This window comes from Metabacillus mangrovi, assembly GCF_009711125.1.
Lineage (GTDB): Bacteria > Bacillota > Bacilli > Bacillales > Bacillaceae > Metabacillus_B > Metabacillus_B mangrovi.
Genome location: NZ_WMIB01000007.1, coordinates 55209 through 142944, shown reverse-complemented (window position 1 = coordinate 142944; position 87736 = coordinate 55209). Strand labels below are relative to the sequence as shown.

The window sequence follows — 87736 nt, the reverse complement described above, 5'->3', positions numbered from 1 at the left end:
GAAAGATCGCTCTTTGAAAAACGGAGAAAACATTAGAATTCGGAAGAGAGTGTCCAAAGTTAGGGGGCTCAACCGATATCGACTAAAATATTAATATATCGACTATTATTTAGAAATATCGACTATTTTTATGATATATCGATCAAAAAATCGATATATCGACTTTTCGAGGGGATTCGACATAATGATGAATAAGCCGGGAGCAGGAAAAAAGCTTCCGGCTTTATTTTATTATAATCGACAAATATTTCCTTAAATGAGATATGATGAAAGTACTGATTATATCTTACTAATAGTGGAGTGAAAAAAGTTGGCCTATACCATTCCGGAGACAATCCGTTCCTCTGCCACTGCTGGCGAAAGACTGCTTTTTGCTGTGTTGAAAAACTCTCTGCCTGATGATTATATTGTTTACTATGAACCGGAAATTCTCGGCCGTCACCCGGATTTCGTTATTATCGGACCTGATCTTGGTCTTGTTGTCCTGGAAGTGAAGGATTATACACAAAATACGATATTGCAGGTGAATCCTGATACATGGATGATCGTGAATACGAAAGGGCACCAGACAACGGTGAAAAGTCCGCTAAAACAGGCAAGAGACTATATGTTTCATATCTCAAACGTCCTTCAAAAGGATAAAAACCTGATTCAAACGGAAGGACCCTACAAATTTAAACTTAAATTTCCCACAGGCTACGGGGCGGTTTTCACACGCCTGAAGCAGGATTTTTTTGTGAAAGAAGGTTTATATTCTGTCTGTGAGCCGCATCTTGTATTAACCCGTGATGAGATTGACCCGGATAAAGAGGGGTTTTCAGAAGAGCATCTTATTGAAAAAATAATGGACATGTTTGTCATCCCATTCCGACTGAAGGAGCCGCTTACAAAAGGAGAAATCGACTCCATCCGCTATCATTTGTTTCCGGAAGTACGAATCAGTGCAGAATTCAAAGCTCCTGTCCCCTATCAGGATCAGCTGCTGCTCTCCCTTCATGATATCAAAACGATGGATCTGCATCAGGAGAATCTGGCAAGACAGATTGGAGACAAGAACCGGCTGATTCGCGGCGTAGCGGGAAGCGGGAAAACGCTAATTCTATCCGCTAGAGCAAAATATCTTTCCAAACAGCATCCCGATTGGAAAATACTTGTCCTCTGTTATAACATTTCATTGGCCCAGGAAATTAAGTACATGATCCAGATGAAAATGAATGAACCGGAGGATCTATTTGATTTTGATCCTAAATCTCAAGCCAATGACATGAAAAATATCCAAGTATTCAACTTTCATGCATGGCTTAAGCAGGAGCTCAAAATGAAAGAACAGCAAATTCCTCTCATGCTGAAGAAACTGGCGGCAAAGGAAACCATTCTTCCCTCTTATGATGCCATTCTGATTGATGAAGGGCAGGATTTTGAACCAGAGTGGCTGTCACTTGCCAGTTCTCTTCTGAATCCTGACACACAGATGCTGCTGCTAGTTGAAGACAGGGCACAAAATATTTACTCCAGAAAGCGTTCTTATGTCCAGGATACAGGCTTAAGCTTTCAGGGACGTTCTAAAATCCTGTCCATTAATTACCGGAACACCGCTCAGATCGTCAATTTCGCCTGGGATTTTTACCGAAATCATTCCACGCTGAAAAATCGGGTTGTAAAAGGGTCTTTAGAAGGAGAAGAGATTATTTCTCCGCAAAGTACCCGCCGCAAGGGACCGGAGCCGGCTATCGTAAAATGCAAAAATCTAAAAGAAGAAATGGGTTTTGTGACCAAACTGATGAAACGGCTGCATGCTGAAAAAGGTGTACCCTATTCAGAGATGCTCGTTCTCTACCGAGTTAAACGAACATTTAATCAAAACATAATCGAAACGATTCAAAATGAATTAAAAGAATCAGCAATCCCCAGCTTCTGGCTTACTGAAAGTGCCGACAGTAAAAGAGACTACGAGAAAGAGCGCGGCAATGTCATCATCAGCACGATTGACAGCAGCAAAGGACTGGATTTTCAAGCCGTATTCATCGTGAACGCGGAAAATATGCCATTTGCCCTCGAAGAAAACAAAGAGAGGGAAGTATCCCTGTTATACATTGGAATGACACGCTCGAAGGATTACCTTTCAATTACCTATTCGGGAGAATCCGAGTTCACAAAGTACTTTGATAGAGTGAAAGCTGATCGACTGAAGCTCCGAAAGGAGAAAAGCATAATAGGAGGCTCTCAATGAATCAGGCACTATTAATTATCGACGCTCAATGCGAGCTTATTGAAGGAAATCATACCGAAAAAGAAGTGGTGAACAAAGCCGTTCTGTTAAGCACTATTCAAAAAACAATAAAGAAGGCAAACGAAGCAGGAGCTGAGGTCATATATATCCGGGATCTCGACGTAGCGGATGGAAAGGGTCAGGGATTTGATATTCATCCGGAAATCCCGGTTCACGAGGGGGCGGCTGTGTTTAATAAACAAGCGACCAATGCATTTTATGGCACTCCTCTTTTGGAACACCTGAAGGAAAAACAGATCTATCATCTTGTTATCATGGGCTGCAAAACGGAGCATTGCATCGATACGGCTGTCCGTACTGCCACTGTCAGCGGAATGGATGTCACTCTTGTAAAAGACGGCCATTCGACAACAGACTCAGCTGTATTAACCGGGGAGCAAATTGTTGCCCATCATAATGAAATTTTGCATGGGCATTACAATGTGGATCACTTCTCCATTGTCCGTGAAGCGGAAGAGGACTTGTTCCGTCCGATGCATGATCAGTATCGGGCGGATGAAGCAGAATAGGAGTTTGTCAGTCTCATGAAATTTGTTTATAAAATAAAACCAGAAACAAAACGGCACAAGATTCCTTCTCATGTTAAAGAGCATTTATCGCTGCCGGCCGTAACCCCTGGAATCAAGGTCGGATTAGCGGTTTTAACGGTAATTGGGCTAGACTTCAGCGGGCTAATCCTGCTCCCCGTTTTTAATGAGTATACAGTTCCGGACCTTGCAGGAAGTTGGCTTTATCCGATATACGGCTTGCTTGTCCTTCTTAATCTGTGGATGCTGACACTGATTTTTCGCAAATCAGAAAAAATTGTACTTGAAATCATTTTATTTCTGGGATGCCTCGGGGGAATAGCGGCTCTGTCTTATTTTGTTTGCGGATTGTTTTACACGTTCCTCATGATCAGGCAGCCGCTCCTTCTCATGGTCTTAACCTGCTTGTTTGCCGCTTCTTTGTACATGATTTTCAGGCATTACGAAAGAAAGTATACTTCCCTGAAAAAATACGAAACTAACATAACCGCGAAAATCCAAATGAGTATTTTTACGGTGCTGATCATCCTTTGGGGATGTACTGCTTATTACTTTGGGGCGTACACCAAGTATGGAGCGGCCGGGCTTGTTTTATTCTGCTTTGGAATATCTGCTTCCTTTCAGTTTCTTTTCGTTCACATGATTCATAAGTATTTTTTTATAAAGGCAAACCGGTTACTGATGGACTAAACGGTACCCAGTCTCCACCTCCTAACCAAAAAAAACTCAATAATCAATAAAGCTGCCCCCGCCGAGTAAATCATTCCGAACCAGAGCGGCAGCCAGAGGATGACGGGGAATGCCATGATGGATAGATAAAAGGATCCGGATTCCAGAAATTGAAGAATAAATTGAATTTCTTCTTTTTGTAGTTCCAGCCAGACGCCTGTAATCGAGGGGGCCAGCGGGAGAAGGACAATCGCAGGGATGAGTACGATCTTTTTGTTCGTTTTCACTATGAGAAAATAGTTGAGCAGGATGATAAAGAGAGTGATAGCCAGTATAATCATGAAAAGACCCCCATTTTTAGAGGATGTGCTCTCTGACAGCACAGCCTTTTTACTTCCAGATTACTGCAAACACACTTCCGCTCGGGCCGCTTTCCTTCAGGACCAGATCGGCGCCCAATGCCTTGGCGAGCATTTTGCTGAAGGGCAGGCCGAGACCGAGTCCGCGGACTTTTAACTTTTTCTTTTCCCCGCGGAAAAAGCGCTCGAAAATATAGGGCTGTTCCTGTTCCAGAATTCCGGGTCCGCTGTCAGCGACTTCAATCCGGTCTTCAAAAAGAGATACGGTCAGTTTCCCCATACCATCCATTGCCTGGCTGGAGTTGTTCAGCAGGTTGATGAGAATCTGCTGCAGCCGGAGCGGATCGGTTTCGCGGGTGATAAGTGTGTCCGGTGTTTGTACTTCGCATTGCACCGCATTTTGCTGGGTGACGCTCCACTGCCTTACGATATCGTGAACGAGTTCGTTCATATTGCATGTTTCCATATGGAGCGTAAAAGCACCTGCAGAAAGGGAATTAAAGTCGAGCAGGTCGGCAATCATTTTTTGAAGACGGTGGATTTCTTTCAGCGTAATGTCTAGAAATTCCTCCCGCTCTTCTCCGGTCACAATCCCGTCGCGGACGGCCTGGACAAGCCCGCTTATGGAGGTGACCGGTGTTTTTAAATCGTGGGTCACTCCAGCAAGGAGCTCGGCTCTCAGTTTTTCAAGCTGTGTGAGTCGCCGGGTCATGTCTTCAAACGATGTGACGAGGTCATAGATTTCCTGCTCCCGGACATCGGTGTTCAACTGTACATCGTATTGGCCATCCTTAATGACAGCAGCAGCACCTGCAACCTCTTGAATAGGCTTCAGTATCCGCTTGGAAAGCACATAGATCACGCCCCAGCCAAGCAATCCGAGACCGAATAGGAGGATGGCGATGAGGCGGTATTCCTGGTTGACGTCCGCCAGCTCATCCTCGGTTTGCAGGACCACCACCCAGCCTCTTTGCTCAGAATCCAGAACGATAGGCTCTTTAATGCTGTATAAAGAAAGGCCGTTTATTTTCAGTTTCTGTACCGGTTCGCTGCTGGCAAAAATCTTAGCGGGAAGCTTTCGTTTTTCGGGTCTCAGCCGGTTTTCAGGACCCGGGCCTCTGGGGCCTCCCATCATCACTCCTTTATTGTTCGTGATGAATAGCTGCGGGGGGCTGCCCATATCCAGTACTCTCGCCCTCTCATCGATGCGCCGGTCAAATTCCGCAAAATTGCTCTGTCCGGCTGCCCGTTCAGCGGTCTCCGCCGCGAGGTATTCCAGCAGGTTCAGCCGGTTCTCGATCGTTGTCTGCCGGATCCACCAGAAGGAGGCAAATCCGAGCAGGAGCAGCCCGATGCAAAGGGAGAACAGGTACCGGGTCGTCCAATATTTTAATAAAGTGGTTCGTTTTTTATTTTTCATAAACACTGAACTGATACCCCAATCCCCGCAGAGTCCTGATTTCGCCTTGCGAAGAAGGCCAGCGGGAAAGTGCCTGCCGGATCCGCTTGACCGCCAGATCGACTGCACGGTCGCTTCCTTCATAATCCATGCCCCATACCTGTTCAATCAGATCTTCCCGTGTAAAGGTCCGGTTTGGCCGTTCTGCAAGAAAAATCAGCAGAGAGAGGTCCTTCGGCGTAAGGATGACCGCTTCTCCGCTGATGGAAACATTACGCGAGTCCAAATGGATGGTTAAGGAACCAAACTGCATCCGGGTGCCGGAATCCAGTATTTTTGATGAGCGGCGCAGGACAGCGTTCACTCTGGCGATCACCTCTTCACCGATGAACGGCTTTGAAATGTAATCATCCGCTCCCTGATTGAGGCCTTTTAATTTATAGTCTAAATCCCCGAGGGCAGTCAGCATGATCACCGGGACCGCACTGCTTTTCCGGATTTCCTGCAGCACCTCCCAGCCTTCCATGCCCGGAAGCATCACATCGAGCAATACAAGGTCTGGTGCTTTTTCCTGAAAAACAGCAACCGCCTCATGCCCGTCAAAAACATGGAGCACCTCATACCCTGCATGCTTCAAATAGGCGCTGAGCACTCTTGCGATTGTCACTTCATCCTCTGCTACTAAAATGGTTTTGTTCACGGCCGCGCCTCCTGTCCTTTTCACTATACAAGAAAACTCCCTGGCGATAAATACCAGGGAGTTCTTCTTTTATTAGATTCCCATTCCTTCCGGAGCTGCTTCTGGTCCCGCTTGTTCCGGATTCCCTGCACGTCCGTCTTTTCCTGGTCCGCCGTGGCCTTTGCCGCCGCCGTGTGGACCGCCAAATCCTTTACCAAACCCTTTGCCTAAACCTCCAAGTCCAAGGCCGTCCTTATCAAGAAGTTCCTCAAGCTTATCCGGGTTTTTATCCCTGATCTCTTCCAGCAAATCGCGGGTCGTTTTGCCGGAGGTTGAGATGTTCAGTTCTTTTGCCAGAGCTGCCACTTTTTTGTCCATGACCTCTGTATCGATTTGCTGAAGTGTTTTCCCGTCTACCGTGATGCTGTATTTCTTCGCATCGGCCTTTACTTTAGCGATACGGACTTCCTTAGCGAGCTCCCGGATGTCTTTGCCGCTCGTTGTGATGCCAAGCTCTTTTGCTTCTTTATTGATGGCTGCAGTGAACACTTCCTGCTTGATTGTCTGCTGATCCTTACCGCTTGTGGAAACGCCTAGTTCTTTTGCTTTTTTATTCAATACCGCTGTCATAACGTCCTGTCTCAGCGTTTGTTCATCTTTGTTGTCTGTTGCTACGCCGAGTTTCTCCGCTTTTTTCTTCAGCTGGGCAAGTTCGATTTCATTGCGAAGCGTTTGTTCGTCTTTATCAGCAGCAGAGATCCCCAGTTTTTCTGCTCTTTCTTTAAGCTTTGCCAGGCGGACTTCCTGGCCCAGCGTTTCTGTGTCTTTGCCGGATGTTTTGATGCCAAGCTCTTTCGCTTCTTTCTGCAGAACCGCAGTCCGCATTTCTTCCATAATTTCAGGAGCTGTTTTCCCGGATGTTTTGATGCCGAGTTCTTTTGCCTTTGCCAGCAGCTCTGCAGAATTGATTTCAAAGAATTCGCCCTTGCCATGTCCTTTATTCCCAAAGCCCTTGCCGCCAAAATTCGGAGCCTTCACATCGGCTGATGTACTTGTTTCTGCATCGCCTGCCGCAAACGCCGAAGATGCTGCATAGCCTCCGAGTAAAACGGTTCCTGCTACTGCAAAGCTAATCACTGATTTTTTCATTGGATTTCCTCCTGAGTATGTGGTTAAGGCTGTCTTGCTGAACCTTATACTTGTACTTTACGGGGGGAATGTGTCAGGAGAATGTCAGGGGAGGGTTTTTGTTCAGGGTAGGCAAATGCGGGAAAACGCCGGGATGATGCTGTTATTTTCTAAAGGAGGGTTGCAATGAAAAGGTGGTCAGCATAAATGAAAGTCCGATAGCAGCTGGTGTCGCTGTATTTTTTATACAATAAAAGACCATTCCTTATGGATCCAGTGTGTTAAACTATGTATACGCTTACATAAACATAGTCTTATAGGAGGTGGGACATTACCTGACAAGTATGAGGAGAAGGACTTTGGAATGCGTTTAAATGGAAACAGACAAGAGATAAAGGGGGAAATCAGCATGATGAAATACATGCAGAGAATTGGCCGGTCACTGATGCTTCCGGTTGCCGTGCTTCCGGCAGCAGCGATTCTGCTCGGAATCGGCTATGGAATTGATCACGAAGGATGGGGTTCAGGTAACCAGCTCGCTGCATTTTTGATTAAAGCAGGAGGATCGATTCTTGACCATCTTGGTGTTTTATTTGCGGTCGGGATTGCACTTGGGATGTCAAAAGACCGTGACGGTTCAGCCGCACTGAGCGGGCTCGTCGCTTTCCTTGTAGTTACCACACTGCTGTCGGCAGATTCTGTAGCTGTCATCCAGGGCATACCGCCTGAAAATGTGAACGCTGCTTTTACAAAAATTGATAACCCGTTCATCGGGATCTTATCCGGACTTATTGCTTCTATTATGTATAACCGTTTCAGCCAGGTAAAACTCATTGATGCCCTTGCCTTCTTCAGCGGAAGACGTCTCGTGCCGATCATGTCCGCGCTGGCCATGATCGTGGCCTCACTGATCCTGCTTTTCGTTTGGCCGGTTGTCTATACAGCTCTTGTATCCTTTGGAGAGGCGATTGCAAGCCTTGGCTTTGTGGGAGCGGGGCTCTACGGATTCTTTAACCGCCTCCTCATTCCGCTCGGGCTTCACCATGCGTTGAACTCCGTGTTCTGGTTTGATGTCGCGGGGATTAACGATATCGGGAAATTCTGGTCCGGTGAAGGAACAAAAGGCGTCACCGGCATGTACCAGGCAGGATTTTTCCCTGTGATGATGTTCGGTCTTCCGGCAGCGGCGCTCGCCATGTACCACACAGCAAAATCCAAGCAGAAAAAGCAGGTTGCCTCTCTTATGCTGGCCGCCGGTTTTGCCGCCTTTTTGACAGGGGTAACAGAACCGATCGAGTTTGCCTTCATGTTTGCAGCGCCTGCACTGTATGTCGTTCACGCTGTGTTCACCGGATTATCGCTTGCGATTGCCGCGTTCTTTGGCTGGACGGCCGGCTTCGGCTTCAGCGCCGGTCTCATTGACTTTGTGCTCAGCTCCGGGCTTCCGCTCGCCAATTATCCGTTCATGCTGATTTTGCAGGGATTGGTGTTTGCGGTGATCTACTACTTTGTGTTCCGCTTCCTGATCGTCCGCTTTAACTTCAAAACTCCGGGCCGCGAAGATGTGGAGTTGCAGGAAGCAGCGGCACCGGCTGCGGCGGGAGATAAGTATGCCGTCATGGCTGCTGAGATATATGAAGGTCTCGGCGGAGACAGCAACGTCACGTCCATCGATAACTGTGTGACCCGCCTCCGCGTGGAAGTAAAGGATATGGAGGCCGTCAACCAGCAGAAAATCAAATCCACCGGCATCCCGGGAATCAACATCGTCGGCTCCAACAGCATCCAGGTCATCGTCGGTACGTCCGTTCAATTCGTAGCGGACGAAATGCACAAACTAAGAAAATAAGATGATAGAATAGAGGAAGAGCATGGAAAAAAAGGAGAGTGTAAGCCGATGCCGGGTTTATTGCTTGAGTTTGTTCCCCTCTTCCTCTTTTGCTGTCTGGGGTTTTATCTGATTAAGGTAGTTTACTCGTTTTTGGGTAAGATGGTACAAGCAAAAACGGATCCCAGGTCCAGGCTGCATCGCACGTCCGGTATTTTTGCCCGGATTGGGCCTAAAATGAAGGCAGAGGACTGCATTTTGATGGGTTTGTTTACGATATTGTGGATGAATATGGTGGGATAGTGGATGAATGGGGATTTAAAAGCGGTCTCCTGGTGCTCCACCTGAACCCCGCTGCACGATATCGGCGAAATTTTCAATATATCGACGAAAATCGTAATATATCGTCGATAATCACTATATATCGGCGAAAATAAAAATATATTAGCGAAAATCGTGATATATCGATTTTTCGGGGGGATTCGACACAATCTCGAACTATAGATATCTTTTATAGATAAAAAACCACAACGATTGGTTGTGGTTTTCTAATTATTGATCACAAGCTATTCCATCCCGATCCCTATCCAGCTTTGTAGAATATCCTGGGTCACCTTCTCTAATAGGCGCAGCACCGGCTGCACGAACCGCCGAACAATTTTTATAGAATACATTTTGAACCACGGCTTCTTCTTCTGCTTTTCGCTCTTCCTCAGCTAACCGTGCGGCTTCCTCTTCTTTTCTTTGCTCTTCAGCAATGCGAGCTTCTTCTGCTGTTTTTTTCTGCTCTTCAGCAATGCGAGCTTCTTCTGCTATCTTTTTTTGCTCTTCGGCAAGACGTGCAGTAGCTTCTTTCTTTTTTTGCTCTTCAGCAAGACGTATAGCTTCTTCTTGTTGATTTTCTTCTGTTTTTGCGGAGGCAGCTGTAGTTTCCATTTTGCTTTCTTGTGCAGTGCTGTTCTCAGAGCTGTTTATTTGACTGGAGCTATTAGCCGCTTTTTCTTCAGTTGGCGATTCACCAAAAATAGTAGAAATCCCTATAAAAAAAATTAAAAAATAAACTAGCGAGGCAATAGAAGATTTCCACCACTTACCGGAACGAAAACCCAGGATTTTTTTATACCATTTTCTTTTCAATATTGATACTTGTATGCCACGTTCTATAAGAATAGCAGCGAACTCTTTTCCAGAATTGTTTAATACTAACTTCCCCTCGTTAGTGTGAAGTTCTGTTTTTAAAGCAAAATAATCAATGTTTACATGATTAAAGAAAATGATTGGCCATACTTTTATAGGGGTGGCTTTCCGTTTTTCCTGATTGTATTCATACAGGTAAACCTTCTCATCTACTACAATAAAGTTACCCTTCTTCTTTTCCTGAACAAAAAATCCTTCGGTTACAATCTGTGATTGAGTATGTTTTTCTTTTAAAAGCCTTGCTCCGTTTGAAGAAACTCCTTTATCATCCCGTTTCATAAGGAAAGGTGTTATTTTTATTCCATTTAACTTTAAATGATCCAATTTCTGAGCATGAAGGAAATAATCAAAATTGTGGGTTACAGTCGTAAGGATTTCTTGGGAGGGATTATGAATTTTTTCTTTCAAAGTGAAAAAGAACTCGTCTGTATCATCATTTTTTTTAATATCATCAAACTTATAAAAATATCCGTTTGAATAAAATCTGATTACCCATTCGTTTTTATCTTTTCCGTCTGCTACTAAGCCTAAATCTCTCATGCAATTAAAGTGAAAAATTTGTTTGTCCCTGCTCGAAGCGAAAATAAGTTTATGATTAGTTATAATAAGTACACCGTTTGAATCGTTATTGTACTTTTTATCAAGCTCTGCTTCTATTATCTTTAGTACGAATTCCCCGTCAACCAAAACGGTATGCTCGATATGATTGAGAGTTTTTTTAAACTTTGTTGTAACATACTTTTGAGAATGGGTAGGATTATTCCCTATCCAAAGATTCATTGTTATTCCTCCGCTTGTAAGTTTATTCTTATTGGTAGTATAAAAGCTTTAATATATTACCATCTAATTAGGGGGGAGGGTAGTCTTTAGTGCTTAATAATTCAACTTGAGATAATAGTAATACGTATTTATGGGTTATTAGTCCTGTAATAAAATTGTGATTTATCTCTATTGAAAATGAAAGCAGAAAAAAGGAGAGAATCCAAAATGAGCGAAACCCAAATCCCCAAAATCGGCAAACCCGCCGAGCGCGCCCTGCAAAATGCCGGAATCACAGAGCTGCATCAGCTCAGCAGCCTCAAAGAGTCCGAGCTTGAAGGGCTTCATGGAGTTGGTCCGAAAGCGATTGGCATCCTGAAGACCGCGATGGCGGAGCACGGAATTTCATTTAAGCAGGGATAATAGATCTGCGTAAAGAATACATACCTATATAAATTAAATCGGGGCAGCGCGACACTGCCCCATTTCGGAGTGTGGAAAATGAGTGATTCAATTATCACCGCAGATGGCTTAGTAAAAACATACGGCGATTTTACCGCTGTAAACGGGATCAGCTTTAAGGTGAAAAAGGGAGAAGTGTTCGGCGTTCTTGGTCCAAATGGTGCTGGGAAGACGACGACGCTTGAAATGCTGGTCGGTTTGAGGAAGCCGGACGGAGGTTCCGCTGACATCGGCGGATTCGATGTTGTGAAGGACTTAAATAATGTGAAAGAAGTGATTGGTGTACAGCTGCAGTCGACGACCCTGTTTGAGCTGCTGACGGTGGAGGAGATCCTCCATCTGTACGCAAGTTTTTATAAAAAGCAGATTCCAATTCAGCCGCTGATTGCCGATATGCTGCTGACAGATAAGACGAAGAGCCGGGTGAAAAGCCTGTCAGGCGGCCAGAAGCAGCGTCTTGCAATCGCGCTTGCTCTCGTGCATGATCCGCTGATTATCTTCCTCGATGAACCGACGACAGGTCTCGATCCGCAGGCAAGGAGAACACTCTGGGATATTATTTTCAGCCTGAAGGAAAAAGGAAAAACGGTCGTTCTGACGACACATTATATGGATGAGGCCCATGTTCTCTGCGACCGTATCGCGATTATGGATCAGGGGAGCTTAATTGCGCTTGATACGCCGTCCGAGCTCGTGCGCAGCCTGCAATCGGAGAACGCGGTCGAATTCCGCTTTGAAGAAGACAGTGCCGCACTTGATTTGAACACGATCGAGGGTGTCAAGCAGGTAGGGTCACAGCAGGATGCGATGATTTTATATACGGATCAGCTCCAGACCACGCTGACGAGCTTGATTCAGACTGCAGACAGCCACGGATTAAAGCTTGCCGATCTGCAAATCCGGACAGCGACACTTGAGGATGTCTTTATTCATATGACCGGAAGGAGTTTGAGGGAAGCATGAAGGCTTATTGGCAGTTAACATTAACCCAGCTGCGGATTTTTCTAAGAAACCGTCAGGTGCTGTTTTGGACACTCGCTTTCCCGATTTTTCTGATGGTGATGCTTGGCTCTTTCCTTGGCAGCGGCAACAACATGTCGGTGACGGTAGGAGTCGTTGACCAGGATCAATCGGCTGAATCAAAATCGTTCATTTCTTCCTTGGAAAAAAACAAGGCAATGAAACTGGAAAAAGCAGCGGACGAAAATCAGGCGTTCAGTGAAGTGAAAAAGGGTAACCTGCAGATAGCGGTTGTTATTCCGAAAGGATACGGAGAAAAATTTGCACAGAATACGCCTGTTTCACTGCCGTTATACTACGATGAAACGAATGCCACTGTCTCGCAAATCGGCATCCAGCTCGTAAACGGTGCGGTCGATCAGATCAGCAAAGAGAAAGCTGGCTACGAGCCTGCAATTGTTACGGCTCCAGAGGGAATCGAAACCCTGAATCTGCAATACATCGACTTTCTTGTGCCCGGGATTGTGGCGATGATGATCCTGAGCAACAATATGAACGGAGTCGCCGGACAGATCGCGGCCTGGAGAGAGCGGGGCATCCTGCGGCGGATGCAGGGCACGACTCTTAAAGCTTCGACCTTTATCGCTGCCCAGATAACGGCACGCCTTATGCTGAACGGGCTGCAGGCGCTCCTTGTGCTCATTATCGCCCAGCTCGTCTTTGGTGTGGAGGTCCGCGGGTCCTGGCTAACACTTATCGCTTTTGTCATTATCGGCACCCTCGCGTTCATGGCGATTGGCTTCATCATCGCGGGCATTGCCAAAACCCCGGAGAGTGCAGCCCCGATTGCCGGGTTCCTGTCGTTTCCGATGCTGTTTCTCGGCGGCGTTTTCTTTCCGATTCAAAACATGCCGGAGTTTTTGCAGCCGATCGTGTATGTCCTCCCGATTTCGCATCTCAGCCATGCGTTAAGGGAAGTCATGAATGTCGGTGCTTCCTTTATGAGCCTCGGAACAGAAGCGCTTATCCTTGGCGGCTGGGTGATTGGCGCTTTTATCGCGGCAAGCTATACGTTTAAATGGGAATAGGAGGTGAAGCAGAAGAGCTGCAGTATAGACCACAGTCTGGAGGACGTCCTGCAGAAGCTGAATGACCAGCAGGAGCACCTCCCGCAAAAAACGTCTATGGATGTGGAAAGCTTTTTGAACCGGAGCCCCTCTCAGGAGTCCCTGAATGAAGTGTTCCATCTTTTGAAAAAATATGACCTGGCATCCGCTGAAGAACAGCAGGAACGGAATCATCAGCTGACCGCCATCGTGAAAGCAGAATCCTGAAACAAGGGTTCTGTTTTTTTGTTTGGCTATGTTGATTGGGGCTGTCTGCCGGCTATTAATCAGCACTCAAGTTTACTAGAATTTTCCGTTTAAAACCGTCTTTGAAGGGTAGAGTACAAGATACATATCCAAAAGGGGTGTCATTGGTGAAGAATCGCAAAGATGAGCAGCTTGAGCAGTACCGTGTGAAGGATGAGGGCGAAAAACTGACGACGAATCAAGGCCTGAAGGTAGCGGAGGATGAGTTTTCGCTGAAAGCAGGAGAGCGCGGGCCCACATTGCTTGAGGATTTCCATTTCCGCGAAAAAATGACCCATTTTGACCACGAACGGATTCCGGAGCGGATTGTGCATGCCCGTGGTTTTGCAGCCCATGGGGAATTTGAAGTGTACGAGTCTATGAAAGAGTATACGAGGGCCGGATTTTTACAGGATCCGGGAGTAAAAACACCGGTATTTGTCCGGTTTTCAACGGTAGCGGGATCCCGTGGATCGGCAGAAACAGTAAGAGATGCGCGCGGATTTGCGACGAAGTTTTACACGGAAGAGGGGAACTACGATCTGGTTGGGAACAACATCCCTGTGTTTTTCATACAGGATGCGATCAAATTTCCGGATCTGATCCATGCGGTAAAGCCTGAACCTCACAATGAAATTCCGCAGGCGGCTTCTGCTCATGATACGTTCTGGGATTTCGTGGCCAACAATCAGGAGTCAGCCCATATGGTGATGTGGACGATGTCCGACCGGGCGATTCCGAGAAGCTTCAGGATGATGGAAGGCTTCGGGGTCCATACATTCCGCTTCGTAAACGAAGAAGGGAAAGCCCGGTTTGTAAAGTTTCACTGGAAGCCGGTGCTCGGAACGCATTCCCTCGTATGGGATGAAGCACAGAAGATTTCAGGAAAGGATCCTGATTTCCACCGCCGTGATTTATTTGATTCGATCGAGAACGGGGATTATCCCGAGTACGAGCTCGGCGTTCAAATGATCGATGAAGAGGACGAATTTACGTTTGACTTTGACCTTCTAGACCCTACAAAACTGTGGCCGGAGGAGGACATCCCGGTAAAAATCGTCGGCAAAATGACACTGAACCGCAACGTGGATAACGTGTTCGCAGAAACGGAGCAGGTTGCTTTCCATCCGGGACATGTTGTACCCGGCATTGATTTTACCAATGACCCTCTGCTTCAGGGACGGCTGTTTTCTTACACAGACACCCAATTGATCCGTCTTGGCGGCCCGAATTTCCATGAGCTGCCGATCAACCGTCCGGTCTGTCCGTTTTTCAACAACCAGCGTGACGGATACGGCCGCCACACGATCAACAAAGGCCAGGTCGCTTATCATAAAAATTCACTGGCAGCGAACACACCGGCTCCGGCCCGCCCGGAAGAAGGCGGCTATACCCACTACCAGGAAAGAGTGGAGGGCTATAAGGTCCGGGCCCGCAGCGACAGCTTCCGGGATCATTTTTCCCAGGCTGCTCTCTTCTGGAACAGCATGAGCGAAGCGGAAAAGCAGCATCTGATCGATGCCTTCAGCTTTGAGCTCGGGAAGGTCGAAAGCGAATCTGTGCAGAAGCAGGTCGTGGACATGTTTTCAAATGTCAGCCTGGAGCTCGCACAGGGCTTTGCAGAAGCGATCGGTGTGGAGCCTCCTCAAGCGGGGGGAGCAAGCTTGGAAAAATCATCTCCGGCACTGAGCCAGGAGAACACGAAGAAAAGCCCGGCGACAAGAAAAGTCGGCGTGATTGCGGATGATGGTTTCAACAGTGAGGAAGTGGGAGAAATCCTGACCGCGCTTCAGAAAGAAGGCATCCAGCCGGAGATCATCAGCAGCAAGCTCGGCAAGCTGAAGGGTACGGACGGAAGCGAACTGAAGGTGAAGCACACCTTCCTGACATGTGACTCCGTATTATTTGACGCTGTCTACGCGGTTGGAGGAAAAGGAGCAGGCAAGCGGTTTTATAAAGATGCATCCGCATTCCTGCAGGAAGCCTTCACTCACTTCAAGCCGATTGGTGCAACCCATGAAGGAGAAAGATGGCTCGAGGCACAGGAAATGACAGGCGAGCCGGGAGTCATCACCGGCCACGCACCGGATGAATTTGCTGCGGCATTTACCGAGGCGATTGCTGCCCACCGTCACTGGAACCGGGCGGTGTAATAGAAAGAGCGGCTTCCGATAGGGGAGCCGCTTTTTTAGTGGAGTCTGGAAGAAGCTCTTTTTGACAGCGCTCTCACCGCTAAAATATACTTCTTGTAGACTGCAATTCTTGAAAGGGCTGATAAAATGACGGAGAAATTCACATTGGAATATGCGAAAACCTTGGATCAGGCTGACCCTCTGGCGCATTACAGAGACGAATTTTGTCTCATAAAGGATACGATTTACCTGGACGGCAACTCACTTGGTCTTCTTTCCAAGCGATCAGAGCAGGCGGTGGAGGACGTCATGCAAGCGTGGAAAACCCGCGGTATTGACGGCTGGACAGAGGGGGAACAGCCCTGGTTTTACCTGCCGGAAAAGCTGGGTGAGCTGATGGCGCCGCTAGTTGGGGCAGAACCGGATGAAGTGATTGTGACCGGCTCCACAACGGCGAACCTGCATCAGCTCCTGGCCACTTTTTATGAGCCGGAAAACGGGAAGACCAAAATCGTAACGGACGAACTTAGTTTTCCGACGGATATTTACGCTTTACAAAGTCAGATTGCGCTGAAGGGACTGGATCCGGAAGAGCATCTTATCAAAGTGAAGAGCCGTGACGGTCACACCCTTGACGAAGAGGACATCATCCAGGCGATGACGGAGCAAGTCGCAGTGGTCGTCCTGTCTGGTGTTCAGTACCGCAGTGGCCAGGTTCTTGACATGGAAAAACTGACAAAGGCTGCGCACGGGCGGAACATTCTGATCGGATTTGATCTCTGCCACTCGATTGGTTCGGTTCCTCATGACCTTTCAGGCTGGGGCACAGACTTCGCTTTCTGGTGCACGTATAAGCATTTGAACGGAGGACCGGGAGCTGCCGGCGCATTGTATGTGAACAAACGCCATTTTGGTGTGCAGCCGGGGCTTTCCGGCTGGTTCGGTTCAGACAAAACGAGACAGTTTGATATGGAGCATGAATTTGTGTCCGCCGGCCACGCCGGGGCTTTTCAGATGGGAACGCCGAACTTGCTGAGCATGGCTCCACTGAGCGGATCGCTTGAAATTTTTAACGAAGCTGGATTACCAGCAGTCCGAAAAAAGTCCCTGGAGCTGACCGGGTATATGATGGATCTGATCGGCCATGAGCTTGCCGGATACGGCTTCCAAGTCAGAAATCCGGCTGATGAAAGCAGGGGAGGCCATCTGTTTATCGAGCATCCGGAAGCGGCGAGGATCTGCCGGGCACTGAAGGAAGAACGGATCATCCCTGACTTCAGGGCGCCGAATGGAATCCGTCTCGCCCCCGTTGCTTTATACAATACGTTCGAAGAAGTCTGGCAGACGGTCCAGAAGCTGAAAAAGATTATGGACGGAGAGACGTACAAAAAATTCGAGAACAAACGGGGAGTGGTGGCGTAAATGAAATGGATCGACATCACCCAGCCGCTGAACAGCCGGATCGGCCACTGGCCCGGCGATGTGCCGTTTTCAAGCGGGCTCAAGCTTACGAAGGAGCAAACCGGTTCGGTGAACATCGGGAACATGTCGATGAGTCTTCATACCGGGACCCATGCAGATGCGCCGTTTCATTTCAGTGACACCGGGTCCACCATTGATGAACTTGATATCCACATTTTTATCGGCCCGGCAAGAGTCATCGATTTATCAGGTGAAACGGAAATCAGCAGGGCAGCACTTGAGAAGCATAGCCTTGAAGGCACGGAAAGGCTTTTGATCAAAACAGCCGTTCCGAACCGTCCCGAAAACTTTCCAGAAACGATCGTTCCCGTTCTTCCGGATGCCGGACCACTTTTAAAGGAAAAAGGCATCTTCCTGATCGGGGTGGACGTTCCATCCGTTGACCCGCTTGACAGCAAAGAAATGGAGTCACACCATGCACTGTATGAAAACGGCATCCACATTCTCGAGAACCTGATGCTCGACACTGTGGAAATCGGGGACTACGAACTGATCGCACTCCCCCTTCCTATTACAGGAGGCGACGGCAGTCCGGTCAGGGCGGTCATCCGTAAATTGGGAGGCGGGAAAGGTGAACAATAAAGAAGAAAAGTCCATCCACACAGATTTCAAAAACAGCATGACCTACGGGGAATACCTGCAGCTCGACCAAATCCTGTCCGCTCAGGTGAGACTGTCGGACCATCATGATGAAATGCTGTTTATCATTATTCATCAGGTGAGCGAGCTTTGGATGAAGCTGATTTTGCATGAGCTCCATTCTGCCAGTGCAGCAATAGAAAAAGAAGACCTGCCGACAGCCTTCAAGCAGCTCGCACGCGTCTCCAAAATCCAGTCCCAGATTATTCAGGCGTGGGATGTGCTGTCAACACTCACTCCTTCTGAATACATGGAGTTCCGGGATAAGCTCGGCCAGGCTTCCGGCTTTCAGTCTTATCAATACCGGCTGATCGAGTTTGCGCTGGGCTATAAAACTCCCCATGTTCTGAAAATCTATGAAAAGGATGAAGAACTTCATGCAAGACTTGCGAAAGCCTACCGGGAGCCGGGTCTGTACGACATCTCCATCCGTGCCCTTGCAAAGGCAGGCCTTGCGATTCATCCCGGAGTTTTGAACAGAGATTACACAAAACCATATCAGCAGGACGGTTCGGTTCAGGCTGCGTGGCTTGAGGTATACCGGAATACCGGCCAATACTGGAACCTGTATCAGCTTGGAGAAAAGCTGGTCGATATTGAAGACTGGCTGCAGCAGTGGAGATTCCGGCACATGAAAACCGTCGAGCGGATCATCGGTTTTAAACAGGGAACCGGTGGCTCTTCCGGAGTGAATTACTTGAAAAAAGTACTGGATCAGCGCTTTTTCCCGGAGCTTTGGGACTTGAGAACGGAAATATAGAAGGCGAGCGGATATTTCCATGCAAAAGACCTATATTAAAAGCCGGAACGGTGATAAAATAATTCTCTGATGAGTAAAAAAATAGAAAAAAAGAGGAGAATTTCCTGAACGATGAACACCGTCCAAAAGCCGCTTGTCCACAAGTATGAAGAAATCCTGTTTGTATTCTGCCTCCTATTCAGTATCTCGATTTTCCTGTCTTTATTTATTTCTATCATTGGTATTCTGATCGTGGCGGTCCTCGGCCTTTTCACCTGGTTCAGCCATGCGATGTTCATGGCGCATATCCAAGTGAACGGGGTTCGGTTAAGAGAAACGCAGTTTCCCCTTTTATATGAAAAGACCGTCCTTTTAAGCAAGAAAATGGAATTGAAAAAAATGCCTGAGGTTTACATCATTGAATCCGGCGGAATCCTGAATGCTTTTGCCACAAGAATGTTCAGCCTGTTCGGGAAGGATTTCGTCGTGCTGTACTCCGACTTTGTGGAGCTTGCAGAGGAAGCACACGAAGATGAAGTAGAATATGTAATCGCCCATGAGCTTGCCCATATTAAACGCAATCATATCGGAAAGAACTTCTTCATTTTCCCGGCGATGTGGGTTCCGTTTTTAGGAGAAGCCTATTCAAGAGCGTGTGAATACACGTGTGACCGGATGGCTGTTCATTATACGGGGAAGCCGGACAGTGCCATTCGTGCACTGTTGGTTTTCGCAGCCGGAAAAAGGCTGTTTAAACAGGTGCAGCTCCCTGAATTTCTCGAGCAGTACAACGAGAAAAAAGGGTTTATCATCACATTGATGGAACTCTTCTCCACCCACCCGCCGCTTCCGAAGCGGATCAGTGCGATTGAGTGGTATGCAGAAATGCCTGCTTCCGCCACAATCGGAAAAACCACCAAGTACACCGTTACCGTAATCGTTGCTGTGTTCTTTGTCTTCCCTGCTGTTTTTGCAGGAATTGGATTGCTTGGGGTAAAAGCAGCCGAAACGTTCGAAGGCGTATTTCCTGAGTCAGAAGAAGAGTATTATGAAGAAACCCCTCTCACAGAAGCGGCTTTTAATGAAGACACTGAAGAAGTGGAAAGACTGCTGCTGGAAGGGGCCAATCCTGACGAAGGGAATAGTTCCGGCGAGACGGCCCTTGTACAAACAGCCTACACCAATGACGTAGAAATGGCGGAGCTGCTTCTCGAATACGGTGCGAACCCCAATACGCTGGATGAATACGGCTGGACGCCGCTCATGACTGCTGCCGAAAACGGGTCCTCTGAAGTAGCCCGTCTTCTGATCGAAGCCGGTGCCGATCCGGATATCCTTAACAGCGACGGAGAAACCGCCCGAAGTCTTGCTGAAGCAAACGATTATGAAGAAATTGTTTTTTTGCTGAGCCAATAAAACCTTAAGAGAAAATGAATCTTCCTGTTAAGCAGACCAAATCATAAGATTTGGTCTGTTTAATTTCCCGCGGCTGCTGGATATTACCTGCCGTAAATACAATAATAAAAACCAAACAGTGATCTGTAATTTTATGTTAAACTAAATACAGAATATGGATTTAATTTTGCGGAGGTGGTGTGTGCCGATGAAAATGACAGACCTTTTAAAAATAACGATTTGTATGGCTTTAGTTTTACTTGCCGGCTGCTCAAAACCAGAAGAAACCAACAAGGAAACAATTAAAAAGGTTCTTGAACAAGAGTTAACAGCTCCGGATAAGGAGCTAACGGAAATAACACAGGATCCTGAAAAAAATGAAAAACTTGATCAATACCTGGAAAAGAATTACGGTCCATACTTTACGGAGGCTGGTTTACAGAATTTCATAGCTGCGTACGGAGGCACTCAATACCATTCTTATGCTGACCATTCAGGTTATAAGCTAAGCTTTAAGGATGTCACATTTGAGCAAGATGAGAGCGACTCCAATCTTTATACCTTTGCAGCGCGCGTCGGTTATATGAAAAGTGGCGAGGAAGAAAAAACGGCAAATGTAGAAGGAAAAGTGATCTTTTCTGCAGAAGAAAAAGGGCAAATAGAGGCGTTCCAATACGGAAACGACGATGGCTTGTCGGATATCTTGAGAAAACAATAAATCTCAATGGAAAACGTCTGGATCGTACAATCCAGACGTTTTTTTATTCGGCAGTTGGTATGCGGAAAGGGTATTTAAGCACCGTTCGGAGTGCTTTTGGTGTTAGTAAGCAGACCTGCGGGCAAGCTGGAATTTTTATCTTCGAAACTGGGATTTTATCTTCGAAATTGGGATTTTATCTCCGAAATGGTGACTTTATCTTCGAAAATAAAAATATATCTCCGATAATCAGACTATATCTATTTTTCGGGCGGTTTCGACACGGCAGCCGGAGCAAAAAGAGAGCCAATCGCCCTCCTGAATCAGGATATCGGCGCTATTTTAAATATATCGGTAAAATTAAAAATATAGCGGCAAAAATCCTATGATATCGGTCAAATCAGCTATGAATCGGTTTCCAACCAACCCCAAGCCCGTCGACCAAACCCCAAGCCCGTCGACCAAACCCCAGCCTGCCAATCAAATCTACCCCGGAACATCAGCCTGTCAGCCCTGCTCCAAATACCGCTCCCTCAAAACCCCGACATGATGCAGCTCATGTCCGGCTATAATGGCAGCGAGGGCAAGTACGGTTACTTCAGAGCCATTGGCTTTGCCTCTCCTGTTCAAGGCGTCCGGCTGCAGGGATTTCAGCAGGGTAATGGTGGCGCGCCGGACTGCTGTCATGTTTTCCAGCAGCAGGGAGAGGGGGATCCGGTTGAATTCGGCCTCGCGAACGTAGCTATCATCCGGATAACCGGGGAATTCGCGCTGTTCGCCTCTTGATAGGCAGAGCAGGCGATAGGCCATGATGCGCTCTGTGTCTGCGATGTGGCCGATCACTTCTTTAATGGTCCATTTTCCTGGTGCATATGAAAATAGCGATTGTTTTTCAGAAAGGTCCTTTGTCAGTGCCGTCCATTCCGAGAGCTGGTTTTCAAGAATTTCGATCAGATCTCCTTCCGGCAATTCGCGTATGTATGCTTCATAGTAATCATGGTAATCCTGTTTTGCAGGCCGCTGGATCATTTTCAACACTCCTTTTTCTATAGTATAGCTGAAAAAGAAGCTACGCCTCCGGACTTATGTGCGGGTACTTATGCAGGTCTATGGAAGAAGACGGTAAAATCGTGTACGATAGCAATAAGAAAGTGTGAAACCGGATACGGGTGTGAAACGTATGATTTAGCAAGAAATTCAAGTCAGGAGTCGATAGTGATGAATCGGTTCATTACACATACAACGGGTGTTTTTGTTTCGCTGCCGGTGATGTCGGCCGTTTGGCTGACGGCTTTTTTTCCAATGTCTATGCCTTATCTTTCCTCATCAGGGATTGCTCTAGCAGGGGGGGCGGCAGCATACGGCACAGCGGCTGCGGTTGTTCATGCGCGCTTCTTGAAAAAAAGCGGTCTGACACGAAGTGAGTACCGTTATATACAGAAAAATGTAAAAGAAGCGAAGCAGAAAATGAACCGGCTGAGCCGGGCGTTATTTTCAATCCGCAGTGTCTCCCTTTTGAAGCAGACAGTGGATCTCCTTCGAGTCGTGCGGAGGATCTGCAAGCTTGCTGAAAAAGAACCGCAGCGCTTTTATAAAGCCGAATCCTTTTTTTATAATCATTTGGACTCGGCGGTGGAAATTACGGAACGGTATGCTTTCCTGTCCCTTCAGCCGAAAAAGAACAGCGAGATTCAGTCCTCTTTGAAGGAAGCGAACCGGACTTTGAAGGAGCTGACCTTTACGATGGAGGAGGATCTTTTCCAGATGCTGTCGGATGACATCAGCAGCCTCAAATTTGAGAACACTGCCGCAAAGCATGCCATTGATCAAAAGAAGGATTTGAAATGAACGAGAACGAAGAACGGAAAGTAGAAAAGATGGCGGACAGCATTTTCAGAAAGGATCTTTCAGAATTTGGGGTTCCGGCTCAGTCCGGTCTGCTGAAAATTTCCGCTCAAATGATGGAGTATGTAAAAGAGAAGGACCGGGGACAGACGGGATTGGTTCTGAAGGAAATTATGGATAAGCTTGATGAAGCGGACCCGCTGAAGCGAAGCGGCTTTTTCTCAAGATTTTTGCCTGGGAAAACTCCGCAGGAGCTTCTTTCAAGGTACCGGAAAATGAGTGTGCAGCTGGATCGGGCAGCCCTCAGACTTGCCGGAAGCAAGGACCTCCTTCTTGCCGATATTGAGATGCTGGATGATCTGTACGAGCAGAATGAGGCTTTTCACAGGGAACTGAACATCTGTATTGAAGCAGGCGAGCGCAAGCTTCGGGAACTTCACCCGGAGGAGGAGGCCGCTGAGTCACTTGACCGCAGGCTCTATGATTTAAAAATAAGCCGGGAGATCGCGAGGCAGACTGCTCCGCAGATCAAACTGATCCAGCATACGAACCGGCTTTTGATCGGCAAGATCCAATCTTCTGTGCTCACTGCGATTCCTTTATGGAGAAACAGGATAAGCATGGCATCTGATGTGCTCAGGCAGCAGAATGCAGAGGATGCCCCGAAGGCGCTGTCTGACGAAAAGGAGGCACTTCAGCGGAATTTGGAGGAGTCACTGCTGATTCAAAAAGAAGGCTTTATGCAGAGGGAGGATGCTGAGCGAAAGCTTGCTTCCCTCCAAATTAAAAAAGGAGTGTAAGCCCTTCGCGGTTTACACTCTTTTTTACAGGGCAGGTAAAGTGATGGTGAATACTGTCATTTCTTCATTGGAGGAACAGGTGATAGAGCCTCCGTGTTTTTCAACAATCTTTTTGCACACGTAGAGACCGATGCCGGTGCCGAGTTCTTTTGTCGTAAAAAAAGGTTCGAAGATGGTGCTGATGTTTTCAGGAGGAATGGCAGGGCCGTTATTGGAAATCGAAATAAATGCCTCTCCGTTTTCCTGAAAGCCTTTCACGAGCAGGTTTCTCGGTTTATCTTTCTGCTTGAGTGCATCAATTGAATTGATAAATAAATTCAGCAGCACCTGCTTCAATTCATCCCGGTAGGTGGAGATGACCAAACCATCTTCAAAAGAGCTGCCGACATGAACGTCTGATTCTGCGATGCTCGGGTAGGTCAGTTCGCGGATGTCATCGAACAGCTTTGCGATTTCGGTATCTTCTTTTTCCGTTCCGTTAAAATCCGCTTTGGATGTATGAAGGAACTGGGTGATCCGGAAATTGAGCTGGTTCAGCTCATGATTGATGATGTCGAGATACTGCAGCTCAGGATGATCATTTTTCAGAAGTTTCACAAAGCCCATTACCGAGGTTAAAGGATTCCGGAACTCGTGAACGAAGCTTGATGACATCTGGCCGAGCAGGGCAAGCTTATCTTTATGATTTTCATGAATGTATGTATTTTTCTCGCTGATGACCTTGTTCTTCAGGTTTGTATATTGAGTCACGGCGTAATAAATGAAAACATCAAACTGCTGATTCATATGGCTGATGAAAAACCCCAGGTCTTTGACTGGAATATCCGTATGGAAAATATTTCGGACGAGAAGGCTTCTTCCGGCATTCACATTATAAACAAAATCACCTATATTGGAATTCGCTTCAAGCCGCTCGTGTGCCACTTTATGCGCAAGAGCTTTCATGCTTTCATCCGAAAGCTTACCCCCGACTGCTTCTTTAATCAAAGAATACATCTGCGTGCCGTTTTCTTTGATTTTCTCCTTATGGGGATCTACCTTGCGGATGAAAATCGTCCTATGCCATTCGGATAAAAAGTGGGACTGTTGTTCTTCAAGGAAGCGAACCAGGATTTTTTTATGTGATTCAAGCAATGAACGATCCATGTTTCCCCTCATTTCCTGCTTTTGCAATCTATCAGACTCCTAGGTTATTCGACAAATCCAGCGAAGTTCCTTCTTCCCGGTAAGAGCTCTGGACTGAAAAATGCAGAATATTTGCAGAAAACAAAGAATTACAGATGAGAAAGAATCCTCAAACTGCCGACACTGCACAAGTCCCTTATTCATCAGACTCGTAAAACCTTATTCTCTGTTTTTGCAAGAAGACAGGAATGCCTCTATAATTAACATTCAGTGAGAACAATTTGATTCGTGAACATGCGATGTGATAGAGAGGATGACCTCAATGCTCGAACAAGCCCGGCAGCTGCTGGAAAAACACTATGGGTTTTCTTCCTTCCGTCCTGGGCAGGAGCGGGCTATTCAGTCTGTGCTTGAAGGAAACGACACATTATGTGTAATGCCTACGGGAGGCGGAAAATCGATATGCTATCAGATTCCCGCTCTTGTAATGGAAGGAACCGCCATTGTCATTTCCCCGCTGATTTCCCTGATGAAGGACCAGGTGGATGCTTTGCTGCAGGCCGGTATTCCGGCTGCATACATCAACAGCTCCCTTTCGGCGGCGGAAGCGGCAGAACGGATGTCCTCCGCAAAAGAGGGAAAATACCAGCTTCTGTATATTGCTCCCGAACGTCTGGAATCCCCGGAATTTATGAGCCGCCTGATGGAGCTTCCCATTCCGCTTATAGCGGTAGATGAGGCTCACTGTATTTCGCAGTGGGGCCATGACTTCCGGCCGAGTTACCAGCGGATCAGCCGCATGATAGACCGGCTGCCCCAAAAACCGGCAGTAATGGCATTGACCGCGACAGCCACAGAAAAGGTGCGCGAGGATATTTGCCTTTCTTTGAATATTGATGAATCCAATACAGTCATAACAGGTTTTGCCAGAGAAAACTTGTCTTTTTCCGTTATTAAGGGGCAGGACCGCCAGCGATTTCTGAAAGAATTTCTAAAAAAGAACGCGTCAGAATCGGGCATCATTTATGCGGCAACGAGAAAAAATGTCGACCAGCTGCATGAGGGGCTGATGAAAAACGGGATTTCCGTTTCTAAATATCATGCAGGGATGAGCGATAACGAGCGGATCAGCGGCCAGGAGGACTTCCTGCTCGACCGCACCACTGTGATGGTAGCCACGAATGCCTTTGGGATGGGGATCGATAAAAGCAACATAAGGTACGTCATTCATTACCAGCTCCCCAAAAACATGGAGAGCTATTATCAGGAAGCCGGCAGAGCAGGGCGGGATGGTCTGGACAGTGAATGCATTCTGCTTTATTCCCCGCAGGATGTTCAGGTTCAGCGCTTTCTGATTGACCAGTCCGGCGACCGGTTCCGGATGCCGCAGGAGCTCGAGAAGCTGCAGCTCATGACGGATTACTGCCATACAGAAGGGTGCCTGCAGCAGAAGATCGTCCGTTATTTCAGCGGAAACGACATACCGCCGTGCGGCCGGTGCGGTAATTGCACGGATAACAGGGAGAGCAGGGATGTTACAAAAGATGCCCAGATGGTTCTTTCATGCCTCGTCCGGATGGGGCAGAAACGGTATGGTAAAGCTCTGCTCGCCCAAGTGCTGACCGGTTCACAAAATAAAAAAGTGCTCGATTTCGGCTTCAGCAGCCTTCCTACTTATGGAATCATGAAAAACAGAAGCGCAAAGGACGTTACGTCCTTTATTGAATTTTTGATATCACAGGAGCTTATTGCAGTGGAGCACGGAACGTATCCGGTCATCTATGTCCACCCGAACGGGAAGGATGTTTTGACTGGAAACCGGACCTTATTTCGGAAAGAAGCCGTTCAAACGAGGGAAATCGCGTCCGGTGATGAATTGTTTGAAGCTCTCCGCGCCGTCCGAAAATCGCTGGCTGAAAAGGAAAGTGTACCGCCATTTGTCATTTTTTCCGATACTGCACTAAAGGACATGTGCATCAGGCAGCCGGCGGACGAAGCAGATTTCCTGAATGTATCAGGAGTCGGACAGCATAAGGCAGATAAATACGGAAAAGCCTTTATTGAAGCCATCCATTCATTCAAAGTGCAGCATCCGGACTATGAACAGGCCACGGACGCTGCAGCGCCTGCTGAAAAACCGTCACGCAGCAAAGCTTCAGCCAATTCCCATCTTGATACACTCAAAATGTACAAGGAAGGAATACCGGTTCAGGACATTGCAGCGGAACGGGACCTCTCTGTCATGACTGTCGAAAATCATCTGATTAAATGCCTGGAGTCGGGTGAGGAAATGAATAGGGAAAAGCTTGTTCCTACTGAGTACAGGAGTCAAATTGAAGAAGCGGTCAAAATGGCTGGCTCTGACCGGCTGAAGCCAATAAAAGAGCTGCTTCCTGAAGGCATTTCCTATTTTATGATAAAAGCGTATCTCGTAATGGCCGGCCAGAATGAGAATAAAATAGAAGGGGATGCTTAAAAGGCATTCCCTGCTCTTTTTTATTAGATGTAATAGTTCTAAAGTATTGTTTATAAAATGGGTAATACTACCTTAATTCGCCAAAAGTAGACAAATCCTCCTCGAAAGGGTAGGATATTGAATGAACATTCAACTGAGAGTGAGGCGGTTCATGCTTGGAGGCGTCACATGGCAAAGAGGCATTAATCCTCAAAGCAACGCTGCAGCTGATATCCGAGTACGGATTCCACGGAACATCAATGGCCAAGGTAGCGGGAAGAGCAGGTGTAAGTGCTGGAATCATTTATCATTATTTCAGCAATAAAGAGAGTTTAATTGAAAAATTATATATCCGGGAGAAACACCATTTCATTAATCTGGTTACAGCTGGACTGGATCAATCCCTGACTGTGAGAAACCAGGTGCGCTTTCTCGTGAGAAAGACCATTGAAGTATCTGTGCTGATGAAGGAGGAAATGATGTTTATGGAGCAGTTCCTGCAGTCTCCATACAACCGGCCTGAGATTCAGAGTACTGTAAACGCCATGCAAAAGCCTCTTACTGATGTATTCCTCAGAGCAAAAAAGGAGCAGATCGTGAAGCCTCTTCCAGACGCTGTTATCTATATGCTGACACTGGGCACGGCCACTAAACTGGCACAGCAGCATGCGGAAGGTGCGGTTCACGCGGATGATGAACTAATTGAACAAGTCACAGATGCTTGCTGGGAAGCAATTCGACTATAGACTGAACAAACGTTCAACATATACATGAAACGAGGAAGAAATGATGAATAAAAAGATTGTACTAGTCACGGGAGGAACCGGATATGTGGCTTCCTGGCTCGTGAAAGAGCTTCTGGAAGACGGGCATGAGGTAAGGATAACCGTGCGTGATAAAGGCAGAACGGCCGGTTATGAGCATTTACTGGATGCTGAGAGAAACGCTGAAGGCACCCTTCACGTTTTTGAAGCCAATCTCTTAAGAGAAGGAAGCTTCGATCAGGCTGCAGACGGAAGTGAATACGTATTCCATACGGCTTCTCCCTTTTTCATCAGCGGTTTCCGCGATGCAAAAAAGGATTTAATCAAGCCTGCCCTCGAGGGGACACGGAACGTTCTCTCTTCTGTTAATAAGTCCGAATCGGTAAGAAGAGTGGTGCTGACGAGCAGTGCGGTTGCCATTTTCGGAGACAATGCGGACATGGAAGGAAAGCCGGCTTTTACGGAAAGAGACTGGAACACGACCAGTTCACCGGATCATCAGCCTTACAGCTATTCCAAGACGGCAGCTGAAAAGGAAGCATGGAGAATTGCCGGAGAGCAGGACAGATGGGATCTTGTGACGATTAACCCCACCTTTATCCTCGGGCCCTCGCTTGCAAAAAGAACAGATTCAACAAGTATTTCCACTATATTAGATCTTGTTAAAGGCAAATACAAAACCGGCGTTCCGAAGCTGATAAATGGGATTGTCGATGTCCGTGATGCGGCAAAAGCACATAAGCGCGCGGCTTTTCTGAACACTGCTTCAGGCCGCTATCTCATCAGCAATGAGGAAGCTTCCCTTCTTCAAATGGCCAAGGTAATCGGTGAAGCTGCCCCCGGCCGCTTCCGGCTTCCGAAAATAGAAATTCCGAAGCTCATCATGTGGCTGCTTGCACCCAAGATCGGTTTTACCCGCCGTTATGTATCAAGAAATATAGGGATCACCGCCCATTTTGACAACAGCAAAAGCATCAGGGAGCTGGATATGGACTACCGGAGCCTGCGTACTACACTGAACGATCAGGTTGCACAGATGGAAAAGGATGGACTGATACGGTAAAAAAACCGGAGCTGAATTTTCAGCTCCGGTTTTTTATTCAAAGAGAAGTCTGGCCTGCAGCAGGCTGTGCATACTCCTGTGTGCGGCTTTTGACTACATAGGTTTTGGCGATCATGTCATGCAGGCCGCGCTTTCTGTCTGTAAAGGCAGCCATAATAAATCCGACGGTAAAAATGGCATTGCTGATGACATACCCGATGTATCTGAGGATTGCCTGGCCTGGTGAAACTCGTCCGCCGTTCTCATTGATGATTTTCAGCCCAAGCAGCTTTTTCCCGATGGTGCCCTGCCATTTCGTCATGGGAAGGATCGTGAAGTAGAGAATGACGGCAGGTACAAGGGCAAAAGTGAAAATACTAAACCTCATCGTTGTATTCTCTGCAGGATCACCGCCGATCATCATGATGCTCGGGATGATGAAAATTAAAGAGAGAATGGCATAATCAATCAAAAAAGCTGCGCAGCGAATCCAGAATCCTGCATATTTTCGTGTATTCATTTGTCTTTTCCTCCTGCCGCTTATCTTTTTCCTAACCGGTCATGCTGTTTACGTCAAAGGACGGTTCTCTTGAATGGGAGCCGCCTGCCACTCGCTTTGCCTCTGAATCACATAGGTTTTGGCGATCATATCATGCAGAGCCTGCTTTCGGTCTGTGAAGCCGGCCATAATGTAGCCGATATACATGGTCATGCCCGAAATCATCATGGAAAAGGTTCTTCCGGCAGATCTGCCGATCGTCAGTTTATTTCCGTCTGCATCCACAATTTTCAATCCTATCAGCTTTTTCCCGATCGTGCCCTGCCATACAGTTACCGGCATTAAAATGTAATAAGCCAGGCTAAGTCCGGTAATGAGTATGTACATGATGATCATAAATCCAATGGCCGCTGCATCATTTCCGGTTTCAATCAAAAGAGTGATCGACATGGTAAAAAGAAATACGAAAATACCCATACCAAAAGACAAAATAAAAGAGTCAATCAGATAAGCTGCGAACCTTATCCAAAACCCCGCATACTGCTGCTGGTTTACCATACGCTGTACGCACTCCTTTCCCATTAAAGGTTATTTTTTGAAATTCCTTGTTTCTTTTACCCTTACTAAAAATAGGATAAACGACCTTTTTATGGTTTTTTATTTTATTGCATAACAGATAAATATTTTTAAGGCTATTATAAAACAGGCAGGAATAATCACTGAATATTCAGTATATAAAAGAGTAACAGTGAATGAGTCTTTATTCACTTTTATAAATAGATATTTAGATGGACAAAGGGGAATGCGAATGGGAACCTGGCAGCCATTTTGCTTGTGCCGCTGGTCTATTCAGCTGTACTTTTGTCTTCAAGGTCAGGTCCCTACGATCATATGGACAAGCTGCCCGTAGCGGTTGTCAATAAAGATAAAGGGGCGGTATCAGGTGACGATCAGATCCGGGCAGGCGACGATCTTATTGCAGATTTGAAAAATAACAAAAGCCTTGGCTGGAAATTTGTTGATGCCAGGGAAGCGGAGCGCGGACTCGCCAGTCACAACTATTATATGGTGATTGAAATTCCGGAGGATTTTTCAGAGAAGGCTGCAACAGTACTTGAGGAAAACCCGGAGGTCCCGGAGCTCCGCTATATTCAAAACGAGGGACTGAGCTTTACGGCCGCTCAAATGACAAAAGGGGCAGCTGAAAAAATCAAGGAACAGCTCGGAGATGCGATTACGAAAAACTACACGTCAAAGCTTTTTGCCCAACTCGGGGATGTAGCAGATGGATTCCAGACTGGAGCTGACGGATCAGGGCAGGTTCTGGCAGGCACCGGAAAGCTTCATGACGGAACAGGCAAGATGCTCACTTCCCTAACGGGTAAATCAGCGGATATTACGAAACTGGCAGAAGGGTCAAAAAAGCTAGAAGCGGGTTCAAAGGAAATGCTATATTCGCTGAAAGCAAAGCAGGGAGACATTTCGGCCCTGGCTGATGGATCAAAGCAAATCAATGAGGGCACAGGCACTCTGCTGCAGTCCCTTTCAGAGAAGTCGGATGACATCGGTCAGCTGGCCGCCGGATCCAAACAGGTGAAGGAAGGGACAGGTCTTCTCTATCAATCTCTCGTAAATGGTACAGAGAACATCAATAAGCTCTCAGCAGGAGCGGGCGACGCAGCGACCGGGGCTGGGAATCTCGATAAAGGAGCAGCTCAGGTGCTTGAAGGCCTGAAGCAAACGGAGACTGGGGCCGGTGAACTATCCAAAGGCTTGACTGCCCTCTCAGCCGGAAGCACTGCAGCTGCCGAAGGAATGAGTGAGCTGGATGCCGGTGCCGCTCAAGTTGCAGCGGGTTCCATGGGGCTTGCTAAGGGAATGGAGGCATTCCTTGACAAAAACCCGCAGCTGAAAACGGACCGTGAATTTCTCACTCTTCTGGAAACGAGCAAAGTGGTGGCTGGAGGGAATGAACAGCTCTCCGAAAATACACAGCTTCTAAAAACGGGCACAGCCCAGGCTGCGGCGGGAACGGAAACCGCTTCAAAGGGAGCAGCTGCTCTGGCAGCGGGGATTACGAAGCTGAAAGAAGGCCAGTCACAGGTGAGTGGAGGGGCATCCAAGCTGTCGGCAGGAACAAAAGCCATAGCTGAAGGCAATCAGAAGCTGTCTCTTTCATGGGAGGAGCTGACTTCATCTGTTGCAAAACTGAATGCCGGTGCTTCACAGGTAAGTGACGGCAACCAGACTGTCAATGCCGGATGGAAGGAAATGAAAGCAGGAGTGACCGAGCTGTACGGAGGAACTCAACAAATTTCGAGCGGGAACAGTGATGTGAATACCGGATGGAAAACGCTGACGAGCGGCGCCGGAGAGATTCACACTGGACTCATTCAAGTAAGCGAAGGCAACAATTCGGTCAAAACCGGATGGACAGAACTGACAGATGGCGTTACGCAGCTGGATGACGGTGCTCTTAAACTGCAGGAAGGAAGCAGTGAGCTTGCAGCAGGCCTCGCGAGCGGTGCGGAGCAGACAGGCAGCATTCAATCAGAAGATGATAACATCTCTATGTTCTCTTCACCGGTTAAGCTGTCGGCGGATAAAATAAACGAATATGATTTTTACCGGGATTCCACAGCACCTTATATCCTGTCGCTCGCTTTATTTACCGGAGTTTTGCTGTTATCTTTTATTATTAAATTCAGAAAAACGCCGGAAGAATCCAAGCTGAGATGGTACTTCAGCCGGTTAGGCCAATTGGCCGGATTTGCGGTCATTCAGGCATTGATTGTCACGATTTTTACACTGACTGTTCTGCAGCTCAGTGTTGAAAGCGCTTTCTTATTTATGGTTTTTGCAGTATTTTCAAGCCTTGTCTTCGCACTGATTGTATTTGCCCTTGCAGCCATAGCGGGCAATTTTGGCCGCTTCCTGGCCTTCATCCTGATTGTGGCGCAAATCACAACGACAGGAGCCAGCCTTCCGGTCATCCTGCTCCCTGAAGGCGTTCAGATGATCAGCGCCTTGCTCCCGTTTACGTACACCATTGCTGGTTTCAAAGCAGCAATCACGCTTGGAGACCAAGGGCTGTTATCCGATAGTGCCGCTGTATTATCAGCAATTGGAGGTGTTTTTGCATTGCTGTCAATCCTTTCCGTTTTCCGTCCGGAGATGAAAAATTCCCGGGACACGGAATTTCAAGGTACACCAATCGAGTGAACTAAGCGAAAAAGGGAAGCGCTCCAGGCGTTTTCCTTTTTTGTTGGAGGGAGAAGAGGCAATCCACTTTACGTTTCGGCAGCCGCTTCCTTTCAGCCTCAAAAAACAGCCGCTTATCCCCGGAACATACCATATTATGCTACTTTAGAAACAGATCCTATTTTTTTCGTACATAATGACAGCAAGAAAAGAAACGGCGGTGATGCGATGAAGATTACCATTGAAATGGATGAATCAATTGAAGAGACCGTGGTGACCATTAAGGCTAAAGAGTGGACCCCTGAGCTCGAGGAACTTGTCAAAAGAATGAAGGCCCGGACACCCGGCAGGCTGATGGGAGTGAAAGATGACCAATCCATTCTTCTGGATCCGTCCCAGGTCGATTATGTGTATTCCGAGAAAAAGAGGATTCTGGCTGCGGATGGGGACAGGAGAGTAGAACTTAAAATGAAGCTCTATGAAGTAGAGGCTTTGCTTGAACCGAGACAATTTACGCGTTTTTCAAAATCAGTTATTGGAAACCTGAACCAAATCGAGAAATTTGAACTGTCATTCAATGGCAACCTCTGTGTGTATTTTTACAGCGGCAACAAGGAATACGTATCAAGGAGCTTTGCAGCATCTGTGAAAGAAAAATTGATAGGAGGGTTCGGAAATTGACAGTTGAACTAGTTAAAAGAAGTCTGATCGGCCTTGGGATTTCCGCATTGATCACTTTTGGAGCGCTGACGGTGCTCTTGCAGCTTGCGCTTTCTGCCCCGATTCAGGTACTGTGGGAAAATATGCTTGGCAGCATGATCATCGGTGTCTACTTTGGCGTATCCTCGCTGATTTTTGAAGTGGAGAAATGGAGTCCTTTAAAGCAGCTGACGGTTCACTTTCTTTTGTCTGTATCTGTTTATTTTTCGGTAGCATTCCTTACAGGGTGGGTGCCGCTCTCATTTACAGCAACAGCCATTTCCGCGTCCTGCTTTATCATCATCTATTTTATCATCTGGTTTAGTATAAGAAATTATATGAAAAAAATGGAGTCTGAAATGAATTCTACTTTAAAAAAATAATGGGAAAAGCAGTTCTGCTTAAGCAGGATTGCTTTTTTTATTGATTAAATTAGATTATCAAGGTAATATGATAAAATACTTTAGAAAAGAAGGTTTTTAACAATGGATTCTTACGATTTAAAGATACTTGAGGCGATTATGAATCGTTCCAGGATAAAGTGGGCGGATCTCGCTTCCCTAATTGGCCTTTCTGCTCCTGCTGCGGCAGAAAGGGTCAGCCGTCTGCAGGAACAGGGGGTCATTAAAGAGTTCAGCACCGTCATAGATCCAGAAGCAGTGGGCTGCGGACTGATGGCATTTGTTGCAGTGTCCCTTGCCAGACCGGAACACAGGGCCCCCTTTCTGAAACTCGTGCAGCAGCTGGATGAAGTGCAGGAATGCCACCATATCGCTGGTGAAGATGATTATTTGCTGAAAATCCGCTGCCGCAGCACGAAGGATCTCGACAGAATTATCAGCCATGAATTGAAGAGTCTGGATGGTATCGTGCGAACGAAAACAACAATCGTAATGGATTCTGTAAAAGAAACAACCAGGCTGCCATTACGGTCGGAGCCATGATTCTATTTTTGAAAGGAATGCTAACAGGCCTCGCCATTGCGGCACCCGTGGGGCCAATAGGGGTGCTGTGCATCCAGAGAACACTGCTATACGGGAGAAAGGCTGGTTTTCTCACTGGACTCGGAGCGGCTTCTGCGGATGCCGTATACGGTACAGCTGCTGCGCTGGGGCTTTCCGTTATCTCTGCCTATATGCTCACTTATGGATTCTGGCTGCAGGTGGCCGGGGCTTTGTTTTTGACTTATATCGGCTGCCGGAGCCTGTTCCTGCACTCCTCAGCTGCCAGTGCCGGACCGGTGCCTCCCCGGGGCGGATACGGTTCAGGATTTTTGCTGACGATGGCAAACCCGCTTACCATTCTTTCCTTTACTGCTCTGCTTGGAGCTTTTGGAAGTGCTGGAAACGGGCTTTCTTCCTTCCTGCTGGTGGCCGGTGTATTTGCTGGTTCTGCTATTTGGTGGGCGATTCTCTCAAGCGCTGCCGGATGGTTCAGGAATCGGCTTGCAGAGAGGCATTCTCCTCTGATCAGCCGCATTTCAGGTGCAATTTTGGCTGGAACAGGCATTCTTCTTTTGGCAGGTGCGGTTTATGATTTTACTTAAAGCCATGATTCTTGGTTTTTCTGTTTCGGCTCCAGTCGGTCCGATTGGAATTCTCTGTATACAGAGGACGCTTGCAAGAGGCAGGGCTGCCGGCTGGTTTACCGGACTTGGAGCGGTTACGGCCAACCTGATCTATGCGGGGGCAGCGGCTTACGGCTTCAGCGCAGCTGCTGGCTTTCTCTTGCAGTATGAGTTATACCTGAAGCTGTTCGGCACCGGATTTCTGCTATACCTAGGGGTGAAAACATACAGGAAGAAACCAGCTGCCGAGGCGGCAAAGCTTCAGGGAGACACACTGGTCCGCATGTATACATCTACGTTTCTGCTCATGATCAGCAATCCATCCACCATTCTTAATTTCGCTGCCATGTTCAGCGGGCTTGGATTCGGCGGGGGGCCGGAAACGGCAACTGTCCTCGTTATAGGCGTTTTCACCGGGGCTTTACTTTGGTGGACCCTTTTATCCTTCGGGGTGCATGCACTAAGAAGAAGAGTGAATCCGCTGCTGCCCTTTATCAATAAGGCAGCCGGAATCCTGATCTGCGTGCTGGGTGCCTTGAGTTTCTTTTCATAAAGGAAGGGAAAAGAACGGTTATATCGTTTATGCGGAGGGGTTATGCATGCTTGAGCAAATCGATCTCACTCAGTCAATAGCAGATAAAGAGTATAAAGAGGAATTAAAGGCACTGCAGCTGAAACTGCTCGGACTGCAGAGGGCATTTACGGAAAACAAAATCGGCTGTGTCTTCCTTTTTGAGGGCTGGGATGCTGCCGGAAAAGGCGGGGCTATAAAAAGGATAACGGAGGGGCTTGATCCGCGGGGGTTCAATGTTCTGCCCGTATCCGCCCCGACAGCAGAAGAGAAGGACCGCCATTACCTGCACCGTTTCTGGATTCACATGCCGAAAAAAAGCGGCATCGCCATCTTTGACCGCTCGTGGTACGGACGTGTTTTAGTCGAGCGTGTAGAGGGCTTCGCGAATGAAGATGAGTGGAGCAGAGCTTACGGGCAAATCACCGCTTTTGAAAAATTGCTTGCAGATGAAGACTTTATTGTTCAGAAATTCTGGTTCCATATCTCCAAAGAAGAGCAGCTGAAGCGCTTCAGAGAACGGGAGAAGAACCCGCTTAAAAAGTGGAAAATCACCGATGAGGACTGGCGGAACAGGGAGAAGTGGGAAGACTATCTGCCTGCTGTTGAAGACATGCTTGAAAAAACGAGCACAACTGAAGCGCCATGGCACGTTATTGAGGGGGAGGACAAAAAGTTCGCCCGGATCAAAACGCTGCGGATCGTGACTCAGGCAATGGAAATGAAGGCCGTTCAAAAGGGGATCCGTCTGGAAGCATATGTATGAATGTGCCCGGTTCCGTTTTGATTTCTCCTGGATAAGGAATCAAAAGAATAATGCATTCACTTAAGAACGGAGTGGAGTCAATGGAAAAGCGTGAAAAGATTGCGCTCACAGGAGCGAGCGGCTATATTGGAAACAACCTGCTCCAGAAACTGACAGGCTATTCGGACGTCATCGCCCTTTCAAGGAATGGAGATGAGCGGGAAAACAGCGATCATGTGGAATGGCGTTCCTGCGATCTGTATTCCCTCAGTTCGGCTGAGAAAGGACTGGAAGGAGCCGATTATGCAGTATACCTCGTTCATTCCATGATGCCGTCTGCAAAGCTGACTCAGGCAAAATTTGAGGACATGGACCTGATTCTTGCGGACAATTTTGCCAGAGCGGCCAAGAAAAACGGAGTAAAACAGATCATTTACATGAGCGGGATCATCCCGGATGATACAGATGAACTTTCCCGCCATTTGAAAAGCCGGCTTGAAGTGGAAAAGGTACTGGGGGCCTACGGAACACCTGTCACGACGATCAGAGCCGGCCTGATTGTCGGCCCGAAAGGCTCGTCCTTTCCGATATTAACGAAGCTTGTAAAGCGGCTTCCGGCCATGTTCCTTCCAAAATGGACAAGAACGAAAACCCATCCGATTGCGCTGAAGGATGTCATCCAATCCCTGAAGAACAGCATTGGAAACAAGCGGCTTTCCGGCAAATCCATTGATGTGGGCGGACCTGAAGTGATGACGTACAAAGAGATGATGCAGCAGACAGCAGAGGTGATGGGCAGAAGCACGAGAACCTTCGACGTCCCGTTCATGACGGTAACGCTCTCCAGGCTCTGGGTCAGTCTCATTACGCAATCACCGAAATCCATGGCCTATCCGCTGATCGAGAGCCTGAAGCATCCGATGATCGCCAAAAACATGGACGATGAGGTCAGTTATGGGCAGACTCCTTTCAAAGAAGCAGCCCGCGAAGCGCTGGATCAGGAGAAAAAGGAGAACGAGAAAAAGAAAACATCAAAAAGTTCCTCCGGTGTATCCGATGTCCGTTCCGTGCAGCGCATCCTGCTGCCGGAAGGAAAGGATGCAGGCTGGGCCGGGAACTACTATATGAAATGGCTGTCAGGCCTTGCAAAGCCGCTGCTGAAAGTCGAATCAGATGAAGAAAAAGTCACCCGGTTTTCCATATGGGGATGCAAAACACCCATCATGGAGCTGACTTGCGCATCTGCAAGGAGCACCACAACACGGGCTGTGTATGATATCACAGGCGGAACATTTGTGAAGAAAACGGAAGAAGGCAGGGGCCGCATCGAATTCAGGCAAATCCCAGGCTCGCAGGAATGCATCATTGCCATTCATGAATACGAACCATCACTGCCCTGGCTGCTGTACCGCCTCACTCAGGCGAACGTTCACATCTTTGTGATGTATTTGTTCAAGAAGCATCTGCTCAGCCTGATGAAGCGGGAATTTCAACAGACCGGTCCTGTAAGGACAATTGCGAACATCTAAAAAAGCTGCTTCCCGTAATTGGGGGAAGCAGCTTTTTTACACGAGGTCTTTAAATTTAAGCCGTTTATTCAAAGCATAAATGACCGGCATTCCAATGGCCATAATGATAAATTCACCTGCTGCAATAGTAGCCCACATATACCAGAACGTCTCAGGAATATCCATCGCCAGTTTAATTTCAAAGGCAATGATGCACATCGTAAAGGTGAAAATCAACGTGTTGAAAATCATCCGGCCCCAGATGTTTTTAATCACCATCCCTGCCAGAACAGTTAATGACAGAGCAATCAGCGACTGCCCGGTGCCGAAAATAAGATCATACGCCTTCATCGGTGAAAACAGCAGATTGGATATAAACACACCAAGCACAATCCCAATCATGTATTTTTTATTGAAAACGACCAGATGGTTCAGTATCTCGGACACTCTGAACTGGATGAACGAAAATCCGACCGGTGCCACCAATGCGGTCACAGCAATATAAAGAGCAGCCAAAATTCCGTTGACTGTTAACGTTTTTATCCCCATTTTCTCAATCTCCTTAGTTTTTTATCGTGGGAGGATCCCGAACCACGTCCGAAAGATTTTATTATAGTACGGGGGGAGGGGTTTGTAAATAGATGGGACCTGCAGATGGGGGATGTGTCCGAGCGGGGGTGGGGCGAAATTTGCGGAAAGATGTCGGTAAATCGTTATTCGACAACGAAGATAACCAATTCGACATTATAATGAGCATAATCGACATGATAATGTCCCTATTCGGCAAAATAATGAACGTATTCGACAATCGCCGGCACTCCGTATAGGATGCAGCCGTTACGTGTGGAATCCCCTGCAGCCGGTTAGGCGGGATCACTGGAGTTGACCCGTAATCTCAATTTTACCCCGCCGTCCTGATCCGGGACCGCTTCGGACGAACACAGCTTCCCGCCATCCAGGTTCCACGCCCGGCGATAGTCACTTCCCGCCTGCCCTTCAATCACTGCTGAAATCCTGTATAATACAAGCAACAGGGAGGAATTTCGTATGTATTTGACGATTGAAGAGACGGCGGAGTATTTGTCGCTTCCGGAGAGTTATATTGAGACGCTGATACAGCAGAACCGTATCCGCTATTTGTTTGACGGGAAGGCGTATTTGATTAATAAGGAGCAGTTCAACGGCCATCTTGATCAGCTTGAGAAGGCGAAGAAGCAGCTGGAAGAGTGGAGAAATGAGCCGCTTCCGGAAGATCCGGATGTGAAGGATGAGGACTGAAGAGGGCCGGGGCGTTCCCGGCTTTTGCCATAGCCGTGCAATGGTGCATAAGAATGTTCTGGAAAATCGAACCTCAAATTTTACAACTATGTTTTATCTGTATTGAATTTGAAATGCTTGATAAAATCAGTGCTAAAATATGAATTTAGAACTCTATGAGGTGTAGCGGGACCATAGACGGGGAATTTGATACTTATAAACTCTACTTATGGAGGAAGGCTATGACAATTGAAACGCGGTTAAGCAAAAAAACCTATTATGAGCAGCTGGCTCCTGAGGGAAAAGAGAATCCGGTGCAGACGCTTGGTGCGATGCTGTTTGAAGAGCATCTGAAGGAAGACGGAGATGCGACGGATGTGCGCTTTGCCCAGGGGGAAGTGTATTTTCATTATAAGGATTATGAAGCAGCTATTTTTAAATGGGAGAACATCACCGGCTATTTTGAGCAATGGGCGGTAAAGAACAGAGCGGATGCCTACATGGAGCTTGGCATGCTGTCTGCAGCGCTTGATTTGTACAAGAGCATTGAAACAGACAGTACGGTCCTTCAGGTGGAGACGGCGCTGCAGCTGTTTTCTTTATATCTGCAGCAGGAAAAGCAAGAGGCGGCTGTTTCTTCCATAAAAAAAGCGGTGCGTCTGGATCCCGATTATCAGAATATCGCCCTCATTGCCCGGGCGTTTTTTGAAGAACATGAGGACTGGGATAATGCGGTGGAGCTTGCTGTCAATGAAACCATCCGCACGGAATCGCTTGACTGGGCGGATGTGATGATCTCATACATAAAAAGAGGGCTTACGGATCGTTTTGAGCCTTCGTATTTTACGGATGCGCTCATTACGCTGAACCGCATCAGCGCGGAGCATTTTGAGGAGCTTGTTCTTTCACTCTGGGATTCTTATGAAGGGAAGCCGGGTTACATGCCCTGGCTGCTCCATTTTAACGAAGTCTATCAGACACTGGACGGAGAGACTTCTCATTCATGGCGCAGACTTTCCAAGCGGTATGAGGAGACCTATCTGCATTTGATTTCAGGCAGGTACTCCGTAAAGGAACTGGAAAGAGTGCTGCCGGCCTTTCTTGTAAACTGGCTTAAGGTTTCCGATTCCAATCATGCTGTGCTTTCTTCCGCAGCGGTGCTTGCCTGGAACGATCTTTTCCCGGGTTCGATCTCAGAGGAGACGGTCTATCAGGCCGGCAATCTCGTAAGCTGGAAACAGCCGGATTCTGCGGCGGGAATGGAAGAGAGCATCAAGCTGTTTGATGCCGTAGAAAAATGGAGCCTTGAAAATGAAGTGGAAACCGATGCTCAGACGAATTGGATGGTGGAGGAACTGCTCGATCTCAGCACCCGCCATTTGCTTGTAGCCGGTTCTGCAAGCTCAGGCAAGTCCTCCTTTATTAATTCTGTGTTGGATGAGCCCGTCCTGGGTGAAGAAAGTTCAACCGTAGTCATCGTCCGGGATGCGGACGAGACTGAAATCCGGGAAGTAACGGTGGGTGAGGACAGCCGCCAGTCAGCTGGCCGGTTTATCGAATACAGCCTGCCCTCTGCTTTCCTGAGAGAAAATCAGCTGATGATGATTGATTCTCCGGGATTTAACAGCCGGCTTGGAGGCCGAAACGAAGTTCACAATTACATCAATCTGGCAGACAGCCTTTTATTTGTGCTTTCAGCGAATGCGCCGTTCACTCCTCAAGAGGCGGAATTTCTTGTGCGAATCCGCGAGCAGAACCCTGGAATGCCGGTTCACTTCCTGTTGAATAAAATCGACACCATTTATGGAGAAGAAGAAGTTCGCCGGGTTTATGAAGACACTGAGGAACGCATTCACTCCGTATTTCCGGAGGCGAAGATTTTCGCTTATTCTTCCCACTATAAGAGCAGTCAGCAGGTGAGCCGTTTCCGTGAATTCCTTCAAATGGCCGTTCAGGCTCCAGGGATGGGCAGCCGGGTGGAAAAACTGCTCTATGTTATCCGGAATACGATTACGGATTTATTTGATAAACGGATGCAGCATGAGCGTTCTCTTGAAAAATCCATTACCTGGAATGAGGATATGGTTTCAAAGCTGAACGGTGCCCTTCATCAGCTCGAAGACTTGGAAAAGGAAAAAGCAGAGGACATCAGCCGCTATCTGCATACTGTGAAAGAAGAAATCAGGACAGACATGAAGGTGAAGATTCCCGAGCTGATCCGCAGCTGTGCAAAACTGGTCCGTGAAGACAGTGATTTCGGCAAAATTCATCTGCAGCTCAATGAAGAGATGAACAACCGCATTCAGCTGTATATGGAGGATACCATTTTGCCGATGTACAGGGATTCCCTGCATGAATGGATTGCTTCCTCACATGAGGACTTGAAGAACAGCCAGGCCTTCCTGAATGAAATGGCAAATGGCTTCAACAAGCTTTTCGGAACAGAGCGGATTGAACTGGAATGTGACTTCCGCGTTGTGGATGACTGGCGCCGGGATGTGCACAGGATGACAAGCGGAGTACAGGTGGAAAAGCACAATATCCTTCTGCGCCATACACCTTCCCAGCTGCTGCTGAAAAGTGCCGGCAAGCTGATCAATGCCATTGCACAAAGCAAATCCGTGATGGTAAACCGCTATACGCAATATATTGAAAACGAGGATTATACAGAGCTTACCGAGTCCATCATTGCCAAATTCCTGCTTCCGTTTGATGTTTTTGAAAGCGGGATTGTCCGTGATGTGAATTTATTCTTTGATCACCCGAATGATGTACTGAAAAGAACGGTCAATGAAACCCATGCAGAAATTTCAGCAAAGCAGTCCAAGCTGCTTGAAATGAAAAACAGCCTGCCGCAGTTCAGAGAGTCTCTTACGATGTTTGAATTGCGTCTGCGCCAATATGAATGGATGCTTCTCGGCAGCAGGTAACCGAAACAGGGCAGAATGGATTCTGCCCTGTTTTACCTTGTTCTGAACAGGAATACGTAAGAAATGTCCGGCAGTTCTTTTAAAGGGATTGCCGGTTTTTTTCTGCGGACCATCCAAACAATGTTACAATAGAAGCAAAGAACCATATGGAGGGATTTCAATGAGCGGACATATTGAATATGCTTCAGTGGCCCAAAATGGTGAGAAGCCTTTACAGCTTCGCCTGAAAAGACTGGCTTTTTACAACCGGATGAGAATCGCGGAAGCAGATCATCCCGAAAAAGGCACCTTCTATCTGTTCTTTTATCAAAATCAATTTTTAACCGCCAAGCAGGGTGCTCCGAAAAAAGGCTCGAGCTTAAGCAGGGCATTTAGAAAAGGAGCGGTTCTTGAAGCTCCGCACCCGCTGATTGACGCGCATTTCTCCAATCCCCAAACGTATCAGCTGAAGACGGTGACACAGCTGTTCAAGTCACTTGCCAAGCAGATGACTCCCCAGGAAACCGTATATATTCTTTCCCATTTTGATTCCTATGTTCAAAAGGAAAAACTGACTGAAATCGCAAAAACGTTCTTTTTTCAATACCGCCGCAGCGGACAGTTCCGTCTTGCTCACCAATTGCTGATGACGCTTTTATCATTCGATTCCAAAAATCTATGGGCTCACGAATTATCCCAGCACATGAATTTTCTGAAATACCGATTGATCTATGAAGCAGGCTACAAGGAAATGAAAGCAGCCGATCCTCTTTACGCCGAGATGCTGTGCAGGAAGCAGAAAAAAACAGAGCCCGCATTTAAAAGACTGCAGGTTCTGTATGCAGAGCAGGGGCGCTGGATGGATGCCGCCGCTCTTTACATTCACTATTTTAAGCAGGAGGAGGAACCTTCAACTGCTTACTATGACCAATTTGCCGCCCTCCTGGCAGAACGTTTCAATGCAAGGGAGCGGGCCATCATTCTTTGGGACTCCTGCCGCGGGCTTGTAAAAGACAGCAAAGCGGGCCGGGATCTGATGGATGCGCTGCTGACCGATGGACGAAGGGAAGATGCAGTGGCTGTCCTGATCGCTTCAGAAGGAAGGGATTTGGAACAGCTTCACACTCTATTGACAGCTCCGGACCTTGATTATGAAAAAGTAGACACGGAGCAGCTGCAGCGTTTTCTTTCAGAGCTTGAAGACAGAAAGGCATGTACACGCCTCCTCCGCGGCATTGTGCCGGAGCTGCTCAAAGCCCGCAGTTTTCATGACGTATTGGAATGGCTGCAGCCAATTTCCTCGCCGGTAACGGAAAATTTCAGAAAGATGGAGACCTATCAGGACGATCCTGAGCAGCAGCTGGAGCTTGGCCGCCTGTATCATGAGGTGAAGCAATATCAAAAAGCCATCGACTGCTTCAGCTGGGAGATGGAATTGCGCCCTGACAGCCCCGAACCGGTGCAATGGCTTTCGAAAACCTATAAGGAAATGGGGATGCCTCAGGAAGCGAAAGCGTATATGTCCGTTCTGCATACGATGCAGAAAGCTTCCAGCAGCTGAAGGCTACATGACGCTGCCGCCGGATATTTTAATGGATTCGCCCACAATGTTGCCGGCTGCACCGGTTAACAGGAATAAAATGGTCTGTGCGACTTCTTCAGGCGTGCTGATCCGTCCGGAAGGAATCAATGCTTCCGCCTGCTTCAGCTGCTCTTCATAGCTTTTTCCGTACCTTTCACCTTTACGGGCAATGCTGTCCCTGCCCATTTTCGTATCTACATAGCCCGGGCATACGGCATTCACACGGATACCATGCCCGATGGCCTCTGCTGCAAAGGACTGGGTAAAGCCGATCAAGGCAAATTTTGAGCCGGCATAGGCACTGTTTGCAGCAGTCCCGCGCAGTCCGGATAATGAAGACACATTTACAACCGAGCCGCTGCCGCTTTTCTGCATACGGCGGTATACATCCTGAGTGAGCAGGACGGCAGAAGTGAAATTCAGCTCCATGATGCTTCTGAGCAGATCTTCTTCCAGTTCCTCAAGCGGGGCACCGCCGGCAATGCCTGCTGCGTTCACCAGTCCGGTTACCGGACCGTTTTCCTCCTCCGCAGCTTCAATAAGAGCTTTCCGGTCATCCGGGCTTGCGAGATCGGCACTGAAGAGAAAGACATTTGATTGAGGGCTCAATTCTTCACATTCACCCTTTAGGGAAGCAAGGGTATCCTCGTTTCTTCCGGTAATGGTAATATGGGCACCGGCAGCTGCACATGCTTTAGCTGTTTCATAGCCGATACCGCCTGTAGCACCGGTAATCAGGATATGCTGATCTTTTAGCGCTTCATGTGAAAAAATGCTCATCGTTCGTCCTCCTCCGTTTCTAATAATTACCGTATTCCCTTTCAGCAATCGCAGAAAACACACGGAAGCTGCAGGTATGCAATCAGAAACGGGTAAAGTGAATACATACAAATAAGAAGAAAGAGGGATCCTTTTGGCTGGAAAGAATGAAATCCTGACCGGGATGCTGCTCGACGTTGAAACGACAGGGCTGTCCCCGAAACAGGATGAAATGATTGAAATCGGATTACTGCTGTTCAGCTATAATCCTTACGCAGACGAATTTATTGAGGTAGAGGAGACTCATTCCTACTTAAGAGAACCGCAGTCCTCTACTGCTCTCGCAAACTACAAAAATGCCTATAGAGTGCACGGAATCCCTTTTGAAGACGTACAGGGCCAGGCATTTCAGGATGAGCGGGTTCAGGAAGCCTTCTCCAGATGCGATTTTGTCATTGCACATAATGCTTCTTTTGACAGAAGCTTTATTTGTACGATGTATCCCGAGGCTGCCCAATTGAAGTGGCACTGCTCGGTTCGGCATATTCCATGGAAAGAATACGGCTTCTACAGCTCCAAACTGCTTTATTTAATTGAAAAACACGGCCTCGGAAACGCCCAGACCCACCGGGCACTTGATGATGTCCGGCAGCTGTATGCCCTCCTTCAATGCAAAAATGAAGAAGGGGACTCTTATCTGAGAACGGCACTGTCGCGGAGACCGATGAGCCCATATGGAGAAAGCCGGACACGCTCCAGGCGTTTTGGATCCAGATAAGGAAGATAGTGTGATGTAAAGACCGCTTAAATATAGAACGAAAAAAATAACGGCTCCTTGTCCGGTCAAGCTCCGGACGGACAGGAGACCGTTTTTTTTTTCTTGAACGATGCTTCATAAGGCTTCCGGATGGAGAAACTGAATCATAGCATTAGGCTGGTCCGCACCACATCCGGCCATCGTTTTCAAGCTAAGTCCCTTTTCCTTCCTTGCCCTTTTCAACAGCAAATAAAAGACCCGGAATGCTTTTCGCTTTCCGGGTCTTCTATATTATTGGTTATCCCAGAATTTCCTTCACGCGGCCTACTTGTCCATCTTCCAGCCGTACCTTGATGCCGTGCGGATGATTGGGCGATTTCGTCAGGATATCCTTCACGATGCCTTCTGTCAGCGTGCCTGTCCGCTGGTCCGCCTTCAGCACGATGTTGACGCGGTTACCAGGCTGGATGCTGCTTCTTGTGCGGCCGTCCATTAAACACCCGTCCGGCGGCGCTGGTTATTAGGCTTCTTCGTCATCTGGCTGGTCATTTTTTTCGTCGATTTCACCAGGTTGTTCTCAGCTGTGCCTCCGGATTGCTCCGCTTTCTTTGCATTCAGCTTATTTTTCATTGCTTCCTGCAGGGTCATTTTTGCTTTTGGTTTTTCTTCATGCGTCATACTAAATCCTCCTTTATTTTGTCATTCCTGTAAAAACACTTTAACTTCGCTCTATAACACCCGATAACTAATAGAGGTACGTTTACTCGCTATTATTTAAAAAAGGGTGATGAATGTGGATCCAAGCACTGTTAGCGGACTATCGGACATATTGAATCCCTGGATTTACGGGATCTGTGCTTTAATAAGCATTCTCACTGTCTTCTGCATACTGGGTTTTACACTGAAGTTAAAGAAAGCACCGAATACACGCATTCGCGATAAAATACTGGTTTCAGCCGGAGTCGGCCTGCTGTTCTGGGTAACGCAACTTCTATTTTACACCTCTTTGCGATTTTCTGTCAGTCCTGATTGGAAAAATGCGATCTTCCTGCCGGTATTTATTATTCTCTGCTATATTCTTTTCCATTTGATCAGCGCAGGAAAAGTAGGAAGAGGGAAGTCAAAGAAATATGCAGAAGTCTGCATTTACATGACAGCCGCTCTTCTTGCCGCAGATTATACAGGTTTTTACCCGTTGTACGCAGACAGCATGGATTTCAATATTCAGCTTGCCATCCTGACAGCCGCTATTATTGCGGGCACCGTATTTTCCGGAGCCCAGCTGCTGTTTCTTGTTTTGGAAGAGGAGGCTGAAAGAACCGCGCTGTATTGGAGCACGGCAGGAAGTATATTAATAGGGATGGGTCTGTCTGTTTTGCCATACATGATTATCTTTTCTGTGCTTGCCATTGAAGATCAGCATCATCCCTTCGTGCTTCTGCCATATACGATTGGGCTGATTGCCATGACGGCGCTGGAGTTTATTCCATCCTATTATGCCTACAGCAAGCTGAACGTTCAGAAAGAAGAGTATGCTTCCCTCTATCAGAACAATCTGGATGCCGTGTTTACTCTTGATGCGGCCGGTATCATTAAAGGATGCAACCGCGCGGCGGTCCTGATGACCGGATATGCTGAAAATGAGCTCCTGGGGAAGTCCTATTCTTTACTGGGAACTGGCGGGGAGCTCGGAGAATTTTATAAAGAAAAAGCGGTTTCCGGAGAAGCCTTTTCTGCGGAAGTGGATGTAGCAAAAAAAGATGGAACAGTTTTCAAGGTGATCGCTTCCATCATCTCCATCACTGCTCAAGGAAGAGACAAAGGTCTGTATGCGATCCTGAAGGATATGACGGAAATCAGAGAAGCTGAAGAAACCATTCAGTATATGGCTTACTTCGATGAGCTGACGGAACTGCCGAACCAGAAAAAATTCCGTATGATGATCAAAGAACTGACTGTTCCCTATACGCTTGTTTCCATCTGTATCTCGAACCTTTCAAGCATTACAGAGCTGTATGGCGAGAAGGCCGGGGAAGAGGTAATCAAATCGGCTGCCGGCATGCTCGCAAAAAACCTGCCGCCTGGTTCACTGCTCGCTTATACAGATACGAGTGTTTTCTCTTTGGCAATAACCGGCAAGCGACCTGAAGAGCTGAATAAAAGCCGCTTTTTTGAGCTGGAGAAGCCGGTCTTTTTCAAAGATACAATCATTAATATGACCGTCGCTGCAGGAGCTGCCGTCTATCCGTATGACAGTCCGAGCCACGATGATGTGTACAAATACGCAGGAATGGCGCTCACTGTCGCACTTGAAAAAAGTACGGAGAAGCATCAGGTGTTTTCAAGCAAGCTGAATGAAGACTATCATCGCCAGCTGTACATGGAAAATGAATTGAGAAAAGCTATTCAAGCAGGAGAACTGAATGTGCATTACCAGCCTAAATTCAACCTGGAAAGCGGGATGTTTAATAGTGCCGAGGCGCTGGTCAGATGGAGTCACCCGGAGCTTGGCCATGTCTCACCGGGGATCTTCATCCCGATAGCAGAGAAGACAGGTCTGATCCGCAGCCTGGAGAAATTTGTTCTCAGCACCGCATTCCTTCAAATGAAGGAATGGCAGAAGGCGGGTTATCCGTTCAAACGGGTGGCTGTCAATTTCTCGCACTATCATTTTTACGATGACGGAATTGTAGACACAGTAAAGGAAGTTCTCGATGCGACCGGCCTTGATCCGAATTGTGCAGAAATAGAAATTACCGAGAGCTCCATGATTGAAAACAAGGCAGATACGATTTCAAAGCTTCATGACTTGAAAGATCTCGGAATAAAAATATCACTGGATGACTTCGGCACCGGATACAGCTCTCTAAGCTACCTGCAGGAGCTGCCGATCGATGTGCTGAAAATCGACCGCTCTTTTATTAATAAAATCAATACAAGCAGTCAGAGCAACGCCATACTCTCGAGCATTATCAGCATGGCAAGAGATCTGGAGCTTGAAATTGTCGCAGAAGGAGTCGAGACGAAGGAGCAGCTGGAGTTCTTGGGCAGTCTTAAGTGCCCTTCCATTCAGGGATTCTATTTCAGTCCGCCTCTTCCGGCCGCGGAGCTTGGCGACTTTATCTCCCAATACCATTAAAAAAAGGCTGCCGGTTCCGGCAGCCTTAAGCTGTATAAAATCGCGGATTCTAAGTTCATCAGACTGTCCGCTTATTCAGCCCGAATGGATTTTTAACGGCTGACCGTCATTTTGCTTAGTGCTTTTTGAAGAGAGCTTTCCGTACGGATGCCGGAAAAGTCAACACCGAGCTGAATGGCGGTCTGGGCAACCTCAGGGCGGATTCCGCTGATGACGGTTTCCACTCCGATCAGCTTTAGGGATTCAACCAGCTGGAAAATCTCCTTCGCCACCATCGTATCGACAGTGATGACTCCTGACAGGTCCAAAACGAGTACATTAATCCGGAGGTCAATGCTTCTCTGCAGGCTGGATTCCAGGATGGATTTGGCCCGTGCTGTATCGATATCACCGATGATCGGCAGGAGACCGATCTCGTCTGTCAACTGAATCACAGGAGAACTCAGTTCATTGATCAGTGAGGATTGGGCTTCAAGCCGTGCAACAATAATTTTCATGAATTCACTTGCAAAAGACTCGATCACATAATCGAGAGCTGTGTTCAGCTTCTTTTCCCAGTACAGGATATCCTTCAGAGTTAAATTCAGATCTGTCTGTTCAGTAAAGCGCTCGATAAAGATCCAGAACGTCCGCCGGAATACACCGAAGTTCCTTGTTACTTCTGCAATGGATGTACGGGACTGTGCACGGTCGGCAGCCGTCTTTTTTGTCCAGGCACCGATTGAACCGGTCATTTCTTCGTACGTTTGGTCAAGCGATTTTGCAACAAGCTTTACATAATTCATATTCTGCTCTTTAATTTTGTTCACAACGTGCTCTGGAGCATCAATGGAGTAGTCAGATCCAGGTTTAACGGTCTGATGTTTGTACCATTCTTCCGTAAATTCCGGGGCATTTTCCACAAGGTAGGTATATAGTGCTCTCGCTTTTGTCTCCATTTAAAATCTCCTTGTAAGTCTGCTAATCTTTCAGGCGAATTGGTTTGATGTACAAATTATAACAGAAAAATTAAGAGTCCAATAGATTCGGAAGGTTTATAGTAGCAGACATTTTCCAACCGTCCGGATCCTTTTTGAAAATAACAATTGCTTCATATTCAGCTGACAGCGCCTGTCTCGAAGAAGAAATATGGAGCCGCGCGTAAACAGCCGCAGATTTTAAATCCTCCCCGGTTTTGTAAATTCTTGCATCTTTTACTTGCATGGTGCGGTCCAGGTCCGTAAAAACGCGGGCCATATGAACTCTTTCGGTTTCATAGTGAAAGCCTTGGGCTGTTTTGGACAAAGTATTCATATATGAGTTTAAATCCTTTGTATTATAGGCGGCTAAGTGCTCGTTCAGCACCGCCATAATCTCTTTCTCATCGTCCTGCGGAAACTGCAGGCTTCCGGATCCGTTTACCGGAGCCGGCTCAATCACAGTCTTCACATCTTCCTGGATGAGAACTGGAACTTTAGGCTTGAGAACAGTAGCCGGCGGGGCTGGTTTGATCAACTCAGCGGATTGGGCGCTGCAGCCTGATAAAAAAGCGGCAAACAGTGCTGCTGATTGGATGCTGCGTCTCATCATTCGTATCCTTTCAAAGGTGTCTGTCATTTAAGATTTTCCAGAATTACCTTTTTCTTCGCTGTAGGTCTAAATTCCTGCTTGAACTGGAAAAAATCTAAAAATTGTTCCTTTGGTTATTTTCCGCTACACTATAGGTGCTTCACATTGAACATGCAGGGAGAATGCTATGGATAAACAATTGACCTTTACATATGAAATTATGGATGTCTGCCTTCTCGCCGGCAAGATCATGCTGCAAAGCGGAGCGGAGACGTACCGGGTTGAGGATACGATGACGAGGATGGCTTCTGCGTTTGGATTCAGTCATTCCCACAGCTACGTAACACCGACCGGGATCATTTTTTCGGTAGAAGGAAAAGAGCCGACAAAGACGAAGCTGATCCGCATCGCAGAGCGGACGACGGACCTTGAGAAGGTGGCACTCGTTAATGGAATTTCACGGAAGATCAGCAGCCGCGAACTGACAGCAGATGAAGCGTATGAAAGCTTAAAGGAAGTCGAGCAGGCGAAGCATACGTATCCCTTCTGGCTGCAGGCACTGGCTGCTGCGGTTTCAAGCGGGTGCTTTCTGATCATGTTCCTCGGAAAATGGGTGGATTTCCTGCCGGCAGTGATAGCGGGAGGAACAGGGTTTATCAGCCTGATTTATTTCCACAGGCTCGTTCCGATTAAATTCTTTTCGGAATTTATCGCTTCTTTTATCATCGGTCTGATTGCCTTTATTTTTGTAAAAACCGGCACTGGACTTGAAGTGGATAAAATCATTATCGGTTCTGTCATGCCGCTCGTCCCGGGTCTTCTTATCACCAATGCAGTGAGGGATCTAATGGCAGGACATCTTGTGTCCGGTCTTTCGAAAGGGGCGGAAGCTTTTTTAACAGCCTTCGCCATCGGTTCCGGTATAGCTCTTGTGTTTTCACTTTTTGCCGTCTAAGGGGGATTTGGTTTGATTCAGCAGCTTATCACAAGCTTTATCGCATCCGCAGCATTCGGGATGATCTTTAATGCACCCCGCAAATCCCTTATTAAATGCGGCTTTGTCGGAATGCTCGGGTGGATCATCTATTTTATCATGGTAGAAAATCATCTGGATGCAGTATTCTCCACTGTGGCTGCTTCGTTCGTTATCGCTGTCACAGGCCAGATCTTCTCCAAAATCTATAAAACACCGGTTATCATCTTCAGTGTCGCCGGAGTCATTCCGCTTGTACCGGGCGGGATGGCGTATGATGCGATGAGGAACTTCGTAGAGAACGATTACAACACCGCACTGACACTCGCCGCAAAAGCGTTTATGGTATCCGGCTCCATCGCGATCGGCCTCGTCTTTTCAGAAGTGATCAATCAGGCGATCCGTCAGACCCAGCTTAACAGGCTGAACAAGGAACAGCGCAGGTAATGTTCATAAAGCCGTCATTTAATCTGAAGCTGCATAGCCGATTATCCTGTATTGTAAAATAAGGAGAGCTTGCAGGCTCGAAAAGTACAAATAGGAAGTGAGTATATGAAGAAGGACCAGAATACCTTTTCCCAGAAGCCGTTCGTTTTTGGACTGCTGTTTGCCATCCTGCTCGCCATGCTGATTGGCGGCCTTTATTATGGATACAATCAATCTTCAATGAGCAAGCCCGGCATGATCACATACGAGGACCAGCCTTATCTGGGGGATAAAGATGCCCCGGTAAAGATTGTTGAATTTGGAGATTATAAATGCCCTGCGTGCAAAAGGTTTAACGAAACGCTTTTCAAGCAGATCGATAAGGAACTGATTCAGACAGGAAAGGTGCAATTCTACTTTTTCCACCATCCGTTTATTAACGTCGACTCCTACCGTTCGGCTGATTTTGCAGAAAGTGTCTACTTGAACCTTGGAAATGAGCGGTTCTGGGAGTTCCATGAAAAGCTGTATGCTGCACAGCCCGACAATCCGGAGGCTGAAACTAAAGATATATTTAAAAAAGATTATCTGATTAACCTGCTAAGCACAATGGCTACGGAAGAAGAAGTGAAGCAGGTAGTCGCTTCCTACGACAATAAGGAAGGCAAGCTTGAAGCAAATGAAGACGATGCCCTGTCACAAAAGCTGGGTGTGACCTCTACTCCGACCTTGTTCGTAAATGAAAAGATGTTTCTCGGACGAAATTGGGAGGACTTAAAGACCAGAGTGGATCAGGCAGCAAAAGAAACGGATCAATAAAAAATGTGCAGACACCTACATGGGTGTCTGCATTTTTTTTGTGGAAACAAGCGCTGCTGCTGTGTGCAGGTTTGAAAAACTGGAAGATAGGAGGTTTCGAAGAAGAATGAGCAGCTGCAGGGTGCCCTGCCGTATTTTTCACCGTTTCCGAATCAAAATAATTAAATAATTTCCTGCATAAGGATATGATAGAAGAAACAAACCATACATAGAGAAGGGATAACATGACAAGGGTGTTTTCATTTTTAAAACCGTACCGCCTTCCTGCGGGACTGGCTCTTTTGCTCATGCTTGCAGAGCTTGCGGTTGAATTGCTGCAGCCTCTGATCATTGCCAGGATCATCGATGAGGGGATCCTGCAAAAAGATTTGGGCACGGTGTGGCTGTGGGGCGGTGTGCTTCTGGCCATGTCAGTTCTGGCTTTCGCCTCCGGTATTACAAATTCATTTCTGGCAAGCCGGGTCAGCCAGGGGTTTGCCTATGATATCCGCAGCAGCCTCTTTAAAAAAGTACAGTCCTTTGCATTCTCCAACCTGGATGAATTTCAGCCTTCCTCTCTCATTACACGGGTCACGAATGATGTTAATACGATCCAGATGACAGTCTTTATGAGTCTGAGGATTATGATCCGTGCCCCGCTCCTTGTGATTGGAGGAACGGTTATGGCGCTGTTCGTCAATGCCCGTCTGGCCATGATTCTTGTTATTGCCATCCCGATCCTGATCTTCTTCCTCCTTTGGGTGATGAAGACCGGGGGAGCGATGTTCCGCGCTGTGCAGGAGAGGCTTGACCGTGTGAATGGCGTAATGAAAGAAAATCTTTCAGGCATGCGGATCATTAAAGCCTTTCTCAATTCCGGGTATGAGATCAAGCGGTTTACAGGAGCAGCTGAAGATCTTCGGAAAAGGACCGCCTCCGTGCTCCGGCTGATTGAAATGACGATGCCGGTGCTCTATTTTGTCATGAACGCGGGAATCATTGCGATTCTCTGGTTTGGAGCATCTGAGGCAGCTGCAGGGGGAGCAAAGGTTGGGGAAGTAGTGGCCGTTGTGAACTATGCGCTTAGGATTACAGCTGCCATCTCCATGTTTTCTTTTATCATCATGGCTTTCTCACGGACCCGTGCTTCATCCCAGCGGGTAGCAGAGGTGCTTGAGACGGAATCGCACCTTTTAGAAGGGCAGGGGACTGCCAGTCATGCAGCAGATGGGAGAGTCGAGTTCCGCAATGTTGGTTTTCATTATCCTGAAATGGACACCCCGGTGCTTGCTAACATCAGTTTTACTGCTGAAGCAGGAACCTCTACAGCCATCATGGGCTCTACCGGCTCCGGGAAATCCACTCTGTTTCAGCTTATCCCTCGGCTGTATGAACCTTCAAAGGGAAAAGTGCTGATCAATGGGCACGAAGTGGAAACGTACAGGCTTAAAGATTTGCGCAGCGGCATTGGATATGTTCCGCAGGAGTCCATGCTTTTTACAGGAACGGTAAAGGACAACATTATGTGGGGGCGTCCCGATGCATCGATAGATGAAGTCGTTCAGGCGGCAAAAGATGCCCAGATTCATGATACCATTGCATCTCTGCCGGACGGATATGACACATTGGTCGGTCAAAAGGGAGTGAACCTGTCCGGCGGGCAGAAGCAGCGGCTCTCCATCGCCCGGGCGCTCATCCGAAAGCCGGCGATCCTCCTGCTCGATGACAGTACAAGCGCACTTGATCTCCAAACGGAACGGAAACTCCTCCAGGCAATCAGCACCTATTCGTGTACGGTAATCATGATCACCCAGAAAATCAGTACAGCATCCGTTTCCGATCAGATTCTCCTGCTGGATGAAGGGGAAATGGCTGCATGCGGATCCCATAAAGAACTTCTGGACAGATCAGATATGTACCGCCGCATCTGGCAATCCCAATCAGAGGGGGTAACGATGCATGAGGCCCTCTAACCATCAGATAACCGGCAAGAAGCCGCCGCGTCCAGCCAACTGGGCAGCGGTCGTAAAGCGCATCTGGACATACATGTCCGGGAACAGACGCCTGCTTGGACTGGTTGTTTTCATGGTCACAGCAAGCTCGGGACTCGGTCTTCTGGGACCGTACATGATCGGACAGACCATCGACCGATACATTGTACCTGCTGAAACAGCCGGCTTAGGCTGGCAGCTGGTGCTGCTCGGAGCTATTTACGCCGGGTTCTCCCTGTCCACCTGGCTGCAGAACTATTGGATGGCCGGGATCGCACAGCGGGCTGTCTACCGGATGAGAACCGCACTTTTTGAACATTTTCAAAAGCTGCCCATCGCTTTTTTTGATAAAAGACAGCACGGTGAGCTGATGAGCAGGGTAACGAATGACATCGACAACGTCAGTCAGACGTTAAACAGCTCTTTTATCCAGATTCTCTCAAGCGTCCTGACACTTGCAGGAACAGTTGTCATGATGCTGATTCTGAGTCCTGTTCTGACCGCTCTTTCCATGACCATTATTCCACTTATGTTTTTTGGGATGAAATGGATTACAAAGCGGACAGGAAAAAAGTTTAAAGAGCAGCAAAAGCATCTCGGCTCATTGAATGGATACATCGAAGAGACATTCTCTGGCCAGAAAATTGTTAAAGCTTTTTCACAGGAGGAGAGAGTAACAGAGGAATTTCTGGAAAAGAGCGCCAGACTAAGGGAAGCTGGATTTTGGGCGCAGACATACTCAGGCTTCATCCCGAAGCTCATGAACGTCCTGAACAATCTAAGCTTTGCCATCATCGCTGCAGCAGGCGGATATCTCGCCATTAAAGGCATGATTACCATTGGAACGATCGTCATTTTCGTAGAGTACTCAAGGCAATTTACAAGACCGCTCAATGACCTGGCGAACCAGTTTAATACGATTCTCTCCGCTGTAGCGGGTGCTGAACGTGTTTTTGAAATCATGGATGAAGAGGAAGAGGAGCAGGAAAAAGCGAAGGGGCTGCCGCATGGAATAACAGAAGGCACCATCGTCTTCCGGGATGTATCCTTTGGCTACGACCACGGAACTCCCATCTTGAAAAAAATAAGCTTTCAAGCTTCTAAAGGAGAAATGACGGCCTTTGTCGGAGCCACCGGTGCCGGTAAAACGACCATAATCAACCTGCTGTCCCGGTTTTATGATCCAACCTCGGGTGCCATTACCGCTGATGGAATTGACCTTGCGGAAGTCAGCCGGGCATCACTGAGGAAAAACATGGGGTTTGTCCTGCAGGATCCTTTTCTTTTTGAAGGAACCATCAGGGAAAACATCCGTTACGGCCGTCTTGATGCAGCCGATCATGAGGTGGAGGAGGCCGCAAAACAGGCCAATGCCCACTCCTTTATCATAAAGCTGCCAAAGCAATACGACACCATCCTCAAGCAGGATGGCACAGGCATCAGCCAGGGGCAAAGACAGCTCCTGTCCATCTCTAGGGCAATCCTGTCTGATCCCGTTGTGCTTATCCTGGACGAAGCAACAAGCAGCATCGACACCATTACTGAAATGAAAATACAGGATGCCCTGAAAAAGCTGATGAAAGGACGCACCAGTTTCGTGATCGCCCATCGCCTCAATACCATTCAGCAGGCCGATCAGATTATCGTAATGGACAAAGGGGAAATCGCTGAAAAAGGCTCCCATCAGCAGCTGATGGAGAACCGGGGTGCCTACTACCGCCTATATCAATCTGCTGAAGAGATCGGATAACTTCTAAAATAAGATTCATTCGGGTGAATCAAGGGTATAACCTTAACACATTGATATGTGCTGGAGGTGTGACCTTGATGAAGATATCAGCATGGCTTGAACAGACCGCAGACTGGTTCGGGAAAAAAACCGCCAGAGGAATGTTTCACACAAGCCTTCTGGAAGGAAATCAAAAAGAACAGGGGAAACTGTCCCGCTAATACACAGGCACAGTTTCTTCTGTTCTTTTTTATATGTCAGAAGGAAGGCATTGCCCCTCAAAGCAATGCGTAGAAGAAGTGAGAAGAGGTTTCCTTTAAAAGGTATCCTCATCAATAATCTATGCGTAAATTTGGTTATTGTCACCAAAACCACATTAAAATTTTCTAGAATACCCAAATAAACATTGCAATATTCACTATGCAGCGGCCAATAGGTACAATAGGATAGAAGTGAGGTCGTTCGTATGGAAAACCGTATAAAAGAAATCAGAAAATGCAATGGCGATACCCTTCAAAGCCTTGCCAAAAAAGTAAATTATGACTACAGCAATCTATCAAAAATTGAACGGGGACTGTATGTTCCCTCAATTTCACTTTTGAAGAAAATCGCAGAGGTGTATGGAGTGGAAATCAGTGATTTGCTTGTCTCGGATACCCGGAGCAAAGAAGTCATCGACCTGCAATCCAACAACCTTCTCGTAAAATACGATGTTGTATTGGATGGACAAACGGTTTCGCAGGATGAAATCAGCATCATCACCTCGATTATTCGAAAGCTGAGGAACGCAGCAAGCCAGAATGATTGAAGGTATGCTCTGTCTCCATGATATACTATCCATGGAGGTGTTTTGCACATGAGACTCGAAAACAAAAAAGTCATTCAGCTCGTCAGCAGTGAATTTGAAGACCTGGAACTATGGTATCCCGTGCTTCGTCTGCAGGAAGAAGGGGCAACGGTTCACATTGCCGGAGAAAAAGCCAATGAAACCTATATAGGAAAATATGGCGTTCCCGTCACATCCGATTTTGCCTTCGCTGATATCAGCCCAGAAGAATATGACGCCATCCTTGTACCGGGCGGCTGGTCACCGGACAAGCTCCGCCGCTACCCGGAAGTACTTGAAATGGTTCGATATATGGACAAACACGAAAAACCAATCGGCCAAATCTGCCATGCAGGCTGGGTCCTCATCTCAGCCGGTATCCTGAAAGGCCGCAACGTCACCAGCACTCCCGGAATCAAAGATGATATGACCAACGCCGGCGCCATCTGGCACGACGTCGCCGTCATCACCGACGGCCACATCGTCTCCAGCCGCCGCCCGCCAGACCTGCCGCAATACGCCAAAGAATTCGCAGACCTGCTGGCAGGCATGGAATAGAGAATGGACCCCCAATGTGGGGGTTTTTGTTTTTGGGGATGGGATGGGGAATGGGGGATGGGGCGGGAGAAAGATTTGGGCCGTGCACCCGTACGATATTACTCTGAATGGAGACGGCGGGTCTCTCTGACCCCCGCTCTGCTAAAGTACTAAAGCTCTGGCACCACTTCTCGAAGTCCTTGCTGCATATAGGCTCACAGCTTCGGGTCTTTGTCCCGCTGTGCTTTAAAGCATGTGGGGTCAGTGCAAAGCCCCGTTCCCCTCACCCCCTGTTCATCCCCCAATCTCATACAAACCCTAACCCCACTCAGACCGAATACCCCTTCAGCCCCCTTCACCTGCCAGTCAGCCCCACCTTCTCATCCACCCTCAAAAAAACCAATTCCATCAAAAAACCGCCTCCTTGAAGGCGGTTTTCCATTTTTCTCAGCAGCACCTGGACACTTTGCCGCCTTTAGCATTGTATCGTTCTTCCTGTGCTTCGCAGAAGAATTCTTTTCTGGTTTTGACAGGCTCGCCGGGATGGCGGGTTTGCATGTGTGTGACGTAGGTTTCATAGCATGGGACGCCGACGAGCAGGTTGAAGAATTGCTTTCGGTGTTTCAGGATGGCAGCCAGGCGTTTAAGCATAGTGTTTGAATTCTCCTTCCTCGCGTGGGATGTACGGTGCTTCATGAAGTGTGGTGTCCTGTTTTTTGAAGACGCGGATCCACATGCGGACGGCGGAGATCAGGACAGCGATGACGACAATCATGAAGAAGGCGCATAGACCGGCGTTGATATAGTCGTTCAGGATGATTTGGTTCATCTGGGCCTGGGTGGCGGCCGGGGCCAGAATTTCGCCTTTGCCGCGGGCGTCGCTGAACACTTGGGCGTGGGACAGGAAGCCGATTTTAGGATTTTCATGAAAGAGTTTCTGCCAGCCTGCTGTCATCGTTACAATCAGGATCCATGTGGTAGGGAGCAGGGTGACCCATACATACGCTTTTTTCCCCATTTTAAAGAGGATGGTGGTACCGAGCAGGAGCGCGATGGCTGCAAGCATTTGGTTGGCGATTCCGAAAAGCGGCCACAGGGTATTGATTCCTCCAAGCGGGTCGACGACACCCTGGTAAAGAAAGTAGCCCCATCCCAGAACGCACAGGGCGGTCGCAATCAGGTTGGCAGGAAGGAAGTCGGTTCGTGCAAAGGGTTTGTAAGCCTGTCCGATCAAATCCTGGATCATGAAGCGGCCGACGCGTGTTCCGGCGTCAATGGTAGTGAGGATGAACAGAGCTTCAAACAGGATGGCAAAATGATACCAGAAGGCCATCATCGCTTTTCCGCCAAGGAAGCTTGAAAAAATAACAGCCATTCCGATGGCAAGTGTTGGAGCTCCTCCTGTACGGGACTGGATCGTTTCTTCTCCGACATCATCAGCCAGATTGGTCAGGTCGTCCGGAGTGATGGTAAAGCCCCAGTTGGATACAGCCGCAGCAGCTGATACAGCGTCTGTTCCAATGACCGCCGGCGGACTGTTGATGGCAAAATAAATTCCAGGGCTCAGAACGCACGCCGCGATCAAGGCCATGACAGCAACAAATGATTCGGTGAGCATCGCGCCATACCCGATGGGCCTTGCATGACTCTCCCGCTCGATCATCTTCGGTGTTGTGCCTGAGGACACTAAGGCATGGAAGCCGGATACAGCACCACATGCGATGGTGATGAACAGGAAGGGGAAGAGGTTTCCTGCGAAGACAGGGCCTGTCCCATCAACGAACTGCGTTGCGGCAGGCATTTGTAAATCCGGTGCCACGAAAAGAATTCCGAGGGCAAGACCGGCGATGGTTCCGATTTTCAGAAAAGTACTCAAATAATCCCTTGGTGCAAGCAAAAGCCATACAGGGATAACAGATGCGATGAAGCCGTAGCCAATCATTAAGAGAGCAATGGTTTCCCCATTAAAAGTAAACAGTTTTGCAAGCGAGGGATTCTGGGATACATATTGGCCGAGGATGATGGAAGCGATCAGAAGAGCACCGCCGATAATAGAGCCCTCTCCTACACGGCCCGGGCGGATATACCGCATGTAGACTCCCATGAAGATGGCGATTGGAATGGTCGCTGCAATCGTAAACATTCCCCATGGACTGCCGACAAGCGCCTTGACCACTACGAGTGCAAGTACAGCAAGCAGGATGATCATGATTCCGAGAATGCCGACCATGGCGATGATGCCTGTGACAGGGCCGATTTCTTCTTTAATCATCTCGCCGAGCGATTTGCCTTTCCGTCTCATGGAGCCGAAAAGAATGACAAAATCCTGAACTGCACCGGCAAGGACCACTCCCGCAACAATCCAGATGGTGCCCGGCAGGTAGCCCATCTGGGCAGCAAGGATAGGCCCGACAAGTGGACCCGCTCCTGCTATCGCTGCAAAGTGATGTCCGAAGAGGACCCACTTGTTCGTCGGGACATAATCTTTTCCGTCATTCTCTGTTTCTGCGGGGGTCTTTCGGTTATCGTCCAGCTCAAAAACTTTTCTGGCAATGAAGCGGCTGTAAAAACGGTAAGCGATTGCATATACGCTGAGTGCAGCGACAAGCAGCCAAATTGCATTGATGGATTCGCCTCTGTTTAATGCAAGGACACCGAATCCTGCCGCACCGGCAGCAGAAATCAGTCCCCAAATCAGGATGGACTTTAATGCCTTCATATGTACATTCCCCCTATTCCTATATAAGGGTAATTGTATTACACTATTCTGAAAATTAAAATAAATATTTTGGCAGATTTTGTTTCACGTTCCTTTACCTATAAGCCAATCTGGCCATTCCCTCAATCCCTGAAAAATAGGTATCCGGCATATGATTTCCGGCTATCGATCCGGTATCGGCCGTAAAGGAGAAAGGAGTTTGCACATGCTGGTAAAAAAAAGTAGTTTTGCTGAGTGGATTATAAACAACAAAAGGAGGAAGCTTTGGAACGAGATCGGCTGTGTTAACAAAGCGGATGCTGTTTGGAACCGCCTGGTCATAAAAGGATGCGAACCGGCCGTCCCCGACTCTCGGTGCTCCGTAGTTGTACATAACAATGGAGCGGAAGCCGGCATTCAGCGCTGCATCGGCAGCATGCAGGATGGCGAGTGCCCCGCCAAGGCTGTGTCCGGTTATGAACAGATTTTTCTGTTTGGAAAGCAGTGCATACTTCTTGAAGATTTCGTCCCGGCACGAGGCATACACCGATTGAAATCCGGAATGCACAAGCCCCCCGTTGTTTCCATACAGAAAGGGAGTCTGGCTAATGGAAGCATCAGCAACCCAGTCAGCATCCGATTGAGTTCCCCTGAAAGCAATAACGATCGCATCATCAGATTCCAAAATAAAACCGAACCATTCAGGTATACCGTTTGCTTTTGCTTTAAAGGAATGAACCAGCTTAAAACCGGGAATGGGTTCTATTGGGCCGTTGTTAACATATTGGCGGTAAGCGTAAACACACATATGAAGAAGAAATTCAGCAAGCTCTTTATTATAGAAAGGTTTTTGTCTAACCCAATACATCCCGTTTCACCCCTGCTTCATCAGGCTCATGCAGTACTATACGCCGTCTTTTTGGAGAGGTGCATGTATTCATAATCAGGACAAAGTGACCCTTTAAAAGAGGAAATTCGACTCAAATGTCGTATATATCCGGTAAAATGTACACGCGGGGTAGAGAAGATGATTGTAGAAAAATTATTGCTGCATGTACTGATTGTGCTGGCACCTGTTTTAATCCACAGCCTGTTCTTTTCTCACAGGCCGATCGGGCGCCCATCATTTTTTGTTGGCATTCTTCATGGTCTTACCGGTTCTTTATGTATACTTTTTGCATACGAAAGCTTTGGGCTGTATTGGGACCTGCGTTATGTGCCGCTCATTCTTGCCTTTCTATATGGGGGAATGAGGGGCGGTTTCACTGCGCTGGGGTTGTTACTGGCGGCCAGAATTTATGCAGGGGGAGAGGCACTTGTTTTCGGTATTTTTTCTGCCTTTATTGCGGCTATAGGGCCTGTCTTGATTTCAGCAAAGTTTAATCGTTACGAATGGAAGTGGAAGAGGCTGATGTGGGCCATGCTGGCCGGGGTTTGGACAGTCTTTGTTCAACTGCTTATTCTTATAGGCTATTTAAACTTTTCAGATGGATTCGGTTTTATTCCCGCGAAGCTGCTTTATTTCGTTGCTGTATTCGGGCTCATTCAGATTACAGGGGCCGGATTTGCTGCTTTGCTTCATGAAGCCAGCATGGAACGGTTCCGGATGCAGGAGAAGATCTTCCGGGCGGAAAAGCTGAATACGCTTGGAGAGATGGCTGCATCGATTGCCCATGAAGTAAGAAACCCGCTCACGGTAGTCAAAGGTTTCCTTCAGCTGATGCAGGCAGATGACCGGCAGGGGAAATTCCCCTATTTGCCGCTGGTGTTAAGTGAACTTGACAGGGCTGAGGCAATCATCAGTGATTACCTGAATTTCGCAAAACCAAAGCTTGAAAAGATGGAAGTGTTTGACTTGGGAGAGTTTTTAGATGATATGGTGCAGCTGCTCAACCCGCTTTCAATAAAGAAAAGCGTGGCTCTGACTGGAAAGATGGAGACCGGTATTCAAATCCGGACAGATCGGAACAAGCTGCGCCAGGCCGTGATCAATTTGATGAAGAATGCCATTGAAGCGACTCCGCCTGGCGGAAGAGTCAGTGTAACTCTATCAGCGGCAGGGACTGAAGCAGAGATTAAAATTTCAGATACGGGCAAAGGGATGACAACGGAACAGCTGGCCAGGATCGGCAGCCTCTATTACTCTACAAAAGAAGAAGGAACCGGCCTTGGGACGATGGTGTCGCTCAGCATAATTGAAGCAATGGGCGGGAAAACGGTATATGCAAGCCAGCCTGGTGTGGGAACCGAGGTTAAAGTTTTTTTGAAGAGAAACGAATCCCATGGCGGATGATCCTATCTGCAATCTGTTTGAACGTTTATGCGAGCAAAAACAGCACAGTCTCCTGAACGGAATGCAATGCAAAAGGGGCCATCAGCAGATGGCCCCTTCTCAATTATTTCTTATAAACCTTAATCGTTACTTTCTTTACGCCCCAGTTGATAGCGGTGCTTTTGGAAGCGAAGAAGATGTCGATTTTGTTGCGCTTGATGGCGCTGCCCTTGTCCGCAGCAACGGCCATTCCGTAGCCCGGAACATACACTTTTGAGCCGAGCGGAATCACGTTTGGATCAACGGAAATGACTTTTGCGTTTGGATTTTTCTTAAGATTGATGCCGGTTGCTGTAATGCCGCTGCATCCTCTGCAGCTGGCAGTATAGGCTGTTGATGTAACCGTCAGCGTTTTGTATGCACCTTGTGGAGCAGCTGCTTTTTTAACAGGTGCAGCCTTCTTTACCGGTGCAGCTTTCTTAGCAGCGGATGAAGAAACGGCAAGCTTCTGATTAATGCGGATGGTATCGGATTTCAGGTTATTCCAGGATTTAATCTGGCTCACTGAAACTTTATGCTTCTGGGCGATTTTCCATAGAGAATCACCGGATTTAACTGTATAAACAGTGGAAGCTCCTTTTGGAGCAGGTTTCGCTTTAGCTGGTGCTGCTTTTGATCCGGAAGACGGTGAGATGGTCAACTTTTGATTTACTTTAATCAAATCGGATTTCAAACTGTTCCACGATTTAATTTGATTCACCGTGACATTATGCTTCTGGGCAATTTTCCAAAGAGAATCTCCGGATTTAACATTATAGGCAGCTGCGGAGGCATTAGCAGAGAATCCAATCGACAAGAACAAAGCGGCACCGGTCGTCAAAATAAACTTCTTCAAAAGTCCTAGTCCCCTTTATGTATATGATGGCTAATATTACTAGATTTATATGACAGACTTGTTTCAATCAGTTTCTATTTATGTTACAAAAACGTTTCATCAAGTAATATTTCCTCTTCAAATGAATGAAAAGGTAGGTGGATAAAGACTTTCATAGAGGGAATGACAGCACTTTCCGGAGAAAGACTATATTCTGAAAGGAAAAAGATAACATAGAATAATAATTCAAAATGGCACTTTTGAATGGGTTACCCGACAGAATTTAATAGAGTAAGCATATAGGACCAAGGAGGAGATGGATAGCGAATGTAAAATAATAAGAGGAAATGCTGCATTGAGGGAGAAACAGTCTTAAAACAGAGAAAAGGAGCATCGAAATGAATCCTTTCCTTCATCATCCGGTTATAAAAGGGGAGTCGGTTACGCTGATCCCCCTCGAAGCAGAGCATGCAGATCAGCTCTTTGCGATAAGTGATCCTGACGTATGGACGTATATGCTTGGAGGAATTTCCACGGCGAAGGAAATGAAGCGCAAGCTTGAAGGGCAGATACAAAAGCGGGCAGATGGAAAAGCCCTGCCGTTTGCTGTGACGCTGAACGAAACAGGAGAGCTTGCCGGAACAACGAGCCTGTATGAACTGGATTTCAGCCAGAGGTCCTGTGAGCTGGGGGCAACATGGTATGGCAAAAGGTTTGCCGGAACATATGTGAATTCCGAGTGCAAATTTCTGCTGCTGCGCTATTGCTTTGAAACATTGAATGTGATCAGAGTGCAATTGAAGACGGATGAGCGGAATGTCCGTTCACAGAAAGCGATCGAACGGATTGGAGCGAAGAAGGAAGGAATTCTGCGGAAAGAAAGAATATTGGAGAGCGGCCACATCCGGAACGCGGTGCTTTACTCGATCGTTGATGATGAATGGCCGGCTGTGAAAGCTCATTTGCAGAAGCGGATCAAAGAAAAACAGCTCTCTGTTTGAGAGCTGTCGGGATTTAAGGGTTGGTAGACCAAAGTCCGGCAGATTTGATAAACGTCCGTTTGTTTAATTTCAGCTGGGCAACGATGAACTCGGCAATGTCTTCTGCCTGCATCACCTTATCCGGGTCACCGTCTGTCAGTTTGTTGTCAATGGCGAGGTCGGTCGCAACTGTGCTCGGCGTGAGGGCGGAGACGCGGATGTTATGCTTGCGTACTTCCAGCGCAAGAGACTCGGTCAGGCCAAGCAGACCGAACTTTGAAGCACTGTAGGCGCTTGTTGCGGGTGCTCCTTTTTGCCCGGCTGTAGATGAAATGTTAATGATATCTCCTGTTTTCCGCTCGATCATTCCCGGGAGCACGGCACGGGTTACATAATAAGAACCCATGAGATTCACCTGGATGACTTTTTCCCATTCCTCGGGCTCGAGATCCAGGAAACCTCCAAATTTTGCGATTCCTGCATTGTTGATCAGAATATCTATAGAACCGAGATTTGCTTCCAGCCCGGATACTGCTTTTTGGACCTCTTTATTTGAAGAAACATCAGCCGTCGCATAGAACGCGTTAATACCATACGCTTCCGCTTCCTCCGCTGTTTTCTTCACATGCTCTTCCGTCTGCGCAATTAGGCCGACATGAACGCCTTCCTGTGCGAGATGGAGAGCAGCAGCCCTTCCGATTCCGCGGCCGGCACCTGTGATCAGTGCTGTTTTTCCTTTTAACGATTCTCCCATAATACATGCCTCCTTTTATTTATCCTGCTGAGTTGTAGTGGTGTTTTCTCCTGTATTTCCTTCTTAACTCCTCATAGGCTCCGGATCCGAGAATGACTCCGGAGACGATCAGCGCGAGTCCGATCAAGTGCGAAGGGTAAACCGTTTCGTTTAAGATCAGCACCGAACCGGCCAGTGCAAACATCGTGTTTAAGTTCATGAAAATGGCCGATTCCGCTGCGCCGACCTGGCTGATCGCATAATTGTACGTCATATGCCCGATGGCCGTGGCAAAAACAGCCGAGAGCACAAAAGCAGTCCAGACTTTCAGATTGCCATTGCCGAGTGATGCAAGTCCGTCTTTTTCGGTTGCCAGCCCGATGATGAACAGAACAGCTGAACCGAACAGAAGCATATAGCCTGTCAGGAGCCGTGGATCCATCTTGCATGCTTTATTAATAATAATAAAGCTGAACGCCTGGGTCAGAATCGAGAAAAAAATGGATAGATCACCGGCATTGATTGTACTCAGCCCGCCTCCGCCTGCCAGTACCGTAAAGGAAACTCCGGCCAGGCCGAGCACAAATCCTGTCATGCGGATGACCGTCAGCCGCTTGTTTAGAAAGATAATGGACAAAATGGCGACAAGTACAGGTCCGAGGCCTAATATCAATCCTCCGTTTGTAGAGCTGGTCATCGACAGGCCCACGGAAAGAAAGTAGTGGTGGGCTACGACATTCAGCAGGCCGCATCCGACAATCAGGACGGTTTCCTTCAGTGTCGGGAGCCTGAGAAGCTTTAAAAAAGCCAGTATGATAAAAACACAAAGGCTTGCTGTGAAAATCCGGAGCGATGTGATGGTGACAGGACTGAACGTGCTGACAATAATCTTAAGCAGCGGAACGTTGAAACCCCACAGCAGCATGATGCCTACAAGAATAAAATAAATCCGATTTTGCTTCACCGGGTTCCCTTCTTTCAGAAGTCTTCAGATAAAAGACTATCATACCGCCGGGTTTCCTACAAAAAAGATGTTTTTACTCAATGGTGGTAAAATCAAGATGAGGAGGAATGGAAATGAAACTGATAAATCAGCTCGCAATTGTTACAGGAGGCTCGAGGGGACTTGGAGCAGCCATCAGCAAAGCCCTGGGAAGAGAAGGAGCGTTTGTTGCGGTTAATTATTTTACCAACAGCAAGCCGGCTGTGGAGACGGCCGAAGCCATTATCCGGATGGGCGGACAGGCAGCTGCAATTCAAGCTGATGTAACGGAAGAGCGGGAAGCGAGAAGGCTTGTAAAAGAGGCGGAAGAGGCTTCAGGACTGAAGGCAGGCATTCTCGTGAACAATGCAACCGGGCCGCAGCCTGAGCTCTCAATTGAAGAAGTGACATGGGAGGATTATGAGGACCAGCTTCGCTTTTTTGTAAAAGCACCGCTTCACATGCTTCAGGCTTGTCTGCCTTCTATGAAAGAGAGAAAGCATGGATCGATCATCAACATTGGCAGTGAGGTCGTCCATCTTGGAAACAGCCACTTTTCAAATTATACTGCTGCAAAATCAGCGATGATCGGGATGACACGGTCATGGGCAAGTGAACTTGGTCCGACAGGAATCAGGGTGAATCTGGTTCACCCCGGATTTATTCCCGTTGAACGCCATCAGGAAGTGCCGGAAGAGGCCATCCGGCAATACAGGAGCGGCGTCCCATTAGGCCGCATGGGGGTTCCTGAAGATGCAGCAAAGACCGTTGTTTATCTTGCTTCAGAAGATGCCTCCTTTATCACAGGGCAAAGCCTTTCAGTCAATGGCGGAAATACATACGGAATGTAAAGCGTTCCAGGCTTCATGAAAAAGACCCCTGAATGCGCTGTAAGGCATCAGGGGTCTGATTGTATTAAGACATCAACTGTCAGGGCTGAATAAAAAGGTCATTTATGAAATTTTACCCGTTCTTCTACCGGTTTAAATTCTTTTGGTCCGGGATCTGCGCCCGGTTTTCCGAATGGCATTTGGGCGATCAGGTTCCAGCCTGCAGGAATGTGCCATTTCTTTTGTACTTCCTCGTCGATAAGCGGATTGTAATGCTGAAGGGAAGCACCGTATCCTTCAAGCTCCAGAGCTGTCCAGACAACATATTGAAGCATTCCGGATGACTGCTGAGACCAAACCGGGAATTGATCCTTGTACAGTTCATACTGCTGCTGAAGGGATTCGATCACTGCCTGGTCTTCAAAAAACAGAACGGTTCCGAATCCGTCACTAAAGCTCTTCAGCTTTTCTTCCGTCGGGCTGAAATTCCCTGCCGGAACGACTTTGCGGAGTTCTTCTTTTGTCATGTTCCATAATTCTTCATGATGCTCCCCAAGGAGAACGACGACTCTGGCGCTTTGGGAGTTGAAGGCAGACGGTGTATGCTTTACCGCATGCTCAATCACTTCTTTCAGCCTCTCGTCGGACACCACTTGTTCTTTTTGGATTGAATAATAAGAACGTCTTTCTTCCACGGCTGTCAGGAAATCCTTCTTGCCGGTCTGTCCAGCTTCTTCGGTTCCACCGAACACTTTATCGAAAAATCCCATTTCTTTCCCTCGTTTTCTGCAGCTCAGTGGCTGCTTTTTTTATAGCATTAGCTTTCCCGCTTTACGATCTGAAGGATAATCCAATTTCCGGAAGGATCGGCGGTTCGGATTTCCTGGCCGCTGTATGCAAGTGAAGCACCGAGTCCCTTCAATCTGCCGGCAGCTGCTTCCCGCTTTTCCTCACTCGGATACGTAATGGTGAAAGACGCCATTCGGGCGCTGTTCTCCGACGGAGATGGAGCACCCGTGCCATTCCAGGTGTTCAGACCGATATGATGGTGATACCCCCCGGTTGACAGGAAGAGCGCCTGACTCCCATATTCTGCTACAGGCTCAAACCCAAGACCCTCTGTATAGAATGTCCCCGCTTCTGTAAGGCTGGAAACATGCAAATGGATATGGCCCATTCCCGTTTCCGCCGGCATACCGTTCCATTCCCGGGCTGTTGCCTCAGCCAGCAGCTCGTTAACTCTTAACGGCTCTGTAGCCATTTGTACCGCACTGTTCTGCCAGATCCATGTGTCATCCGGACGGTCTGCATAAACCTCAATGCCGTTTCCGTCCGGGTCGGCAAAGTAAACCGCCTCACTTACTAGATGGTCGGAAGCTCCCTGGATCGGCCAGCCTGTTCCGGCAAAATGATGGAGGAAAGCCGCAAGATCTTTCCGTGAAGGCAGCAAAAGGGCAAAATGGTAAAGCCCTGACCTGCGCGGTTCTTTAGGAAACAGTCCTTCTTTCTTTTCAAGGGTAATTAACGGTGTTCGTCCATCAGCTGAAAAAACAGCACGATGTGATGTGCGAACCATTTCCTTAAACCCGAGAAGGGAGTAATAAAAGCGGATCATCTCATCCCAGTTGCTTGTCAGGAGAGTGATTTCACTCACATACGTATTTGGAGACTGCTGAAATTTCATAGAAAGGACCCCCTGATGTTTAAAGTTACTTTATGTAAGTAAATATATAATTATAAGTTATAGAAGTCAAGTAACCAGGTTTCAAACTGTAACTTTCGAGGGAAATGCGTTATACTAAACACAGGAGTGACGCATATGGAACAATCAAACATTTGCCCCCGGTTTGAGCAGGCGATGGGTATGCTTGGCAAGCGCTGGACGGGCTTAATCATTCATCAGCTAATGGAAGGGCCGAAACGTTTTAATGCTTTGGAATCGTCAACAGCGATCAGCGGAAGGGTCCTTTCGGACAGGCTGAAGGATCTTGAACAAAACGGAGTCGTGTCAAGGAATATCATTCCGGATACACCTGTACGTGTGGAGTACTCTCTTACTGAGAAGGGGAAGGCTCTGGAACCTATTTTAAAGGAAATCGAAAACTGGTCGCAAAACTGGATCGAGCAACTGGATGACAGTCAGTGACTTCCATCTTTTTACACACAAATAAAAAAGCGGTTCCTTCTTCGCCATAACCGTGAAGGGACCGCTTTTTGTGCTTTGTATTTTGTTTGATTTCTCTGCCCTGCTTTGTCAGGGTTTTTCGTTCATGGAGACTGAAAGCCGGACGTTCTCCTCTTCGGATCACAGGATTCAGCTTTCCATTGCGCTCATCGTGCTCTCTTTGTTTCCTGGCTTTGCTTTTCGCCATTTCCATCACCTCTTCGATTAGTATACCATTTTTTTGAATAGTGAGCTTGATTCTGACGCTGCGTCAGTTTGTATAATGAAATCAAAGGAGTGGAGCGACATGAATGAACAGCTGTTTACCATTGGACAATTCGCAGAAAAAACGGGAGTTACCATAAGGACGCTCCGATATTATGACAAAGAAGAGCTGCTGAAACCAAGTTACATAAGCGATTCAAGACGCCGGTTTTATAAAGACAGGGACATGGTCCGGCTTCAGCAGATTCTTGCCTTTAAATTCCTGGATTACAGCCTCGATCAGATCAAGGAGCTGCTGGTGGACAAACCGGAGGAAATCAAAGCCTCCCTCATGGTTCAGCGGGAGATGATGAAAAAGAAGCAGGCTCATCTCGAGAGGGTCATCCTCTCACTCGATCATGCTGCAGGGATGATTGAAGAAGGAAAGGAGCTTGATCTGCAGATTTTATCCTTTGTCATAGACAGCATTCAAAATGAGGAAATGTATCTGGAGTGGATGAAGGAGCATCTGCCGGAAAAATACACACGAAAAGTTGAAGGTATTTCAGAAGGAGAACGGTTTGATCATCACAAAAAATCAGCCTTCCTGTTTCAATCCCTAAAGGAAGCATTGAAAGTCCATACACCTGATTCTCCCGAGGTGCAGAAGCTAACGGCCGAATGCATTAAATTGATCTCAGACATTCTTGGAGAAGAGGGTCTTCTGACGGACCCGGCAGCTTTGGAGATCCATTCCGGCAAGCTGGACGATTCCATTTTCCCGGCCGCTTCTCCCTTCAGTGAAAGAGAAGAGCAGCTGCTTGGGCAAGCATTTGAGCACTATTATGAGGCAAAAGGAGAAAAGAACAATGAAAAAAAAAGCTGAAGACCGCCAGTTGAGAGCCTTTTTAAAATTACTTAAAACACACAAACCCCCTTTATGGCTCGCGGCACTGGTTTTAGGGTTGAGTATCATTGAAACGGCAGCAGGTCTCGTTGTGCCGATTTTTACGAAACAGCTTGTAGATGCAGCAGGCGGTGCTGTATTTGAGCCAGGTATGATCCTCCTGCTTGTCGGTGCATTTCTTCTGCAGTCCGTTGGAGGCGGATTCTCCTATTATATGCTGATGTATATAGGAGAGGCGATCGTAAAGGGAATCCGCAGTGATCTGTGGGAACACGTCCTGAAGCTGCCCGTTTCATACTTTGACCGCCATCAATCAGGCGAAACGATGAGCCGGATCACCCAGGATACGAATACGATCAAAACCCTGATCACCAACCATCTCGTTGCTTTATCACAGGAATCATCAGCATCGCAGGATCCGTGATTCTTCTGTTTATGCTGGACTGGAAAATGACGGCGATAATGCTCTCTGTCATTCCGCTCTCTATGCTCCTGCTTTGGCCGATGGGTGCGAAAACCTATAAAATCTCTAAACAGACGCAGGATGGAATGGCCTCATTCAGTGCAGACCTTGGAAGGGTGCTGGGGGAGGTCAGGCTTGTAAAGGCATACAGCGGTGAGGAGCTGGAAAAGCAAAAGGGGATATCCGCTATCCGGCACCTTTTTGGGCTCGGACTGAAGGAAGCGAAAATCCAGGCTATTGTCACACCGTTCATGACCACCATTATGATGATTGTACTCGTCATTTTGATTGGCTATGGAGGGGTAAGGGTATCGGCAGGTGATTTATCAGCTGGAACTCTCGTAGCGATCATTATTTATGTCTTCCAGATTATTGTTCCCTTTACTCAGCTCGCTTCCTTTTTTACCGCATTCCAAAAAGCGATGGGGGCGACTGGCCGGATTCAGGATCTGCTTAAACTGGATCAGGAAGAAAAAGGAACGCATGAAACGGCCGTTTTGCAGAAGGAGCTATCCTTTGAGAACATCTCCTTCGGGTATTCAAAGGATAAACCCATCCTGTCCGGCATTACATTCACATTGCAGCCAAACCAGTCTATAGCCCTTGTCGGACCAAGCGGAGGAGGAAAGACGACGATTTTTTCTCTGATCGAACGGTTTTATCAGCCGGTATCCGGCACCATCAAAATCGGGGATAAAGATATACGGAGCCTGGATTTAAGGAGCTGGAGAAAGCAGATCGGCTATGTGTCCCAGGACAGCCCGGTGATGTCTGGTTCCATACGGGATAACATCTGCTATGGTCTTGAAAGAGAGGTTTCAGATGAAGAGGTGGCACAGGCGGCGATAAAAGCCAACGCCGATGCGTTCATTAGAAAAATGCCGGACGGCTATGACACAGAGGTCGGAGAGCGGGGCGTGAAACTGTCGGGAGGACAGCGGCAGCGGATCGCCATCGCGAGGGCCATCCTGAAAAATCCTTCGTTGCTGCTGCTGGATGAAGCAACCTCCAATCTGGACAGTGAATCAGAGGTTCTTGTTCAGCAGGCCTTAAAGAACCTGATGAAAGGGAGGACGACGTTCATCATTGCGCATCGTCTGTCAACGGTTGTGGATGCCGACCAGATTCTTGTCCTTGAAAATGGAAGGCTGTCCGGTCGTGGAACACATGAAGAGCTTCTGGCCTGCAACCCCCTATACCGGAAACTGGCTGTTAAGCAGCTGCAGCTGGAGGAAGCGAATTAAATCAAATCAGACCGGCTGCTAAGCCGGTCTATTCCTTTTTAGCCGGATGCAAATGTGCAAACGGACATTTGCCGGCAGGCTGCTGATCATCACTCAGAAAATATTGCTTCCATTCGAAATTCTCGTCTGAACCATATGAATTCAAATCCGGGTGTATGCTGATTGAATCATATTTTTGAATCCGCTCCCTGATGGATTCTTTCATTTTCCTGGCCCGTTCTTCTGCTTCATTGAAGCGGTCCAGCACCCAACGCGGAGTAATCGCCCATATAAAATATGGGGAATGCCGTGTTTGCCGTCTTTGATGGGCGGGCGTCCCGCAGTACATAAAATACTGTTCACCCTCAAAGCAATATTCCCACAGATGATGTTCAGGGTCCTTTGGAATGTGTTCAGGCCATTCAGCCCCGTCAAGCCGGTTCAGCTGCTGCAGCGCATCCCAGAACAGTGTCCGGTAGTCCTCTGTCTCATAATGAGGATAATCGGTGTTAAAAAAGCAGATCAGGGAGGTATACGGACCGAAATCCCTGGATAGCCGGCCATATTGCTTTAATGCAGCTGCTGTCTTAATCAGTGTGCCTTCCTGCTTTGGATCATTGAAAAAAGCATACCTGAAATGGTGGAGTTTATGTCCGATCGTTGCCGGAATGCAAGGGAACAAATCCGTTCCGCTGCTCAGCTTTCCGGAAAATCGAACAAAGGCATCCCTTTGCCAATCCTCCAATCCCGGCGTTTCCGATTCAATTTCTTCTCTGTTGTACAGCATGCATTCTCCTCCTTCTTTTATAACGTATTAAAAGAAGGGAAGACGGGTGAATGTCCTCTGTTTCAATTTTGAAAGAATGTTGGATGAGTGCAAAAAAAGACGGTCTGTAAAATCAGATGAAACTGACTTTACAGACCGTCTGCTTTCCACAGCACACTGAAAGGGCTGTTTTCACTACAGAGGATGAATGTTAAACCACCCTTTAGAAAGGGCGGGTTTAACATTAAAGTGTGCGTCATCCTTTCAAAAAATCACTCACTATTCTGCGTTAGCGCGCGCTCCTTAGCTTTTTCCTTCGGTTTTTTCCATTTGAACACTTTGTTCAATGCATTGTAAATGTGTTTGGATTCCTTTGTGAGCAGCGGTCCAAGGATCGCCAGGATCAAAACATACAATGCGGAAAACGGCTGGAGGATCTGCATCAAGCCTCCGGACAATCCGAGGTTGGCCATAATGATGGAAAATTCCCCTCTTGAAACAATGGTAAGCCCAATGTTAGCCGAGGCTTTGTGGGATAAGCCTGCACGCCTTCCTGCAATCATTCCGGCAATGAAATTTCCTAGAATGGTGATGATAACAGCACCAAGGGCCAGCCATACTGCTCCGCCAAGGGTAAATGGATCAATGCTGAGTCCGAATCCAAAGAAGAAGATGGCCCCGAAGAAGTCACGGAAAGGAATAACGAGCTTCTCAATTCGCTCCCCCTGGTTGGTTTCCGAGAATACCAGCCCAAGCAGCAGCGCGCCGATCGCTTCGGCAACATGAATGGTCTCCGAGAAACCGGCAATAAAGAACAGGGAAGCAAATACGACGATGATGAAGATTTCATCAGATTTGATATTGAGCAGTTTGTTTAACAGGGGGGTGGCTTTTCTTGCGATGATGAAGAAAGCCAGCATATAGCCCAGGGCAATCAGCACGGATAAAATAGTGCCGCCGATCGAAGTGGAGTCTCCGAGAATCAATCCGGAAACGATAGAAAGGTAAACGGCCAGAAAAATGTCTTCAAACATAATGATGCCAAGAATGAGCTCCGTTTCTTTATTTCCTGTGCGCCGCAGGTCAACGAGCACTTTTGCCACTATCGCACTGGAAGAGATGGTGATAATTCCGGCAATGATCAGGATTTCTAAGATCGGAAAGCCCATAACCCAAGCGTAGAGGAAGCCAAGTGCAAAGTTGATGGAAATGTAAATGCTTCCTCCGGCTACAATCGATTTTCCTGATTTTATGAGTTTTCCGACCGAGAATTCCAGACCGAGATAGAAGAGAAGGAAGAGGATCCCGATTCTTCCGAGGAATTCAATAAATTCCGCACTTTCGATAAAACGCAGGCTGATGACACCGAATTCCGGTGCATGTGGCCCGACAAGCATCCCTACGATAATCAGAAAAGGGATGATAGAAAAGTTTAATTTGTGCGCAAGTACCGCAGCAAATGCTACGAGCAATAACGCGGTTCCGACTTCAAAGACCAAATGATCCATCGATACGTTATCCCCCTTTGCCAGTCAGCAGATCCTGAATAATGTTCTTCATGTCTTTTCTCTCACCTGAAAGAACAAGGGTATCGCCGGCTTCAATGACATAGTCCGGACCAGGCGTAAGCTGCTTCGTTTTATTTTTCTTGATAATCGCAATAATCGTGATGCTGTAGTTGCTCCTTACATCAATTTCACCGATGGACTGGTTGACAGCAGGTGCATGTTTTTCTACTTTGAACCACTCGATAATCAGGTCATCAAATGCAAGCTCCATGTGCTCCATCGCTTTCGGCTTATAAGCCATGCCGCCGAGGATGGCTGCGATCTGGCGTGCTTCCGCATCATTCATCGTAATGTTGGAGATGCTTTCCTCATGGTCGTCATCATCATAGTGATACACTTCCCGGCGGCCGTCATCATGAACAATCACAACGATCTTGTCATTATTATCCGTTACCGCTTCAAATTTTCTGCCAATCCCCGGCAAATCGCCCTCTCTGATTTCCATTCGTAAAACTCCTTTCATTTTTCCTCATTTAAGTGGGTTTTTGCTTTACGCATGAGCTGCTTAAATTTTTCATCGCTGACGATATCCTGGATGTTATGAAGAGATTCGAGATCTGCCTTCGTCATAATCACGAGTCCATCCTCTTCGATGAATGCCACCCGTTCACCTTCATGAAGGTCCAGAGTCTCGCGGACATGTTTCGGAATCGTAATTTGCCCTTTAGAGCTCAACTTGGAAAATTCCATTGTTCATTCTCCTTGTTTTCCTGTTTTTCTTGGAATTCCTTACTTTCCTTACTTTCAGTATATCAGAAGTCTGCTGCCTTATCCAATGAAACGCCTGGAAAAATAGGCAGCTGATTTTCAGTCCAACAAAAAAACCCCCGCGGGGGTTTTTTCCTCTGTTTATGAAAGATGTTCCTTCGCAACAAGGTTATTTTGTTTTTTCCGGATCACGGCTGTGAAAATCAATAAGGTCACAAGGATCAGGATGGAGGCAGAGAAATACAGACTCGCATATCCAAGGTCCGCAGCCAGAATTCCAAGAATGTACGAACCGCCCGCAATCCCGATATCAAAGAAGGTAAAGAAGGTTGAAGTGGCATGTCCGCTTCTTGCAGGAGGCGCTTTTTGAATGGAAAGCGTCTGAAAGCATGGCACGAGCGAGCCATAGCCGAGGCCGATCAATGCACCTGAGAAAAGTAGCATCCATGCACTGTCAGTAAAGCTGAGCATCATCATGCCAGCTGCAAAAATGATAAATGAGGGGATCATCACAATCGCAGGACCCCGCCGGTCGAACAGCCTCCCGACAAACGGACGGGAAAGCAGCATAACGACGGCAAATACAACAAAGAAGTAGCTTGCCGCCTGAGCAAGTCCCAGGCTTTTCGCATAAATGGAAATAAAGGAAATGATGCCGGAATAAGAGAAGGCAACAAGACCGCCAATCAGTGCGAAGGGCACGACGCTTCTTTCCAGTAGATCAGAAGCTGAAAATTTTCTTGCAGGAGCGGGTGTTGTATCCTGCTTGACCTCAATCAGGAAGCTGAAAAGAACGCCAGCTGCAGAAAGCACAGAGAACACGATGAACAGAACGGAAAAGGTTGTGAACTGCAGCATGGTCAGTGCAAGAAACGGACCGAAGACGACAGCGAGATTCATAGACATCGCATGATACCCGAGCCCTTCCCCGCGCCGCTCTTTTGGAATGATATCCGCTGCAATCGCCCCTGTAGCCGTGGTGATGACACTAAACCAGATGCCGTGGATAAACCGGACGATGAGCAGACCGGTAAACTGGTCGACCCACATGTACACAACGGTGGTCAGCATAAAAAGAATCATGCCAATAATCAGGCACAGTTTTTTGCCGTACCTCTCCAGAAGCCTTCCCCATACCGGCCTCACAAGAATCGCCGACAGCATAAACACGGTAATAACGAGACCTGCTTCAGCGTTCGTTTTACCCAGATCCTCCACTACATAAATAGGGAGCGCAGTGAGCAGGGCGTAAAAGGTAAGAAAAATAAAAAAGTTAATCAAGAAATTACTGATAAAGCTCTTCGTCCATATGGGAGCTTTTGATGTTTCCGTCATGCTGGACCTCCTATATCTTAAAAAGTTTGCCTGCTTTATATCCTGATTTTCTGAAGCAGGTCAGAAAGTATTTCGCGGTCGCTGCCGGATAGCTCTGAGAGAATCTCTTCTTCAAAATCTGTCATTTGCTCCTTTATAACAACGAGCTTATCCTCTGCAGCCGGGGTAAGGTTTACAATCTTCTCCCGTTTGTCAGCACCGCATTCCCGAGTTACCCAGCCTCCTTCTTCAAGCCTGGCAACTGTCCTTGTTACAGTAGGTGCTTCAACATTTAAATAACGCCAGATCTCCGTCTGTGACATCGGTCCGAAGCGCATAAGACAATATAAAATCGACCATTGGGAGCTGAAGATTCCATGCTCCTGAAGCCGGGTGTTGGATTCCTTCGTCAAATACCGGACTACTTGATGAAGATTATGGATAATGCTGCTAGAATCCTCCATTTTCTCACCTCTTTTATTTACCTAAGTAAGTATTCTACGCCTGGTTTGGGCGAAAATCAACCAAATAAGCCGAATTAGTGTGTAAAAGATAAAAATGATAGGGTTCAGCAGGTGAGAGATGGATAGATTGGCTCTCATCCTCTATCAGGGGAAGTATTATCCTTTGAAACCATATTTTTTTTCTGTTAGGGTTGTTTAGGAGCAAACACAAAGGGAGGAAAACGAATATGAAAGCCAAAGGTCTAGTATTATCGTCAAGCCTTGCGATTGGAGCTCTTACTTTTGCAGGACAAGCACAATCAGCAAGTGCTGAAAGCTATAAAGTTCAGCAAGGTGATACGTTTTATAACTTAGGAAAAGAATACGGAGTTTCCATAGATGCATTGCAGCAAGCGAATGACCGCAGTGACTATATGATTTATGCCGGCGAGACACTTGAAATCCCTGTTGCCGGAGAAAAGGAAGTTAAGGGCTCGAGCCAGGCAGTCTCTGAAGAGGACAAAGAGTTAATGGCTCGTCTTGTAGAGGCAGAGGCCAAAGGTGAGTCCTATGAAGGGAAAGTTGCGGTAGCAACCGTCGTAATGAACAGGGTGGAAAGTGATCAATTCCCTGATTCCGTAAGAGATGTAATCTACGAAAGCGGACAATTTTCACCGGTAGCCAATGGATCGATCAACAATCCTGCCAGCCAGGAATCCAAAGATGCGGTAAATGAGGCCATCTCCTATTCCAGCATCAGCAAGGGAGCACTCTACTTCTATAACCCTGATAAATCAGGATCAGGATTCCTTGAAGGAAAAGAAGTAACCACGACAATAGGCGACCACGTTTTTGCAAAATAAAACGATGAAAAAGGAGCGGATCCCAAGAGATCCGCTCCTTTTTTTTACTATGCGCTAACGGTATTAATCAGGACCAGCACGGCACCGGCGAGAGCACCTATTCCGATTCCGTACAACAGCCATGCCATCCGCTTGTTGCCGCGCGGAGCATTTTTTATGCGGAGAACGGTAACAAGCCGAAAGGTCATCAATAGAAACGCCGCAACGGCAAAAAGAATGATTCCATTATTCATTACAATGCCCTCCATGCTTTGCTAGTCATGTATTACCCCAAAAGTCTGTCTCTCAAAATCCATTCTACTCTGAATGCGGCATTGTGACAAAAGGAAGATACCGGAAAGGGAAGCCTTCTATACAATTACCAGCAGAATTGTTACAAAATCCGCTTTATTTTCGTTACAATGAGGATAGAATCTAAGATTAGGTGGATAGAAGATGCAACCCTCCCAAAAAATTGCCCTGCGCATCGCACTGATCTATTTGATCATCGGAGCCGTATGGATATTTGCGACAGATTATTTATTTTTATTGCTTGCCAAACAAGATCTTACATTATATAACTTTTTCCAGCATTACAAAGGCTGGATCTTCATTGCTGTGACGAGCAGTGCTCTGTACATTCTCGTTCACAGAAACACTAGCCGGCTTTTTTATTCAAAAAAACAGCTTGAAATCAAAGAGACAGAGCTGCAGACAAGCAACGAGCATTACCGCTCTCTTTTTCACCATAATCCTGACGGCGTCTTTGAATTGGACCTGGAAGGCAGGCTGATGGCTCTTAATCCGGTAGGAGAGTACATCATCGGTATTAAAGAATCAAAAATTCGGGAAAGAAGCGCACTCGAATTCATCGTCCCATCCGAATGGAAGAAAGCGGGAGAGCTGTTTGGAAAAGTGGTGTCCCGCGAGCCGCAGAAATTTGAAATCACGGTCAGGAACAAACTGAATCAGGAACGGATCCTGCGCTGTTCGCTCCTGCCGATTATGATCAATGATGAAATTAAAGGAGTTTTCGGAATCGGTAGGGACATCACTGAATTCCGAGCCAGCGAGGAACTGATGATCACAACTGAAAAAATGTCGATCATCGGTGAACTGGCTGCTTCTGTTGCGCATGAAATACGCAATCCGTTAACGTCCCTAAAGGGATTCGTCCAGTTAATGTCATCCACGAAAACGGTAGATGCAAGCCATCTGGAGATCATGATGTCTGAAATTGACAGAATCAACATGATATCCGGAGAAATGCTCGCTCTCGGAAAAAAACAGGACGTTCATTTCCGGATGGAAGATGCCGTATCAATCATGAGCCACGTCAATCTTCTGCTCCAAGGAGAAGCAAACATGAAAAATGTCAGGATTTCCTTTCGGGACAATCAGCTGCCGCTTCCGATCCTGTGCGACCAGAATCAAATCAAGCAAGTGTTCCTGAACTTAATCAAAAACGCGATCGAAGCCATGACAGAAGCCGGCCTCATCATGATAACAATGGAAAAAACCCGGAAAAAAGTCCGGGTTGTGATTGAGGATAATGGAATCGGCATGGAGCAGGAGCGGCTCGATAAACTGGGTGAACCGTTCTACTCGACGAAAGAAAAAGGAACGGGCCTCGGACTGGCCGTATGCTTCAGCATTATCAAGCGCCATAAAGGAACAATCCGTTTTGAGAGCGCTGTGGGAGAAGGGACGACAGCTATAGTGGAGTTTCCGGCGGCTGAATAGACCGCCAATCAAAAAAGCTGCTCCCGGTAAGGGAGCAGCTTTTCCTATGAGACGAGCTTTAATCCAATTGTTGCACTCAGAATCAGAGCGATAAAGAAAATTCTTTTCCAGTCCTTGGATTCTCCGTACAGGATCATACCAAGTATCGCTCCCCCAGCAGCACCGATTCCTGTCCAGATGGAATACGCGGTACCCATGGGCAAGGTCTGCATGGAGGCAGAGAGCAGCGTAAAACTCGTTCCAAGCGCCACCGCAAGCAGAAGGAAGTTGATGAAACTCTGCTTTTTCGCCACGCGGTTCAGCATAAGTACCCCCAGCATTTCAAAAATACCTGCAGCGATTACATAAAACCAAGCCATTATGCTTTCTCTCCTTCCGGATCCTTCGTTACAGCTTTCAAGCCAATAACTCCTGCAAGAAGTACGCCGATGAGCACAAGTTTGGCCGGCTCCACTGGAACACCGAAGAAAATGATTTCAGAAATAATCGTCCCGGCTGAACCGAGTCCTACGAACACAGCATAAACCGTCCCGACAGGAAGTTTCGTACTTGCCAGGATCATCACTCCAAAACTCACAATGATCCCAATGATGGTCCCCGTCCATGTCAGAACATCATCTGCATGCTTTAACCCTGCTACCCAGCCTACTTCAAATACAGAAGCAATAATTACATATAACCAGTAACGATTCATACGCCTACTCCTCCTTTATCTTTAATATCCCCTTCCAAAAAATGTTGAAGGATGCATTCATTCGATTAACTTGACGATCTTTGCTGCCGTAAAGCATTTCCACGAAAAGGCTATCCAGAACCCCAAGATAGGCTAATGCCGCTTCTTTTGGATCTGCCTGTATGGAAGAGCGTTCAAAAAGTTCAGTTAAAGTCTCCTCCAGTGTATCGAGATGACGATATACAGGAATCATCACTTCATCATAAAGGTGGGCAGGCGGGAAAAAAGCCATTCTCAGCCAAAAGCGGGTGGCTGGGTCTTGTTCATATTTCTCCAAGTAGTCTTTTAAATACGAAGAAAGAAGCTCCTTGAGAGGCTTGTTTTCCATGAGCCGCTTTTTTGCCTGAACCAGTTCACGGCTGAAGACATCTTCAACAGTTTTCAAAAACAGCTCATCCTTGCTTTTATAGTGTGAATAAATGGACTGTTTTTTAATCCCCGCTTGATCTGCAATCAGCGAAAGGGACGCTCCTTCATAGCCGTGCTCAGCAAAAATGAGAAGTGCTTTTTCCTTAAGTTCCTCAGAAGTCATCGATTTCACTCTCCCTTACGAACGTTCGTAAGTTATTGTAGCACGCAGCTGTCCCCGGGTCAAATGGGAGGTGCCGTGGCATTTCAGATGGAAAAATGCTATGATTTACACTGTTCATACTAACTAAACGAAAAGGTGTTGAAGGAATGTCACAGGAAACAGGATTTATACAAACATTCCAGCCGTTCATCCAGGAAGCCTGGACACGCGCGGCCTATCAAGCTCCAACAACTGTACAAGCCCAATCGGTCCAGCCGATTATGGAAAATAAAGATGTACTTGCCAAATCTCCGACTGGAAGCGGAAAGACTCTCGCCTATCTGCTCCCGGTGCTGCAGAGGCTGAACGCAGCCGGCAAACAGCCGCAAGCCGTCATCATGGCCTCTTCCCATGAACTCGTCATGCAAATTCACTCCGTCATCCAGGAATGGACGAAAGGCAGCGAACTGAGAACCGCCTCCTTCATCGGCGGAGCGAACCCGAAAAGACAGCTGGAAAAATTGAAGAAGAATCCTCATATCGTAAGCGGTACACCAGGAAAACTTCTCGAGCTGATCAAAATGAAGAAGCTGAAAATGCATGAAGTCAAAACAATCGTTCTGGATGAAGGAGATCAGCTTCTTGTTCCGGAGCACATGAAAACAATTGAAGAAGTGATAAAAAGCACACAGCGCGACCGCCAGCTGCTTCTCTATTCAGCAACCCTTGCTGTTAAAACAGAAGAGCTCGCATCTGCGCTAATGAACGAACCGGTTACCATTCAAGTCGACCGCGAACAGGCGATCAAAGCAGAAGTGCGCCATGTCTATATTGTCAGCGAACAGCGCGACAAGCTGAGGGCCCTTGAAAAAATCATGAGAGCCGCTCCAGTCAAAACACTGGCCTTCATTAAAGACATCGGCAGTGCCAACGTCGCTGCGGAAAAACTGGCTTATAACCGCATGCCGGTCAGCCTCCTGCACAGCGAAAGCGGAAAAACCGACCGTGAAGCAGCGCTGCGGAAATTCCGCAAAGGCGACGTCCAGCTGCTCCTCGCAACCGACGTCGCGGCAAGAGGACTCGACATCCAGGACCTTGAACAAGTCGTCCACCTTGATTTCCCGGAAAGCATCGACCAATTCGTCCACCGCTCCGGCCGCACAGGCAGACTCGGATCCACCGCAAGCGGAACCGTCATCTCCCTCGTCAGCGAACGCGAAGAGCGCGAACTCAAACAATACGCCGGCAAACTCGGCCTCACCCTCGAGCGCCGCATCCTCTTCGGCGGAGAAATCTTGACTGAAGAAGACAGGAATCGGAATGGACGGAGAAGGTAAAGAGTGAGAGAACCCCTTTTAGTTTTGGGGTTCTTTTTTTGTTTTGAGGGTGGGTTTGGGGAGTTTTAGGATAGGTTTAGGGTAGAAGGTTTAAGACATGTACAGGTCTGGTTCAGCGGGGTCCCTCACTCTGCTAAAGCACAAAAGCTCAGGCACCGTTTCTGCAAACCCTTGCCGCACATGGGTTTGCAGACTCGTCCCTCTGTCCCCCGCTGCGTTAAAGCAGAAGGGGACTGGCACCGTGCCAGTCCCCACATTCTCTACCGAACTAAAGCTCGGGGACCGCCACCCCAATCCCTTCTGCCCCAAGGGTTTCCCGCTTCAAGTCTCTGTCCCCACATGCTTTAAAGCAGAGCGGGACTGACCCCGCCCTCAGTTCACTGTCTCTCCGCCCAAAGTACTCCGCCACCCTACCACCCTCCACCCCACCCCCATTCCTTGCACCTCCCCCAATTTCTGATAAACTGTAAGAAGGCTATTTATTCGTGCAGAGACCGGCAGAAGCGGGTGTTTTGCAGCAGGATTTTGAAAGACAAACAGCGGCGGAGATGGTCCGCGTGTATATAAAGGAAGGATGTTTACATGAGTAAGACAGTGGTTTTAGCAGAAAAGCCGTCAGTGGCACGGGATATTGCCCGCGTTCTGAAAGCTGAGCGGAAGGGCAATGGGTATCTTGAGGGCAGCCGGTATATCGTGACATGGGCGCTCGGCCATTTGGTGACGCTGGCGGATCCGGAGATGTATGACCAGAAGTATAAATCATGGGATTTGAATGAGCTGCCGATTATGCCGGATCAGCTGAAGCTGACGGTGATCAAGCAGAGCAGCAAGCAGTTTCATGCGGTGAAGGCGCTGCTGAACCGCGGCGACGTAACAGATATTGTAATTGCAACGGATGCCGGGCGTGAGGGGGAGCTTGTGGCACGCTGGATTTTGGAGAAGGCGAAGGTCAGCAAGCCGCTGAAGCGACTGTGGATCTCATCTGTTACAGACCAGGCGATCCGTCAAGGGTTCCAGAACCTGAAGGATGGAGGAGAATATGAATTTCTTTATCACTCAGCGGTTGCGCGGTCTGAGGCAGACTGGTTTGTCGGAATTAACGCGACCCGCGCTCTTACGACAAAGTTCAATGCCCAGCTTTCATGTGGACGTGTTCAGACCCCGACCCTTGCAATGATTGCAAAAAGAGAAGAGGAAATCGCTGAATTCAAGCCGAAAAAATTCTATGGAATCAGCGCTTCCGCCGGAAACGGTTTGAAGCTCGCGTGGCGCAGCGGCCGGACGAATGAGACGAGAATGTTTGATAAAGGTGAGGCGGACAGTCTGCTCGCTAAACTGCAGGGCAAGCAGGGCTTCATTAAAGAGGTCAAAAGAACAAAAAAGAAGAGTTTTGCACCGGCACTTTATGATCTGACAGAACTCCAGCGCGATGCATATAAACGCTTTGAGTATTCTGCCAAGCAGACATTGTCCATCATGCAGAAGCTGTATGAGCAGCATAAAGCGGTAACGTATCCGCGTACAGATTCCAGGTTTTTGTCCTCTGACATGACGGCTACGTTAAAGGACCGCGTAAAGGCAGTAGAGATTAAGCCGTATGCACCATATGCCATGTCGATTTTGAAAAAAGGCATTAAGACGAGCAAGGCGTTCGTTGATGATTCGAAGGTTTCCGATCACCATGCGATCATCCCGACAGAGGAAACGCCGCTGCTATCCTCTTTAACAAGCCAGGAACGGAATATTTACGACTTAATCGTAAGAAGGTTCCTTGCCGTCCTGTCCGAACCTTATGAATACGAGCAGACCTCAATTACAGCAGACATCGGAGGCGAGGTTTTCACGGCTAAAGGAAACCGCGTGCTTTCCCTTGGCTGGAAGGAAGCAGCCGGTAAAGACCCTGAAGAGGAAGCTGCATCGGATGTTCCTCTTGTAAAAGAAGGCGAGGCTTTTCAGCCGAAGCTGATCGAGACAGAAGGGGAAACGAAGCCGCCTGAACGGTTTAATGAAGGAACGCTGCTTTCCGCGATGGAAAATCCGGCGAAATTCATGGCCGGCGAGGATCAGGACCTGATCAAAACCATCGGTGAGACTGGCGGGCTCGGGACGGTCGCGACCCGCGCGGACATTATTGAGAAGCTATTCAGTTCCTTTGTCATCGAAAAACAAGGAAAGCATATTAAAGTAACGTCCAAAGGAAAGCAGCTTCTCGGACTTGTGCCGGAGGAACTGAAGTCACCTGTACTGACGGCGGAATGGGAGCAAAAACTTGCGGCGATCGCAAAAGGAAAGCTTCCGAAGGACCGGTTTATCTCCGAAATGAAAGCATATGCCGGCCAGGTTGTAACAGACATCAAGAACAGCGGCCAGAAATTCAAGCATGATAATGTAACAGGGACAAAATGTCCGGATTGCGGCAAGCTCATGCTTGAGGTAAAAGGGAAAAAAGGAAAGATGCTCGTCTGCCAGGACCGCGAGTGCGGAAACCGGAAAAACATCTCCAAGACGACGAATGCCCGCTGTCCAAAGTGCCATAAGCGTCTTGAGCTGAGAGGCGAAGGGGAAGGGCAGATGTTTACCTGTGTGTGCGGACACCGTGAAAAGTTATCAACCTTCAATGAGCGCCGCAAAAAAGAGAAGAGCCATAATGTATCTAAAAAAGAAGTAGCAAACTATATGAAGAAACAAGATGATGATTTTTCAAATAATGCTTTAGCGGACGCTCTTGCGAAGCTTAAGCTTAAATAAAAACAGAGGCTGGTCAATCTTATGAGCATGCTCACAGTAGAAAATTTGTATAAAACTTATGGGGAAAAGGTGCTCTTTGATCACCTTTCCTTTTCCATTTCCGAAAAACACCGAATCGGGCTGATCGGGGTGAACGGAACGGGCAAATCCACCTTGCTTAAATATCTGGCAGGCGCGGAGTCAGCGGAATCAGGCAAAATGATTCATGCCAACGCTTTTCACATTGAATACCTGCCGCAGGCCCCTGCGCTTAACGAAGATCTGACGGTTCTTGACCAGATTTACTTTGGGGATGCAGCGGTCATGCGTGGAATGAGAGACTATGAAAAGGCGCTGGCAGAGCTTGAAGAAAACCCTGCTGATGAGAAAAAGCAGGCAGCCCTAATCGCCATGCAGCAAAAAGTGGATGAGCTGAACGCATGGGATGCGATTACCACTGCGAAAACGGTGCTGACCCGATTGGGGATCACAAGCTTTTCTAAAAAAATCCGCGAGCTTTCCGGCGGTCAGGCAAAGCGGGTGGCGATTGCGAAAGCGTTAATCCAGCCGGCCGATCTGCTGATTCTCGATGAGCCAACCAACCATCTCGACCAGGATACAATCGAGTGGCTGGAAGCTTTTCTTTCCCAGTATAAAGGTGCATTTATCGTCGTGACCCATGACCGGTATTTCCTGAACCGGGTTACAAATCAGATTTTTGAGCTGGATAAAGGAAAGCTTTACCTCTATGAAGGAAACTATGAAATGTTTCTTGAGAAAAAAGCGGAGCGCGAAGAGCAGGAACTTCAAAGCGAGGCGAAGCACCAAAACACTCTGAGGCGCGAGCTCGCATGGCTCCGACGAGGGGCAAAGGCGAGAACGACGAAACAGAAGGCCCGGATTCAGCGTGTTGAAGAAATGAAGGAACAGAAATTCGACACATCAAAATCAGGTCTTCAGTTTGCCCTCGGCAGCACAAGGCTCGGGAAAAAAGTAATCGAGTTGACCGATGTCGGGAAGAGTTTTGAAGGCCGTCAGCTGATCCGGGATTTCAGCTATCTGGTCGTACCCGGTGACCGTCTCGGCCTGATCGGGCCGAACGGAAGCGGGAAAACGACCCTGCTGAATATGCTGGCAGGCAAACTGCAGCCAGACAGCGGGACCATTGAGACAGGGGAAACAGTTAAAATCGGCTATTATACACAAGATCATTCCGACATGGATGAGGATTTGCGGATGATCGATTACATTAAGGAAACTGCTGAAGTAGTGTATACATCTGATGGAACCTCCATAACGGCTGAGCAAATGCTGGAACGTTTCCTGTTCCCGCGTTCCATGCAGTACACCTACATCCGGAAGCTTTCCGGAGGGGAGCGGAGAAGGCTGTACCTGCTGAACGTATTGATGCAGGAGCCGAACGTTCTTTTTCTCGATGAGCCGACGAATGATCTGGATACCCAGACATTGGGGGTTCTAGAGGAGTATTTGGATGTCTTTCCGGGAGTGGTCATTACCGTTTCCCATGACCGCTACTTCCTTGACCGCGTTATCGATCAGCTGTTTATATTCAAAAGCAGCGGAGAGATCGAGAAATTCTACGGCAACTATACCGAGTATACAGATGAACGGAAGAAGCAGGTGCCGGCTAAGAAGGAAGCGAAGCCTGCTGAAGTGCCGGTGAAGGAAACGCGGAAAAAACTGTCCTACAAAGAACAGCAGGAATGGAATGGACTTGAAGACAAAATTGCAGCATTAGAAGGAAAACTTGAGGAACTGCAGGCCGGTATTGACAGCGCAGGCAGTGATTTCGGGAAAATCCAGAAGCTGATGGAGGAACAAAGACTGACAGAGGAAACGCTCGAGCATTCCATGGAACGATGGACAGAACTGTCACTCATTCTGGAAGAAATCGAACAATCCAAATCTCGTTAAAGAGCAGGTACCCTGGAATGCAGCAGAGCATTTCAGGGGTTTTTTTAGTCGAAATCTGTGCTTTTTCAACCAAATTACGATCTCTGACATTCATTTTTCTGAAAAAAATGATATGATTATATATCAGGTAAGATAATATTACCAGCCCTAATTGTTCGTACTTTACAAGAAAAGATGGTAGGGTAGAAAGCATATAACCTACCGGCAAGGGGTGAAAGAATGAATACTCCTCAAAAATTTGCATGGATGCTTTTAGATGGAGATCATGAATCCGCATGGGATTTGATTCAGCGGCAAATGGATAATGGTGCAGGAACCGTTCAAATATTTGAAGATCTGATTACGGAAGCAATGAGATACGTGGGTGTACTGTGGGAGAACAACGAAGTCACAGTGGCGGATGAACATTTGGCCACCTCAACGTGTGACTATCTCCTGACAAAGTACCAATATTATGTGAGAGAACGAATTCCGCACGAGAACAGCCGGAAAAAAGCAATGTTTCTATGTGTACAGGACGAGGACCATTTTATCGGCTTGAAGCTCGTCCATATTCTTTTTGAAGAAAACGGATGGGAAACGAAATTCATGGGGCCGAACCTTCCACTTGAATATGCGTTGTCTGCCGCGAAAAAATGGCAGCCTGAGGTGATTGGGCTTTCTTTTAGCCTGAGTTACCGCGCAAGCGTCCTGAAAAACTACATTGAGGAATTTGAAGGATTAGAATCGGCTCCATCTGTTTTGCTTGGAGGCCGTCTTTTGGCAACCAGCGATTTCAGAAAATACGGTTCAGAAAAGACATGTTTTGTTCCATCGCTTACCCAGCTCGTTGATTGGTTTGATCTAGTCCGCTCCGGAGGAGAACGAATTGTTAAATAGCAAATATCTTCCAGTTCCGTTTTTTTTAATAAACAAAAGGTTTCAAATCCTAGAGTATTCAGATGAAGCGGGAAGTCTGTTTGCATGCTCAAAGGATACTTCCATCCTGGATCTTGCAGATGAAGACAGCAGGGGGAAGGCGGAAAAATTTCTGTCAGGTGATGGCAAAAAAGTGACAGAGCTCGCGATGCATCCTGCTAAGGGGCCTTTATCAACTTTTAAGCTGACCATCAGGTGGGACGGCAATGAAGGACACCTCATCTGTGAACCGCAGGATACCCATATGGAAAAGCTTTTAAATAAAGTAAGCCAGCAGCAAAAAAGGCTGGCTGAAACAGATTTGGAGCTGTTTTTTCAAAAAGAAGCCCTGGAGAAATCTCTCGATAAAATCACAGAGCTGTCCGGACCAGCAATATCGCTCACATCTAAATTAGTGCTTATCCCGTTATTCGGAAACCTCGATGAAAATCTGATCATAAAAAACAGGAAGAGACTGCTGGACAGTCTCTTCGCGAAGCATTTTGAACATGCCATCCTCGACTTTCACGGGATTGGCTCTCTTACCTCAGATGGACTGGTGGAGCTTGGAAAATTAACAGCAGAATTCAGGCTGCTTGGAGTGGAGCCTGTGTTTACCGGTCTGACTCCATCGCACGTGAAAGCGATGAACCAGTCGGGCGCTGATCTTGACGTCCCTTCTGTCAGCACACTGCCAAAAGCCATTCAAGCCTTCCTTTCCAAATAGATCTCATAATACCCGCCCGGGAGAGCCCCGGGCTTTTATCATTTAATCGAATTTCTCCCACTCCAGCACGATTCCATGCGAAGAGGCAAGCTTCTCCAATTTCTCCTCGAACTGTCCGGCAAGCGTAACAGATTCTGATGCCTGTTCCGCAAATTTCTCCCCGTCCGCCTGATTGTTTTTCTCAAGTTTCATCAGTTCATAATAGCTGTTTAAAGAATCCATATAAGTCTTATGCAGTCCTTGCAGATCCCGCGCTTGAGGCTTGTAGCCGCCCACTTTTTCAATAAATGCCGGATAGTGCCTGTACGCTTTGTTCAGGATCTCATCATACTCCTCTTTTGGAAAGGCAGCATCATGATAGGCGGCTTCATAGTCTTTAATAATTTCATATTCTTCGGCGTTCCACTCAC

Annotated in this window: 88 protein-coding genes, 1 pseudogene and 1 riboswitch (1 of these 90 running past the window's edge); of the genes and pseudogenes, 53 read left to right on the top strand and 36 right to left on the bottom strand. The window is 47.5% G+C overall.

Going from position 1 to position 87736, the window contains the following annotated elements; translation table 11 throughout:
• The first annotated feature begins 310 nt into the window (after positions 1-310).
• From GKZ89_RS09720 to GKZ89_RS09710, 3 genes are read left to right on the top strand one after another with little or no spacing between them, the layout of a single operon-like run.
• Positions 311-2230 (top strand): 3'-5' exonuclease, encoded by a 1920-nt coding sequence (locus GKZ89_RS09720; RefSeq protein ID WP_155112208.1) that lies wholly within the window; start codon positions 311-313, stop codon positions 2228-2230.
• Positions 2227-2799 carry an isochorismatase family protein gene (locus tag GKZ89_RS09715; RefSeq protein ID WP_155112207.1) on the top strand — a complete coding sequence of 191 codons (573 nt, stop codon included), beginning with the start codon at positions 2227-2229 and terminating at the stop codon, positions 2797-2799. The genes GKZ89_RS09720 and GKZ89_RS09715 overlap by 4 nt, the downstream gene beginning before the upstream one ends.
• Before the next feature lie 15 nt (positions 2800-2814).
• Positions 2815-3507, top strand: coding sequence for a hypothetical protein (locus GKZ89_RS09710; RefSeq protein WP_155112206.1), 693 nt, complete (start codon positions 2815-2817; stop codon positions 3505-3507).
• Here GKZ89_RS09710 and GKZ89_RS09705 read toward each other — a convergent pair.
• From GKZ89_RS09705 to GKZ89_RS09690, 4 genes are all read right to left on the bottom strand, one after another.
• Entirely contained in the window at positions 3504-3827 is a 324-nt protein-coding gene (locus GKZ89_RS09705; protein ID WP_155112205.1) for a hypothetical protein, read from the bottom strand. The genes GKZ89_RS09710 and GKZ89_RS09705 overlap by 4 nt on opposite strands.
• A 49-nt stretch (positions 3828-3876) precedes the next feature.
• A complete protein-coding gene (locus tag GKZ89_RS09700; RefSeq protein ID WP_155112214.1) occupies positions 3877-5265 on the bottom strand; it encodes a HAMP domain-containing sensor histidine kinase in 1389 nt (462 codons plus the stop codon).
• Positions 5255-5944, bottom strand: a complete 690-nt coding sequence (locus GKZ89_RS09695) for a response regulator (protein ID WP_162356669.1) — start codon at positions 5942-5944, stop codon at positions 5255-5257. Before GKZ89_RS09695 ends, GKZ89_RS09700 begins: the two co-directional genes overlap by 11 nt.
• A gap of 72 nt (positions 5945-6016) precedes the next feature.
• Positions 6017-7072, bottom strand: a complete 1056-nt coding sequence (locus GKZ89_RS09690) for a hypothetical protein (protein ID WP_155112203.1) — start codon at positions 7070-7072, stop codon at positions 6017-6019.
• A 388-nt stretch (positions 7073-7460) separates the two neighbouring features.
• Here GKZ89_RS09690 and nagE point away from each other — a divergent pair, with 388 nt between their 5' ends.
• Positions 7461-8900 (top strand): N-acetylglucosamine-specific PTS transporter subunit IIBC, encoded by a 1440-nt coding sequence (nagE, locus tag GKZ89_RS09685; protein ID WP_155112202.1) that lies wholly within the window; start codon positions 7461-7463, stop codon positions 8898-8900.
• Positions 8901-9431: 531 nt separating this feature from the next.
• On the opposite strand, the gene GKZ89_RS09680 is transcribed toward nagE, so the two are convergent.
• The gene (locus GKZ89_RS09680; protein WP_155112201.1) at positions 9432-10856 is read right to left on the bottom strand and encodes an excalibur calcium-binding domain-containing protein; all 1425 of its coding nucleotides are present in this window, start codon (positions 10854-10856) and stop codon (positions 9432-9434) included.
• 207 nt (positions 10857-11063) lie between these two features.
• Between GKZ89_RS09680 and GKZ89_RS09675 the strand changes: the two genes are divergently transcribed.
• From GKZ89_RS09675 to GKZ89_RS09630, 10 genes are all read left to right on the top strand, one after another.
• Positions 11064-11258 carry a helix-hairpin-helix domain-containing protein gene (locus GKZ89_RS09675; protein ID WP_155112200.1) on the top strand — a complete coding sequence of 65 codons (195 nt, stop codon included), beginning with the start codon at positions 11064-11066 and terminating at the stop codon, positions 11256-11258.
• A gap of 78 nt (positions 11259-11336) precedes the next feature.
• On the top strand, positions 11337-12260 hold the full coding sequence (locus GKZ89_RS09670; protein ID WP_155112199.1) for an ABC transporter ATP-binding protein: 924 nt from the start codon (positions 11337-11339) through the stop codon (positions 12258-12260).
• Positions 12257-13345, top strand: a complete 1089-nt coding sequence (locus tag GKZ89_RS09665; RefSeq protein ID WP_155112198.1) for an ABC transporter permease — start codon at positions 12257-12259, stop codon at positions 13343-13345. The genes GKZ89_RS09670 and GKZ89_RS09665 overlap by 4 nt, the downstream gene beginning before the upstream one ends.
• A gap of 3 nt (positions 13346-13348) precedes the next feature.
• Positions 13349-13591 (top strand): group-specific protein, encoded by a 243-nt coding sequence (locus GKZ89_RS09660; RefSeq protein WP_162356664.1) that lies wholly within the window; start codon positions 13349-13351, stop codon positions 13589-13591.
• Between the two features lie 137 nt (positions 13592-13728).
• On the top strand, positions 13729-15762 hold the full coding sequence (locus GKZ89_RS09655) for a catalase (RefSeq protein ID WP_162356662.1): 2034 nt from the start codon (positions 13729-13731) through the stop codon (positions 15760-15762).
• Positions 15763-15888: 126 nt separating this feature from the next.
• Complete coding sequence (gene kynU / locus GKZ89_RS09650; protein WP_155112196.1) at positions 15889-17163, top strand: kynureninase; 1275 nt, start codon at positions 15889-15891, stop codon at positions 17161-17163.
• Positions 17164-17805, top strand: coding sequence for an arylformamidase (gene kynB / locus GKZ89_RS09645; RefSeq protein WP_155112195.1), 642 nt, complete (start codon positions 17164-17166; stop codon positions 17803-17805).
• Positions 17795-18622 (top strand): tryptophan 2,3-dioxygenase, encoded by an 828-nt coding sequence (kynA, locus tag GKZ89_RS09640; RefSeq protein WP_338324913.1) that lies wholly within the window; start codon positions 17795-17797, stop codon positions 18620-18622. Before kynB ends, kynA begins: the two co-directional genes overlap by 11 nt.
• 111 nt (positions 18623-18733) lie before the next feature.
• A complete protein-coding gene (locus GKZ89_RS09635; protein WP_155112194.1) occupies positions 18734-20017 on the top strand; it encodes a M48 family metallopeptidase in 1284 nt (427 codons plus the stop codon).
• Positions 20018-20204: 187 nt separating this feature from the next.
• A complete protein-coding gene (locus GKZ89_RS09630; protein WP_155112193.1) occupies positions 20205-20714 on the top strand; it encodes a hypothetical protein in 510 nt (169 codons plus the stop codon).
• A gap of 486 nt (positions 20715-21200) precedes the next feature.
• Here GKZ89_RS09630 and GKZ89_RS09625 read toward each other — a convergent pair whose 3' ends face one another.
• Positions 21201-21722, bottom strand: coding sequence for a DinB family protein (locus tag GKZ89_RS09625; RefSeq protein WP_155112192.1), 522 nt, complete (start codon positions 21720-21722; stop codon positions 21201-21203).
• A gap of 189 nt (positions 21723-21911) precedes the next feature.
• On the opposite strand from GKZ89_RS09625, the gene GKZ89_RS09620 reads away from it, so the two are divergent.
• Positions 21912-22541 carry a 5-bromo-4-chloroindolyl phosphate hydrolysis family protein gene (locus GKZ89_RS09620; protein ID WP_155112191.1) on the top strand — a complete coding sequence of 210 codons (630 nt, stop codon included), beginning with the start codon at positions 21912-21914 and terminating at the stop codon, positions 22539-22541.
• Positions 22538-23338 (top strand): toxic anion resistance protein, encoded by an 801-nt coding sequence (locus GKZ89_RS09615; protein ID WP_155112190.1) that lies wholly within the window; start codon positions 22538-22540, stop codon positions 23336-23338. The genes GKZ89_RS09620 and GKZ89_RS09615 overlap by 4 nt, the downstream gene beginning before the upstream one ends.
• A gap of 24 nt (positions 23339-23362) precedes the next feature.
• Here the strand turns inward: GKZ89_RS09615 and GKZ89_RS09610 are convergent, their stop codons facing one another.
• Positions 23363-24484, bottom strand: coding sequence for a histidine kinase N-terminal domain-containing protein (locus GKZ89_RS09610; RefSeq protein ID WP_155112189.1), 1122 nt, complete (start codon positions 24482-24484; stop codon positions 23363-23365).
• 301 nt (positions 24485-24785) lie between these two features.
• On the opposite strand from GKZ89_RS09610, the gene recQ reads away from it, so the two are divergent.
• The 3 genes from recQ to GKZ89_RS09595 all read left to right on the top strand — a co-directional run bounded on the left by recQ (position 24786) and on the right by GKZ89_RS09595 (position 28745).
• Positions 24786-26939, top strand: a complete 2154-nt coding sequence (gene recQ, locus GKZ89_RS09605) for a DNA helicase RecQ (protein ID WP_155112188.1) — start codon at positions 24786-24788, stop codon at positions 26937-26939.
• Positions 26940-27094: 155 nt separating this feature from the next.
• The gene (locus GKZ89_RS09600; protein ID WP_155112187.1) at positions 27095-27664 is read left to right on the top strand and encodes a TetR/AcrR family transcriptional regulator; all 570 of its coding nucleotides are present in this window, start codon (positions 27095-27097) and stop codon (positions 27662-27664) included.
• A gap of 43 nt (positions 27665-27707) precedes the next feature.
• Positions 27708-28745 carry an NAD-dependent epimerase/dehydratase family protein gene (locus GKZ89_RS09595; RefSeq protein WP_155112186.1) on the top strand — a complete coding sequence of 346 codons (1038 nt, stop codon included), beginning with the start codon at positions 27708-27710 and terminating at the stop codon, positions 28743-28745.
• A gap of 37 nt (positions 28746-28782) precedes the next feature.
• Here GKZ89_RS09595 and GKZ89_RS09590 read toward each other — a convergent pair whose 3' ends face one another.
• Positions 28783-29244, bottom strand: coding sequence for an RDD family protein (locus GKZ89_RS09590; RefSeq protein ID WP_155112185.1), 462 nt, complete (start codon positions 29242-29244; stop codon positions 28783-28785).
• Positions 29245-29292: 48 nt separating this feature from the next.
• The gene (locus GKZ89_RS09585) at positions 29293-29781 is read right to left on the bottom strand and encodes an RDD family protein (protein ID WP_162356660.1); all 489 of its coding nucleotides are present in this window, start codon (positions 29779-29781) and stop codon (positions 29293-29295) included.
• A 270-nt stretch (positions 29782-30051) separates the two neighbouring features.
• On the opposite strand from GKZ89_RS09585, the gene GKZ89_RS09580 reads away from it, so the two are divergent.
• From GKZ89_RS09580 to GKZ89_RS09545, 8 genes are all read left to right on the top strand, one after another.
• A complete protein-coding gene (locus tag GKZ89_RS09580; protein WP_277753217.1) occupies positions 30052-32445 on the top strand; it encodes a YhgE/Pip family protein in 2394 nt (797 codons plus the stop codon).
• Between the two features lie 207 nt (positions 32446-32652).
• Positions 32653-33105 (top strand): LytTR family DNA-binding domain-containing protein, encoded by a 453-nt coding sequence (locus GKZ89_RS09575; RefSeq protein ID WP_155112182.1) that lies wholly within the window; start codon positions 32653-32655, stop codon positions 33103-33105.
• Positions 33102-33506: a DUF3021 domain-containing protein gene (locus tag GKZ89_RS09570; RefSeq protein ID WP_162356655.1), complete on the top strand. Its 405-nt coding sequence runs from the start codon at positions 33102-33104 to the stop codon at positions 33504-33506. Before GKZ89_RS09575 ends, GKZ89_RS09570 begins: the two co-directional genes overlap by 4 nt.
• Before the next feature lie 102 nt (positions 33507-33608).
• Positions 33609-34067 (top strand): Lrp/AsnC family transcriptional regulator, encoded by a 459-nt coding sequence (locus GKZ89_RS09565; RefSeq protein ID WP_155112180.1) that lies wholly within the window; start codon positions 33609-33611, stop codon positions 34065-34067.
• A gap of 17 nt (positions 34068-34084) precedes the next feature.
• Positions 34085-34669 carry a LysE family translocator gene (locus GKZ89_RS09560; protein ID WP_241680195.1) on the top strand — a complete coding sequence of 195 codons (585 nt, stop codon included), beginning with the start codon at positions 34085-34087 and terminating at the stop codon, positions 34667-34669.
• The gene (locus GKZ89_RS09555; protein WP_155112178.1) at positions 34656-35243 is read left to right on the top strand and encodes a LysE family translocator; all 588 of its coding nucleotides are present in this window, start codon (positions 34656-34658) and stop codon (positions 35241-35243) included. The genes GKZ89_RS09560 and GKZ89_RS09555 overlap by 14 nt, the downstream gene beginning before the upstream one ends.
• Positions 35244-35289: 46 nt before the next feature.
• Entirely contained in the window at positions 35290-36027 is a 738-nt protein-coding gene (locus GKZ89_RS09550; protein ID WP_155112177.1) for a polyphosphate kinase 2 family protein, read from the top strand.
• Positions 36028-36107: 80 nt separating this feature from the next.
• Positions 36108-37535, top strand: a complete 1428-nt coding sequence (locus GKZ89_RS09545) for an NAD(P)H-binding protein (protein ID WP_155112176.1) — start codon at positions 36108-36110, stop codon at positions 37533-37535.
• A gap of 36 nt (positions 37536-37571) precedes the next feature.
• Here GKZ89_RS09545 and GKZ89_RS09540 read toward each other — a convergent pair whose 3' ends face one another.
• Entirely contained in the window at positions 37572-38063 is a 492-nt protein-coding gene (locus GKZ89_RS09540) for a QueT transporter family protein (RefSeq protein ID WP_155112175.1), read from the bottom strand.
• Between the two features lie 7 nt (positions 38064-38070).
• A riboswitch (PreQ1 riboswitch) is annotated at positions 38071-38115 on the bottom strand.
• 446 nt (positions 38116-38561) lie between these two features.
• Between GKZ89_RS09540 and GKZ89_RS09535 the strand changes: the two genes are divergently transcribed.
• The 3 genes from GKZ89_RS09535 (at position 38562) to GKZ89_RS09525 (ending at position 43241) form a co-directional block, all read left to right on the top strand.
• Positions 38562-38792 carry an excisionase family DNA-binding protein gene (locus tag GKZ89_RS09535; RefSeq protein ID WP_155112174.1) on the top strand — a complete coding sequence of 77 codons (231 nt, stop codon included), beginning with the start codon at positions 38562-38564 and terminating at the stop codon, positions 38790-38792.
• A gap of 221 nt (positions 38793-39013) precedes the next feature.
• Positions 39014-41701, top strand: coding sequence for a dynamin family protein (locus GKZ89_RS09530; protein ID WP_162356651.1), 2688 nt, complete (start codon positions 39014-39016; stop codon positions 41699-41701).
• Between the two features lie 160 nt (positions 41702-41861).
• Positions 41862-43241, top strand: coding sequence for a tetratricopeptide repeat protein (locus GKZ89_RS09525; RefSeq protein WP_155112172.1), 1380 nt, complete (start codon positions 41862-41864; stop codon positions 43239-43241).
• A gap of 3 nt (positions 43242-43244) precedes the next feature.
• On the opposite strand, the gene GKZ89_RS09520 is transcribed toward GKZ89_RS09525, so the two are convergent.
• Complete coding sequence (locus tag GKZ89_RS09520; protein WP_155112171.1) at positions 43245-44042, bottom strand: SDR family NAD(P)-dependent oxidoreductase; 798 nt, start codon at positions 44040-44042, stop codon at positions 43245-43247.
• Between the two features lie 133 nt (positions 44043-44175).
• Here GKZ89_RS09520 and GKZ89_RS09515 point away from each other — a divergent pair, with 133 nt between their 5' ends.
• Positions 44176-44799, top strand: a complete 624-nt coding sequence (locus GKZ89_RS09515) for an exonuclease domain-containing protein (RefSeq protein ID WP_241680187.1) — start codon at positions 44176-44178, stop codon at positions 44797-44799.
• Positions 44800-45076: 277 nt separating this feature from the next.
• On the opposite strand, the gene GKZ89_RS09510 is transcribed toward GKZ89_RS09515, so the two are convergent.
• Together GKZ89_RS09510 and GKZ89_RS09505 are read right to left on the bottom strand one after the other, a co-directional pair.
• On the bottom strand, positions 45077-45271 hold the full coding sequence (locus GKZ89_RS09510) for a YwbE family protein (protein ID WP_155112170.1): 195 nt from the start codon (positions 45269-45271) through the stop codon (positions 45077-45079).
• A complete protein-coding gene (locus GKZ89_RS09505; RefSeq protein WP_155112169.1) occupies positions 45271-45456 on the bottom strand; it encodes a hypothetical protein in 186 nt (61 codons plus the stop codon). The genes GKZ89_RS09510 and GKZ89_RS09505 overlap by 1 nt, the downstream gene beginning before the upstream one ends.
• A gap of 115 nt (positions 45457-45571) precedes the next feature.
• Between GKZ89_RS09505 and GKZ89_RS09500 the strand changes: the two genes are divergently transcribed.
• Complete coding sequence (locus GKZ89_RS09500; RefSeq protein ID WP_162356648.1) at positions 45572-47917, top strand: putative bifunctional diguanylate cyclase/phosphodiesterase; 2346 nt, start codon at positions 45572-45574, stop codon at positions 47915-47917.
• 92 nt (positions 47918-48009) lie between these two features.
• On the opposite strand, the gene GKZ89_RS09495 is transcribed toward GKZ89_RS09500, so the two are convergent.
• Positions 48010-48855, bottom strand: a complete 846-nt coding sequence (locus tag GKZ89_RS09495) for an STAS domain-containing protein (RefSeq protein ID WP_155112167.1) — start codon at positions 48853-48855, stop codon at positions 48010-48012.
• 70 nt (positions 48856-48925) lie between these two features.
• Positions 48926-49483, bottom strand: coding sequence for a Cif family virulence factor (locus GKZ89_RS09490; RefSeq protein WP_155112166.1), 558 nt, complete (start codon positions 49481-49483; stop codon positions 48926-48928).
• 169 nt (positions 49484-49652) lie between these two features.
• On the opposite strand from GKZ89_RS09490, the gene GKZ89_RS09485 reads away from it, so the two are divergent.
• From GKZ89_RS09485 to GKZ89_RS09455, 8 genes are all read left to right on the top strand, one after another.
• Positions 49653-50420 carry a threonine/serine exporter family protein gene (locus tag GKZ89_RS09485; RefSeq protein WP_155112165.1) on the top strand — a complete coding sequence of 256 codons (768 nt, stop codon included), beginning with the start codon at positions 49653-49655 and terminating at the stop codon, positions 50418-50420.
• Between the two features lie 12 nt (positions 50421-50432).
• On the top strand, positions 50433-50885 hold the full coding sequence (locus GKZ89_RS09480) for a threonine/serine exporter family protein (protein WP_155112164.1): 453 nt from the start codon (positions 50433-50435) through the stop codon (positions 50883-50885).
• Between the two features lie 105 nt (positions 50886-50990).
• Positions 50991-51683, top strand: coding sequence for a DsbA family protein (locus GKZ89_RS09475; protein WP_155112163.1), 693 nt, complete (start codon positions 50991-50993; stop codon positions 51681-51683).
• 224 nt (positions 51684-51907) lie between these two features.
• Positions 51908-53635, top strand: a complete 1728-nt coding sequence (locus tag GKZ89_RS09470; RefSeq protein ID WP_155112162.1) for an ABC transporter ATP-binding protein — start codon at positions 51908-51910, stop codon at positions 53633-53635.
• Complete coding sequence (locus GKZ89_RS09465) at positions 53622-55403, top strand: ABC transporter ATP-binding protein (RefSeq protein WP_155112161.1); 1782 nt, start codon at positions 53622-53624, stop codon at positions 55401-55403. The genes GKZ89_RS09470 and GKZ89_RS09465 overlap by 14 nt, the downstream gene beginning before the upstream one ends.
• Before the next feature lie 74 nt (positions 55404-55477).
• Positions 55478-55603 carry a hypothetical protein gene (locus GKZ89_RS21400; RefSeq protein ID WP_277753215.1) on the top strand — a complete coding sequence of 42 codons (126 nt, stop codon included), beginning with the start codon at positions 55478-55480 and terminating at the stop codon, positions 55601-55603.
• Positions 55604-55848: 245 nt separating this feature from the next.
• Entirely contained in the window at positions 55849-56190 is a 342-nt protein-coding gene (locus GKZ89_RS09460) for a helix-turn-helix transcriptional regulator (protein WP_155112160.1), read from the top strand.
• Positions 56191-56238: 48 nt separating this feature from the next.
• Positions 56239-56766: a type 1 glutamine amidotransferase domain-containing protein gene (locus GKZ89_RS09455; RefSeq protein ID WP_155112159.1), complete on the top strand. Its 528-nt coding sequence runs from the start codon at positions 56239-56241 to the stop codon at positions 56764-56766.
• A gap of 426 nt (positions 56767-57192) precedes the next feature.
• On the opposite strand, the gene GKZ89_RS09450 is transcribed toward GKZ89_RS09455, so the two are convergent.
• The 3 genes from GKZ89_RS09450 to GKZ89_RS09440 all read right to left on the bottom strand — a co-directional run bounded on the left by GKZ89_RS09450 (position 57193) and on the right by GKZ89_RS09440 (position 60311).
• A complete protein-coding gene (locus GKZ89_RS09450) occupies positions 57193-57396 on the bottom strand; it encodes a YbdD/YjiX family protein (protein WP_155112158.1) in 204 nt (67 codons plus the stop codon).
• On the bottom strand, positions 57389-59464 hold the full coding sequence (locus GKZ89_RS09445) for a carbon starvation CstA family protein (RefSeq protein WP_155112157.1): 2076 nt from the start codon (positions 59462-59464) through the stop codon (positions 57389-57391). The genes GKZ89_RS09450 and GKZ89_RS09445 overlap by 8 nt, the downstream gene beginning before the upstream one ends.
• A 94-nt stretch (positions 59465-59558) precedes the next feature.
• The gene (locus GKZ89_RS09440) at positions 59559-60311 is read right to left on the bottom strand and encodes a lipase family protein (protein ID WP_155112156.1); all 753 of its coding nucleotides are present in this window, start codon (positions 60309-60311) and stop codon (positions 59559-59561) included.
• Between the two features lie 159 nt (positions 60312-60470).
• On the opposite strand from GKZ89_RS09440, the gene GKZ89_RS09435 reads away from it, so the two are divergent.
• Positions 60471-61736 (top strand): ATP-binding protein, encoded by a 1266-nt coding sequence (locus GKZ89_RS09435; RefSeq protein WP_155112155.1) that lies wholly within the window; start codon positions 60471-60473, stop codon positions 61734-61736.
• 103 nt (positions 61737-61839) lie between these two features.
• Here GKZ89_RS09435 and GKZ89_RS09430 read toward each other — a convergent pair whose 3' ends face one another.
• Positions 61840-62610, bottom strand: a complete 771-nt coding sequence (locus GKZ89_RS09430) for a 3D domain-containing protein (RefSeq protein ID WP_155112154.1) — start codon at positions 62608-62610, stop codon at positions 61840-61842.
• Positions 62611-62987: 377 nt separating this feature from the next.
• Between GKZ89_RS09430 and GKZ89_RS09425 the strand changes: the two genes are divergently transcribed.
• Positions 62988-63590, top strand: a complete 603-nt coding sequence (locus tag GKZ89_RS09425) for a GNAT family N-acetyltransferase (RefSeq protein ID WP_155112153.1) — start codon at positions 62988-62990, stop codon at positions 63588-63590.
• 13 nt (positions 63591-63603) lie between these two features.
• On the opposite strand, the gene GKZ89_RS09420 is transcribed toward GKZ89_RS09425, so the two are convergent.
• A complete protein-coding gene (locus GKZ89_RS09420; RefSeq protein WP_155112152.1) occupies positions 63604-64323 on the bottom strand; it encodes a 3-ketoacyl-ACP reductase in 720 nt (239 codons plus the stop codon).
• 19 nt (positions 64324-64342) lie between these two features.
• Positions 64343-65266, bottom strand: a complete 924-nt coding sequence (locus tag GKZ89_RS09415; RefSeq protein WP_162356646.1) for an EamA family transporter — start codon at positions 65264-65266, stop codon at positions 64343-64345.
• Between the two features lie 113 nt (positions 65267-65379).
• Between GKZ89_RS09415 and GKZ89_RS09410 the strand changes: the two genes are divergently transcribed.
• The gene (locus GKZ89_RS09410; RefSeq protein ID WP_241680186.1) at positions 65380-66135 is read left to right on the top strand and encodes an SDR family oxidoreductase; all 756 of its coding nucleotides are present in this window, start codon (positions 65380-65382) and stop codon (positions 66133-66135) included.
• A gap of 98 nt (positions 66136-66233) precedes the next feature.
• On the opposite strand, the gene GKZ89_RS09405 is transcribed toward GKZ89_RS09410, so the two are convergent.
• The gene (locus tag GKZ89_RS09405) at positions 66234-66884 is read right to left on the bottom strand and encodes a nitroreductase family protein (RefSeq protein ID WP_155112150.1); all 651 of its coding nucleotides are present in this window, start codon (positions 66882-66884) and stop codon (positions 66234-66236) included.
• A gap of 47 nt (positions 66885-66931) precedes the next feature.
• Positions 66932-67798, bottom strand: coding sequence for a VOC family protein (locus tag GKZ89_RS09400; RefSeq protein WP_155112149.1), 867 nt, complete (start codon positions 67796-67798; stop codon positions 66932-66934).
• A 135-nt stretch (positions 67799-67933) separates the two neighbouring features.
• Here GKZ89_RS09400 and GKZ89_RS09395 point away from each other — a divergent pair, with 135 nt between their 5' ends.
• The gene (locus tag GKZ89_RS09395) at positions 67934-68260 is read left to right on the top strand and encodes a winged helix-turn-helix transcriptional regulator (protein WP_155112148.1); all 327 of its coding nucleotides are present in this window, start codon (positions 67934-67936) and stop codon (positions 68258-68260) included.
• Here the strand turns inward: GKZ89_RS09395 and GKZ89_RS21695 are convergent.
• Positions 68196-68486 (bottom strand): hypothetical protein, encoded by a 291-nt coding sequence (locus tag GKZ89_RS21695; protein ID WP_488225885.1) that lies wholly within the window; start codon positions 68484-68486, stop codon positions 68196-68198. The genes GKZ89_RS09395 and GKZ89_RS21695 overlap by 65 nt on opposite strands.
• A 99-nt stretch (positions 68487-68585) precedes the next feature.
• Here GKZ89_RS21695 and GKZ89_RS09390 point away from each other — a divergent pair, with 99 nt between their 5' ends.
• Both GKZ89_RS09390 and GKZ89_RS09385 read left to right on the top strand, forming a co-directional pair.
• A complete protein-coding gene (locus GKZ89_RS09390) occupies positions 68586-69368 on the top strand; it encodes a MerR family transcriptional regulator (protein WP_162356644.1) in 783 nt (260 codons plus the stop codon).
• Positions 69352-71096, top strand: a pseudogene (locus GKZ89_RS09385) (ABC transporter ATP-binding protein). The gene GKZ89_RS09390 and the pseudogene GKZ89_RS09385 overlap by 17 nt, the downstream one beginning before the upstream one ends.
• 28 nt (positions 71097-71124) lie before the next feature.
• Here the strand turns inward: GKZ89_RS09385 and GKZ89_RS09380 are convergent.
• The 6 genes from GKZ89_RS09380 to GKZ89_RS09355 all read right to left on the bottom strand — a co-directional run bounded on the left by GKZ89_RS09380 (position 71125) and on the right by GKZ89_RS09355 (position 75895).
• A complete protein-coding gene (locus GKZ89_RS09380) occupies positions 71125-71862 on the bottom strand; it encodes a YqcI/YcgG family protein (protein ID WP_155112146.1) in 738 nt (245 codons plus the stop codon).
• 251 nt (positions 71863-72113) lie between these two features.
• The gene (locus GKZ89_RS09375; protein WP_155112145.1) at positions 72114-73349 is read right to left on the bottom strand and encodes a cation:proton antiporter; all 1236 of its coding nucleotides are present in this window, start codon (positions 73347-73349) and stop codon (positions 72114-72116) included.
• A gap of 7 nt (positions 73350-73356) precedes the next feature.
• Positions 73357-73854 (bottom strand): cation:proton antiporter regulatory subunit, encoded by a 498-nt coding sequence (locus tag GKZ89_RS09370; protein WP_155112144.1) that lies wholly within the window; start codon positions 73852-73854, stop codon positions 73357-73359.
• A 14-nt stretch (positions 73855-73868) separates the two neighbouring features.
• On the bottom strand, positions 73869-74099 hold the full coding sequence (locus tag GKZ89_RS09365; RefSeq protein WP_155112143.1) for an AbrB/MazE/SpoVT family DNA-binding domain-containing protein: 231 nt from the start codon (positions 74097-74099) through the stop codon (positions 73869-73871).
• A gap of 159 nt (positions 74100-74258) precedes the next feature.
• Positions 74259-75452 carry an MFS transporter gene (locus tag GKZ89_RS09360; protein ID WP_155112142.1) on the bottom strand — a complete coding sequence of 398 codons (1194 nt, stop codon included), beginning with the start codon at positions 75450-75452 and terminating at the stop codon, positions 74259-74261.
• Between the two features lie 35 nt (positions 75453-75487).
• Positions 75488-75895, bottom strand: a complete 408-nt coding sequence (locus GKZ89_RS09355) for a MarR family winged helix-turn-helix transcriptional regulator (protein WP_155112141.1) — start codon at positions 75893-75895, stop codon at positions 75488-75490.
• Positions 75896-76122: 227 nt separating this feature from the next.
• On the opposite strand from GKZ89_RS09355, the gene GKZ89_RS09350 reads away from it, so the two are divergent.
• A complete protein-coding gene (locus tag GKZ89_RS09350; protein ID WP_155112140.1) occupies positions 76123-76737 on the top strand; it encodes a cell wall hydrolase in 615 nt (204 codons plus the stop codon).
• Between the two features lie 47 nt (positions 76738-76784).
• Here the strand turns inward: GKZ89_RS09350 and GKZ89_RS09345 are convergent, their stop codons facing one another.
• On the bottom strand, positions 76785-76970 hold the full coding sequence (locus GKZ89_RS09345) for a hypothetical protein (RefSeq protein WP_155112139.1): 186 nt from the start codon (positions 76968-76970) through the stop codon (positions 76785-76787).
• Positions 76971-77172: 202 nt separating this feature from the next.
• On the opposite strand from GKZ89_RS09345, the gene GKZ89_RS09340 reads away from it, so the two are divergent.
• A complete protein-coding gene (locus GKZ89_RS09340) occupies positions 77173-78459 on the top strand; it encodes an ATP-binding protein (protein ID WP_155112138.1) in 1287 nt (428 codons plus the stop codon).
• Between the two features lie 44 nt (positions 78460-78503).
• Here the strand turns inward: GKZ89_RS09340 and GKZ89_RS09335 are convergent, their stop codons facing one another.
• Genes GKZ89_RS09335 through GKZ89_RS09325 form a run of 3 tightly spaced genes read right to left on the bottom strand, consistent with a single transcriptional unit; the run spans position 78504 to position 79724 of the window.
• Positions 78504-78818: a DMT family transporter gene (locus GKZ89_RS09335; RefSeq protein ID WP_155112137.1), complete on the bottom strand. Its 315-nt coding sequence runs from the start codon at positions 78816-78818 to the stop codon at positions 78504-78506.
• Positions 78818-79153: a DMT family transporter gene (locus GKZ89_RS09330; protein WP_155112136.1), complete on the bottom strand. Its 336-nt coding sequence runs from the start codon at positions 79151-79153 to the stop codon at positions 78818-78820. The genes GKZ89_RS09335 and GKZ89_RS09330 overlap by 1 nt, the downstream gene beginning before the upstream one ends.
• A gap of 4 nt (positions 79154-79157) precedes the next feature.
• Entirely contained in the window at positions 79158-79724 is a 567-nt protein-coding gene (locus GKZ89_RS09325) for a TetR/AcrR family transcriptional regulator (protein ID WP_155112135.1), read from the bottom strand.
• Positions 79725-79870: 146 nt separating this feature from the next.
• Between GKZ89_RS09325 and GKZ89_RS09320 the strand changes: the two genes are divergently transcribed.
• Positions 79871-81040 carry a DEAD/DEAH box helicase gene (locus tag GKZ89_RS09320; protein ID WP_155112134.1) on the top strand — a complete coding sequence of 390 codons (1170 nt, stop codon included), beginning with the start codon at positions 79871-79873 and terminating at the stop codon, positions 81038-81040.
• 268 nt (positions 81041-81308) lie between these two features.
• Here the strand turns inward: GKZ89_RS09320 and GKZ89_RS09315 are convergent, their stop codons facing one another.
• A complete protein-coding gene (locus tag GKZ89_RS09315; protein ID WP_155112133.1) occupies positions 81309-81449 on the bottom strand; it encodes a hypothetical protein in 141 nt (46 codons plus the stop codon).
• Positions 81450-81622: 173 nt separating this feature from the next.
• On the opposite strand from GKZ89_RS09315, the gene GKZ89_RS09310 reads away from it, so the two are divergent.
• The 4 genes from GKZ89_RS09310 (at position 81623) to GKZ89_RS09295 (ending at position 87326) form a co-directional block, all read left to right on the top strand.
• Positions 81623-83788: a DNA topoisomerase III gene (locus GKZ89_RS09310; RefSeq protein WP_155112132.1), complete on the top strand. Its 2166-nt coding sequence runs from the start codon at positions 81623-81625 to the stop codon at positions 83786-83788.
• 21 nt (positions 83789-83809) lie between these two features.
• On the top strand, positions 83810-85702 hold the full coding sequence (locus GKZ89_RS09305; protein ID WP_155112131.1) for an ABC-F family ATP-binding cassette domain-containing protein: 1893 nt from the start codon (positions 83810-83812) through the stop codon (positions 85700-85702).
• A gap of 219 nt (positions 85703-85921) precedes the next feature.
• Positions 85922-86581, top strand: a complete 660-nt coding sequence (locus tag GKZ89_RS09300; protein WP_155112130.1) for a cobalamin B12-binding domain-containing protein — start codon at positions 85922-85924, stop codon at positions 86579-86581.
• A complete protein-coding gene (locus GKZ89_RS09295; RefSeq protein WP_155112129.1) occupies positions 86571-87326 on the top strand; it encodes an STAS domain-containing protein in 756 nt (251 codons plus the stop codon). The genes GKZ89_RS09300 and GKZ89_RS09295 overlap by 11 nt, the downstream gene beginning before the upstream one ends.
• Positions 87327-87368: 42 nt before the next feature.
• Here GKZ89_RS09295 and GKZ89_RS09290 read toward each other — a convergent pair whose 3' ends face one another.
• Positions 87369-87736: the 3' portion of a hypothetical protein gene (locus GKZ89_RS09290; RefSeq protein ID WP_155112128.1), read on the bottom strand. Its footprint extends 94 nt past the window's final position; the window shows 368 of its 462 coding nt (coding positions 95-462); its start codon lies beyond the right edge, outside the window — the gene reads right to left on this strand; its stop codon occupies positions 87369-87371.

Bases quoted from the DNA above. Each gene is read 5' to 3' on its own strand.
- GKZ89_RS09715 (WP_155112207.1), top strand. From the start codon at position 2,227: ATGAATCAGGCACTATTAATTATCGACGCTCAATGCGAGCTTATTGAA.
- GKZ89_RS09710 (WP_155112206.1), top strand. From the start codon at position 2,815: ATGAAATTTGTTTATAAAATAAAACCAGAAACAAAACGGCACAAGATT.
- GKZ89_RS09705 (WP_155112205.1), bottom strand. From the start codon at position 3,827: ATGATTATACTGGCTATCACTCTCTTTATCATCCTGCTCAACTATTTT.
- GKZ89_RS09700 (WP_155112214.1), bottom strand. From the start codon at position 5,265: ATGAAAAATAAAAAACGAACCACTTTATTAAAATATTGGACGACCCGG.
- GKZ89_RS09690 (WP_155112203.1), bottom strand. From the start codon at position 7,072: ATGAAAAAATCAGTGATTAGCTTTGCAGTAGCAGGAACCGTTTTACTC.
- nagE (WP_155112202.1), top strand. From the start codon at position 7,461: ATGATGAAATACATGCAGAGAATTGGCCGGTCACTGATGCTTCCGGTT.
- GKZ89_RS09680 (WP_155112201.1), bottom strand. From the start codon at position 10,856: ATGAATCTTTGGATAGGGAATAATCCTACCCATTCTCAAAAGTATGTT.
- GKZ89_RS09675 (WP_155112200.1), top strand. From the start codon at position 11,064: ATGAGCGAAACCCAAATCCCCAAAATCGGCAAACCCGCCGAGCGCGCC.
- GKZ89_RS09670 (WP_155112199.1), top strand. From the start codon at position 11,337: ATGAGTGATTCAATTATCACCGCAGATGGCTTAGTAAAAACATACGGC.
- GKZ89_RS09665 (WP_155112198.1), top strand. From the start codon at position 12,257: ATGAAGGCTTATTGGCAGTTAACATTAACCCAGCTGCGGATTTTTCTA.
- kynU (WP_155112196.1), top strand. From the start codon at position 15,889: ATGACGGAGAAATTCACATTGGAATATGCGAAAACCTTGGATCAGGCT.
- kynB (WP_155112195.1), top strand. From the start codon at position 17,164: ATGAAATGGATCGACATCACCCAGCCGCTGAACAGCCGGATCGGCCAC.
- GKZ89_RS09635 (WP_155112194.1), top strand. From the start codon at position 18,734: ATGAACACCGTCCAAAAGCCGCTTGTCCACAAGTATGAAGAAATCCTG.
- GKZ89_RS09630 (WP_155112193.1), top strand. From the start codon at position 20,205: ATGAAAATGACAGACCTTTTAAAAATAACGATTTGTATGGCTTTAGTT.
- GKZ89_RS09625 (WP_155112192.1), bottom strand. From the start codon at position 21,722: ATGATCCAGCGGCCTGCAAAACAGGATTACCATGATTACTATGAAGCA.
- GKZ89_RS09620 (WP_155112191.1), top strand. From the start codon at position 21,912: ATGAATCGGTTCATTACACATACAACGGGTGTTTTTGTTTCGCTGCCG.
- GKZ89_RS09615 (WP_155112190.1), top strand. From the start codon at position 22,538: ATGAACGAGAACGAAGAACGGAAAGTAGAAAAGATGGCGGACAGCATT.
- GKZ89_RS09610 (WP_155112189.1), bottom strand. From the start codon at position 24,484: ATGGATCGTTCATTGCTTGAATCACATAAAAAAATCCTGGTTCGCTTC.
- recQ (WP_155112188.1), top strand. From the start codon at position 24,786: ATGCTCGAACAAGCCCGGCAGCTGCTGGAAAAACACTATGGGTTTTCT.
- GKZ89_RS09595 (WP_155112186.1), top strand. From the start codon at position 27,708: ATGAATAAAAAGATTGTACTAGTCACGGGAGGAACCGGATATGTGGCT.
- GKZ89_RS09590 (WP_155112185.1), bottom strand. From the start codon at position 29,244: ATGAATACACGAAAATATGCAGGATTCTGGATTCGCTGCGCAGCTTTT.
- GKZ89_RS09585 (WP_162356660.1), bottom strand. From the start codon at position 29,781: ATGGTAAACCAGCAGCAGTATGCGGGGTTTTGGATAAGGTTCGCAGCT.
- GKZ89_RS09575 (WP_155112182.1), top strand. From the start codon at position 32,653: ATGAAGATTACCATTGAAATGGATGAATCAATTGAAGAGACCGTGGTG.
- GKZ89_RS09565 (WP_155112180.1), top strand. From the start codon at position 33,609: ATGGATTCTTACGATTTAAAGATACTTGAGGCGATTATGAATCGTTCC.
- GKZ89_RS09560 (WP_241680195.1), top strand. From the start codon at position 34,085: ATGCTAACAGGCCTCGCCATTGCGGCACCCGTGGGGCCAATAGGGGTG.
- GKZ89_RS09555 (WP_155112178.1), top strand. From the start codon at position 34,656: ATGATTTTACTTAAAGCCATGATTCTTGGTTTTTCTGTTTCGGCTCCA.
- GKZ89_RS09550 (WP_155112177.1), top strand. From the start codon at position 35,290: ATGCTTGAGCAAATCGATCTCACTCAGTCAATAGCAGATAAAGAGTAT.
- GKZ89_RS09545 (WP_155112176.1), top strand. From the start codon at position 36,108: ATGGAAAAGCGTGAAAAGATTGCGCTCACAGGAGCGAGCGGCTATATT.
- GKZ89_RS09540 (WP_155112175.1), bottom strand. From the start codon at position 38,063: ATGGGGATAAAAACGTTAACAGTCAACGGAATTTTGGCTGCTCTTTAT.
- GKZ89_RS09535 (WP_155112174.1), top strand. From the start codon at position 38,562: ATGTATTTGACGATTGAAGAGACGGCGGAGTATTTGTCGCTTCCGGAG.
- GKZ89_RS09530 (WP_162356651.1), top strand. From the start codon at position 39,014: ATGACAATTGAAACGCGGTTAAGCAAAAAAACCTATTATGAGCAGCTG.
- GKZ89_RS09525 (WP_155112172.1), top strand. From the start codon at position 41,862: ATGAGCGGACATATTGAATATGCTTCAGTGGCCCAAAATGGTGAGAAG.
- GKZ89_RS09520 (WP_155112171.1), bottom strand. From the start codon at position 44,042: ATGAGCATTTTTTCACATGAAGCGCTAAAAGATCAGCATATCCTGATT.
- GKZ89_RS09510 (WP_155112170.1), bottom strand. From the start codon at position 45,271: ATGGACGGCCGCACAAGAAGCAGCATCCAGCCTGGTAACCGCGTCAAC.
- GKZ89_RS09505 (WP_155112169.1), bottom strand. From the start codon at position 45,456: ATGACGCATGAAGAAAAACCAAAAGCAAAAATGACCCTGCAGGAAGCA.
- GKZ89_RS09495 (WP_155112167.1), bottom strand. From the start codon at position 48,855: ATGGAGACAAAAGCGAGAGCACTATATACCTACCTTGTGGAAAATGCC.
- GKZ89_RS09490 (WP_155112166.1), bottom strand. From the start codon at position 49,483: ATGAGACGCAGCATCCAATCAGCAGCACTGTTTGCCGCTTTTTTATCA.
- GKZ89_RS09485 (WP_155112165.1), top strand. From the start codon at position 49,653: ATGGATAAACAATTGACCTTTACATATGAAATTATGGATGTCTGCCTT.
- GKZ89_RS09475 (WP_155112163.1), top strand. From the start codon at position 50,991: ATGAAGAAGGACCAGAATACCTTTTCCCAGAAGCCGTTCGTTTTTGGA.
- GKZ89_RS09470 (WP_155112162.1), top strand. From the start codon at position 51,908: ATGACAAGGGTGTTTTCATTTTTAAAACCGTACCGCCTTCCTGCGGGA.
- GKZ89_RS09465 (WP_155112161.1), top strand. From the start codon at position 53,622: ATGAGGCCCTCTAACCATCAGATAACCGGCAAGAAGCCGCCGCGTCCA.
- GKZ89_RS09460 (WP_155112160.1), top strand. From the start codon at position 55,849: ATGGAAAACCGTATAAAAGAAATCAGAAAATGCAATGGCGATACCCTT.
- GKZ89_RS09455 (WP_155112159.1), top strand. From the start codon at position 56,239: ATGAGACTCGAAAACAAAAAAGTCATTCAGCTCGTCAGCAGTGAATTT.
- GKZ89_RS09450 (WP_155112158.1), bottom strand. From the start codon at position 57,396: ATGCTTAAACGCCTGGCTGCCATCCTGAAACACCGAAAGCAATTCTTC.
- GKZ89_RS09445 (WP_155112157.1), bottom strand. From the start codon at position 59,464: ATGAAGGCATTAAAGTCCATCCTGATTTGGGGACTGATTTCTGCTGCC.
- GKZ89_RS09440 (WP_155112156.1), bottom strand. From the start codon at position 60,311: ATGTATTGGGTTAGACAAAAACCTTTCTATAATAAAGAGCTTGCTGAA.
- GKZ89_RS09435 (WP_155112155.1), top strand. From the start codon at position 60,471: ATGATTGTAGAAAAATTATTGCTGCATGTACTGATTGTGCTGGCACCT.
- GKZ89_RS09425 (WP_155112153.1), top strand. From the start codon at position 62,988: ATGAATCCTTTCCTTCATCATCCGGTTATAAAAGGGGAGTCGGTTACG.
- GKZ89_RS09420 (WP_155112152.1), bottom strand. From the start codon at position 64,323: ATGGGAGAATCGTTAAAAGGAAAAACAGCACTGATCACAGGTGCCGGC.
- GKZ89_RS09410 (WP_241680186.1), top strand. From the start codon at position 65,380: ATGAAACTGATAAATCAGCTCGCAATTGTTACAGGAGGCTCGAGGGGA.
- GKZ89_RS09405 (WP_155112150.1), bottom strand. From the start codon at position 66,884: ATGGGATTTTTCGATAAAGTGTTCGGTGGAACCGAAGAAGCTGGACAG.
- GKZ89_RS09400 (WP_155112149.1), bottom strand. From the start codon at position 67,798: ATGAAATTTCAGCAGTCTCCAAATACGTATGTGAGTGAAATCACTCTC.
- GKZ89_RS09395 (WP_155112148.1), top strand. From the start codon at position 67,934: ATGGAACAATCAAACATTTGCCCCCGGTTTGAGCAGGCGATGGGTATG.
- GKZ89_RS21695 (WP_488225885.1), bottom strand. From the start codon at position 68,486: ATGGCGAAAAGCAAAGCCAGGAAACAAAGAGAGCACGATGAGCGCAAT.
- GKZ89_RS09390 (WP_162356644.1), top strand. From the start codon at position 68,586: ATGAATGAACAGCTGTTTACCATTGGACAATTCGCAGAAAAAACGGGA.
- GKZ89_RS09380 (WP_155112146.1), bottom strand. From the start codon at position 71,862: ATGCTGTACAACAGAGAAGAAATTGAATCGGAAACGCCGGGATTGGAG.
- GKZ89_RS09375 (WP_155112145.1), bottom strand. From the start codon at position 73,349: ATGGATCATTTGGTCTTTGAAGTCGGAACCGCGTTATTGCTCGTAGCA.
- GKZ89_RS09370 (WP_155112144.1), bottom strand. From the start codon at position 73,854: ATGGAAATCAGAGAGGGCGATTTGCCGGGGATTGGCAGAAAATTTGAA.
- GKZ89_RS09365 (WP_155112143.1), bottom strand. From the start codon at position 74,099: ATGGAATTTTCCAAGTTGAGCTCTAAAGGGCAAATTACGATTCCGAAA.
- GKZ89_RS09360 (WP_155112142.1), bottom strand. From the start codon at position 75,452: ATGACGGAAACATCAAAAGCTCCCATATGGACGAAGAGCTTTATCAGT.
- GKZ89_RS09355 (WP_155112141.1), bottom strand. From the start codon at position 75,895: ATGGAGGATTCTAGCAGCATTATCCATAATCTTCATCAAGTAGTCCGG.
- GKZ89_RS09350 (WP_155112140.1), top strand. From the start codon at position 76,123: ATGAAAGCCAAAGGTCTAGTATTATCGTCAAGCCTTGCGATTGGAGCT.
- GKZ89_RS09345 (WP_155112139.1), bottom strand. From the start codon at position 76,970: ATGAATAATGGAATCATTCTTTTTGCCGTTGCGGCGTTTCTATTGATG.
- GKZ89_RS09340 (WP_155112138.1), top strand. From the start codon at position 77,173: ATGCAACCCTCCCAAAAAATTGCCCTGCGCATCGCACTGATCTATTTG.
- GKZ89_RS09335 (WP_155112137.1), bottom strand. From the start codon at position 78,818: ATGGCTTGGTTTTATGTAATCGCTGCAGGTATTTTTGAAATGCTGGGG.
- GKZ89_RS09330 (WP_155112136.1), bottom strand. From the start codon at position 79,153: ATGAATCGTTACTGGTTATATGTAATTATTGCTTCTGTATTTGAAGTA.
- GKZ89_RS09325 (WP_155112135.1), bottom strand. From the start codon at position 79,724: ATGACTTCTGAGGAACTTAAGGAAAAAGCACTTCTCATTTTTGCTGAG.
- GKZ89_RS09320 (WP_155112134.1), top strand. From the start codon at position 79,871: ATGTCACAGGAAACAGGATTTATACAAACATTCCAGCCGTTCATCCAG.
- GKZ89_RS09310 (WP_155112132.1), top strand. From the start codon at position 81,623: ATGAGTAAGACAGTGGTTTTAGCAGAAAAGCCGTCAGTGGCACGGGAT.
- GKZ89_RS09305 (WP_155112131.1), top strand. From the start codon at position 83,810: ATGAGCATGCTCACAGTAGAAAATTTGTATAAAACTTATGGGGAAAAG.
- GKZ89_RS09300 (WP_155112130.1), top strand. From the start codon at position 85,922: ATGAATACTCCTCAAAAATTTGCATGGATGCTTTTAGATGGAGATCAT.